Genomic DNA, 115343 nt, shown 5'->3' on the forward strand with positions numbered 1-115343 from the left:
CATCATCTTCATCGATGCCTAACTTTGCCATCTCTTCTAGATCAGCCAATGCTTCTTTGGTCTCATCTGACGCTTTGTTCAGTTGCGCACCAACCAAGCCTAAACCTGAGATAAAGTGGTTAATCCAATCTGATACACCATCCGCCAGATCAAACAGGCTTGCACTCGCATCTTCGTCAGGAAGCAGCATAGAAAGCTCCATGCCTGAGCCTGTAATCTCACTGGTTGTTACTTTCAACGTTGCTTCTGCCAATGTTAGTGCACGATCCGGCCAACCCATTCCGTCGTTGGTGTAATCGAAGATCAATGGCTGCCAGCTTTTATCTGCAAGGCTTAACCCACCGCTCAGCATCCCTGTTAGTAGGCCATGCATTTCTGCAGGCGTTACAGCAAGGCTTGCTGATTGCAATTCAGTTGCAACCGTTAGGTAGTCAGGTAAAGTAGTTTCGCTCATCAGATAACTCGCTCAGTTGTTCTTTATATCAATCTATTAATCGTACCACTTCACCCCAATTCTAGTAAGCGAAGATCCTTAGCAATTGCAGCAAGAGTGACTACCAAATGTTCAATTTGCTGAATTACTGTGTGCTCAAGCTCTCATTTACAAACAGTCACCCTGAAAAGCTTGAATCTTAATAGCGGTTTACCTATAGTTTCCTCCTCAGAGGAGTTAGCTTCCTCATCGGTGCTGGCACTTTTTCTTTCTCATAATGACAAAGGGCAACGGCCTTAGAATAGCGCGTTAAAGAGTTCATCCATCATGAGTAATCAAGCGGTAGACGTTGAAATATTAGGTAAATTGACTCGAGTTAATTGTCCTGCAGGGCAAGAAGAGTCATTAATCGCAGCGGCGGCCGATCTTGATAATCGATTGAAAGAGATGGCTGAACGTACTAAGGTAACCAATGAAGTTAAGCTGCTGACTATCGCTGCTCTTAACATCTGTTATGAGCTACAGACGAAGAAGTTCGAAGCTAACGACGAACAAAACGCACTGACCGAGCGCATGGAAAAGCTCACTGCATCGCTTTCAGATGTACTCAGTAAGGTTAAGCACGGACAGCAATAGCGTACACAAATTTACCCTGGAGTGTTTGTCAGAGGATTCACGTCCCCGAGCCGATAAGCAATCCCTAAGGGTTAGTACTTGAGTACTATTGAGCATGCTCGGCCCGTACCGAGAAGCCTACGGTAATCATTGCTGATCCGCCTTGAACTCGCTGGTTCAAGGGCCATCTATTCTCAACGGCACTTTGGGGTATCCCTTCTTATGAAGACGCTCACTCGTAACGAGTTTCGCACTCTCATCCGACAGAAACGTAAAGCACTCTCTACTCTTGAACAGCAGCAAGCTGGCTTATATCTCGTTGAACGTTGTTCAACCTTAAACGACATCCATAAAGCGCAACATATCGCCCTCTATATATCTACTGACGGTGAGCTGGATACACAGCCGCTGATCGAATGGCTATGGTCACAAGGCAAAGAAGTCTACCTCCCAGTGCTACACCCTTTTTCGGAAGGGCATCTCCTATTCTTGCGCTACGCGGCGGATACACCAACGGTGCACAATAAATATGGCATTGTGGAACCCAAGCTCGACCAAACTCAGGTTAAACCCGTGCGTGAGCTCGATGTTATCTTTACACCACTGGTTGGCTTTGACTCCGATGGTCATCGCTTAGGCATGGGTGGTGGCTACTACGACCGCACGTTAGCACCTTGGTTCCAAACTGGCGTTGGAGCCACACCCATTGGACTTGCTCATGATTGTCAGCACGTTGAGCAGCTACCTACCGAAAACTGGGACATCCCGTTGCCTAAAATCGTGACTCCGAGTAAAACTTGGCAATGGGAAATTGATGACTAAAGCGCTATAATCCGCCCGCAAACGTTAACTTACACGTACGCTCTATTTATTCAAAAAAGCACGACCTATTCAGGAGATTGGCATGACTCAAGATGAAATGAAAAAAGCGGCTGGTTGGGCAGCACTTCAGTATGTTGAAGAAGGCAGCATTGTGGGTGTTGGTACTGGCTCTACAGTAAATCACTTCATCGACGCACTAGGCACTATGAAAGACAAGATTAAAGGTGCCGTTTCTAGCTCTGTAGCATCTACACAACGTCTAGAAGAACTAGAGATCAAAGTGTATGAGTGTAACGACGTTGCGAAACTCGACATCTACGTTGATGGCGCGGACGAAATCAACCCAACTCGTGACATGATTAAAGGCGGCGGCGCTGCTCTTACTCGCGAAAAGATTGTTGCTGCAATCTCTGAAAAATTTGTTTGTATTGTTGATGGCACTAAAGCCGTTGACGTACTAGGCAAGTTCCCACTGCCAGTAGAAGTTATCCCTATGGCTCGCTCTTACGTAGCGCGCGAGCTTGTAAAACTAGGTGGTGACCCGGTTTACCGTGAAGGCTGTATCACAGATAACGGCAACGTGATCTTAGACGTGCACGGCATGGCGATTGAAAATCCAAAACAGATGGAAGACATCATTAACGGTATTGCTGGTGTTGTAAGTGTTGGTCTATTTGCTCACCGTGGTGCGGATGTTGTAATTACAGGCACCCCTGAAGGCGCAAAAATCGAAGAATAACAAACCAGTAATAGTGCTACTTTCTGTTACTTCATTACATACGGTGCCTAAGGGCACCGTTTTTTTTGCTTAGCTTCTGTAAAATTATGGCTTATTCCGTAATTTTCTTACCCAAATCATTTTTTTTTTGTTACTTTATTGTTCAGAAGACGCACAGGGAAAACGTTTGTCTCCTAACAAAATGGTTAGTTTTATCCCCTTAAGCCATTTTGTAGCACGTGCGCCGCATTTGCCCAACCTTTCCATTTTAAAGGACGAGAACAATGGCCAAAGTTTCACTGGAAAAAGATAAGATTAAAATTCTGCTGTTAGAGGGACTTCACCCTTCTTCAGTTGAAGTACTACAAGCCGCCGGTTACACCAATATTGAATATCATAAAGGCTCCCTACCTGAAGAAGAGCTACTAGAAGCAGTTAAAGATGCGCACTTTATTGGTATCCGTTCTCGTACAAATCTATCCCAAGAAGTCATCGATGCAGCTGAGAAGCTGGTTGCAATCGGCTGTTTCTGTATCGGTACTAACCAAGTTGACCTAGACGCTGCGGCTAAGCGCGGTGTGCCTGTGTTTAACGCACCTTTCTCAAACACGCGTAGTGTTGCTGAACTAGTGCTAGGTCAGGTACTTCTACTTCTACGTGGTATTCCAGAGAAGAACGCTCTTGCGCACCGTGGTATTTGGAAAAAGAGTGCAGACAACTCTTACGAAGCGCGTGGTAAACGCTTAGGTATCATCGGTTACGGTCACATCGGTACTCAGCTAGGTATCATTGCTGAAAACTTAGGTATGCGCGTTTACTTCTACGACATCGAGAACAAGCTGTCGCTAGGTAACGCAACGCAAGTTCATACTATGACTGAGCTTTTGAATAAGTGTGATGTAATTTCTCTGCATGTTCCTGAAACAAACGAAACCAAGAACATGATGGGTAAAGAGGAATTCGACCGCATGAAGCCGGGCGCTATCTTCATCAACGCTGCGCGTGGTACGGTTGTAGATATCCCAGCACTATGCGGTGCACTTGATTCTGGTCACTTAGGTGGTGCAGCGATTGATGTATTCCCAACAGAACCTAAAACCAATGCCGACCCATTTGAGTCACCATTAATGCAGTTCGACAACGTGATCCTAACACCGCACGTAGGTGGTTCTACTCAGGAAGCGCAAGAGAACATCGGTGTAGAAGTAGCGGGTAAACTGGCTAAGTACTCAGACAACGGTTCAACGCTATCAAGTGTTAACTTCCCAGAGGTATCTTTACCGCTGCATACAGGTACATCACGCCTGCTGCACATCCACGAAAACCGTCCAGGTATCCTGACTCAAATCAACACCATCTTCGCTGAAGAAGGCATTAACATTGCGGGTCAGTATCTACAAACGGCAGCTGACATGGGTTACGTAGTCATTGATGTTGAAGCGGATCGCTCTGAAGAAGCACTGCTGAAGCTGAAAGAGATTGAAGGCACGATCCGTGCTCGTCTACTTCACTAACCTCTCCGTTTAGCGGATGTAAAAAAGGCTCTCATTACGAGAGCCTTTTTAGTATTTGGCCTACTGTAGGCAATTAGATCATGATGATCCAATTACTCTTCAAGCTGATAGATCACATCAACACGATCACGAATGGTGATTGTCGAATCTTGATATGAATTAGATTCTGTTCTTGAATCCATAGCCATCGAGCGCATCAAAACCGGTTGTGCGTACTGTGCGTTATAATCAATGCGCCACACATCACCGAGCTCTTTATCAAAACCATTCGCTAAAGACTTAGCTTTAGTTTGCGCATCTTTAATCGCTTCTAAACGAGCCATCTCTTGATACTTCGCTTGGTCACGAACTTGCAGCTGGATGTTATCCACCTGATTGATTCCTTCGCTTAGCGCAATATCCAAATAACGATTCAGGTTTGCTAAATCTTCAACCTGTACTGTGACATTACGTGACGCTCGGTAACCCACAAGTTCTGGTTTGCCCTCTTTTGGATAATGGTACTGAGGCGCAAGATATAGGTTAGAGCTTTGAATGCTGGTTTTATCAATGCCAGCTTCTTCTAATTTGTTCAGAAAAGCAGTAACGACTCTGTCTACCGTGCCCTTTGCTTGCTCGGCTGTCATGGTTGACTCGACCACCTTTACAGAGAAAGTAGCCATGTCTGGCTTGGCAACGACTTCACCGTAACCGGTCGTTGAAAGATGAGGAAAACTGGTCACCTCAGCCCATGATGGGAAACTGATAACACTCAGAGCTGCAGTCAGAGTAAGAGATGTCGCTAACATATTTGGAACTAACTTCATTAGGAAAACCCATGCTAAGCAAATGTCTTATCATCATAGAGTAATTTATCGTGATACCAATGAGGATATTGAACTTCTTACATAACTTTTACGCTGCAAAAACCGTCAGCTTACTGAGGAAGGTGTTGATGCGCATAGTCAAGAATGGCCTGGGAAATCTCTTTGAGTACCCCACTCTCGAGCTGCCAGTGATGCCAATAGATCCGATAAGAGAGCAGGAACCCCGGCGTGATATCAATCAACGAGCCCGACTCTAGCTCCTCAACGATCTGTAAACGCGGAATCAAACAGTAAGCGACGCCAGACATGGCAATACGAACAAATGCTTCTGAGCTACCCACCGTATGATTAATCACGGCATCTCTTGGCACATTAAAGTGGTCATGGAGAAACTTCTTATGCAGATCATCATACTGATCATAAGAGACAGCTGGTGCACGCTTGAGAGTTGCGTAGTTAACACCTTCAGAGAAATAACGCTGATAAAATTCAGGGCTTGCGACACAGACATAATCCATCCGACCTAAATAATCTGCGCGACACCCTGGAATCGCTTGAGACTCTAAACTGATCGCGCCAGCAACCTCACCATTCTTGAGTTTGGCGATGGTCCTCGCTTCACCATGAATAGCCATATTCAATTCGACTTGTCGCGTTTTCATTACATCCGACAGTGCTGGCAATAACCAAGTCGCGAGACTATCTGCATTGGTCGCAATTGAAACTGACAGCGCTTGGCTGCTCTCTTCATTCATCAACTCGGGGACGAGCTCATGCTCAAGCAGGCGCACACGTCGGTATAGTCCTAATAATTTCTTACCCGCAGGGGTTGGTCTCGGTGGTGTTTCACGAATCAATACCGGCTGCGCAAGCCATTTCTCGAGCTGCTTAATGCGTTGTGATACCGCAGACTGAGAGATATAGAGATGCTCTGCAGCTCTCTCAAAACTTCGCTGATTCACAACAGAATCAAGGGCTTCTAACCATTTGTAGTCCATTCCTCTCACTGTTTTTCCTCCTCGAGATAGATGCATTCAACAAGTATAAGCTTGTCTAATATTAGATTAAAATCATTAATTATACTTATTCAATATCTCAGCGTATCTTCTCTCTAAAACTAAGGGTTCAACAGATTACGTGGAGGTTAAAATGAGTTTTTGGGTTTTATTACAAGGGTTTGGATTAGGTGCGAGCATGATTATTCCTATTGGTGCGCAGAATGCCTATGTCTTGAATCAAGGTATTAAGCGCAATCACCATTTAACTACAGCAACGATTTGTAGCTTGCTCGACACCCTATTTATTTCGTTAGGTATCTTTGGTGGTGGTGCTATCTTGTCGCAGAATGAAGTCTTACTAACTTCGGTAACTCTGGGTGGTATCGCTTTCCTAACTGTCTATGGTTTGTTGTCGTTGCGCAGTGCTTTTAAAGCACTATCAGACAAGGAATCAAAGGGAGAGGTGTTAGCTCGTGGTAAGCGTACCGTGATCCTAGGGGCGCTGGCAGTGACCGTGCTAAACCCTCACTTGTATCTAGACACTGTCGTCATCTTAGGTTCGATTGGCGGCCAATTTGAAGGTAACGATCGTCTTGCTTTCGCTTTGGGGACAATCCTTGCGTCATTTGTGTGGTTCTACTCGCTCTCACTAGGCGCAGCTAAGCTAGGCCCAACACTGTCAAAACCAAGAGTGAAAAAAGGCATTGATATCGCTGTCGCGACCATGATGTTTACGATTGCAGCAGTATTAACTAACGGCTTGATTGAACAGTACTTGTAATCACATCATTGTTAGAATACCAATCAAACAAAAAGGCGGATAACCTAAGTTATCCGCCTTTCCTTTCAAAAGCTTATCGCTGTAGAAGCTAATTCAAGATTAAGCTTCTACTTTGTTCATGTGAACATCCATTTGTGGGAATGGGATTTCGATACCTTCTTTATCCAAGCCTTCTTTGATCGCTTGCATTAGGTCGAAATACACTCCCCAGTACTCTTCTGTTTTAACCCATGGACGAACCACGAAGTTAACTGAAGAATCCGCTAGAGTATGAACACCAACTTGAACACCTGGCTCTTTCAATACACGCTCATCTGATTCACAGATCTTAGTCAGAAGCTCTTTGGTCTTTTGTAGATCAGCACCGTAAGAAACACCAATCATCAGATCGATACGACGTGTCGCATGACGAGAGTAGTTCGTGATTGGGCTACCAATCACGCTGCCGTTTGGTACTACAACCATCTTGTTATCAGGCGTTGTTAGAACCGTTTGGAAAATCTGAATCGAATCTACAGAACCCGCTACACCACCAATCTCAACGTAGTCGCCAGACTTGAATGGACGGAATGCAACAATCAGTACACCAGCAGCAAAGTTAGATAGTGAGCCTTGCAGAGCAAGACCAACAGCTAGACCAGCCGCACCAATTACAGCAACCACTGACGCAGTTTGAACACCTAAACGACCAAGAGCGGCAATCAGAACAATAACAAACAACAAATAACGAACTAAGCCGTGGATAAACTCAACGACAGCTCGGTCCATCTTCTTCTTCTGAAGCACTTTAGAGACGCTATTCGCTACCGCTTTAACGATAATGTTACCGATAAATAGGATAACCAGTGCTGAAATGATGTTTACACCGTACTGAATAAAGAGATCTGAGTTATTCGTTAACCACTGTTCTGCATTTGAAAGACTATCCACAATTGGGGTCTCAAATTCGGTAGAGCTTTCAGCCATAATTTGCATCCTCTATGTAATATGCTACGAGCTAAACTGCCTTAAACCAAATACCGTAGATAAAGCACAAATAATTTCACTTTATATAACGAAATCATCACCTTAAAAACAAATCTTGGCTAAGTCCTTTTTACTAAACAGAGTGTCTACCCCTGTTTTTCGGCACGATATCCTATCTTTGACAGATTGCAAAGTCATATTTATGTAAGCTCTTGAATAAAGGAAACTTACGCATAAACACAAATACCGATAGTTAAAAGACTACGAAATTTATTCACCGTACGCTAGGGTTTTCACATATTTCATACAAGTTTTTATCAGGCACAAAAAAACCCGCTCAATGAGCGGGTTTTCAAAACTTTAGCGTTAATTAATTCAGAAGAATTATAGTACGTCTACAGCGTTAAGGTCAGCGAATGCTTTCTCAAGACGAGTAACCATAGAAGCTTGACCAGCACGTAGCCATACGCGTGGATCGTAGTACTTCTTGTTTGGCGCATCTTCGCCAGTTGGGTTACCGATTTGACCTTGTAGGTAGTCACGGTTTTCCGCTTCGTATGCACGGATACCATCCCATGTAGCCCACTGTGTATCAGTATCGATGTTCATTTTGATAACACCGTAGCCGATAGACTCTTGGATTTCTGCTTCAGTAGAACCAGAACCACCGTGGAATACGAAGTTTAGAGCGTTAGGTGCGATACCGAACTTCTCTGCACAGTATGCTTGAGAGTCACGTAGGATAGTTGGAGTTAGAACAACGTTACCTGGCTTGTATACACCGTGTACGTTACCGAAAGATGCAGCGATAGTGAAACGTGGGCTAACAGCGCTTAGTTTCTCGTATGCGTAAGCAACGTCTTCTGGAGAAGTGTAAAGCTCAGATGCGTCCATATCAGAGTTATCAACGCCGTCTTCTTCACCACCAGTACAACCAAGTTCGATCTCGATTGTCATGTTCATTTTAGCCATGCGCTCTAGGTATTTAGCACATGTTTCGATGTTCTCTTCTAGAGACTCTTCAGAAAGGTCTAGCATGTGAGAAGAGAATAGAGGCTTACCAGTTTGAGCGAAGAACTCTTCACCAGCGTCTAGTAGACCGTCGATCCATGGAAGAAGTTTCTTAGCAGCGTGGTCAGTGTGAAGGATAACTGGAACACCGTAAGCTTCAGCTACAGCGTGTACATATTTAGCACCAGCTACAGCACCAAGGATTTGAGCGCCTTGACCTTCAAGTTTAACGCCTTTACCTGCGAAGAAAGCAGCACCGCCGTTAGAGAACTGAACAACAACTGGAGACTTAACTTTAGCAGCTGCTTCTAGTACTGCGTTTACAGAGTCAGTACCAACAACGTTTACTGCTGGAAGAGCAAAGTTGTTTTCTTTTGCTACTTCAAATACTTTCTGTACGTCATCGCCAGAAATTACACCAGGTTTTACAAAATCGAAGATCTTAGACATGGAAATAGTCCTATTTATTCTATCGTTTTAAGATTAAAAAACTTAAGTTTAAAAACTTGCAAACGTTTGCTCACAACTTATGCCATTCTAGCAAAAAAGTGTGACATGCAGCAAACGTTAAAGGCGGGCATAGTCACCCGCCTTCATATTCATTACGCCTTAGCGCGCTCTTCTAGCATAGCAACTGCTGGAAGTACTTTACCTTCAACGAACTCAAGGAAAGCACCGCCGCCAGTAGAGATGTAAGAAACGTCAGCTTTGATACCGAACTTGTCGATAGCTGCTAGCGTGTCACCACCACCTGCTACAGAGAAACCTGCAGACTCAGCGATTGCTTTAGAGATACCTGCTGTACCCGCTTCGAAGTTCTTGAATTCGAATACGCCTACAGGGCCGTTCCAAAGGATAGTTTTAGCGTTGCCGATGATTTCAGCTAGAGCCGCTGTTGATTCTGGACCTAGGTCGAAGATCATGTCGTCGTCTGCAACTTCAGAAACGTGCTTGATTTCAGCTTCTGCGTTCTCATCGAATGCTTTTGCACATGCTACGTCAGTTGCAACTGGGATAGCACACTCTTTCATTAGCTTTTGAGCTGTTTCAACTAGGTCTGCTTCGTATAGAGACTTACCTACGTTGTGGCCTTCAGCAGCGATAAACGTGTTCGCGATACCACCACCAACTACAAGTTGGTCAGCAACTTTAGATAGAGACTCAAGAACAGTCAGTTTAGTAGAAACTTTAGAACCACCAACGATCGCAACTAGTGGACGCTCTGGGTTATCCATTGCTTTACCTAGTGCTTCTAGCTCAGCAGCAAGAAGAGGACCAGCACATGCTACAGGAGCGTGAGTACCAACACCGTGAGTAGATGCTTGTGCACGGTGAGCCGTACCGAATGCATCCATTACGAAGATGTCACATAGAGATGCGTATGCTTTAGATAGCTCTTCTTCGTTCTTCTTCTCGCCTTTGTTGAAGCGAACGTTTTCTAGAACAACAAGCTCACCAGCGTTCAGCTCTAGGCCGTTTAGGTAATCTTTTGCTAGTTTAACGTCACACTCTAGAGCGTCGTTTAGGTAGTTAACTACAGGTTGTAGAGAGAACTCTTCGTTGTACTCGCCTTCCGTTGGGCGACCAAGGTGTGAAGTAACCATTACTTTTGCACCAGCTTCTAGACAAAGCTTGATAGTTGGTAGAGATGCAAGGATACGAGCATCTGAAGTTACTTTACCGTCTTTTACTGGTACGTTTAGGTCAGCACGGATAAATACGCGTTTACCTGCTAGTTCCAGGTCAGTCATCTTGATCACAGACATGATTTGTCCTCTCAAATTTAAATAAATATAAAGTTTTGGAAACTCAGCAACCCTGCTAAGCCTATAAATTCTTCAACTGGTCATAATATGTGGATACTTGGCATTTATTTCAAGCTTAAAAATAAATAATCCGCATATTTGCTTCCGGGCCTTACTTCTCGCCGTCAGAAGCTTGCATTGCAAGTACCGTATCCAGCATTCGGTTTGCAAAGCCCCATTCGTTATCACACCACACTAGCATTTTTACTAAGTGGCCGTTGCTCACTCTGGTTTGAGTACCATCCACAATCGCGCTATGGGGATCGTGATTAAAGTCGATGGATACGAGCGGCGCTTCAGTATAGTCAACGATGTTGTGTAATGTACACTGAGATGCGTTAACAATGGTTTGATTTACGTCATTAACTTTCACATTCGTATTAATTGTGACACTTAAATCCATTGCTGTAACGTTAACCGTCGGTACTCGCACAGAAATCGCTTCAAACTTGTTAGAAAATTTCGGAAAGATTCGCTCAATACCTTTATGAAGTTTGGTATCAACCGGAATAATAGATTGGCTCGCAGCACGGGTACGACGCAAGTCCGAGTGGTAGGCGTCAATCACCTGCTGGTCATTCATCGACGAGTGAATCGTGGTGATAGTGCCAGAATCGATACCAAACGCCTCATCAAGAACCTTGATGATAGGTACGATACAGTTGGTGGTACATGAACCATTGGAAACAATGCGATCGCTGGCTTTGATGGTGTCGTGATTAACGCCATAAATAATGGTGTTGTCGAGATCGTTCGCACCTGGGTGTGAGAACAGCACCTTTTTAGCGCCAGCTTCGATATGAGCGAGGCCATCGGCACGGCAACCATACACACCGGTACAATCAAGCACGATATCCACTTCAAGATCGCGCCAAGGGAGTAGGTCAATTTCAGCTAAATGGAGAATACGAACAGTATCGATTTCACCACTTTCATGATGAATATAAATATGCTCTTGATCGTTCGAGATTTTCTTGCCGAAACGGCCGTGACTGGTGTCGTATTGAAGCAGATGAGCCATAGCATCAGGTTGTGCTAACTCATTAACTGCGACGACTTTGATTTGTTGGCTTTTGCCACTTTCATAAAGCGCTCTTAGAACATTGCGCCCTATTCTTCCAAATCCGTTGATTGCGACTTTTAGCATAGTTCCATACATCTAACCAAAATTTCGTGCAACAGATGATAACCGAATCCTACCTAAAAGGCATTAGTTGAGTGATCTAACTCGCTAAAAATAATTCATAACAGCCATCAATGGTCGGCTGGCAATATACTGATGATGAAGATGAGCTAATCAAACTCTACGGCTGTTTTTCCTCTCGTTTTTCAACCAAAGGGAAAGGTTATGTCTGGATACCCAGCGACTCATTTTTGTAGAAAGTGCAACAAAGAAACACCTCACAGAGAAATACTTGTTCGCCAATCCAGCAGCTATGACCAAGATAAAACATGGTTCGGCAAAGTAAAATTGTTTGCCCACGCTATTATCAATGGTGGTCACTACTACAACATGGATCGCTACGTGACATGCAAAGTATGTGGGACTAAAGAGCTGGATAACTGGGGAAGTGAGTTCGAGTAACCTGCTTTCGTTGCAATCAATAAAAAAACCGAGCTATCAAAGCTCGGTTTTCTATTTTCACTTCAGCATAAGGCCTTCGTGGATAACTCACATTAAGCTAGAAGCTCTTGAGCTGTGCTTACTACGTTTTCAGTAGTAAAGCCGAACATCTTGAATAGTTCGCCAGCTGGTGCAGATTCACCGAATGTTGTCATACCGATGATGCGACCGTCGAAGCCAACGTACTTATACCAGAAGTCAGCAATACCCGCTTCGATAGCGATACGTGCTGTTACGTCTGATGGTAGAACTTCTTCGCGGTACGCTGCGTCTTGCTTGTCGAATGCATCAGTAGATGGCATTGAAACAACGCGTACTTTTTTGCCTTCAGCCGTTAGTTGCGCGGCAGCTTCTACTGCTAGCTCAACCTCAGAACCCGTTGCGATAAGGATAAGCTCTGGCTTACCTTCACAGTCTTTCAGGATGTAAGCACCTTTTGCGATGTTCGCTACTTGCTCTGCATCACGAGGTTGCTGTGCAAGGTTTTGACGAGAGAAGATTAGAGACGTTGGTGCGTCTTTACGCTCGATAGCCAGTTTCCAAGCCACTGCAGACTCAACCTGGTCACATGGACGCCATGTGCTCATGTTCGGTGTTAGACGTAGTGATGCCATTTGCTCAACTGGTTGGTGAGTTGGGCCATCTTCGCCAAGACCGATAGAATCGTGTGTGTAAACTTGGATGTTCTGAACTTTCATCAGAGCAGCCATACGCATTGCGTTACGAGCGTATTCCATGAACATTAGGAAGGTTGCGCCGTAAGGAACGAAACCACTGTGTAGTGCGATACCGTTCATTATAGCTGTCATACCGAATTCACGTACACCGTAGTGGATGTAGTTACCAGAGAAGTCATTTGCTTCTAGAGACTTAGAACCAGACCACATAGTTAGGTTCGAAGGTGCTAGGTCAGCAGAGCCGCCCATAAATTCTGGAAGCATTTGACCAAACGCTTCTAGTGCGTTTTGAGATGCTTTACGTGATGCGATATCAGCAGGGTTTGCTTGAAGATCAGCAATGATTTGGTTTGCCTTCTCTTCCCACTCAGCTGGTAGTTCGCCATTCAGACGACGCTTAAGCTCTGCTGCTTCTGCTGGGTAAGCCGCTGCGTACGCATCAAACTTCGCGTTCCAAGCCGCTTCTTTCTCAGCACCTGCTTCTTTTGCATCCCACTCAGCGTAGATGTCTGCAGGAACTTCAAATGGACCGTGAGCCCAGCCTAGTGCTTCTTTCGTTGCTGCGATCTCGTCGTGACCTAGTGGTGCGCCGTGACAGTCGTGAGAGCCTGATTTGTTAGGAGAACCAAAACCGATGATAGTTTTAGTACAGATAAGCGTAGGACGAGGGTCTGCTTTAGCCGCCTCGATTGCAGCGTTGATCGCTTCGATATCGTGACCGTCTACTGCAGGGATTACGTGCCAGCCGTATGCTTCAAAACGCTTAGGCGTGTCGTCAGAGAACCAACCTTCAACTTCACCATCGATAGAGATGCCGTTGTCATCCCAGAAAGCGATAAGCTTACCAAGACCTAGCGTACCTGCTAGAGAACATGCTTCGTGAGAGATACCTTCCATCAGACAGCCATCACCCATGAATGCATAAGTGAAGTGGTCAACGATATCGTGGCCTTCTTTGTTGAACTGAGCAGCAAGTGCTTTCTCAGCCATCGCCATACCAACCGCGTTAGTGATGCCTTGGCCTAGAGGACCTGTTGTCGTTTCGATACCTGGTGCGTAGCCATACTCTGGGTGACCTGGAGTCTTAGAGTGCAGTTGACGGAAGTTCTTAAGATCTTCGATAGATAGCTCATAACCGCTTAGGTGAAGCAGAGAGTAAATTAGCATTGAGCCGTGGCCGTTTGACAATACAAAACGGTCGCGGTCTGCCCACTCTGGATTTGCTGGGTTGTGGTTCAAGTGACCACGCCAAAGAACTTCAGCGATGTCAGCCATCCCCATAGGTGCGCCTGGGTGGCCTGAATTAGCTTGTTGAACACCGTCCATACTAAGTGCGCGGATTGCATTTGCGAGATCTTTACGAGAAGGCATGTCTGCTCCTGAGTGCATAAGCGATTTGAAAAATGAGAAATAATTGCTAGTTATTAGCGCGGTTATTCTCTCAAACGCCTATGGCGACTGCAAACGTTTTGCTGAGGTTTTCAAGGTCAGTTTTCGCACTTTTACAACATTTCCCTAGTTTTTAACGGACTAGCACAAGTGAGAAAGCAATCGTTTGGTTATGACATATCATAAAAAAGAGCTTGTAATTCGACCGTTAAAAATTAGAATAGACGTCTAGATGTAGAAACACCTACAGAATTTATTGAATTTAATCTCGGCGCAGCCCGCTGCGACGCAGATAGAAACTTTGCACCTAATACTAAAAGTGGAGCTCTCATGGCTAAACACCTTTTCACTTCTGAATCTGTTTCAGAAGGCCATCCAGATAAAATTGCAGACCAAATCTCTGATGCTGTTCTTGATGCCATCTTAGAACAAGATCCAAAAGCACGTGTTGCTTGTGAGACATACGTGAAAACGGGCATGGTTATGGTTGGCGGTGAAGTAACAACGTCTGCATGGGTTGATATCGAAGAGATCACTCGTCAAACAGTTCGTGAAATTGGTTACGTTCACTCTGATATGGGCTTTGATGCTGACTCTTGTGCAGTACTAAACACTATCGGTAAGCAGTCTCCAGACATCAACCAAGGTGTTGATAAAGCAGATCCTAAAGAGCAAGGTGCAGGTGACCAAGGCATCATGTTTGGTTACGCAACAAACGAAACTGAAATCCTAATGCCAGCACCAATTACCTACTCTCACCGCCTTGTTGAAAAACAAGCTGAAGTACGTAAAAGCGGCAAGCTAGACTTCCTTCGCCCAGATGCGAAATCACAAGTTACTTTCCAGTACGACCAAGGCAAGATCGTTGGTATCGACGCTGTTGTTCTTTCAACGCAACACTGTGATTCAGTAACAACTCCTGATCTACGTGAAGCAGTAATGGAAGAGATCATCAAGCCAGTACTACCTTCTGAGTGGATTAACAAAGACACTAACTTCTTCATCAACCCAACTGGCCGTTTCGTAATCGGTGGCCCAATGGGTGACTGTGGTCTAACTGGTCGTAAGATCATTGTTGATACCTACGGCGGCGCAGCTCGTCACGGTGGTGGTGCATTCTCTGGTAAAGATCCATCAAAGGTTGACCGTTCTGCAGCTTACGCAGCTCGTTACGTTGCTAAAAACATCGTTGCAGCTGGCATGGCAGACCGTTGTGAAATCCAACTTTCTTACGCTATCGGTGTTGCTGATCCAACATCTATCATGGTTGAAACTTTCGGTACTGAGAAAGTATCTCATGACATCATCATTGAAGCAGTTCGTCAAAACTTCGACCTACGCCCATACGGCCTTCAAGAGATGCTGAACCTTCTTCAGCCAATCTATAAGAAGACGGCAGCTTACGGCCACTTCGGTCGCGAAGAGTTCCCATGGGAAGCAACAGACAAAGCAGCAATCCTAGCTGACTTCGCGGGCCTAAAATAATTTAACGCTACGCAAAAAAATTTCCAAAAGCCCTTGCTCGTTAGTAAGGGCTTTATTTTTATACAGTTACCTCAACTACCCCACCATATTTCGTCCACTTCTCTTCTTATACCCCTCTCAAAAACACCCCGGATAATTTGTGTTTTTTGACAGTAGTGACAATAGTTAGAGTACTCCTAGGCGATCAAGCTCACATTTGGTGCAACAACTGGTTAGGTTACACCCTGTTAGGAAACACGAGACAACTCTCTAGGACATGATATTTCAATAACAGCTCAGCCAAGATGACTCGCTGCCAGCCGCTGTGAAGACATACGAGGTTGAATTTAGGACGTTATTTTAACTAAGGGGAAGTTATGCCTCGTACTGCAAATCCATCCGATTTTAAAAAAGACAAAAATAGGGTGAGTGACAGTGAATACGCTCGCACTATTCCGTGTAACCAAGTCAGTATTTCTGCGCCCTTTCATTGGCTGTCACTCGCGCTTCACGATTTAGTGCGAATGCCGATGATCAGTGCATTCTATGGTTTATGTTTTATGGCAGCTGCCGTGGCGATTGTTCAGCTTGTTCAGTGGCAAGGTACACACCTAGTGGTTATGCCGAGTCTGATTGTCTACATGCTGATTGGGCCGTTTTTAGCGCTCGGCTTATATGATGCTAGCTGGGAGAGAGAGAAAGGCCACAACGCTAGTCTATTCCACTCAATGAAGGCAATCACTCGCAACTCAACTCACCAATGGGCATTTGCCATTGTGCTAATGGTAGCGATGATTTTCTGGATGAGAATCGCAGCCCTGTTACATGCTCTATACCCATCAGTGCAAGGTGCACCACTTGCTGAGTTTGCCCCATTCTTGATAACAGGCTCTGTGGTCGGCTTTGTCATTGCTAGCCTCATTTTTAGTATCTCAGCCTTCTCGATTCCACTAATGATGGAGCGCCGAGTTGACGTAATGAGTGCGATATTCACTAGCTTCAACGCGGTGAAATCTAACCTACCAGCTATGGTAGTATGGGCTGCCATCATTTGCGGCGGTATCTTAATTGGTTTTGCCACTTACGGTGTCGGTATGATCGTGACCATGCCGCTACTCGGCTATGGTACATGGCACGCCTACCATGAGACCATCAAGAAAAAGCACCACATGTAATACCTGATCTACATCGGGAGCAATGATAGGATAAGGCCTTAGCATCAAGCTAAGGCCTTTTGTTTGGAGTCTCACTTTTGTCGTCTTACAGCCCATTACACCATCGTGCCAACAAGAAATTGGCTGAGTGTATTCACATTGCAAACTCGCACTTCTCTCGCCAATTTCCAATTCCAAAGCTGACTTATCAAGTACGAGGGAAAGCTGCGGGAAAAGCTTATCTTCAACTTAATGAAATACGTTTAAATTCGGTGCTGTTCAATGAAAATCAAGATGCCTTTATTGAGGAAGTGATCCCTCATGAGATAGCACACCTTATTACTCATCAAGTCTTTGGTCGCGTTAAGCCTCATGGTAAAGAGTGGCAGTATGTAATGGAGCAAGTGTTCAAGGTGCCAGCAAAGACCACGCATAGCTTTTCGGTGGACTCAGTACAAGGCAAGACATTCGAATACAACTGCGGCTGTACCCTCTACCCACTGACCATCCGTCGTCATAATAAAGTGCAGCGCAATCAAGCAAGCTACCGCTGTCAGCAGTGCAAGCAGCTTCTCACTTTCACCGGTAAACAGCTCAGCTAAGCACAATAAAGCCAGCCATAAAATGTAATAGAGTAAAGTGTCACTTGAGTGCTAGACTGATAATTATCATACTTTTATCAGTCTTTTCGCATGAAAAAATCACCTTCAAAAGCATTTAGCCTACTGGTGTCTTTTTGCTTTTCAATACTATTTGGCCTACTGGTAACCCAAAGTGTTTTCGCCGCGCCGCCAAGCTCTTTTTCCAAAGCAAAACAGGAAGCCGTAAAGATCTACCTTGACCACCCCACTTCTTTCTATTGTGGTTGTGACATTACTTGGAAGGATAAAAAGAAAGGGGTCCCTGACCTTGAAGGTTGCGGCTATGAAGTCAGAAAACAGCAGAAGCGAGCTTCTCGCATTGAGTGGGAGCATGTGGTGCCTGCATGGCAATTCGGCCACCAGCGTCAGTGTTGGCAGAATGGCGGTCGTAAGAACTGCACCCGCAATGACAAGGTCTTCAAATCAATGGAAGCAGACCTCCACAACCTAACTCCTGCGATCGGTGAAGTGAATGGTGATCGCTCTAACTACAACTTCAGCCAATGGAATGGGGTTGATGGCGTTAGCTACGGTCAATGTGAGATGCAGGTTAACTTCAAACAGCGCAAGGTTATGCCACCCGATCGCGCCAAAGGTTCAATCGCGCGCACTTACCTGTACATGAGCAAAGAATACGGCTTCAAGCTATCGAAACAACAAACCAACCTAATGATGGCGTGGAATAAGCAGTTCCCTGTCGATAAATGGGAGTGTACTCGTGATGAACGTATTTTCCGCATTCAAGGTAACCATAACCCATTCGTTTATGAGAGCTGTAAGTAAGTGAACGATTGAATATTGTTAGAAAAGTACCCACAGAAAAAACAAAAGGCTCTTTAAAATTAAAGAGCCTTGGTCGCTAATTAGTGTTCAAAATCTTCCAGGTAGCGCAAGTCATCAATGACGACTGTGTTGTCTTCCCACTGTACAGAGCGAGAAGCGGCCATCACGCCTGATTGGCGGCTATCACACCAACCTGTTCCCTGCGCAAACGCACTTGGGTTATCTGGTAAGTTCGCAAGCTCCATGCGAATGTCAGCGCTAGACTTGCTCAAGATTCTATTAGCCACAAATACGGCTCTGTCTTGAACACCTTGATCTGACAATCGAGAACGTTGTCCCCATTGAATCTTCCATTCATCACATGACGGATTGCTTGATTGCGGAATGCTCACAAACGCAAAATCAGAGATCGCATTGTATTTCTTATACATCATGTATGCTTCAAACAGCATCGCGACATCTTCCGCTGGATGTGAATAAGAGTAGAATGCAGCGGCCTTATCACTTACGAACTCTATACCAGCGGCTTCACCGGTCAAATTGCGGACATCGTCAGTCATCTCCTTACCACGAAACGCAACTTGTGCTGCGTCTATCAATGTTGTTGAAGTTAACGGATTGCTATCAAACAAATCTCGATTCAATGTTTGTAGCTTCTGAAGGTAGCTAGAGATAGTTCCTGAGCTTGGCGTTTGTATCAAATCACTTGCTGGTAAAAAGTCATTGGCATGAGCTAACTCGTGCGCCAATAATCGAAACAGCCCTGGCGCGACATGCTCAGCTCCACGCTGATAGTTAGCAGTTGCATTGTATGTATTTGAATAGGTTACGTAATTGTAAGAGTTTTGCTCAACGTAACGCTGCGCTTTGTCGAACTTAAACTCTGTCTGGAAGTTCTTGCGGTAATCATCTTGTTGGTAAATAGAATCCCACTCACTCTTCGTACGCCACACATACCTCGGGTCAATATACATTGATGCCGTAGCGGTATTGTAAAAAGATGGGCGCACATCATAACTGAGCACGATACTGTTAAGTGGTTTAAACAGGTTGAGTAGATCCTGGTCGTTAATTTCTCGCAGTGCTGCAATAAAGCTCTCAGCCATCCATGAGTGTGAAACGACCAACCGACTTTCAATCTGTTCAATCGTGACATCTGTACCATCGACCCCGATAGGTTGAATAACCGATAAGTCACAAGAGCGCTTTTCTAAAAATGCCTTAGCACAATCAACAATATCAGACGATGAAGAAGTGGATGTGACTGTCGAAACCGACGTTAAAGAAGGCGTACCATTCACATTAGGTGAAGCAATACTCGCAGGGGCATCTGATGACGAGCCAGAGCCTCCCCCACAGCCAACCAACAGTGCGCTAATAATAGAGCCTGCTAAGATAGAACGTTTTTTCATTTGCAACATAAATAAGCCTAGTTTTAATTATATTTATTTTCAATCGCTTGGATTCTATTCCTCAAGTTTATAAATTACAAACTGTCACTCTCAAACTTCGGATAGCACGCCTATTTATGCCAACCACTTGTTTTTTCTTCACTGCGCATCCATGTTAGGCTGAGACACTAAACCCCAGATAAACAATTTACAGGTCAACCAACATGAGAATCCCTCGAATTCACCACCCTGAACCCATTCAACAATTAGGTTCTCTCGCACTTGGCGAGGATGCTGCAGGGCATGTTGGACGCGTATTGCGCATGAAAGAGGGCCAAGAAGTCCTGCTTTTTGATGGTAGCGGAGCGGAGTTTCCGGCTGAGATCACCGAAGTGTCGAAGAAGAATGTGACGGTTAACGTGACAGAGCGAATCGAGCGCAGCAGTGAGTCACCACTCGACCTGCACCTTGGTCAGGTTATCTCTCGCGGCGATAAGATGGAATTCACAATCCAAAAGTCGGTAGAGCTTGGCGTAAACACCATTACCCCACTCATCTCTGAGCGCTGCGGCGTGAAGCTTGATGCGAAACGCTTCGAGAAAAAACTAGCGCAATGGCAGAAGATCGCGATTGCCGCCTGCGAGCAGTGTGGTCGTAACACCGTACCTGTGATTCGCCCTATCATGCAGCTCGAGGAGTGGTGTAGTGAGCCAAGCGAAGCACTAAAGCTAAACCTACACCCTAGAGCAAAGTACTCAATCAATACTCTGCCAGAACCGATCAACAAAGTTCGCCTATTGATTGGCCCAGAAGGTGGCTTATCAGCTGAAGAGATCAGCATGACAGAACAATACAAATTTGAAGAGACGCTACTTGGTCCACGTGTTCTACGAACTGAGACTGCGGCTCTAACTGCAATTACAGCTTTACAAGTTCGTTTCGGCGATCTTGGTTAAACGGAGAAAAATAATGATCAAAATCGGTATCGTGATGGACCCTATTTCGTCCATCAACATCAAAAAAGACTCTAGCTTTGCCATGATGCTTGAAGCGCAACGCCGCGGCTACGAAATCCATTACATGGAGATGAATGATCTTCACCTCGATCAAGGTGTTGCAATTGCCGACACTAAGGTTGTTGAACTGAAAGAAGATCCAAACGGCTGGTATGAATTCAAGTCAGAGCAAACTATCGCCCTGTCTGATTTAGATGCCGTTTTAATGCGTAAAGATCCTCCGTTTGATACTGAGTACATCTATGCGACTTACATCCTAGAGCGTGCAGAAGAGAACGGCGCGCTCATCGTCAACAAACCGCAAAGCCTTCGTGATTGTAATGAAAAACTGTTCACTGCATGGTTCCCAGAGTTAACGCCAACCACTATCGTTACGCGTAAAGCGGAAAAGATTAAAGAGTTCCGTGAGAAGCACGGCGATGTGATTCTGAAGCCTCTTGATGGCATGGGTGGTGCGTCTATCTTCCGAGTTAAAGAAGGCGATCCAAACGTATCTGTAATCATTGAAACACTGACTAACCACGGCCAGAACTACGCAATGGCTCAGACTTTCGTTCCAGACATCAGCAATGGTGACAAGCGTATTCTTGTTGTGGATGGCGAGCCAATGCCTTACTGCTTAGCACGCATCCCTGCGAAAGGCGAAACTCGTGGTAACCTAGCCGCTGGTGGTACAGGTGAAGCACGTCCTCTTAGCGAAACTGACTGGGCAATAGCTAAAGCAGTCGCTCCAACTCTGAAAGAGAAAGGACTGATTTTTGTTGGCCTTGATGTGATTGGTGATAAGCTAACAGAGATCAACGTAACCAGCCCAACTTGTATTCGTGAAATTGAAGGTGCCTTCAATATCTCAATTACCGGTAAGCTAATGGATGCGATTGAACGCCGCATTAGCGCAAAATAACCTAAGCTAATAATTAGACAATAATATTAGCTGACTGAGTTAGCATGAGAGCGGCGACCAAGCCGCTCCTTTTTCCTTTAGAGCAGGAGGTACTATGAATCTCACTAACCATTTTCTGGTCGCAATGCCTGGAATGAAAGATCCTTACTTCCAAAACTCAGTGATCTACCTTTGCGAACACAATGACGAAGGAGCAATGGGGCTGATGATTAACGCTCCCATTAACGTCACTGTAGGCAATATGCTCAAGCAAGTTGAAATCGACGCAACTCAGCCTAAGTTGAATCAAGCCAGTTTAGACAAACCCGTCTTGAGTGGTGGCCCTGTTGCTGAAGACAGAGGCTTTATCCTGCACAAGCCCAACGGCAACTACCAATCCAGCATCAGCATGACGGATCAGCTCTCTGTCACGACATCACGTGACATTCTTACGGTTCTCGGCACTGAGGATGAACCTCAACACTATCTTGTGGCTTTAGGCTACGCAGGTTGGGAGCCAGGACAGCTAGAGACAGAGCTGACTGAGAACTCTTGGCTGACTGTTGAGGCCGACCCTAAGGTCATATTTGACACCCCTATCGCAGAACGTTGGAAGGTCGCAGTTCAGATGCTCGGAATCAACGCAGCACAACTGTCGGCAGAATCTGGTCACGCATAACCTTTATCCATCTCATCAATTTGGAAACACTATGTCACGTACAATTATGGCATTCGATTACGGTACAAAAAGTATCGGTAGCGCTATTGGTCAAGAAATCACAGGCACAGCTAGCCCACTAAAAGCCTTTAAAGCGAAAGATGGCATCCCAAATTGGGACGATATTGAAAAGCAGATCAAAGAGTGGCAACCCGACCTCATTGTGGTTGGGTATCCAACAGACCTTCATGGCAAAGAGCTAGAGACCATTACCCCGCGAGCAAAGAAATTTGCTAACCGCCTAAAGGGACGTTTTGGTGTTGATGTTGAACTGCATGATGAGAGACTATCTACGGCTGAAGCGCGCGCTGAACTGTTTGACATGGGTGGCTACAAAGCCTTGAGTAAAGGCAATGTTGATAACCAATCTGCTGTAGTGATTCTAGAAAGCTGGTTTGAAGCACAATATTCTTAGCAAAAATTAAGTGGTCAATAATTCGACCTTTTTGTGATCTCGCTCTTAATTCATGACGTAGTACTGGTGCTATTCATAGTCAAAGTGGGAGTTCACATGAAAATTTTTCTAGTTATCTTTGCCGCTCTAACCATTTCTGCTTGCAGCTCATTAACCAGCTCTGCAGGCTACAGCGGTAACCAATACCCTGAAAAAATAAAGCTTGAAAAAGAGAGAGGTTATTCCTCTGACAACCGCAGTTTTTCACGCAATTAAGCTTTCTCAAACTCAAAGATTTCAAAGCCCTGAACACGTTCAGGGCTTTTGTTATTTATCCCATATCAATCTTAACACCAGCCAGAGATCCAGTGCCGTAATCATCGTCACCGCGTTGTGTTTTCAGCATCAATCGCAAGTCGTTAGCCGAGTCTGCACTGTGGAATGCATCCTCTTCACTGATTTCCCCTGCAATAACTAAGTCATACAGCGCTTGATCGAAAGTCTGCATACCAATCTCTTTCGACTTTGCCATGGTTGCTTTGAGTTCATGCAAATCACCACGACGAATAAGATCTGACACACGTGGGCTGTTGAGTAAAATCTCAAACACACCGTGACGACCATTGCCATTTTTGTCTCGTATGAGCTGCTGTGCAACAACTCCACGCAGGTTCATCGACAAATCAAACAAGAACTGCTCTTTCTGCTCTTTCTGCACCAAATGAAGAATACGTTCTAAAGCTTGGTTAGCATTATTCGCATGCAGAGTGGCCATACATAAGTGCCCAGTCTCAGCAAAGGTCATTGCGTATTCCATGGTTTCACGGCTTCGAATCTCACCAATCAAGATCATATCGGGAGCTTGACGTAACGAGTTCTTGAGCGCAACTTCGTAGCTCTCTGTATCTAAGCCCACCTCACGCTGGGTGACAATGCACTTCTTGTGCTCATGCACAAACTCAATCGGATCTTCCACCGTAAGAATATGACCTGAACGATTGTTGTTGCGATAACCCGTCATTGCCGCCATTGACGTCGACTTACCAGAACCTGTTGCACCAACCACCAGCACAAGGCCGCGTTTAGCGATTGAAAGGTCCTGTAGCACATCAGGGAGCTTTAATTGCTCAAAGGTTGGGATGTTGGTTTCAATACGACGAATCACAGCACCTGGCAGTTCTCGCTGAAAGAAAGCACTGACACGAAAGCGCCCACCGTCTCGAACAATGGCAAAGTTCGCCTCACGCGTTTGGCGATACTCATCACGTCGCTCTTGATCCATCATTGCGTCTAGCAGCTGTGACACTTGATCTTCATTGAGAACTTCACCTTGCGGGCGCAGCTCTCCATCGACACGAAACAACACTGGCGCATCAACCGTGATATAAAGATCGGACGCCTTTTGCGACAGCATCCCCTCAAGGATCTGATTTAATTCCATTACCAATACCTTTGATTAAAACAGCGCTGTTTCTATTTCAATTTTCTTCTGGACTTCATCTGAGTCAACTAGGCCTTGGGCAATCAACTGTTTGGCATTTTGCTCCATGGTCTGCATACCATGCGCGGCACCTGTTTGAATAATTGAATACATCTGAGCGACCTTGTCCTCACGAATCAAGTTACGAATCGCAGGGGTCGCCATCATGATTTCATGACACGCGACTCGTCCACCACCAACACGCTTAAGCAGCTTCTGAGCAATCACCGAACGCAAGGATTCAGAAAGCATCGAGCGAACCATGTCTTTATCACTGCCTGGGAACACATCAATAATACGGTCGATGGTTTTGGCCGCAGAACTAGTATGCAGAGTACCAAAGACTAGGTGACCCGTTTCTGCCGCGGTCAATGCTAAGCTGATTGTCTCTTGGTCACGCAGCTCGCCAACTAAGATGACGTCTGGGTCTTCACGCAGTGCACTACGCAGCGCCGCTTTAAAGCTGTGAGTATCACGATGAACCTCACGTTGGTTAACCAAGCACTTGTTATTGGTATGAACAAATTCGATAGGGTCTTCAATGGTCAGGATGTGCTTGTTGTGGTTACGGTTTACATAATCAACCATCGCCGCCAGTGTGGTCGACTTACCAGAGCCCGTTGGGCCAGTGACCAAAACCAAACCTTTCTCAAAGTTAGCTATCTTTTCAAAGATATCAGGAGCACCTAACTGCTCGAGCGTCGGGATTTCAACAGGGATGGTTCGAAACACCGCAGAGCAACCACGCGACTGGTTAAAGGCATTCACACGGAAACGGCCAACATTCGGCAACTCAAATGAAAAGTCCACTTCCAGCTTCTCTTCAAACTCACTGCGCTGTGAATCGTTCATGATCTCAAAAACCAAACGGTGAACATCAGCATGGCTCAAAGCCGGTATTCCAAGCTTCCTAACTTCACCATCTATACGTACCATTGGAGATACACCCGCAGAAAGATGTAGATCTGACGCGTTATGCTTTACACTAAAATCCAGTAACTCAGTGATATCCATTTATTTTCCCTTAAGTAAAGTCAGCTATGAGTAGTATTCAACAAAATATCGAGCAAATCACCTCGCAGATTAGAACTGCAGAGAAAAAATGTGGCCGAACGCCAGAGTCGGTGCAACTTTTAGCCGTTAGTAAAACAAAACCGAATGACGCGATCCTTGAAGCGGCACTCGGAGGACAGGTTGCCTTTGGTGAAAACTACGTTCAAGAAGGTGTTGATAAAGTAAAACACTTTTCAGAACAACATTCTAACCTTAATTTGGAGTGGCATTTTATTGGACCAATTCAATCCAATAAAACGCGACCGATTGCAGAAAACTTCCAGTGGGTACACTCGGTTGAGCGCGATAAAATTGCCCAACGCTTAAACGATCAGCGCCCTGTAGGCTTAGAACCACTGCAAGTTCTTATTCAAGTTAATACCAGTGGTGAAGACTCAAAATCAGGGACCGATGAAGAATCAGTTTTTGCATTAGCGGAGTTGATTTCATCACTTCCTAACCTCACTTTAAGAGGATTGATGTCAATTCCTGCTAACGTGTCAGATTATGAATCGCAACTTGCTGCATTTAATCAGCTCTCAAGCCTGCAGCAAAAGCTCAGTTCAAAATACGACAACATAGATACACTATCTATGGGTATGAGCGGAGACATGGAAGCGGCCGTTGAGGCAGGAAGTACCATGGTACGTATCGGTACCGCTATTTTTGGTGCACGCAATTACGCAAAATAGTTTAATCGTATTATCTCATCAGCCTTCAACTGGCGATGAAGCTCAGGATTGTATATATGGAACATAAGAACATCGCCTTTATCGGCGCAGGCAACATGGTACGTTCTATCGTGGCGGGTTTAGTCGCGAGTGGTTACCCTGCTGATAAAATTACCGCGACAGCACCATCAGAAACACGCAGAATACCGCTTGAAAAAGATTACGGTATTAATACAACCAGTAACAATATCGACGCCGCCACGCAGGCTGACGTAGTGGTACTCTCTGTAAAACCACAAATGATGGAAGAGGTGTGTAAGCCACTGCAGCAAGTAGACTTTGGCAACAAACTTGTGATCTCAATTGCAGCAGGTATCAACGCGACTCGACTCGATGAAATGCTAGACTCTTCACTGAGCCTTGTTCGAGTGATGCCAAACACGCCATCGCTAGTTGGCAAAGGTATGAGTGGTTTGTTTGCCAATGCCAAAGCGACAGAAGACGATAAAACCTTTGCAGCACAGCTGATGCAAGCGGTTGGCAAAGTCACTTGGGTTGAGCAAGAGTCTGGGATTAACAACATCATTGCCGCTGCAGGTAGTGCTCCAGCTTACTTCTTCCTATTTATGGAAGCGATGCAAGCGGAAGCCATTAAACAGGGTTTTACGCCTGAAACCGCACGCCAATTAGTTCAGCAATCAGCACTCGGTGCAGCAGAAATGGTTGTCGCAAACCCTGACACTGAGCTTTCTACATTGCGTGAACAAGTGACATCTAAGGGCGGCACAACAGCTGAAGCTCTGCGCACCTTTAATGAGAATCACCTATCAGAGATTGTCGCCAAAGCGATGCAAGCCGCGGTAGCAAGAGCTGAAGAGATGGAAAAACTATTTTAAGAACAGCATAGCGCTCACTGGATCGCTATGAATTACTCCGAAAAAGGAACCTATATGAACTCGATGAGCTTTTTGATCTCGACCCTTTTTGATCTCTATATCATGGTGGTGATCTTACGTATTTGGTTGCAAGCATCACGTGCTGACTTCTACAACCCGTTCTCACAATTCATCGTAAAAGCTACTCAACCGGTTGTAGCACCACTGCGTCGTGTCATTCCATCAATCGGTAGCATTGATATGGCGACGGTATTGTTCGCCTATGCGTTGTGCGTACTGAAGTTTGTTGCTCTCAACCTGATCATCTCAGGTGGCGCTGCCGTATTTGATATCAGCTTCCTAATATTTGGGGCTCTTTCACTACTGAAAGCTGCTGGTGGACTGCTGTTCTGGGTACTATTGATCCGTGCAATCCTAAGCTGGGTTAGCCAAGGTCGTAGCCCAATCGAGTATGTATTCCATCAACTAACAGAGCCAATGCTAATCCCGATCCGCCGAATTCTTCCTGATATGGGTGGTTTCGACCTTAGCGTGTTAGTACTGTTTATTGTTCTGCAGTTTGCTAACTTCTTGATGGGTGATCTAGTTGGTCCTATCTGGTTCCAACTATAATGTCAGTGGCCGTTTGGAGAGAGGAAGATGACATTCTTCTGCGGCTCTACATCCAGCCCAAAGCAAGCCGAGACAAGATTATCGGCTTGCATGGTGAAGAGTTAAAAATCGCCATCACAGCACCTCCTGTCGATGGCAAAGCTAATGCCCATCTAACCAAGTATTTGTCGAAGCAATTTAAAGTCGCTAAAGGGCTGGTTAAGATCGAAAAGGGCGAGTTAGGGAGACATAAACAAGTTCGAATATGTTCCCCTAGCCAAATACCGAATGAAATTGAAGCCATCTTGTGATGGCTTTTTGCTATTTATTGGAGTCACTATGCGTTTATGGATTGCAGCACTACTTACAAGCTTGATTGCACTGCCAACTTGGGCGGGACAATTTAAAAACATCAAAGACGTTGAGGTACATTATTCTGCTTTCAACTCAACATTCCTAACCGCTCAAGTAGCTAAGCAGTATCAGTTAAAACGAAACGGCTACTCAGCTATTTTAAACATCAGCATTCTGGATACTTCTGCACTAGGCAAACCCGCTACGACTGCTAAAATCTCTGGAACTGCAAGAAACCTAGTCGGCAACACTCGAACTTTGGAGTTTCGTGAAATCAAAGAAGGCGATGCTATTTACTATCTCGCAGAGTTTCCAATCACACACGAAGAGAACATCACCTTTGATATCGATGTTAACTCTGGCCTAAAAGGCGCTGGCCCGCTTCGTTTTACCCAAAAATTTTATGTTGAAGAATAATCTCTTCACTTCCACTATTTAAATTTAGAGTTACCCCAATGAATAAGATCGTTCTAGCTACAGGCAATCAAGGCAAAGTTCGCGAAATGGCAGATCTTCTGTCTGACTTCGGCTTTGAAGTTTTAGCACAAAGTGAATTCAACGTATCTGAGGTTGCAGAAACCGGAACTACCTTCATCGAAAATGCGATCATTAAAGCGCGTCATGCAGCCAAAGAAACAGGGCTTGCAGCCATTGCGGATGACTCAGGTCTAGAGGTTGACTACCTAAAAGGCGCACCAGGCATATACTCAGCGCGCTACGCTGGCGAAGATGCATCAGATCAAGAGAACTTAGAGAAGCTTCTAAAGGCGATGGAAGGTGTGCCAGAAGCCGAGCGTACCGCCCGCTTCCACTGTGTTTTAGTATTAATGCGTCACGAAAACGATCCAACACCTATCGTTTGTCATGGTAAATGGGAAGGTCGCATCTTAACTGAAGCGCATGGTGACAATGGCTTCGGTTACGACCCTATCTTCTTCGTACCTGAAGATAACTGTGCCTCAGCAGAGCTTAAACCGACACGTAAAAAGCAGCTATCTCATCGTGGTAAAGCACTAGCTACACTGTTCAAAACGCTAAAAGAGCAAGCTCAGTAATGAGTCAAGCGACACTGATTCCACCAGCTCTGAGTCTTTATGTTCACATCCCATGGTGTGTGCAGAAATGTCCATACTGCGACTTTAATTCGCATGCGCTAAAAGCCGACATACCAGAGAACGAGTATATCGATGCCCTGCTTGAGGATCTTGATGCCGATATTGAAAGATATCACCTCAACCAGTCACCGAGACCTCTACACTCGATCTTTATTGGCGGTGGAACACCGAGCTTATTCTCCCCTCAAGGTATCGAGCGAATGCTTAAAGGGATTGAGCAACGTATCCCGTTTAAGGCTGATATCGAGATCACCATGGAGGCAAACCCAGGTACCATCGAGGCGGAACGTTTTGCCGGTTATCGAGAGGCTGGAGTCACACGTATCTCAATTGGTGTTCAAAGCTTTGAGCAAGAGAAACTAGAGCGATTGGGACGAATCCACGGTCAAGATGAAGCGATCAATGCGGCTCATCTTGCACATAAGATCGGTCTAAACAGCTTTAATCTCGATCTTATGCATGGATTACCGGATCAGAGTATTGAACAAGCTCTGACGGATCTTGATAAGGCGATCGAACTCGATCCTCCGCATCTATCTTGGTATCAGCTCACTATTGAGCCTAATACCATGTTCTACTACAAGCCACCTACGCTGCCTGACGATGATGACCTATGGGATATCTTCGAGCTAGGGCATAAGAAGCTCGCCGAAGCAGGTTATGTGCAATACGAGATCTCAGGCTATAGCAAGCCGGGCTATCAATGTCAGCACAACCTCAACTACTGGCGCTTTGGTGACTACCTCGGCATCGGTTGTGGCTCTCACGGTAAGCTGAGCTTTAGCGATGGTAGAATCGTACGTACCACTAAGGTAAAGCACCCTAGAGGCTATCTCGCTGCGTATCAGAATCTTGCTAAGCCTTATCTGTCGGATGAATTTGAGGTCGCTAATGAGGATAGGCCATTTGAATTCTTCATGAACCGCTTTCGATTAATGGAGGCATGTCCAAAACAAGATTTCTTGGATACGACAGGGCTGGGCTTTGAAGCGGTTCAAGAGACCATCAACTGGGCTAATGACTTAGGCTACTTGCAAGAGACAGAGACGCATTGGCAAATTACCGAAAAAGGTAAGTTGTTCCTCAATGACCTGCTAGAAGCGTTTATGGCGGAAGAAGACGAGTAATTCGAGATTCGAGATTCGAGATTCGAGATTCGAGATTCGAGATTCGAGATTCGAGATTCGAGATTCGAGAAAAATGATGAAAGGGTTGGCTTTAGGGTCAACCCTTTTCTAATTTGCGCGAAGAAAGGAACAGACTCCCGACTACGCTCCTTCGTCGCTATCGGGAATGACGTTAAGTATTGTCACTTATGATCAGAACACTAGCTTAACCCGTCATCCCCAAGAATGAGGAACGAGTGAGTTGGGGATCTCTAAACTCCACCACAGCGAAGCGCTCTATAGGACGAAGTCCGTGCTAGCATCTCGCATCTATCTTCTAAAAAATCGAACGACCAATGCGCTCTGAAAGCAGCTCGAGAGCCTTGGTGCCCGCAAGTGAGTTACCTGAAGGATCAAGCTCCGGAGACCACACAGCAATCGTCATCTCGCCCGGTACGATAGCGATGATGCCACCACCTACACCAGATTTACCCGGCATACCAACGCGATACGCAAATTCACCAGCACCATCATACAATCCACAAGTCGCAAGCAATGCATTCAACTGTTTCGTTTGAGTTGGAGTAATCACCTGCTTCTGAGTCTGTACTGAAGTGCCTTTATTCGCTAGATAGCTAAAGGTCTTCGCCAAGTCGACACAAGTCATTTTAAGCGCACAAGCATGGAAGTAGTTGTTCAATACCGGAATCACTTCATTGTCGAAGTTACCAAATGCTCGCATCAAGTAAGCAATCGCCGCATTACGATCACTATGCATCATCTCTGAAGCTGCAACGACCTTGTCGTAGACAATATGCGTATCACCAGAGAGCTGACGTACAAACTCCAACAAACGCTGTCTTGGTGCAGATAGACGGCTATGCAATAAGTCTGAAACCACGATCGCGCCCGCATTGATAAACGGATTGCGTGGAATACCCTGCTCCATCTCTAGCTGAATCATGGAGTTAAATGCTTGGCCTGAAGGCTCTTTGCCTACACGCTGCCAGATCTCCTCGGGCTTATAGAGCACCATGGCCAAGGTCAAGCTTAAGGCTTTAGAGATAGATTGAATAGAAAAGGCTTCTTCTGCGTCTCCCGCTTGGATCACCTCACCTTCATTGGTGTAAACGGCAATAGCAAGCTTTTGATTCGAGACTTTGGCCAGAGCCGGAATATAGTCAGCCACTTTCCCTTGGCCAATTAAAGGGCGAACTTCTTCTAGAATCTCCGCCAAGATAGCTTGTGTCGGTTTCATGCTTGTGTACTTCTGTATTGTTATTCTTGTAGGGCTGGTGTCTCACACCATTGATTTATTCATCAGCTAAGGACAAAAAAGCCAACATTACAACAATGTTGGCTTTTATCAATACTACAAAGTGTAGGGGCAATCGCTCAGTAACTGAGCCGACTCACTTTGCTTTGAATTACTTAGTACGCTTGTACTTAATATCCCATACGCCGTGACCTAAACGGTGGCCACGAGCTTCAAACTTAGTTAGCGGGCGCTCATCTGGACGAGGAATGAAATCACCCTCTTCTGCGATGTTCTCGAAGCCTGGAGCAGCGTTCATTACTTCGATCATGTGCTCTGCGTAGTTTTCCCAGTCAGTCGCCATGTGGAAGATACCAGTTTCAAGGTGTAGCTTCGCGCGAACCATCTCAGCAAACTCGGCTTTAACAATACGACGCTTGTGGTGACGCGCTTTGTGCCATGGGTCTGGGAAGAATAGCTGTAGCGTATGAATGCTGCTATCTGGGATCATGTGCTCGAACACTTCAACCGCATCGTGACACATCACACGTAGGTTAGTTACGCCAGCGTCACGCGCAGTACCAAGACACGCACCGACACCAGGGCTGTGAACTTCGATACCTAAGAAGTTTTTCTCTGGTGCGTTCTTCGCCATTTCAACCAGTGATGCACCCATACCAAAGCCGATCTCTAGTACTACAGGGTTATCGTTACCGAAAACTTCTTTCCAATCTAGAAGTTCTGGGTTGTAGTCGATACCCATAGTTGGCCAACACTCGTTCATCGCGTTCTCTTGGCCTTTGGTTAAGCGGCCTTCGCGGCGAACAAAGCTGCGGATCTTACGAACCAGTTTGCCGTCTTCAGTATATTCGTTAGTGGTCACTTCACTCATTGATTTTTGCCTGCACATTGATTAATCAAAGCGGGGATTATCCAAAGAATTGCCGTCTGTGCAAGTCTTTCTGCTGATAAATTCCCACACAATTTGTCTGTTTTACATCCAACCACAAGTGTGGTGCAATTTCGTTTCTAATAATAGCAAAGCAATGAGCAAGTCGTGACTCCTTTCGCATCCGCCATATTAAAGTGGTATGACGCCTATGGGCGTAAAGAACTCCCATGGCAACAAAACAAAACCGCCTACTCCGTTTGGCTCTCTGAGATCATGCTCCAGCAGACGCAAGTCGCTACCGTGATCCCATATTACCAACGATTTCTGGAGCGCTTTCCAACCGTTATCGATCTTGCCAATGCAGAGCAAGATGAAGTGTTACACCTTTGGACCGGCCTTGGTTACTACGCAAGAGCGCGTAATCTACACAAAGCCGCAAAGATTGTTGCCACTGAGTATGGTGGAGAGTTTCCAACCAACATTGAAGAAATGAACGCCCTACCCGGCATTGGACGTTCAACCGCCGCAGCCGTTCTATCATCTGTCTATAAGCAGCCTCATGCGATTTTAGATGGCAACGTCAAACGAACCTTAGCAAGAAGTTTTGCCGTCGAAGGTTGGCCGGGGCAAAAAAAGGTTGAAAATCAGCTTTGGGAGCATGCTGAGTCAAATACTCCCAAACAAGATGTCGATAAGTACAACCAAGCTATGATGGATATGGGCGCTATGGTGTGCACTCGAAGCAAGCCGAAGTGCACGTTATGTCCAATTGAATCGATGTGTGAGGCAAACAAGCTAGACCGTCAGCTCGACTTTCCGGGTAAGAAGCCCAAGAAAGAGAAGCCTGTAAAAGAGACTTGGTTTGTGATTCTTTATCACGACAATCAGGTTTGGTTGGAGCAACGACCGCAATCAGGCATCTGGGGGGGGCTGTTCTGTTTCCCTCAACATGAAAATCAGGAGATTGAACACCAACTCGACATCCGCTCGATTGGCTCAGCTTCTATAGAAAACCAAGAGACTCTAATTGCGTTTAGGCATACCTTTAGCCATTACCACTTAGATATCACCCCTGTCGTAGTAAAATTAGACAAACAACCAGATTTGATAATGGAAGGGACAAAGGGTCTCTGGTATAACTTATCAAAACCTGAAGAGATAGGCTTAGCTGCTCCTGTTAAGCAGCTATTAGAAAGCCTAACCTTTGAATTAAACGATCACGTTTAAACAGACGAATACGACAAGAGGAACCATTATGAGCCGCACTGTATTTTGTGCTCGCCTACAGAAAGATGCTGAAGGCTTAGATTTTCAACTTTACCCAGGTGACTTAGGTAAGCGTATTTTCGACAATATTTCTAAAGAAGCATGGGCACTATGGCAAAGCAAGCAGACCATGCTTATCAATGAAAAGAAGCTAAACATGATGGATCCTGAGCACAGAAAACTGCTTGAGACAGAAATGGTTAACTTCCTTTTCGAAGGTAAAGATGTCGTGATTGATGGCTACACACCACCAAGCGAATAAGACATTTATTTACACCAAGTTTAATGACATCATGGTTCGCGCTGTGATGTCATTTTTGTATGAGGACCTATGAAAAAGCTGAGTTACTTCCTAGCGGCTATGCTACTTACCGGTTGTAGCCGAGAGTTCATTGAGAGCATTTATGACGTCAATTATGAACCGACCAACCGTTTTGCAGGTAACCTTGCGGAGCTACCGGGTCAATTCGAGAAAGATACAGGCGCACTCGATGCCCTCATCAATAGCTTCTCGGGTAACATCCAAAAACGTTGGGGCAGCAATGAAGTAAAGATTGCAGGTAAAAGTAACTATGTGAAATACATAGATAATTACTTGAGTCGTTCAGAAGTAAACTTCTCAAAAGGTCTGATTACCGTCGAAACGGTTTCATCGACAGAGCCCAAAAAGCACCTAAAAGATGCGATCATGACAACCTTGCTGACACCCGATGATCCAGCAAGTGTCGATCTATTCTCTTCTAAAAGCATCAAACTAGAAGGCCAGCCCTTCCTCTATAACCAAGTTGTTGATCAAGACAAAAAGCCTATTCAATGGACTTGGCGTGCCAATCGATTTGCTGACTACTTAATAGCAAACAACCTAAAAACGAAGAACGTCGACTTTAAAAAAGCCTATTACGTTGAGATCCCAATGGTGGCCGATCATGCGAGTAAACGAAGCTATAAATACGCTGACATCGTTCAGCGTGCTTCAAAGCGCTATGACATCCCAGAAGATCTTATCTACGCCATCATCAAAACTGAGAGTAGCTTTAACCCCTACGCCGTCAGTTGGGCTAACGCCTATGGTTTGATGCAGGTAGTCCCTAAAACTGCTGGCCGCGATGTCTTTAAGCTAGTGAAAAATAAATCGGGTGAGCCTAGCCCTGAATATTTATTTAATCCAGAAAACAACATTGATGCGGGTACTGCGTATTTCTACATCCTTAAAAATCGCTACTTAAAAGACGTTCGACACCCGACCACCTTGGAGTACAGCATGATTTCTGCGTACAACGGAGGCACAGGAGGAGTGTTAAATACCTTTAGTCGCGACAGAAAGCGCGCAATGAATGACCTTAACTCTTTGCAGCCGAATCAAGTTTATTGGGCATTAACCAAAAAGCATCCCAACAAAGAATCGCGTAGATACTTAGAAAAAGTAACAAAATTCAAAAAAGAGTTTAACCAAGGCAAAACCTAACCCTCACTTTTGAATAAAAAAACAACTAACGAACGTTTTTTTTAATTATTTTGAAAAAAGGTGTTGACGGTTATGCAGAAAATCCGTTTAATAGCGCTCCGTTGCCCGGATAGCTCAGTCGGTAGAGCAGAGGATTGAAAATCCTCGTGTCGGTGGTTCGATTCCGCCTCCGGGCACCACAATTTGATTTGTTGGTGTCAGCGCTTTTTAACAGGAAGCATTAACACGGACAAAAGCACAAAGAATATTAGTGTGCCGACTTAGCTCAGTAGGTAGAGCAACTGACTTGTAATCAGTAGGTCACCAGTTCGATTCCGGTAGTCGGCACCATTCTTTTGCCTCGATAGCTCAGTCGGTAGAGCAGAGGATTGAAAATCCTCGTGTCGGTGGTTCGATTCCGCCTCGAGGCACCATTATTTGGTGCTTAACAAATAATGGTCTTTAAGACCTGATGTTGACACAAATAATTCCCCCTTAGTTCAGTTGGTAGAACGGCGGACTGTTAATCCGTATGTCGCAGGTTCGAGTCCCGCAGGGGGAGCCACTTACAATTGAAGTGATTGATATCATTTCATAAAAAACGAAGAGTAACGTCTTCAGTAAAAGATATAGTGTGCCGACTTAGCTCAGTAGGTAGAGCAACTGACTTGTAATCAGTAGGTCACCAGTTCGATTCCGGTAGTCGGCACCATTCTTTTGCCTCGATAGCTCAGTCGGTAGAGCAGAGGATTGAAAATCCTCGTGTCGGTGGTTCGATTCCGCCTCGAGGCACCATTATTTGGTGCTTAACAAATAGTGGTCTTTAAGACCTGATGTTGACACAAATAATTCCCCCTTAGTTCAGTTGGTAGAACGGCGGACTGTTAATCCGTATGTCGCAGGTTCGAGTCCCGCAGGGGGAGCCATTTTAGAGAAAGCCTCATCACATGATGAGGCTTTTTCGTATCTAACACACCTACTTTGTGCCAAAGCAATGTCTCAGACGAATCGTCGGACCGCCCTATCACTAGATCCTGTTAATGTATTTCCTTCTGATACAAGCTATATCTTAGAGTCACATCAAGACTTATTCACTTAAACGAAACCCCCTACACACCTCAGAACATCGATTCTTTCGTGCTACTGACAAATTTTATTTCTGCTCACAAAACAGGCAAGCACTTACATTCACCACACAAAACGGCACACTGTTACTTTTTTTGCGTCGTAAATTTAATCTCTATCAAACTTTCGTATTTTTCCGATATCTGCCCTACACCACTTAGATTACTATCCGATGAAACAGCTCGATTATTTTTATGCTGTGTGAGGAAACATGAAATTAAAAACGCAAGCTTACATCTTATCTGCAATTATTCTGGTTGCCCTGTTAGCACTAACAGCCACCGGCCTTTGGACATTGAGAGTCGCCAGTAACATCGACAACAAGGCTCGTGTTACTGAGCTATTCAAGAGCGCCTACAGCATTCTCACAGAAGTAGAGAAAATGGCGATTGATGGCACTCTAGAAGAAGAGCAAGCGAAACAACTTGCAACACGCCTACTGCGTAACAACATTTATAAAGATAACGAGTATGTGTACGTTGCCGATGAGAATATGACCTTTGTGGCAACCCCACTTGATCCTCAATTGCATGGAACCAGCTTTAATGACTTTAAAGATGGTGATGGCAATAGCGTTGGCCAGCTTATTCAAAGAGTTCTTGGTAATCGTACCGGGCAGATCGTTGAATACACTTGGACTCAAAAACTGCCAGATGGAACTATCGAAGAAAAACTCTCTATCGCAGAGAAAACTCCGCATTGGGGTTGGGTTGTTGGTACAGGAATTGGCTTCAACGAAGTTAACGCACGTTTTTGGTCGACAGCTCAGTGGCAACTGTTCCTTTGTCTAGTGATCGCTGGTGTTATCCTTTCAAGCCTAATCCTCTCGATCAAACGTATGCTTGCACTCCTTGGTGGAGAGCCTAAGGACGTAAGAGAAGCGGTTCAAGCTGTAGCTCAAGGCAAAATTCAAACATCGTTTGAGACTAAGCCAGAAAACGGCAGTATTTACCACGCTGTGCAACAGATGAGTAAATCACTAGCTGAACTGGTCTCTAACCTAAACGCATCCATGCTTGCACTACGAGGCGAGCTACTGCGTGTAGAAGACCGTGCAGGCTCGATAGCTCAGCTCACAGAGACTCAACAACAATCAACCGAGATGATTGCGACAGCAATGACTGAGATGGCGTCGTCCGCAAACAACGTAGCTGATTCTGCAGGTGATACCGCGCGCAACACGGACGAAGCGGACAAACAGAGTCAACATACTCAACGCCTCATCCATAACACTGTAGACAACATCCAAGGCCTTGCCGGCCAGCTCAACACGGCTAGCGAAGCGGTCGCTAATCTAGATAACGATGTGAATAACATTGTTAAAGTATTAGACGTAATCGGTGACATCGCAGAACAAACTAATCTACTCGCCCTCAATGCCGCGATAGAAGCCGCACGTGCTGGTGAACAAGGCCGAGGGTTTGCAGTGGTCGCTGACGAAGTTCGTAACCTAGCAGGCCGAACGCAAGACAGCACCAAAGAGATCCAGTTGATGATTAACAATCTTCAAGAAGGCTCTCGCAATGCCATCCAGACAATGGAAGTCTGTGCTGAAACAAGTCAAAGCACAGTAACAGAGTCTCAGAACGCATCAGAAGCCTTACAACAGATTGTGATTGCTCTTGAGTCTATCTCTTCAATGAGCCATCAAATTGCGACAGCTGCAGCCGAGCAGACCCAAGTGAGCGACGACATATCTAAACGCATCAATATGATCGAAGAGAGTGGCAATCAATTGAGTGGCGTGGTGACTGAAAGTCATAACAGCACTCAAACTCTAGCCTCACTTTCTAATGAACTTGAAGCCTGGGTTAACCGTTTTGAAGTAAAACACTAACTCACCATTCATTTGACTGACTAAAAAAGCACGTTTTCATACGTGCTTTTTTTTATTTAACCACTTTTTACGAGAGTTTAAACTCATACTGCATCTGGTTTAGTGCATGCTAGGCCTAGGTTTTTCGTACAAAATGGATAAAAACACCCCACTAAGTATAGAAAAACATCAAACAATACTTTTTTTGCAATTTAGTGTTGACCCAGAACCGGAAAACACGTTTAATACACCTCGTCGCCCGGATAGCTCAGTCGGTAGAGCAGAGGATTGAAAATCCTCGTGTCGGTGGTTCGATTCCGCCTCCGGGCACCACAATTTATTTGTTGGTGTCTATAAGACAACAGCAGTAAAGCACGAAGAAATTATCAGTGCCGACTTAGCTCAGTAGGTAGAGCAACTGACTTGTAATCAGTAGGTCACCAGTTCGATTCCGGTAGTCGGCACCATTTCTTTCAAGCTTTAAGAATAATTCCCCCTTAGTTCAGTTGGTAGAACGGCGGACTGTTAATCCGTATGTCGCAGGTTCGAGTCCCGCAGGGGGAGCCACATTTAGTGTGCCGACTTAGCTCAGTAGGTAGAGCAACTGACTTGTAATCAGTAGGTCACCAGTTCGATTCCGGTAGTCGGCACCATTTATATTATTGAGAAGATTTGTCTTCTTAAATAATTCCCCCTTAGTTCAGTTGGTAGAACGGCGGACTGTTAATCCGTATGTCGCAGGTTCGAGTCCCGCAGGGGGAGCCAATTTAGAGAAAGCCTCATCACACGATGAGGCTTTTTCGTATCTAATGCTCCTGCTTTGTGCCAAAGCAATTTCACCGTTCAGTTACCGAGTAGCCTAACCTGTCGCACTATTCATAGTATTAAATATCCCACAAACTCAGCCTGTTACTTTCGTTATCTGCTGCCTTCGTATATATTGGTTAAAGCGTTACCTGCGCTTCCTACTCGCGGAAAGAGTTAAACTCAAGGCCATCAAACTTCTCCCTCTTGGGAAACTACAATTTGATTTACCTTCTCTTCTGATCAGCGAGTGCAGAAGTTACGAGATGGTGAATATATGAATGCTTTTTCTCTCAACCTGACATACCTAAAAAACACGCGAAATCTCGACTAAAACGAATCAGGTCGGGCTCTGTCGAAGACTTACGTTGGTTACTCGCTCTACATCCTCAGCCTCTCCTATCAGCTGATAGCGTTAAGTTGGCAGACGTACACTTAGCATTAGCACGAGAGCTAGGGGTAAGTAGCTGGAGTAAGTTGTTATCACATATTGATAGCCTAGACAGAAATAAAAGTTCAGATGGCGCTCCTCTACCCGCTCTAGACAATGACTTACAAACCCTACATGTACGTTGCGGTCATGATATACAGCAAACATTAGAGCAAGCAGGATTCAGTGGAGACTTCCTCCCATACATAGAACCGCTATGTATCGGCCCTTTATTTCTGGATGAAAAGACGCTTTCAGAGATCAGAGCAGAATATATATCTGATCGACTTCTGTCTGAGATGAAAGAGGTAGAAAAGTCGCTTGAGCAAATAAAGTCTGAAGCGAAACAAGCGACGAGCAAGCTCTTAGATAATGACTATCAACGTATTGTTTTATGGGTTGAACACGACAACTACGATCAATTGATGTTGATTAGATCTTTGTATCTACTTTCATACCAAAATATTACTAAGGTAGAGATTATCGAGGTGAGTACCTTCCCAGGTAGAGAAAGATTCATCGGTTTAGGTCAACTGCCTCCTGAAGCGCTGCGTGCACTCTGGAATAGTCGAAAAAAAGTATCTGTAGAGCATATAACGGTAGCAACAGAGTTATGGCCGGCTTTCTGTTCAAAGAGCCCTTTAAAGCTAGTCGAGTACTACCACAAAGTAGACCAAGGCCTTTTCCCTAATATTAGAGCAGTAATATTTAGACACTTACAGGAACTCCCCCACATAGACTCAAAGTATGGGTTAGTGGAACGCCTGACTATAGATATCTTAAAAAATGAAGAAGAGGGCCTAGAATTCAATGAACTCTTTAAACGCTATATGAAGTTAGAGCCTTTAGTATATTTAGGAGACCTAATGTATTGGGCTCTGATTAAACCGTTAACTGAGAGCCCTGAGCCCATCTTGCAAGCCCAAAGATCAGAGAGCAAAGATTGGTATAACAACCGCATCTACCTCTCCAAGTCTAGCCACAATAGAACTGGTAAAGTTGCAGACAAGTGGGTTGGCGGAATTCACCTCACTCCTAACAACTTTTGGAGCTGGGATCATCAGGACTTAGCGACGATATCCCATTATAACTAGATGCACATAAGTGTCTTATCGTGTGGAGAGCTTAGATTTACTCCACACTTACTTTATATCCGAACCCTCTCCCCCTCCAGCCCCCTCAGCAAGCCTCTAATGAAGCTCATCAAAAAGTGTACCCATGAAATTCTCATGCCACTCCCCCCTTTGCTAGATAGCACTACGGCTCGATTAAACCCACTCTATAAGCCCCCTAGGCACCGAGTGTGAATTAGCAGACGACCAATGAAGGAACAAACGTGATTTATCGATGATTGGACAGAGGCTTTCGAACAAAGAGTAGGCTTTTTAACGATAACCGATCAACTGAAACCATAGACGACCACAACGCACAGATCGAAGACCAAGATACACACCCCAGAAACTACGAAAGCCTAATCATGAGACTGGTCTTTCTGATAAATGGCGGATGGCGGGGACGCCTAGTTCGGGGTTGCGGACAACGGGCAAACCTTTTGCGGGACTCTTTCGACCGAAGGACGAATACAATCATTCAAACGTAAAAAAGCCCAAGCAGTTATGCTTGGGCTTAGTATAAGTGGCGGAATAGCTGGGGTCGCAGGCGACCTGGACTCGTTGGTCAATGACCAAAATACCTACCCCCAGAAACGACGAAAGCCTAGCCGTAAGACTAGGCTTTCTGATAAGTGACGTAGTGGCCGGGGTTGCGGGCAACCGGGACTCTTTCGACCGAAGGGCGAACACAATCATTCAAACGTAAAAAAGCCCAAGCAGTTATGCTTGGGCTTAAGTATAAGTGGCGGAATGGCTGGGGTCGCAGGCGACCGGGACTCGTTGGTCGAAGACCAAAATACCTACCCCTAGAAACGACGAAAGCCTAGTCGTAAGACTAGGCTTTCTGATAAGTGGCGGAGTGGACGGGACTCGAACCCGCGACCCCCGGCGTGACAGGCCGGTATTCTAACCAACTGAACTACCACTCCGCAGTGTCTATTCAGCTTAAAGCAATTTGAGCCTGACGATGTCCTACTCTCACATGGGGAAGCCCCACACTACCATCGGCGCTATTGCGTTTCACTTCTGAGTTCGGCATGGAATCAGGTGGGTCCACAATGCTATGGTCGTCAAACAAATTCTGTGGTTAATTTGAAGTATCAAATCAACAAAATAAATGGTGCTAGTACCCAGATTTGAACTGGGGACCTCACCCTTACCAAGGGTGCGCTCTACCAACTGAGCCATACCAGCACAAAATTTGGAGCCTGGCGATGTTCTACTCTCACATGGGGAAGCCCCACACTACCATCGACGCTATTGCGTTTCACTTCTGAGTTCGGCATGGAATCAGGTGGGTCCACAACGCTATGGTCGCCAAGCAAATTCTTTATTACTTTCAGCTTTAAAAAAGCTAAAGGTAAAATAATTTGGAAAGCTATTAAAAGTTCTTACTTAAACTTATTCAAGTGTTCTTGTTTGCTTCTGCTTTTTAAAGCGGAAACAACAGTTTTGAGTCCATCAAAACCCCTTGGGTGTTGTATGGTTAAGCCTCACGGGCAATTAGTACAGGTTAGCTCAACGCCTCACAGCGCTTACACACCCTGCCTATCAACGTTCTAGTCTTGAACAACCCTTTAGGACGCTTAAAGCGCCAGGGAAGACTCATCTCAGGGCTCGCTTCCCGCTTAGATGCTTTCAGCGGTTATCGATTCCGAACTTAGCTACCGGGCAATGCCATTGGCATGACAACCCGAACACCAGAGGTTCGTCCACTCCGGTCCTCTCGTACTAGGAGCAGCCCCCTTCAATCTTCCAACGCCCACGGCAGATAGGGACCGAACTGTCTCACGACGTTCTAAACCCAGCTCGCGTACCACTTTAAATGGCGAACAGCCATACCCTTGGGACCGACTTCAGCCCCAGGATGTGATGAGCCGACATCGAGGTGCCAAACACCGCCGTCGATATGAACTCTTGGGCGGTATCAGCCTGTTATCCCCGGAGTACCTTTTATCCGTTGAGCGATGGCCCTTCCATTCAGAACCACCGGATCACTATGACCTGCTTTCGCACCTGCTCGAATTGTCATTCTCGCAGTCAAGCGGGCTTATGCCATTGCACTAACCTCACGATGTCCAACCGTGATTAGCCCACCTTCGTGCTCCTCCGTTACTCTTTGGGAGGAGACCGCCCCAGTCAAACTACCCACCAGGCACTGTCCGTAATCCCGATTCAGGGACCAACGTTAGAACATCAACACTACAAGGGTGGTATTTCAAGGACGACTCCACCACATCTAGCGACGCGGTTTCAAAGTCTCCCACCTATCCTACACATGTAGGGTCAATGTTCAGTGCCAAGCTGTAGTAAAGGTTCACGGGGTCTTTCCGTCTAGCCGCGGGTACACTGCATCTTCACAGCGATTTCAATTTCACTGAGTCTCGGGTGGAGACAGCGTGGCCATCATTACGCCATTCGTGCAGGTCGGAACTTACCCGACAAGGAATTTCGCTACCTTAGGACCGTTATAGTTACGGCCGCCGTTTACCGGGGCTTCGATCAAGAGCTTCGACCGAAGTCTAACCCCATCAATTAACCTTCCGGCACCGGGCAGGCGTCACACCGTATACGTCATCTTACGATTTTGCACAGTGCTGTGTTTTTAATAAACAGTTGCAGCCACCTGGTATCTGCGACTCTCGTCAGCTCCATCCGCGAGGGACTTCACCGATAAGAGCGTACCTTCTCCCGAAGTTACGGTACCATTTTGCCTAGTTCCTTCACCCGAGTTCTCTCAAGCGCCTTGGTATTCTCTACCCGACCACCTGTGTCGGTTTGGGGTACGATTCCTTACAATCTGAAGCTTAGAGGCTTTTCCTGGAAGCATGGCATCAATGACTTCACCACCGTAGTGGCTCGACATCGTATCTCAGCGTTAATGAAGAGCCGGATTTACCTAACTCTTCCGCCTACGTACTTGAACCTGGACAACCGTCGCCAGGCCCACCTAGCCTTCTCCGTCCCCCCATCGCAATTGTAAGAAGTACGGGAATATTAACCCGTTTCCCATCGACTACGCCTTTCGGCCTCGCCTTAGGGGTCGACTTACCCTGCCCCGATTAACGTTGGACAGGAACCCTTGGTCTTCCGGCGAGGGAGTTTTTCACTCCCTTTATCGTTACTCATGTCAGCATTCGCACTTCTGATACCTCCAGCAGCCCTTACAGACCACCTTCAACGGCTTACAGAACGCTCCCCTACCCCGCACACTAAAGTGTGCAGCCGCAGCTTCGGTGTATAGCTTAGCCCCGTTACATCTTCCGCGCAGGCCGACTCGACCAGTGAGCTATTACGCTTTCTTTAAATGATGGCTGCTTCTAAGCCAACATCCTGGCTGTCTGAGCCTTCCCACATCGTTTCCCACTTAGCTATACTTTGGGACCTTAGCTGGCGGTCTGGGTTGTTTCCCTCTCCACGACGGACGTTAGCACCCGCCGTGTGTCTCCCGGATAGTACTTACTGGTATTCGGAGTTTGCAAAGGGTTGGTAAGTCGGGATGACCCCCTAGCCTTAACAGTGCTCTACCCCCAGTAGTATTCGTCCGAGGCGCTACCTAAATAGCTTTCGGGGAGAACCAGCTATCTCCAGGTTTGATTGGCCTTTCACCCCTAGCCACAAGTCATCCGCTAATTTTTCAACATTAGTCGGTTCGGTCCTCCAGTTGATGTTACTCAACCTTCAACCTGCCCATGGCTAGATCACCTGGTTTCGGGTCTATATCCAGAGACTGAACGCCCAGTTAAGACTCGGTTTCCCTACGGCTCCCCTAAACGGTTAACCTTGCCACTGAATATAAGTCGCTGACCCATTATACAAAAGGTACGCAGTCACACCACGAAGGTGCTCCTACTGCTTGTACGTACACGGTTTCAGGTTCTATTTCACTCCCCTCACAGGGGTTCTTTTCGCCTTTCCCTCACGGTACTGGTTCACTATCGGTCAGTCAGTAGTATTTAGCCTTGGAGGATGGTCCCCCCATATTCAGACAGGATATCACGTGTCCCGCCCTACTCGATTTCACTGATTATGATGTGTCGGTTACGGGGCTATCACCCTTTATTGCGAGACTTTCCAGACTCTTCACCTGCATCATTAAAAGCTTAAGGGCTAATCCAATTTCGCTCGCCGCTACTTTCGGAATCTCGGTTGATTTCTCTTCCTCGGGGTACTTAGATGTTTCAGTTCCCCCGGTTTGCCTCTTGTTGCTATGTATTCACAACAAGATACTTACTTATGTAAGTGGGTTTCCCCATTCGGAAATCCCAGACTCAAAAGGTTTTTACTACCTAATCTGGGCTTATCGCAAGTTAATACGTCCTTCATCGCCTCTGACTGCCAAGGCATCCACCGTGTACGCTTAGTCACTTAACCATACAACCCGAAGAAGTTTCGAGTTGATGATAAATCACCAAGGTTTTTGGTTGTAATAAGAAGGGTTAGTTCTTATTACGTGTTTGCCGGACTCAATGGTGATTCAAATTAAATTTAAATCGAATACAAGACACTTGAATGTGTTTGTGTTGTGTTTATCTAAAGATAAACATTGAGAACTTTTAATTTGATTTAAATAACTGTGTTATTTAAATCAGTCAGCTTTCCAAATTGTTAAAGAGCAGATTTCTTAACGAAACCATTTTTAAAAGCACTACTTAAAATGCACTTAAAGATGGTATCCCGTAGGGGAGTCGAACCCCTGTTACCGCCGTGAAAGGGCGGTGTCCTAGGCCTCTAGACGAACGGGACACTAAGATATCTCTTAACTTTCTAAACCATATCAATCTGTGTGGACACTTATCGTGAACATCTTCGTATAAGGAGGTGATCCAGCCCCAGGTTCCCCTAGGGCTACCTTGTTACGACTTCACCCCAGTCATGAACCACAAAGTGGTGAGCGTCCTCCCGAAGGTTAAACTACCCACTTCTTTTGCAGCCCACTCCCATGGTGTGACGGGCGGTGTGTACAAGGCCCGGGAACGTATTCACCGTAGCATTCTGATCTACGATTACTAGCGATTCCGACTTCATGGAGTCGAGTTGCAGACTCCAATCCGGACTACGACGCACTTTTTGGGATTCGCTCACTCTCGCGAGTTGGCTGCCCTCTGTATGCGCCATTGTAGCACGTGTGTAGCCCTACTCGTAAGGGCCATGATGACTTGACGTCGTCCCCACCTTCCTCCGGTTTATCACCGGCAGTCTCCCTGGAGTTCCCGACATTACTCGCTGGCAAACAAGGATAAGGGTTGCGCTCGTTGCGGGACTTAACCCAACATTTCACAACACGAGCTGACGACAGCCATGCAGCACCTGTCTCAGAGTTCCCGAAGGCACCAATCCATCTCTGGAAAGTTCTCTGGATGTCAAGAGTAGGTAAGGTTCTTCGCGTTGCATCGAATTAAACCACATGCTCCACCGCTTGTGCGGGCCCCCGTCAATTCATTTGAGTTTTAATCTTGCGACCGTACTCCCCAGGCGGTCTACTTAACGCGTTAGCTCCGAAAGCCACGGCTCAAGGCCACAACCTCCAAGTAGACATCGTTTACGGCGTGGACTACCAGGGTATCTAATCCTGTTTGCTCCCCACGCTTTCGCATCTGAGTGTCAGTATCTGTCCAGGGGGCCGCCTTCGCCACTGGTATTCCTTCAGATCTCTACGCATTTCACCGCTACACCTGAAATTCTACCCCCCTCTACAGTACTCTAGTTTGCCAGTTTCAAATGCAGTTCCGAGGTTGAGCCCCGGGCTTTCACATCTGACTTAACAAACCACCTGCATGCGCTTTACGCCCAGTAATTCCGATTAACGCTCGCACCCTCCGTATTACCGCGGCTGCTGGCACGGAGTTAGCCGGTGCTTCTTCTGCAGCTAACGTCAAGAGATGCCGCTATTAACGACACCCCCTTCCTCACTGCTGAAAGTACTTTACAACCCGAAGGCCTTCTTCATACACGCGGCATGGCTGCATCAGGCTTGCGCCCATTGTGCAATATTCCCCACTGCTGCCTCCCGTAGGAGTCTGGACCGTGTCTCAGTTCCAGTGTGGCTGATCATCCTCTCAGACCAGCTAGGGATCGTCGCCTTGGTGAGCCATTACCTCACCAACTAGCTAATCCCACCTAGGCATATCTTGACGCGAGAGGCCCGAAGGTCCCCCTCTTTGGCCCGTAGGCATCATGCGGTATTAGCCATCGTTTCCAATGGTTATCCCCCACATCAAGGCAATTTCCTAGGCATTACTCACCCGTCCGCCGCTCGACGCCGTTATCGTTCCCCGAAGGTTCAGATAACTCGTTTCCGCTCGACTTGCATGTGTTAGGCCTGCCGCCAGCGTTCAATCTGAGCCATGATCAAACTCTTCAATTTAAGATTTTGTGACTCAATGAATACTGATTACATTCCCTATTCTTACGAATAGTGACTGTGAATTGACTGTGCCGAATCTTACGATTCGAATTGGTCACTCAGTTCATTGAAATCATTTTGATACCGAAGTATCTGTTTGCCTTTGCTTACTAAAAGCGAAAACAAACTTAGTGATATTCATCAACGAGTGCCCACACAGATTGATAGGTTTAAATTGTTAAAGAACTTCTCTTCGTTGTGACTTACATCACTTCGGAAGAGGCGGCCATTCTAGCGACTTAATTCTCAGTGTCAAACACTTTTTGAAAATTAATTTCTACTTTCTAAAAGTAGGAGTGAAATATCGCTTTAAGCTAGTTGCCGAACTAACATTCTTCGCTGAAGCCTTGCGGCGCCTGCCGTGTCAGTGAGGCGGTATTATAGAGATGCTCCTCACATTGGCAAGCATTTATTGAAGAAAAATAGAAAAATAGAGGCTAAGCGACCAAATAACGCTCAAAGGTTTATTTGTACAAAAATATACGCATTTTTATACAAAATACTCACAGCGCCCTGTGGATAAGTTAAGCGTTATTATCGAAAAAGTACGTAATCCTAGCTCTTGGATTTAAATACTCTTGTACTTGTTGTGGCAATTTACTCGGATGAACCGCACTAGAGATCTTTATATCTTTACTTGCTAGCTCGATGATCGGAGCTTGAGTGCTAGGTACACTCGGATCATAAATCAAAACATTAGGGTAAAGGATATGATCTGCATTTACTGAGATAACAATACCGATAGAGTCATTAGATAACTGGACTACCGTTCCTGGAGGGTACACTCCCATTAACTTAACCAAATGATTCAAGTTCTCGTGGCTATATAGGTGCTTACAACTCTTATATAGATGAGACAACGCTAAGTATGGAATTTTTTGTTCCGCTGGAATCCTATTGTGGCATAGAGAATCAAAAGCATTCGCCACGGCGACAACTTTAGCAAACTCATCGATCTCATTTTCTTTGAGCCCTTCAGGGTATCCAGAACCATCATTCATTTCGTGATGCTGAGCAATCACTTTATGAACGCTTTCAGGCATACCTTCTATAGCACCCACAATATCTACACCGTATTTGGTATGCAGCTTTAAGTAGTTTGCTTCTGGCACAGTCAGAGCGGTTTGCTTTCGAAGAATCGCCACTGGGATTTTCACTTTGCCGATGTCATGGAAAAGTGCGCCCAACGCCAACTCTTTTAATTGCTCACTACTATACCCTTTAGCTTTACCTATCATTAAAGCAATGACCGAGACATTAAGTGAGTGAAAATAGAGATCTTCAAATTCACCCTTACCCGTCATTAAGTGCAGTGAAACATTATCATCACTCAAAAACTTATCGACGATATCATCAACTAGAGACTTTACTTCTTCAGCGGCATCTAAAGGACGATTTCTGATTTTGGTCATAATGGCGCGCATTCGAGCGAGAGAGCGTTCAAACTCTTTTTCACAATGACTCACTTTACGACGGTAAGAGCTTAAAGTTTCGATTCGCTCACGTTTATGTTTCCACATAGCCTCAGCTTCTAACGAAACGTCTGACATTTCATCTAGAGGTTCTAAAGCGGCTTGCTCTACAGGAAGAGGGGTTGTATCACTCTGACTTGGGTTTATATAGACGTGCTTAATGCCGAGATGACGAATGACTCGAACTTGTTCTTCATCTTTGATTTTAAAGCTATTAAATAAAAATGGGTGTTCATTCCACTTAACCGGTAATCTTATGTGTAGGCCCGGCTGAATACGGTCCACTGTAATCTTTATGCTGCCCATTTTATATATAACTTTGATTATAAAACTCTATTTATAATTCTAATCAAATGGGACAGCAATTTCATTATGCAACTTTACACACTCAACCCATTGAGTCGCAATGTATCATCCAGCGAATACCAAACTTGTCTTCTACTTTGCCAAACCTCGCTCCCCAAAAGGTGTCTGCCAATGGCATCATTACTCTGCCACCCTGCTTCAAACTCTCAAAGATCTGCTCCTGTGTGGCAATATCTTCTGTAACTAATGAGAGCGCGAGGTTATTACCTTGTAGTTCCTTGGCATGCACGCCATCAGACATCATTAGCTTCATACCAAAAGCTTCAAATTCTGAGTGCATAATCCAATCGGGTTCTGCCCCTTCGACCACTTGCGGTGCATCTTTAAAATATTGCTTAGATAGGATGACGCCACCAAAGCATTTTCTATAAAACTCTAAAGCTTCGTCGCAGCGTCCATCAAAAAAAAGGTAAGGGGTCAGTTTCAGCATAGATATCTCCTTGTTGTCTATTTAAAACATAGACAACAGAAGACAAATTGAAAGGTAATCTTATGATTTATTTAGGATAAAATTAGTATTACTTAGGAAAGTCTATTCGAAAGGGAACAAAGACGTTTGATTACGCCCAGATTGCTTCGAACGATAGAGTGCCTTATCTGCAGATTCCAACCACTCAAGATGGCTAGCAACGCAAGAAGAAAGCTCGCATACGCCCAAACTAACAGTAAAATTAATCGGACCCGATGAGGTGTCAACAACGTACTTTTCCACTCTTTTACGCAGCCGTTCAGCAAAATAAAGTGCCTGATCAGCCGTCGTACCAGGAAGCAGCACCGTAAACTCTTCTCCTCCATAACGACCACATAAGTCTGAGTTTCTTGCTGTTTTTTTCAGTAACCGCGCTGTTTGTCGGATAACCTCATCGCCAGCACCATGACCGTAGGTATCATTAACATTCTTAAAGTGGTCGATATCAAAGATCACTAATGCAGACGGCTGAGAAAGCAACTTTGCGCTTTCGTACTCTCGAGCTAAGCAAGACTCCCAATATGCTCGGTTGAATAACCCCGTTAGTCCATCTGTACGACTCATCGTTGACAAGCGCTCATTTGAATCACGCAGTTGCAGTTTGCTACTCGCCACATCCGATACATCTTGCACCATCAAACAGACGTGAGATACCTGTCCATTCAACGACGTTAAAGGCGTCATCACCAGGTTTTGATACATATTAATGCGTTGGTGTGACAGCGGAGAGTAGTTTTTGAAATCAAAAATGTGCGGTCTATCTTCCCAGTTGGAAAAGATTCGACTTTTTAGTTCGCTGCAGGCGGATATTTGAGCCTTAAGCCACTCTTGAGGAAGATTAGGGACGACCTCAAATAAGTTTTGATGAAGGATCCTATCGCCATTGATGCCGCTATAGCTCTGCATAAAGCTATTCCACAGGCACACATTATGATCAAGATCCAGTACTACGAGCCCAACATCAATGGTATCCATAACTTGTAAAGCCCAGTGCAACTCATCCATTTCGAAGGTGATTTGACTCATTACAACACCTCCATTAAACGGTATAAAGTCTCAACTGATTCACCGTCTAAAAGCAGTAGCACTTCACATTCAAAATCCAAATGCTCTGCCAGGTAAGTAAACTCCACCGTGAATGCACTTTGCTCTACATGATGGATCGACAAAAATTCATCCTGCTCATTTTTAGAAACGGTAACAGGTTGACGCAGAGAAAAGTCGACCACCAACTGGCTTGCCAAAGAGTTCAAATAAGTCGAAACCAACAAATTAGCGATGTTGAGAATCATCTCATTGTGGTTTGATTCGCTCGTCGGAAAGCCTAACGCATGCCCTAGTCCACCAATGTCTTGTCCTCGCATACATACTAAGGACTCGCCATGAATACCATTACCCACAAACCGCTGAGTAACCGCATGTACCGAGTCTCTATGCAAGGCATCAGCAATGATCATATTCAGCTCACTCGCTTCAACAACACCGACATTCGGCACTGGTAGATCGATAAACTTACCAATACGATCGGAAATCACTGCAGCACCGCGCCCAAGAGCAATATTAGTAACCTCTCGGAACTTACTGAGCGGATCGATATCTGGCTCTTCTTGAATCGGATGTTGAGATTGGACTGTGGTAGGATTTTTGAAGACGTAACTTTGAATAAGTTGAGTCACTTCGTCTTGATTAAATGGCTTAGCGATAAATGAAGAAGCGCCAAGCTCCATGCATCGCCTTTTCGCTTCTTGCTGAACATCCCCAGAAATCACCACTACATCGGTACTTATCCCGTAATCTTGCAAATACTGGAGTACTTCATAACCGTCCATCTCTGGCATAGTTAGATCAAGAAACATCAGATCGATACTATTTTCAATGACAGTCGCAATCGCTTCACGTCCGTTTGAACACATGAAGGTAACGATGCCGAAAGCTGCTGGCGAGATACAACGCTGAAGAGACTTTCTTGCTAGAGATGAGTCGTCACAAATAACTATGTTCATGCCAATACTCGTATTTTACGCGTAAGATTGAGAGCTTGTAGCAGAACAAGACTCGCGATTGGATCTATCTGTTGTTCAAACAATGCAAATATCAGCTTCAAAAGCTATTGTTTATACAAACGCCAAACTCTCGAGCATTATTTAAAGAAATTATGACAGCATTATTATGATACAAAGCACGAATGATACCAGTTTCACCCCTCCCCTTCTAAAGCGCACCTCTTAGTTTTCCCTCTTATTAATTATAAAACTATCAATAATTAGTAAGATCTTGCTTCCATTTATCAAATAAATGAAGAATCAATAAAAACTCATGGATAAAAAAAGTCTAAGCGATTCACGCCTAGACTTACTGCTTTGATATACCGTTTAAAAACCATATTTTTGTTTGATTGGCTCGCAGACCAATTTGTATCTCGCATCTGCAGCTTCAGCTCCGGCAAACTCTACCATTGCTTCTGAATACCCCATAGCAGTGCCAAACTCTTCCATGATATATGGATCTTCTTTAACGCTCTTAGTTCGCTCTTTGGATAGCTCAACAATGAACTTTGCGTAATCTTGATTTTTATCTAACCCTGCCGCCCAACCAAAGCAATGCGCTGCATCTTGTTTCGGAAACTCATTAAAGTCTTCGCCTTTTACCTCTGCCAAAGCGGTACCAGCTGTTAGTGCTGCGATTAGAGAAATACCCAAAACTCGTTTTTTCATCTTGTTTGCCTCATGTCTGAATATAAAGCGATGTTATCCCCCAGCGTATGAATCAGGCCTGAACACATTTGTTATGTTTATCTTTTGCCCCCCTGCACTTCCATGCTTTCCATATTGACCCTATGAATCAATTTTCAATTTGTTGGAACTGTGATGAATCTAGAGTATTTACACTTAATTTAACAAATAATTAACAAGTAGAAATGCAATTGTCATAACTAGCTTCTAAGTTAATGTTTTTTAGAGTAATTAACCAAACACCTTCAATACCTAAATTGGCTCATTATTCCGCGCTGGAAAACGCGCATCAATAAAAACACAAAAACAAAGGAAGTTACTATGTCATTGTCTCGCAGAGACTTTATAAAAGTCGTCTCTTCAGGAGCCGTTGCTACTACACTGACTGCTTGTGGGGGTGACGATAACAACGCCGCCGTTGCATCTTCATTCGAGCATGGCATTGCCAGTGGTGACCCAACTCAAACTCAAGTGATTATTTGGACTCGAGTAACCACCATAGCCAGCTACGTAGACGTAACATGGCAGATCTCAAGATCTGAAGATTTTTCAATCATTGAGCAAAGCGGTACTTTTGCCACGGACACGAGTCGAGATTTTACGGTTAAGGTCGATGTACAAAACCTCAACCCGAGTACTCAGTATTACTACCGCTTCATGGTGGGCGAGAACACCAGTAGCGTTGGGGTGACACAGACTCTACCTGAGGGCAGTGTAGATAAAGCTTCCATGGCTGTCGTGTCTTGCGCAAATTATCCCGCCGGTTATTTCAACGTCTATAAAGAGATTCTTAAGCAGAATCAAACAGAGTCGTTCGATGTAGTTTTGCATCTTGGTGACTACATCTACGAATATGGCGCCGGTGGTTATGCCAGTGACGATGCCGCTAAGTTGGATCGTGAGCCAAGTAAAGGCACCGAATGCATTACTATAGATGACTATCGAAAGCGCTATGCTCAATATCGCCAAGATCAAGACCTCCAGGCTTTACATGCTGCATTACCAATGATTGCGGTTTGGGATGACCATGAACTCGCGAATGACGCATGGAAAAATGGTGCAGAAAACCACCAAGATGATGAAGGCAATTTTATCGACAGACGCGCCGCCGCCGCCGCCGCGTGGACTGAGTGGTTGCCAGTTCGCGAGAATACCTTCTCGAATATGTTAATTTATCGTCAGTTCTCGTTTGGTGATTTGATCAACCTAATGATGCTCGATACTCGATTAGTTGGGCGAGATCAGCCATTGGACTACTTTTCGCTTAGCGCACCGACGATGGAGGCGATTGGCGGACTCGTTGCACAATCACGCAGTGCTGATAGAGAGTTACTTGGCACTGAACAACTGGCTTGGTTGATAAATGCGTTTAACAGCCAAGATGCCAAGTGGAACGTTCTTGGGCAACAAGTTCTTATGTCCCGTATGGAACTTCCGAGCTCGGTTATGTTAGCAATGTTTCAGCTATTCAATGCCACAGACGAGCAGAAAATGGATGCACTTCTCGCGGTGAACAATGCGATTTCAAATTACCTTGCAGATCCAAGCTCAGATACGATTAAGCTGCCATATAATCTCGATTCTTGGGATGGGTACTATGTTGAGCGAGAACGAGTGTATCAGATAGCCAAAGCGAGTGAGGGTCATTTTGTTTGCTTAGCAGGTGATACACACAATGCATGGACCAGTGAGTTAAAGGACGTGTCCAATAACCCTGTTGGTGTTGAGTTTGCGACAAGTTCGGTTAGCTCTCCAGGCTTAGAAGAATATTTAGCGCTAGAACCTGTTGCCATCGCACAAATGGAGTACACATTGCCGCATTTGGTCTCTGAGTTGCAATGGACAGACATTAAACAGCGCGGCTTTATGCGTGTAACCTTTACACCAGACAAAGCACAATCTACTTGGTACATGCTCTCTAGTGTTAAAGATAAAAACTATCAAGTGACCACAAAGATGGCATCAACAGCAGATGGTGTCACACTCACTCTTGAATAAGCTCTAACTCATTTTTCTTAAATACTTTCCATACGCCAAATACAACAAAGCCCCAACTTTCGTTGAGGCTTTGCCTTAAAATATGGTACCTGTAGGTGACTGGGCTTGCACTCAAGCCGACACGCTGGATTTCAAATTCACAAACGCCCAAAACGACGAAAGGTCGCTATAAAAGCGACCTTTCTATATATGGTACTGGTTAGGCGGACTGATTGGACAGGCATTCCTGCCGCTATCGAGAAGGCAGCGCTTTCCAGGCTCCAGCTACAACAGAGCCCCAACTTTCGTTGAGGCTCTGTCTTAAAATATGGTACCAGTAGATGACTTGACTGGGCTTGCATTCAAGCCGACACGCTAGATTTCAAATTCACAAACGCCCAAAACGACGAAAGGTCGCTATAAAAGCGACCTTTCTATATATGGTACCGGTAGGCGGACTTGAACCGCCACGCCCGAAGGCAACGGATTTTGAATCCGTCGTGTATACCAATTTCACCATACCGGCATTATCTGGGGGCTATTGCCCTTTCGATGTTTGGCATTATACGTATGCTTATGAATGTCGCAAGTATAAAAACTTGAAATTACGTGTGTTTGCCGATAATTTCGCCACTAAGTTATAAGCTGTGCGCAATGTCTCTTTCCACTTTTGGGCTGAGCCTATATTCTGACGCCAAATTTTTAAAAGAAGTATTGTCATGACCTCTACTAATACACTACCACCAGCTGGTATGTTTCGCCGTTTAGGTGCTCTGTTCTATGATGCGCTGATTGTCCTTGCTATTGAGATGATGGCAGGTGGCGTAGTTGTTGCTCTGCTCCACGCCCTTATGGCAATGGGACTGTTTAGCCATGCAGGTTACGCAGACGTGAGCGACTTCTTGACTAACCATCCCATCTGGAGCCCAGCTTATACCTTTTATCTCGTAGCCGTTTGGTGTTACTTCTTTGTATTCTTCTGGACTCGCGCAGGACAAACTCTCGGCATGCGCGCTTGGAAGCTTCGCGTACAAAACAGTGATGGCTCTGCAATTAGCGTCACTCAAGCTCTGATTCGTTTAGCTACCTCAGGGTTTGGATTGGCCAACTTGTGTGTTCCGTTTGATCCTAAAAAGCGTGGCTTCCATGATATCTGGGCTAAGACCCAAGTTGTGGTATTACCGAAAGCACAATAGCTATAAAAGAATCACTTCAGAGATAAAAAAAGGGAAGGCACTCGCCTTCCCTTTTTCTCATCTATAACTTTCGCCTTAATAGCATCAAGGCAATACCAAAGAACACGATACTTGGTGCGACCGCCCCAAATACAGGAGGTATCTGGTATACCAAGCTGACAGGCCCAAAGAACTCACTGGATATGTAGAAAGTAAAGCCTGCAATCACACCCGATAAGATCCGTGCGCCCATGGTTACGCTTCGCAGTGGTCCAAAGATAAACGACAGAGCCATCAACATCATTACGGCAATAGACAGAGGCTGCGTTACCTTGCGCCAGAAAGCGAGCTCATAACGCGACGCATCTTGTTCAGAAGCCTGCAAATAAGAGACGTAATCATACAAACCACTTAACGAAAGCTCTTCTGGCTTCACGGTTACAATCGCCAGTTTGTCTGGAGCAAGCGAAGTTTGCCAAGAGTAACTCGGTAGGCTCTCTTTGGTAATTTGAACATCATCCTCGAATGAGGTGATCTGCACGTCTGACATTGTCCAAGTGTTATTACCGTCGTAATCAACCTGCTCAGCGAAGATGGTCGACTGAAGCTCTTTGTTTTGGTCAAAGCGCCACATGTTCATGCCATAAAGTCTTTCATCATCGACCTTGGCAATAAAGATAAAGTCATTGGCGTCACGAGCCCAAACACCACTTCGCGTCGAAACAATACTACCGCCAGAGATAGAGATAGCTCTTAAATCACGAGCCATCTTCTGCGCTTGCGGTGCACCCCATTGACCAAGCAAGGTTACGATGATCATTAAAGGTACTGCTGTTTTAAGTACCGATAGACCGATATCTAACTTAGAGAAACCTGCAGCTTGCATAACGACTAGTTCAGAACTGGCAGCTAGCATACCTAAGCCGATCAACGCCCCTAATAGCGCTGCCATTGGGAAGAACATTTCGATATCACGCGGGATACTCAGAAGAACAAAGTACAAGGCCTGTAGCAAATCGTAAGTACCGCGACCGACCTTTCTTAACTGCTCAACATATTTGATGATCCCAGACAGGCCAACAAATGTCACAAGCACCAGAGCAGTGGTAGAGATAATGGTTCTGCCAATATATAAATCGAGAATCTTAAACACGGCTTAGGCCAACCTTTTCTTCTTGAATTTTTCTTTCATGCGCCTTACTGGCACGCTATCCATAAAGTTTGCAGAGACAGCCACAATCAACAACAAGGCATTGATTGGCCACATACCAATAGTGGCAGGGATGCTGCCTTCTTCTATTGACGACTTCGTTGCACTGATCGCTAAGAAGTAAGTTAGATAGATCAGAATCGCTGGCCCCATTTTGGCAAAACGACCTTGTCGTGGATTTACCGCTGACAACGGAACAACCAACATAGTTAGAAGCGGAATACAGATAACCAAAGATATACGCCATTGCAGCTCTGCCTTGGCATTATTGTCTGGGTGGTTAATAAGGTCTAGAGTCGGAATTGCTTCCCAGTCACGTCCTTTCTTCTTAACATCTCGCTGACCAATCAGGCCTTCGTACTCGTCGAAGTGCGTCATCATATAATCAACACGCGTCGGAACACCCTCATAGCGCGTACCATCATACATAGCGATCACTTGTCGGCCATCACTTAACTCTTTTACATCACCAGAAGACGAGAACATCACGCTTGGTAGAATCGAATCGCGAGGCGTAATCTGCGCAACGAAGACATTTTCCAGCTTATTACCTCTAATATCATCAATGAAGACAACTGAAGAACCGTCAGGGGTGCTTTCGAATTTGCCCTTAGGTAATAGGTCGACACTGTTTTCTGCCGCTACTTTTTCGTAGAGCTGCTCAACCTTGTCTTGCGACCAAGGTGATAGCCATAGCGAGTTGAATGCCGCAACGCTCGCTGTAATCAAGGCTAGGTAGAGTGCAGCCTGAATTAAAAACTTATTACCGATACCAGTGGCGTTCATCACCACAATTTCACTTTCAGCGTAAAGTCGTCCAAATGTCAGCAAGATACCGATATAAATACTCAGCGGTAACATCAACAGCCCCATCGCAGGCATGTTCAGGCCAACAATCGATAAAATGAGACTTGCGGGAATGTCACCGTCCGAAGCGTCAGCCAAAACACTGATAAATTTTTGGCTAAGAAATACAAGAAAAAGGACAAAAAAGATCGCAAATTGGCTCTTGATTGTCTCGCGGATCAAATATCTAACAATAATCACGCTGAAATTACCTATACAAAACTTGTTTTTTTGATTGAATCACTATAATTTCCCGTTGAACCTTTTATTTTTTAAATTTTTAGCTAAGTGTTAGCGCTCTTCTATAAGGTTAGTTCCATTGTAGGATCCAACAAGTAAGATCGCATTATCTAACATTTAGTTCTATTTGTCTTCAGGATGTAGGAGTACGCATGGAGTTCAGTGTAAAAAGTGGCAGTCCAGAGAAACAACGCAGCGCATGTATCGTTGTCGGTGTATTCGAACCACGCCGCCTTTCTCCTGTAGCCGAACAGCTAGATAAGATCAGCGATGGCTACATCAGTTCACTACTTCGCCGTGGTGACCTAGAAGGTAAACCAGGCCAGATGCTACTACTGCATCAAGTACCAGGTGTACTTTCAGAACGAGTTCTATTAGTAGGCTGTGGTAAAGAGCGTGAACTAGGTGAGCGCCAATACAAAGAAATTATCCAAAAAACCATCAGCACGCTTAACGAAACAGGTTCTATGGAAGCAGTATGTTTCCTAACTGAACTGCACGTTAAAGGCCGCGATACTTACTGGAAAGTTCGCCAAGCGGTTGAAGCGACTAAAGATGGCCTATACACATTTGATCAGTTCAAGAGCAACAAGCCTGAGACTCGTCGCCCACTACGTAAGCTGGTATTTAACGTACCAACGCGTCGTGAACTAAGCCTAGGCGAAAAAGCGATCTCTCACGGTCTAGCTATTGCTTCAGGTGTAAAAGCGTCGAAAGACCTTGGCAACATGCCACCAAACATCGCGAACCCAGCATACCTTGCATCTCAAGCTCGTCGCCTTGCTGACGATTTCGACACTGTGACGACTAAGATCATTGGTGAAGAAGAGATGGAAAAACTGGGCATGACTTCTTACCTAGCGGTAGGTCGTGGCTCTAAGAACGAATCTATGATGTCTATCATGGAGTACAAGGGCGCACCAGATTCTGATGCAAAACCGATTGTACTTGTAGGTAAAGGCCTAACGTTCGATTCAGGCGGTATCTCACTGAAGCCGGGCGAAGGCATGGATGAGATGAAGTACGACATGTGTGGTGCTGCATCTGTATTCGGTACGATGAAAGCGCTCGCTAAACTGAACCTACCAATCAACGTTGTTGGTATTCTTGCTGGTTGTGAAAACATGCCAGGCAGCAATGCTTATCGTCCAGGTGACATCCTAACAACGATGTCTGGTCAAACTGTTGAAGTACTAAACACTGACGCGGAAGGTCGTTTGGTTCTTTGTGATGCACTCACTTACGTTGAGCGTTTCGAACCAGATTGCGTGGTTGACGTAGCAACGCTAACAGGCGCATGTGTTATCGCTCTAGGTCACCACATCAGTGGCGTTCTATCGAATCACAACCCACTTTCTCACGAGCTAGTTAACGCTTCTGAGCAAGCAAGTGATCGTGCATGGCGTCTACCGATGGCAGACGAGTACCACGAGCAACTAAATAGCCCATTTGCTGACATGGCAAACATCGGTGGCCGTCCAGGCGGTACTATCACTGCAGGTTGTTTCTTGTCTAAGTTCACTAAGAAATACAACTGGGCACACATCGACATCGCAGGTACTGCGTGGAAGTCTGGTGCAGCGAAAGGCTCGACTGGTCGTCCAGTCTCAATGCTAGTCCAATTCTTATTGAACCGCAGCGGCCATGAGACTGAAGAGTAATCTTCAAAATAATAAAAAGGGCCTACGGGCCCTTTTTTAGTAACTTATGATGGAAAATTAGTCCCTAGCTTTTATCGAGTTTGAGTAGCGTTATGCAGACAGCCACTTTTTACATTGTGTCGCCAGACAGTCCTCAAGCAGAGCCACAAGGTTTTGCCGAGTACGTGCTGTTTCTCGCTCATCACTTTGCTAAGCAAGGCGCAAAACTCTACCTGAACTGCAACGACAAAGCGCATGCCGAGAGCCTTGCAGAAATCTTCTGGCAAGTCGAACCCGAGCAGTTTATGGCGCATAACTTGGTTGGTGAAGGTCCAAAGTATGCCACCAATATTGAAATAGGTTACGAGGGTGTTAAGCCCAATTGGAACCGTCAATTGGTAATAAATGTGGCCGATAATCATACAACCTTTGCGAACGCCTTTGCTCAGGTGATAGACTTCGTGCCTTGCGAAGAAAAAGCGAAGCAACTCGCGCGCGAAAGGTATAAAATTTACCGTCAAGCTGGGTATCAATTACAAACGATTGAGATTCAGCATCCATAGTCAAACCTCATAGTTAAAGCTATCTTTGAATTAAGGTTCAAGAAGCTTCACTTATGAAGTTTGACCAAGATTAACCATTCACAGTATCCGTAAAAGAGCACTATGGAAAAGACATATAACCCAACATCAATCGAACAAGCCCTGTATCAGGCTTGGGAAGAGAAAGGCTACTTCAAGCCACACGGTGACACATCAAAAGAAGCTTACAGCATCATGATCCCGCCACCGAACGTCACTGGTAGCCTACACATGGGTCACGCGTTCCAAGACACTATCATGGATACTCTGATCCGTGCTGAACGTATGAAGGGCAAAAACACCCTTTGGCAAGTAGGTACGGACCACGCTGGTATCGCAACTCAAATGGTTGTTGAGCGCAAGATTGCTGCTGAAGAAGGCAAAACTAAGCACGACTACGGTCGTGATGCTTTCATCGACAAAATCTGGGAATGGAAAAACGAATCTGGTGGCACAATCACTAAGCAGCTTCGTCGCCTAGGCGCTTCTGTAGACTGGGACCGCGAGCGTTTCACTATGGATGATGGCCTATCTAATGCTGTTCAAGAAGTGTTTGTTCGTCTATACGAAGAAGACCTAATCTACCGTGGTAAGCGTCTAGTAAACTGGGATCCAAAACTGCACACAGCAATTTCTGATCTTGAAGTTGAAAACAAAGACAAAAAAGGCCACATGTGGCACTTCCGCTACCCGCTAGCAAACGGCGCGAAGACCGCTGAAGGTAAAGACTACATTGTTGTTGCGACAACTCGTCCAGAAACCATGCTTGGCGATACTGGTGTTGCAGTAAACCCAGAAGATCCTCGTTACAAAGATCTTATCGGTAAAGAGATCCTACTTCCTATCGTTAACCGTCTGATCCCTATCGTAGGTGATGAGCACGCTGATATGGAAAAAGGCACAGGTTGTGTGAAGATCACGCCTGCTCACGACTTTAACGATTACGAAGTTGGTAAGCGCAACAACCTACCAATGATCAACATCCTAACGTTCAACGCAGACATCCGTGATGCGGCTGAAGTATTCACTACTAACGGTGAAGCGAGCGATGTTTACTCTACTGAGCTACCTACTAAGTACCACGGCATGGAGCGTTTTGCTGCTCGTAAAGCGATCGTTGCTGAATTCGAAGAACTTGGTCTTCTTGACGAGATCAAAGATCACGACCTAACTGTTCCTTACGGCGACCGTGGTGGCGTGGTTATCGAACCAATGCTAACTGACCAATGGTACGTGCGCGCTGCACCTCTTGCTGAGCCTGCTGTTAAAGCGGTTGAAGATGGTGAAATCCAATTCGTTCCTAAACAGTACGAAAACATGTACTTCTCGTGGATGCGTGACATTCAAGACTGGTGTATCTCTCGTCAGCTTTGGTGGGGTCACCGTATCCCTGCATGGTACGACAATGATGGCAACGTATACGTAGGCCGTACTGAAGAAGAAGTACGTGCAAACAACAACCTTGCACCTGTTGTTGTACTACGCCAAGACGACGACGTACTTGATACATGGTTCTCTTCTGCGCTATGGACGTTCGGTACTCAAGGCTGGCCTGAGCAAACTGAAGACCTGAAGACATTCCACCCTTCAGACGTTCTAGTGACTGGCTTCGACATCATCTTCTTCTGGGTTGCGCGTATGATCATGATGACCATGCACTTCAACAAAGATGAAAATGGTAAGTCACAAGTACCATTCAAGACAGTTTACGTAACGGGCCTAATCCGTGACGAAAACGGTGACAAGATGTCTAAGTCCAAAGGTAACGTACTTGACCCTATCGACATGATCGATGGTATCGACCTTGAATCTCTAGTAGAAAAGCGTTGTGGCAACATGATGCAACCTCAGCTAGCGAAGAAGATCGAGAAGAACACGCGTAAGACCTTCGAAAACGGTATCGAACCATACGGTACTGACGCTTTGCGTTTCACTCTTGCTGCTATGGCTTCTACTGGCCGTGACATCAACTGGGATATGAAGCGTCTTGAAGGTTACCGTAACTTCTGTAACAAGCTATGGAACGCAAGCCGTTACGTACTGATGAATACAGAAGAGCACGATTGTGGCATGTCACTATCTGCAGAAGACCGTGCAAACATGGAATTCTCTCTAGCAGATAAGTGGATTGAATCTCAATTTGAACTAGCAGCGAAAGAGTTTAATGCTCACCTAGACAACTACCGTCTAGACATGGCAGCAAACACGCTTTACGAATTCATCTGGAACCAATTCTGTGACTGGTACCTAGAGCTAACTAAGCCAGTTCTATGGAAAGGTACAGAAGCACAGCAACAAGCGACTCGCTACATGCTGATCACTGTTCTAGAGAAGACACTACGTCTTGCTCACCCAGTGCTTCCTTACATCACTGAATCTATCTGGCAGAGCGTTAAGCCGCTAGTAGACGGTGTTGAAGGCGACACTATCATGACTCAAGCACTTCCTCAGTTTAACGAAGAGAACTTCAACGCTGAGATCGTAGAAGACATCGAATGGGTTAAGACTTTCATCACTGCTATCCGTAACCTGCGTGCGGAATACGACATTGCACCTAGCAAAGGTCTAGAAGTGATGATCAAAGTTGCTAACGAGAAAGATGCGGCACGTATCGAAGCGAACAAGGTAGTTCTGAACTCTCTTGCTAAGCTAGATAGCCTAACGGTTCTTGCAGATGACGCTGAGACGCCAGCATGTGCGACTAAGCTAGTGGGTCAATCTGAGCTGATGATCCCAATGGCAGGTCTTATCGACAAAGATGCAGAACTTGCTCGTCTTGATAAAGAAGTGAAGAAAACGCACGGCGAAATCAAGCGTATCGAAGGCAAGCTAGGTAACGAAGGTTTCGTTGCTAAAGCTCCTGAAGCGGTTATCGCCAAAGAGCGTGAGAAGCTAGTAGGCTACCAAGAGACACTAGCTAAGCTTGAAGAGCAGAAAGCGACTATCGCTGCACTGTAATTGGTTAATTAACTTACCAATTCGAGCATATAAAAAGGGCAGATAATTCTGCCCTTTTTTGATCTTGTCGTTTATCGCTAATGAGCACTTTTTAGCGAATCTATACGCTCGGTTAACTCTGGATGGGTGCTTAACCACGCAGGTATTTCAGCCTCATTTTCAGAGCTCTCTCGTAACAACTCAAACATCTCAATCATAGGCTGATTGGTGCCGTGTATCTGCCACATTGAATCCGACGCAAACCTATCCGCTTCTCGTTCTGCCTGCTGCGACTGACCATTATTGGCGACGAAAACCCCGACCCCAGCTAAGTTATCGATCACACCTGAGCTCTCACCTGTCAACATTGCGACAGAGAGTGAAAGCAAGCTAGAACGAACAATCGCTTTCATGACGTGTTGTTGCTCAATATGCCCCAACTCATGCATCAGGATACTGTCCAATTGCTGCTCGGTTTCCGTTAGCGCTACCAAGTCATCAAGCACGATGATAGTACTGTGGCTCAAGGCAAAAGCATTCGCACCGAGCTCAGAGGAGCGAAACAGCAAACGGACGTCCTCATCAATACCGAGCGCTCTCAAATGATTTTCAAAACGCTGGCGAATCATAGTTTGCTGCGACAATGTTAAGTTCGATGGCTCAAACAATTGCTCATCCAAAGAGACTAACACCCTATCCTCTACCATCTTTGAGGCTGAGTCAGGAAGGTAAGCAACAACTTTCTCTGTTAGCCAAGGAATGCCGTGAGTAAACGTTCCAATGGTCAGCGCCAGTATGACGATACAAGATAGCAGAATCGCCGTAACATTCTTCTCTAGCTTGCCCATCCAATCATGCTGACCATGCTGTTTTAAAAACGCCGTCAGTTCATCACTCGGTTGCGCCACAAAAAGCCAGCCGTCAGGAAATGCGATCTTACTTGGCGTTGAACCAACACCGACACTGATTTTCACGTCAGCAACATTGGCCGAACTGCGTTGATTGCAGGCATTAATCACCAACATACCGTCGAGCGATATCTCTAATGTTGCCTCACAGCGTTCAGAGCTGCGAGGCGGATGAGCGACACCAGATAACATTAGCCAATACCAAGATCGACATCAAAGGCTTGTGCAACCTCATCAGAAACCGCTGACTTCACATCAGAGTCTTGGTCAGTAGCGACCAGCAAATCAAGATCGCCGTAAACAGAGGTATTGTCTGCTAAATAGTTCATCGTTCTTACCATAACCCAAGGACGAGCAAGACCTAGCGTGACGACTTGCAGCAAGAAGTTAACCACAACCAAGCTGACGTAACCCTTAACCGTTAGAGTCGAAGCGAAAGTAAACTTCGGCTCACTCTCAGCTTCACTAGATTGAAGAACCAGTTGCGAGAATGTGTAGTTTCGAACACGCACTTTCAGGTACGCGCCTACGGCTAGACCGATAGCAATGAAACCAAAATAGTAGCCAATCATTATAACGGCTAGATCGCTATGTCCCATGAGATCAAGGTACGATTCTGGGTTACTCATCAGATTAACACCCGCCATCATAAAGAAAGCTCCGACTAAGACCGCAGTGATAACAAGCCACGCTATCGTCGCGATCATATAGGTCTTGAAGTAAAACGCGTTTTTGTAATCTGCGCTAAATTGGCGCTCACCATAGCGGTAGCCATTCGAGAAGTAATTAGCCATACCAACCAAAGACCAAGCCTGCAGGTAGACATAAGCAGGCAAGAGTATAAGGATGGCTGCTACACCAGCAGTCATATTAAGACTCATGGTAAAGATTACGGCAGCCATAGCTGCAACAAAACCAAGCATGGCAAGCATGCCACGACCTAATATAGACCAGTACGCACCAGCAACCGTGCCGTGAAACGAAAAGTGCACATTACGGAAGCTCGTCATTGCCGCGTCAAAGCGTGCATTGCTGCGAGCGAGTAAAGGTAGCAGCAGAACAAAAGCCACGATTAACCCCAAAGAAAGCTCAGGAGAAAACTGTTCTGCAATCGACCACACTAAGACACAAACAAGCGCAATAGCACGGCCTTTGAGAATCTGCATTGGCTGTCCATGGTACTCGAAGCTATCACCAGCTATCGATGTATGACCGTAGAAATAGCGCTTATTACGTACTTTGGCCCACGCTGAATAAATTCCAAGCGTAATCACTGATAGCAGGATATTGACTATCCATATGCCAAAGTACTCTTTACCTTTGCCACTAAAGTGAACTTTAGTTTCTAACCCTTTGGTTTCCATTTTTTACTCCATCTGACGTTTATCATTAAACCATGTACATCTAAGTGCACATTGGGAGAGAGCACGCTATAGAAACACGCCATGCTGATCAATCAGCTGAATTAATAAATCAAAGGAAGCTATCATAATTTTTACAAATAATTACAATAAGTTAGATAAGGACTAATGAGGTATTTATCACTAATAAACGCATACTATTTTTAAGACACCTTTTGCTTGTTCTTCTTTGATAGTTTCTGCCTATCAAAACAATATTAACTTCCCATTAGATTTAATGATAATTATTCTCAATAATAAACCTATCGAAACACATCAACGATTGAGTATTTATCATGAAAAAGACACTAACCTTTGCAGCACTTCATTTTACTATCGCGTTTAGTGTCGCTTACGTTCTGACTGGCGACATTCTAATTGGTAGTTTAATTGCCATGATTGAGCCTTCAGTGAATACCGTCGCTTTCTATTTTCATGAAAAGGCGTGGGCTCAGGTTCCAACGCTAAAAGCTCGTCAATGGATGACCAAATTAAAAACGGCCAGCTTTGCTACCATTCACTTCAGCGTCGCGTTTACCGTAGTCTACTTACTAACAGGTGATGCCTTTGTGGGCGGCGTGATGGCGATGTTAGAACCAACATTGAATACAGTCGCTTACTACTTTCATGAGAAAGTTTGGCAGCGTAAATCAGAGGTCAATGTTCCTCAGTTCTGTCACCACCAGCACGCTTAAAGTAGAGAGATATGTCTAAGGAAAAGTCGATAGTCTACTGGTGAATAAATGGCTGCCCTTGACAAAGTTGCGCACCGCAATTAATTTAATTGCGGTGCGCAACTTTATTTTAAGGAACAAGTCATCATGAATGCTCGTCAACTAAGACATTATTCTCGCCAAGCTGTGCGTTTGCTGGGGATGCTTGATAAACAGTGTGGCGAGATTGCGCTCACTCCAGTACAGGCACATGCACTTGGAGAGATCCAACTGCAGCCACTAACCATCAATCAACTGGCACAACGACTGCATGTCGATAAATCTAATGCAAGTCGTACTGTGTCTGGTTTAGGTAAACTTGGACTCGTGACAGGTATTGAGAATCCTCGCGACAAGCGCAGCCAAAATATAGCGCTGACTCCTCATGGTGCGTCTACCCTCTCGCAACTCGATCAACAACAAGACACTTTCTTTGATTCTCTACTAAAGACACTTAATGAGGACGAACAGCAACAGCTCAAGCAGGGCTTAGAGGCATACCTCAAAGGCCTAACAAAAGTCTGCCAAACGGATGAATTTGTGCTTCGCCCTATGACACAAGCCGATAACTCGCAAGTCGCTGAGGTTATTCGACAGGTGTCGGCCGAGCATGGCTTAACTGCTGATAAAGGATATGGTGTTGGAGATCCAACTCTGGATGATATGTATTCTGTCTACGCCCAAGACAATGCCATGTATTGGGTCATCGAGTACCAAGGTAAGATTGTTGGCGGTGGCGGTTTTGCGCCATTAGCAGGTAAGCCTGAAGTGTGTGAACTACAAAAGATGTATTTCTTAGAGCAGACGCGTGGGCAAGGGCTAGCCAAACGTATTGTTGCCCTGAGTCTTCAGCTAGCGAAACAACAAGGGTACAAGCAGATGTACCTAGAAACGACAGAGTGTTTGGGAGCAGCTATCAAGCTCTATGAGTCTTTAGGTTTTGAGCACTTAGACGGCGCTTGGGGAGAGACCGGCCATGACGCATGCGAAGTTGTTATGGCCAAAGCGCTTTAATATATGGGGTAACCAAGTTACCCCTATCGAGATTAACGCAGAAAGTTGCTCACACACGAAGCTGGGTTAAGAGCAACAAAAGAGCTCTCTTTCTGCCCATCAAGCTCAACCTCTAACTCATACAAGTGCTTAGGGTTGGGATTATTGATGTCAAATATCACCGGCGCTTCAACCTGAAAAACCACACCGGTGTGTTCAGCCCGCACATCAATAGGCATCACTAATGTCATCCCATTGAATTTGATCGATGCAGACACTAACCCAGATTTGAGAGTCTGGTAAATCACATCGACCTTGAACTCACAACCACCACCGTGGTGCCAGATCTGCTCTGTAACCACCTGTTCTAGTTTGATATGGCGAACAAACTGCAAGTAAGGAGCCAGCCAAATCCCAATACGTGAATCAGATTTAGCAACAGGCGTTGTTGGAGCGACTTCTTCCATGTCCTCTTCCAACAATAACCCTTCTTCTTCCTCAAGGAATAAGATCTCAAAGCGATTACGGCCAGCTTGCATATATGGGCGGATATCTTTGCGGTACTCTTCTTGGCTACCGTCACAATCGAACACGGCCACACCGTTAAGGCGAACCTCGGCAAAATAGTCGACGCCAGCAATCACTAGCTCAACGAAGGGACACGCTAACATTGCATCATCGACTTCGATATCGTGCATTAAGTGCCACTCTTGAGCCGCAATCTCTTCTTCACTTAGCGTGTCTGGGAGTTTTGCGCTCAGCGGTGCAGGGAAAGTAATGTCATCTTGGGGTATAGAAAGGTCAGTGAGTGGCGATATTTGCCAAAGACCATCAAGTTGCAGCCGCATATCATTCCTTGAGCTAGATCAATTTTGACCGCATTATAATGAATACACGCACATAAAGACATTGGTTTTTATATGGGCAAAAAAATACCAGCAACTAGGTGCTGGTATCTTTCAATTCAGTAACGAGATTACTCTTCGTCTTCATCATCTTGTGGGTAGATAGCATCTTCACCTTCGTAGTAAGTGCCCCAACCGTCGTAAATGATGTCAAATTTTTCCGCTAGATTAACCAGCTTCTCAACTTGCTCGTCAATCGCTTCAGCATTAAGAGCCGACTGCATAGTCGCGTCGCAGCAAAGCAGCTTGTTGCCGTCTTCGTCTTCTGTCTCTTCTGCTTCTAATACTTCAAAGCCCATCTTGAATGCTTCAACAACCGCTTTCTCAAGTACATCGAAATCTTCAGCAAATAGGTGATGCTCAATTTCGTAAAGTGCATCAGGATCGCTACCGTCTTCGATCAATGCTGCAATGATATCGCGAGTCTCTTCCTTTTGAATCTCAATTAATTCTTCTACTGATAGATATTCATCTTCGTGAGACATGTTTCTGCTCCAGAGTGTTGACTATGAAAGGATCAAATTTGATTGCCACGAAATATGGCATGGATCGCGCAGAAAAGCCACCTAGATCATCGGGCAACAGCAAACTTTATCCCTTATTAAAGACACTCAAACAGAGCCAAAAGTAAAATCGCAATCACAGAAACAAATATTCAACATATTATTAACCAAAAGCACTTTTAGCATTTCATTTCATCGGCTGATCAGGTTGGGCTTGATTTGAAATGCCTGATTAATCACTGTGAATGCATACATACAATTTGTGTGACTTGCATAAGATCTCGCTCTATTCAATTAAAGTGCATATTAATGAATAAAAAATCACTTTACCGCTGTTTTTAATTTCTATTTCCTAGATGAATAGCAGCATAGAAACGCAGAAATCGATGATTTGTTTCCAAGCGGGGAAAATAGTCAAAAAATAACAAATGTGAACATATAGTAGGATTTTCATCCAAATTTAATCAAATAACCTATTTTTTCTATCTTTCACTGGGCTTGCATAATGCGATCAAGCTTGTCATAAATAGACGCTGGATTAAAAGTAAGGATGCAAAATGAGTAAGCTGTACGTTGGCTCCGAAGTCGGTCAATTAAGACGAGTTCTATTAAATCGACCAGAAAGAGCACTCACCCACCTCACCCCTTCAAACTGTCACGAACTTCTTTTTGATGATGTACTAGCAGTAGAAGCTGCGGGTGAAGAACACGATGCCTTCGCATCAACACTTCGTAACCAAGGTGTCGAGGTGTTATTGCTACACGACCTATTGGTCGAAACACTGGATGTTTCTGAAGCTCGTGAGTGGCTACTCAATACCCAAATTTCAGATTTCCGCTACGGCCCAACCTTTGCGCGCGACCTAAGAAACTACTTAGCACAAATGGATAACGAACACCTCGCCACTATCTTGCTTGGCGGTTTGGCTTATTCAGAACTGCCAATTGCTTCATCGTCGATGCTGCCAAAGATGCATCGTCCATTGGACTTTGTGATTGAGCCGTTACCAAACCACCTATTTACCCGTGACACCTCTTGTTGGGTATATGGTGGTGTGTCGCTCAACCCAATGATGAAACCAGCGCGTCAGCGTGAAACTAACCACCTGCGTGCTATCTACCGTTGGCACCCAGTGTTCGCAGGCCAAGATTTCATCAAGTACTTTGGCGACGAAGACCTTCACTACGACAATGCCAATATTGAAGGCGGTGACGTATTAGTGATTGGTAAAGGTGCGGTTCTTATCGGTATCTCAGAGCGAACTAAGCCACAAGGTGTAGAAAACCTTGCAGCGAGCCTATTCAAATCAGGCCAAGCAAAAGAAGTTATCGCGATCGATCTGCCTAAACACCGTTCGTGCATGCACTTAGATACCGTAATGACACACATGGATATTGATACCTTCTCTGTATACCCAGAGATCGTACGCAAAGATCTAGATACATGGCGCCTTACACCAAAAGAGAATGGTGAGATGCGTGTTGAGAAAGCGGATAACTACTTGTCAGCAATCGAAGGAGCACTGGGCCTAGATCAGCTGAAGATCATCACAACAGGTGGTGACAACTATGAAGCAGAGCGTGAGCAGTGGAATGACGCGAACAACGTTCTAACAGTGAAACCAGGCACTGTGATTGGCTACGAACGCAACGTTTATACTAACGAGAAGTATGACAAAGCGGGTATCGAGGTTCTGACAATTCCTGGTAATGAATTAGGTCGTGGACGTGGTGGTGCTCGTTGTATGAGTTGCCCAATCGAGCGCGACGGCATCTAATTTCAACCTCCTCCCTTCCCTTCTTAAAAGGTCAGCCAATATGTGCTGGCCTTTTTTATCAAATTAATAAAATAAATATTCACAAATATAGCATTTTTATGTTTAACTAAAGCTTTCATTGATTCTATTTGCTCAAGGAGCGAGATATGGCTTTTAATCTTCGCAATCGTAACTTTCTAAAATTGCTCGACTTTACTCCAAAAGAGATTCAATTCTTACTGGATCTGTCAGCAGATCTAAAGAAAGCTAAGTATGCAGGTACTGAACAGAAAAAACTGCTCGGTAAAAACATCGCACTGATCTTTGAAAAAGCCTCTACTCGTACTCGATGTGCCTTTGAAGTTGCCGCGTTTGATCAAGGAGCTCAAGTCTCTTACATCGGGCCATCTGGCTCCCAGATCGGTCAAAAGGAATCAATGAAAGATACAGCTCGAGTACTGGGTCGTATGTACGACGGCATTGAATATCGTGGCTTTGGTCAGAGTATTGTTGAAGACCTAGGTGCCTACGCCGGTGTTCCCGTTTGGAATGGCCTTACAGACGAATTCCACCCAACTCAGATCTTGGCTGACTTCCTGACCATGCTAGAACATGGCCGCGGAAAACAGCTACACCAAATCAGCTTTGCTTACCTAGGCGATGCACGTAACAACATGGGTAACTCGCTACTAGTTGGTGCAGCAAAGATGGGGATGGATATTCGCCTCGTGGCTCCGAAAGCTTTTTGGCCTGAAGAACAACTGGTTGAAGAGTGCCAAGCCATCGCGCAAACAACAGGCGCGAAAATCACCTTAACGGAAGACGTAGCTGAGGGTGTAAAAGGTTGTGACTACTTATACACTGATGTATGGGTCTCTATGGGTGAATCACCGGAAGCTTGGGATGAGCGTGTTGCGGTGATGAAACCTTACCAAGTCAATATGGATGTGATTAAGCTTACTGGAAACCCACAAGTGAAGTTTATGCACTGCCTTCCAGCTTTCCATAATAACGAGACCGTGATTGGCCAGCAGGTCGCTGATAAGTACGGTATGAATGGATTAGAAGTGACCGACGAAGTCTTTGAGTCAGATTACTCGATTGTCTTTGATGAAGCAGAAAACCGCATGCACACCATCAAAGCGGTGATGGTTGCTACGCTTGGATAGGCTATTAATCTCATAACAATAAAAGGTTGATGTAATCGCTTGCGCTCACAAATTGAAAGCGTATAATTCTCGGCAATTTGTCTGAGAGTAGTGAAAATGACACCTATCAATATTATGACATCGTTGAATATTGCGCGTAAGCTGGCTGGCTTACAAGGTCGTCTATTCTGCTCAGAAACCTCTTTTTAAAGCCTCCCATTATGGGGGGCTTTTTTATGGTCATTACATTATTGTGGGGAAGAAGATCATGGCGAACTCGCTCTATCAAAAGCACATCATCTCAATTCCAGAGCTTTCTCGTGAAGAGCTAGAATTGATTGTTCAAACAGCTGGTCAGCTAAAAGCAGAACCGAATCCTGAGCTGATTAAAAACAAAGTTGTCGCGAGTTGTTTCTTCGAGCCTTCAACACGAACTCGCCTCTCTTTCGAAACGGCGATTCAACGTATCGGTGGCGACGTAATCGGTTTTGATAGCGGCGGTAACACCTCTCTAGCGAAGAAAGGTGAAACCCTAGCTGACTCTGTACAAGTTATCTCTTCTTACGTGGACGCTTATGTCATGCGCCACCCTCAAGAAGGTGCAGCACGACTGGCTTCTGAGTTCTCTAACGGTGTACCTGTGATTAACGCAGGGGACGGTGCTAACCAACACCCAACACAAACGCTTTTAGACCTATTCTCTATCGCTGAAACGCAAGGCCGTCTTGATAACCTTAACGTCGCGTTCGTCGGCGACCTAAAGTATGGCCGTACCGTTCACTCTCTGACTCAAGCTTTAGCTAAGTTCAATAACATCCGTTTCTACTTCATCGCTCCTGAAGCTCTAGCCATGCCAGACTACATCTGTGAAGAGTTAGACGAGGCTGGCATTGAATACCAACTTCTAACTGATATGGACTCTGTGATTCCAGAACTAGATGTCCTGTACATGACACGTGTGCAGAAAGAGCGTTTCGATGAGTCTGAGTACGCACATATTAAGTCGGCTTACATCCTAACGGCTGCGCTGCTAGAAGGTGCAAGAGAAAACCTTAAGGTTCTTCACCCACTGCCACGCGTCGATGAAATCACTATCGACGTCGATAAAACGCCACACGCTTATTACTTCCAGCAAGCTGAGAATGGCGTTTACGCACGTGAAGCACTACTAGCCCTTGTTCTTAACGAAACGCTGTAATAGGAGAGATATCATGTCTAAAGGAACTCAGTTAAAAGTTGAAGCGATTAAAAACGGCACGGTAATCGACCATATTCCAGCAAACGTGGGTATCAAGGTATTAAAGCTGTTTGATCTGCATAACTCTCACCAGCGCGTGACTATCGGCCTTAACCTTCCCTCTTCTGCTCTAGGTGGCAAAGACCTACTGAAGATTGAGAATGTGTTCGTAACAGAAGAGCAAGCAAACAAGCTAGCCCTTTACGCGCCGCACGCAACCGTGAACCAGATTGAAGAATACGAAGTAGTAAAAAAGCTAGCTCTAGAGCTGCCAGACCAGATCAACGATGTATTTGAATGCCCGAATACCAACTGCATTACTCACAATGAGCCGGTCGAAAGCAGCTTTAAGATCTTTGAAAAGAATGACGATATTCGCCTGAAGTGCAAATACTGTGAAAAGGTTTTCTCTCGCGAGATCGTTACTGAGAGATAACATCTCCTTGTAGCACGTAAAGAATATAAAAACTATGAAATACCTCGCCTGTGCGGGGTATTTTATTCTTTACCTAATGCCGCTTTGAAGGCACACTGAATTTCGCTTTTTATCTAATAAAATGATGGAACCTATAATGACTAAAGTACTTCACACAGAATCAGCTCCAGCAGCAATCGGCCCATATGTACAAGGCGTTGACCTAGGCAACATGGTACTGACTTCAGGTCAGATCCCAGTAAACCCAGCTACTGGTGAAGTGTCTTCTGACATCGCAGAACAAGCTCGTCAATCTCTTGAAAACGTTAAAGCCGTTGTTGAAGCGTCTGGTCTAACAGTAAAAGACATTGTTAAGCTAACTGTATTCGTTAAAGACCTTAACGACTTCGGCACAGTAAATGAAGTTTACGGTAAGTTCTTCGACGAGCACGACGTAGCAAACTACCCTGCACGTTCATGTGTTGAAGTTGCTCGTCTTCCTAAAGATGTTGGTATCGAAATCGAAGCTATCGCAGTTCGCAAATAGTCTCGACTAGATACAAAAAAGGTTGCCACTGCGGCAACCTTTTTTAATATCTGAAAAACGCTAAAGCGATTGGTATTACTTGCTGTTCAAAGCTTTTACTTCTTCATCAAGCTCTGCCAGTTTTGCTTTCATCTGCTCGCGGCACTCATTCGCTAGCTCACGCACATTCGACTTATCAAAACCTTCAACGCTAACTGGTGGTAGCATCTCCACGATAACGTGACCGTTATTCCAGCGGTTCAGTTTGATTCCGCCCGTTGAGCTACATACGATTGGGATAATCGGTAAGCCAGCGCCAATTGCTGCATGGAATGCACCTGTTTTAAATGGCAATAGGCCACGACCACGAGAGCGAGTTCCTTCAGGGAACATCCACACCGATACATCACTGCCTTTTAGGTTATCAACCACTTGGTCAATCGTGCCAACGGCTTTGCTGCGGTTAGCGCGGTCAATTAGAATGTTGCCCGTTAGCCAGTAAAGCTGACCAAACAGTGGCATCCAAGCTAGGCTCTTCTTACCAACAGTAACCACTTTCGGTGTTACCGCCGAAGAAACTGTGAATAGGTCCCAGTTGTTTTGGTGGTTAGCAATGTAGACATGTTGACCACGAGAGTACGCGTCCTCTGGAATACGTAAGTCCAGGGTGATACCGAAGATCTTTGACATACGGCCAAAGTAGCGACCGAAAGTGAATACATGCTTTGGATTACGTGGGCTTAACAAGCAGTAACCACAACCAAACACAAACATGAAAATCGCAAATATTGCTACAGCGAAAATACGTAATATTGCTATCATTTTGTTCCTCAACAACCGCTTAACTAGGTCTGTTTCTATTACGCATGATGGTAACAGAGTCGTAAGCGGCAAAATACAATAAAAAAGCCGAAACCAAAGTTTCGACTTTCTTTTTTATTATCTCGTCATACGTCGTGGTATCGAGGCTTAGTTCGATTCACGAAAGCGCGTGATGTTAGCGCCCAGTGCCGACAACTTATCTTCAATCTTATCGTAGCCACGATCGATGTGATAAATACGGTCAACAATGGTTTCACCTTGAGCGATACAGCCAGCAATCACTAAGCTTGCTGATGCACGTAGGTCCGTTGCCATCACTTGTGCACCGCTCAGTTTTTCAGTCTCACCACAGATCGCGGTATTACCTTCAATCTCAGCTTTTGCGCCCATACGTTGTAGTTCAGGGATGTGCATGAAACGGTTTTCGAAAATCGTTTCAGTGATCACACCACTGCCCTTCGCCATCATGTTTAGCAGCGTAAACTGAGCCTGCATATCAGTCGGGAAGCCTGGGTGTGGTGCTGTTACGATCTTAACCGCTTTCAGTTCACGGTCAGTCATATCAAGACTGATCCAGTCTTCACCAGTTTCAATCTTAGCACCCGCTTCTTCAAGCTTAGCAAGAGCCGCTTCAAGTAGATGTGCGCTAGTATTGCGACAAACCACTTTACCGCCCGATACAGCAGCCGCAACTAGGAAAGTACCCGTCTCAATGCGGTCAGCAACTACAGCGTGCTTACCGCCACCAAGGCGTTCAACACCTTCAATTGTGATGGTGTCTGTACCTGCGCCAGAAATCTTAGCGCCTAGCTTGTTTAAGAATTCAGCAGTATCGACAATCTCAGGTTCACGCGCTGAGTTATCTAGCACTGTTGTACCTTCTGCCAATGTTGCTGCACACATAATGGTGATGGTTGCGCCAACGCTAACCTTATCCATTACGATGTGAGCACCTTTTAGGCGACCATCAACATTCGCTTTCACATAGCCGTCTTCTAGAGTGATTGTTGCACCTAGCTGCTCTAGACCGTGAATGTGAAGATCCACCGGACGAGCACCAATCGCACAACCACCAGGCAGTGAAACTTGGCCTTGACCAAAACGTGCCACTAGTGGACCCAAAGCCCAAATTGAAGCACGCATTGTTTTTACTAGATCGTACGGTGCGCAAAACTCGTTAATTTCGCTACCGTCGACATGTACGCTCCCGTTACGTGACACTTTTGCACCTAGGCGCTTAAGCAGCTCCATCGTCGTGTCGATATCACGTAGGTGAGGAACATTACTTACTTCAACTGGCTCTTCCGCCAGAATTGAAGCAAACAAAATAGGTAGTGCAGCATTTTTTGCACCAGAGATCGTCACTTCACCGTTTAACGGCTGATCCGATCCAATAACTCGAAACTTTTCCATCATAAACCTTAAAGTGACATCAGTTTCTTATCACGTTCCCACTCTTCTGGCGTGTATGCCTTGATAGAAAGAGCATGGATGTCATTGCGTTGAATGTATTCCATTAGTGGGCCGTAGATCAGCTGCTGCTTCTTAACACGGTTCATGCCGTCAAAACATGCATCCACTGCAACAACTTCGTAATGGCTGCCTTCACCCTTCACGATAATCTCTTGAAGGTTAAGTGCCTCTGCTAATAATTCTTGTACTTTTGTGCTGTCCACAAATAGCTCCTGCCTAATCTTTTAAGTGTTCTGCCATCATTGGCTGGATATTGCTCAATTGGAACAACGTTCGTAATTGTTCTGGCACGAAACTGAGCATTATATGACAGTTTTGATTTTTTGCATGCTCTATTAAGTGAATTAGCATCACCATTCCTGATGAATCGATGCGCTCAACCGTGTTGAGGTTCACTTGCACGCGAGATTCTGTCGTTTTCCATGCCTGTAATGTGCGCCAAATTGCAGGCACGCTGTCGCGGTCTAAATCGCCACTCAGCTGAAACTCGACGGAGCTAAGCTCACTCCATTGCGTTTGACTCATTTCTTCGAGCTCTCAAAACGAATAGGTTGTGCCGCTAGCTGCTCTAATTCTTTAGCAACGGATAGAATTCCTTGTTGGCGAATCTTAGTATTCCATTCTGACTGCTTACTTGAGAGTAGACTAATTCCCTCAGCAACCATATCAAAGGCTTTCCACTCACCGGTTTTCTTATCTTTGCGTAGCTTGAATTCAAGCTTGATGTTCGGTCTTGGCGAATCAATGATGTCGACCTTGATGCTGGTAATACGGCTATCAGGTTTGATCTTCGGCCCAGGACCAAACTGAATGGTTTGATCCGTGTATTGCGTTAGTACCTGAGCGTAAGAAGAAACGAGATATTTACGAAACGCACCGATGAAAACACGCACGTCATCTTTCTTGGCACCTTTCAGGTTTGGGCCCAATAGTTTCAGCGCTGCGTATTGTGCGTTGACATAAGGCATCAGCTCTTCTTCAACAATCACTTTCAACAACTCAGGGTCTTGTTTGATGTTCTCTTGCTCCGCCTTCAAACGGTTAAATGCCACCTCAGAAACCTGAGTCATCATTTGATAAGGTTGTGTACGGTCGATGCTCTCTTCTGCCACAACATTGGTCGCAAAGATCATAGCTACGACCATCATAAACATTCTTCTTAACATGAATCTATTCCTCAGTTGTCGCTTCATCAGAGCCGCCAACGCTATAAAGCACTTGGCCAATCAGATCTTCTAATACTAATGCAGATTTGGTGTCTTCGATAACATCACCATCAACCAGCATCTCTTCATCTTCAAAGACAAAGCCTGGTACAAGGCTAATGTACTGCTCACCAATCAAGCCTGATGTCAAAATCTGTGCACTTGACGTTTCAGAGAACTGATCATATTTCGCATCAATCGATAGCTCGACGACAGGCAGATAGCTTTCTGCATCTAGCTGAATGCTGTTTACACGACCAACAACAACCCCACCCACTTTAACAGGAGAGCGCACTTTCAAGCTGCCGATATTATCGAACGTCGCTTTCAGTGTGTAAGTATGGTTGGAACCTAGCCCTTTCACGTCAGCGACTTGAAAGATCATGATTAAGATTGCGCAAATTCCCGCGATAACAAAGCTACCGACCCATAATTCTAATTTTCGAGTTTGTTGCATGATTAATTCCCGAACATCAATGCTGTAAGAACAAAATCTAGCCCTAATACTGCTAGAGAAGAGTGCACCACGGTGCGCGTGGTTGCACGGCTAATACCTTCCGAGGTTGGTATTGCGTCATAACCATTAAACAGAGCAATCCAAGTCACGGTAATCGCAAACACCATGCATTTGATCATGCTGTTGCCAATATCTCGACCTAGCTCTACTGAAGATTGCATTGCCGACCAGAAGCTGCCGTGGTCGATGCCTTTCCAATCCACACCGACTAGTTGACCGCCCCAAATACCAACCGCCATAAAGATCATGGCCAACAGTGGCATTGAAATAAGACCAGCCCAAAGTCGCGGTGCGATAACGCGCTTTAGAGGATCAACTGCCATCATTTCAAGGCTGGAGATCTGCTCGGTTGCCTTCATTAAGCCAATCTCAGCCGTTAACGCAGAGCCTGCTCGCCCTGCAAAAAGTAGAGCTGTCACCACTGGTCCTAATTCACGTAGCAGTGATAGCGCGACCATCTGGCCAAGGTTACCTTCCGCACCATAATCAATCAGTACCACGTAGCCTTGTAGGCTGAGTACCATACCGATAAACAGTCCGGAAACGACGATGATCGCCAGCGACTGAACCCCTACGCTATATAACTGCTTCACCAACAGCGGGAAGTTTTTTAAGCGCGGAATGCCGAAGAAAGCGCCCCACAACATCAAGCTTGCGCGACCAAATGCTTCGCACATAGCTAATGTTCGGCGACCGACTCCAGCGATATAATTTACAAACATCTAGAATAGATCCTTCTCTAAACTTTGAGCTGGGAAACGAAACGGCACTGGGCCATCTGCTTCACCATTTAAGAACTGCTGTACTCGTGGATCTTCATTTTTTCGCAGCTCTTCTGGTGTCCCTTTCGCAATAATTTTGCCATCAGCGAGTAAGTAAACCCAATCGGCAATGCTCATCACCTCTGGAACATCGTGTGAAACCACAATTGAGGTGAGGCCTAACGCTTGATTAAGATTACGAATCAGCTCAACCAGAACCCCCATGGTGATAGGGTCCTGCCCCACAAAGGGTTCGTCGTACATAATAAGGTCGGGATCGAGAGCGATTGCTCGCGCCAACGCGGCACGCCTTGCCATACCACCAGATAGTTCACTCGGCATCAACTGTGCTGCGCCACGCAGTCCAACGGCCTCAAGTTTAAGCAGCACAATGGTGCGAATCAGCGACTCATCCAGTTCAGTGTGCTCACGCAGCGGAAAGGCCACGTTATCGAAGACATTGAGATCAGTAAAAAGTGCCCCGGACTGGAACAACATGCTCATTTTTTTACGAGCTTGGTAGAGCTTACGGCGCGACAAACTAGGAATGTTGTCGCCATCAAACCAAATTTCACCTTGGTCTGGAGGGAGCTGACCACCAATTAAGCGCAGCAAGGTCGTTTTACCGATCCCCGAAGGCCCCATGATGGCTGTCACTTTTCCTTGAGGAACTTCGAGGTCGATATTATCGAAGATCACTCGTTCCCCTCGAGAAAAGCTGAGGTTCTTAACTTTCACAAGCTCATTCTTTAGCATGCTTTTGTTATTTCCTTGCTCTAAAAAACGCCAATAATTGTGCTCATGATAAGTAGTCTGAATGAGAATTAAAAGCACTGTTCGATTAATTGTAGCAAATCGAAACATCAAGCAGGGAATTGAAAGTATTAAGAAATATCCCTACAAATGCACTTTCTTTACAACTTAGTCAGAATTAATTGAATCCGTGACTTCCCTTTTATCTAGCAACACGTCAAAATTAGCGGTTAATTGTCCATTTTTTATTAATTTTTAGGAATCATCATGCTTGAAGCGATTGCGTTTCTTATTATCGGCCTAGGTTTTTTGGTGTGGAGTGCAGATAAACTGGTTTACGGTGCTGCGGCATTGGCTCGCAACTTCGGAATCTCTCCCCTAGTTATCGGTATGACGATTCTTGCAATGGGTTCTTCGGCCCCTGAAATGATGGTTTCTGCAACCGCAGCACTTGACGGCAAAACCGACACCGCCGTAGGTAACGTGCTTGGCTCAAACATCGCCAACATCGCGCTAATTCTAGGTATTACTGCACTTATTAAGCCGCTTTCAATTAGTTCTGCAGTGATCCGCCGTGAACTGCCGTTAATGATTGGTGTCACACTATTAGCTGGTGCACTTCTGTGGGATAGCTACCTTGGCTTCTACGAAGGTATTCTACTATTTGTACTGTTTGCTGCGTTCTTGTTTGCAATGCTGCAGATTAGCCGTCGCGAAAAAAGCAACGGCGATGCCTTTATCGAAGAGCAAGAATCTGAGATTCCTGAAGGTGTTAGCAACATCAAAGCCGCAATGTGGGTGGTTGTTGGTCTGATTGTTTTGCCTATCTCAGCGGATGCGTTGGTGAACAACGCCGTCGTTATTGCGAAATACTTCGGTATGAGTGACCTTGTTATTGGTCTAACCATTATCGCTGTGGGTACGAGTCTTCCTGAATTGGCCGCTTCACTTGCAGGCGTAATGAAGGGTGAAGATGACATGGCTGTCGGCAACATCATCGGCTCTAACGTATTCAACATCCTTGCTGTTATGGGTATCCCTGGCATCCTAAACCCTTCTATTCTAAGCGAGTTCGCAATGGGTCGTGACTTCTGGGTCATGCTCGGTGTTTCTCTGCTATTGGTTGTTATGGCGCTTGGCAAATCACGCAGCGTCAACCGTATTGAAGGTGGCGCACTTGTGGTCTGCTTCTTGGCATACCAAGGCTACCTGCTGATGAACATGTCAGCGTAATCAAAAAACAAGTATTCCTTTTATAAGACTCTGGAGTATCTGATGTCTCAGTCATTCGATTACCGTAGTGTTGCTAAACAAGTATTAGAGATTGAGGTCGCTGGCCTCAATCAACTAGACCAGTACTTTAATGAAGACTTCTGTCGCGCTTGTGATCTCATCCTCAACAACCAAGGCAAAGTGGTTGTGATGGGCATGGGTAAATCTGGCCACATCGGCAATAAGATTGCTGCAACACTGGCGAGTACTGGCACCTCCGCGTTTTTTGTTCACCCAGGTGAAGCCGCACATGGTGATTTAGGTATGGTTGAACCGGGCGACATCGTGCTTGCGATCTCTAACTCCGGTGAATCAGATGAAATTCTTAGTCTATTCCCAGTGCTAAAGCGCCTGAACATCAAGATCATCAGTATGACTGGTAAACCAAAATCAAACATGGCAACCCTGTCAGATATCCACCTTCAAATCACCGTACCGGAAGAAGCGTGCCCACTTGGTCTTGCGCCAACCAGCAGTACAACAGCGACTCTCGTTATGGGTGATGCACTGGCTGTCGCTCTGCTGCAAGCACGTGGCTTTACAGCGGAAGATTTTGCTCTATCACACCCAGGTGGTGCGCTTGGCCGACAACTACTATTGAAGCTTGAAGATATTATGCATACCGGTGATGCACTACCTATGGTATCTCCGAATGCTCTCGTCCGTGATGCCCTGCTTGAGATCTCTCAGAAAGGCTTAGGCATGACCGCTATTGTTGATGACCAAGACAAAATGCTCGGTATCTTTACCGATGGGGATTTACGCAGAATCCTCGACAAACGCATCGATATTCACACGACTCAGATTGGCGATGTGATGACTCAAAACCCAACTGTGGCCGATCCAAACATGTTGGCAGTCGAAGGCCTTAACTTAATGCAAGAAAAAAGCATCAACGGGTTAATGCTTTGCCAAGATGGTGCGCTTGTTGGTGCGCTAAATATGCACGACCTACTGAAAGCAGGAGTAATGTAATGACTCAGACAGTATCAACACTTTATGGCTCAGTAGAGGCGGACGTTTTTCAGATCGCGAAAGAGATAAAGCTGCTAATCTGTGATGTAGATGGTGTGTTTTCTGATGGCCTTGTTTACATGGGTAACCAAGGTGAAGAGCTTAAAACCTTTCACACCCGCGACGGCTACGGTGTTAAATCTCTAATGAATGCAGGGATTGAAATCGCCATCATTACCGGGCGCCAATCACAAATCGTCGAAAACCGCATGACAGCTCTCGGTATTAAGCTGATCTATCAAGGCCAAGACGACAAGGTTAAAGCTTATCAAGATATCTGCGATAAACTGAATATAGCTCCAGAACATACTGGCTACATTGGCGATGACCTGATTGACTGGCCAGTGATGGAAAAAGTGGCATTGAAAGTGTGTGTCGCGGATGGACACCCACTACTGGTTCAACGAGCAAACTACGTTACCAATATCAAGGGTGGTCATGGCGCAGTACGTGAAGTCTGCGACCTTATTTTACAAGCAAGGGATGAGCTAGACGTGCACAAAGGTCTAAGCATATGAGTTTAACTCGTATTATCTATTTAATTTTGTTGTTTATTGCTTCTTGGTCAGCTTATTACCTGTATGACAAAGAGCAAAGCACCGCAATTCAGGTTGCTCCTAATCTGGAATTGCCTGTATTCAGCGGAAGAAATCTAGATAATATCAGCTACGACCAAGCAGGCATTCGTAGCTATCAAATAGAATCAAGTCATCTAGAGCACTACTCCAAAAGTGGCGATACCATTTTTGAAAACCCGGTGCTCTCGGTATTTCGTGATGGCCACACAATCGAGTGGCAGATGACCGCAAGGCGTGCGGTACTCGACGACGACCAAACGTTGACACTTTATGATAATGTAATAGTGAAAAACCTATTACCAGAAGCCAGCTTCGACAACATGACTATGGATAAGTTGGTTGTTGAGCTCACTAGCCGAGACTTTCATTCCGAAAGTACAGTTCGTCTGATCGGCCCATTATTTGAAACTGAGGGACAAGCTATGAAGGGCAACTTCGATAGCAACACTGCAACCCTCTTTGAAACTGTTCAAGGTAGATATGAAACTCTTACACCTTAGTTTACTTGCTTTCGCGTTTGCAGCGCCAAACGCCCTTGCTCTGTCATCAGATACAGAGCAGCCTGTTTACATCGATTCAGACAGCCAACAGCTCGATATGAAGAGCAACAAGGTTACGTTTGAAGGCGATGTGAAACTTAAGCAAGGCAGCATTAATATTAACGCTGACAAAATCATCGTTACGCGTAATGCAAGCAGCGGTGAAATCGAGGCGATTCAAGGTTTTGGTAAACCAGCGCTTTTTTCACAGCTTACTGACGATGGTAAAACGCTAAGCGGACAGGCGTTTGAGCTGAATTATCAGCTGAGTACAGACAAGCTGATCATGACCAAAGAGGCACAACTGTCTCAAGACGGTAACCTAATTCGTGGTTCTAAGATCACCTATCAGATCTCTTCACAAAAACTGGTTGCTGACAGCGATAAAAACGAGCGTGTTTCAACCGTTCTTCAACCAGCACAAGTGAATAAATAACTATGGCAGTCTTAAAAGCGCAAAACTTGGCTAAGACCTACAGCAAACGTAAGGTTGTAACAGACGTAAGCCTGCAAGTTGAATCAGGACAAATCGTTGGCCTACTGGGCCCTAACGGTGCCGGTAAAACCACCTCTTTCTACATGATCGTTGGTCTGGTTGCGCGTGATGAAGGCACCATCAGTATCGATGATAACGACATCAGTATTCTACCGATGCATAGCCGCTCACGTTTAGGTATCGGCTACCTACCTCAAGAAGCGTCGATCTTCCGTAAGCTCTCAGTTGAAGACAACATCATGTCGGTACTGCAAACGCGCAAGGAATTAACGCCAGAAGAGCGCCAAGATAAGCTAGAAGACCTGCTTGAAGAGTTCCATATCCAACACATTCGTACCAGCAACGGTATGGCACTGTCTGGTGGTGAGCGACGCCGTGTTGAGATTGCTCGCGCTCTGGCTGCAAATCCTCAGTTTATTCTGCTCGATGAACCATTCGCGGGTGTTGACCCAATCTCAGTTATCGATATCAAGAAAATCATTGAACACCTACGCGATCGCGGTCTGGGTGTATTGATCACTGACCACAACGTTCGTGAGACGTTAGACGTGTGTGAAAAGGCTTATATCGTGAGCCAAGGACACTTGATTGCGGAAGGTTCACCGGAGGATGTTCTCAATAACGAACAGGTGAAACAAGTTTATCTAGGCGAACAATTCCGTCTATGATTATATAGAGCGTATCGAGAATTCTAAGAATAATAACTAGGTAAGTAATACTGAATGAAACCCTCATTACAACTTAAGCTAGGCCAGCAATTAGCAATGACCCCTCAGCTACAACAAGCGATACGTTTGTTGCAGTTGTCTACGTTGGATTTGCAACAAGAGATTCAAGAGGCTTTGGAATCGAACCCACTTCTCGACGTAGAAGAAGGGAATGATGACGCTCCTGCAAACTCTGAAGAAAAGCCAAGTCGTGACGAGAAAGAAGCAGCAGAAGCCACTGCTGAACCAGACTTACCTGACAGCTCAGATCTGATTGAAAAATCTGAGATTGGCAACGACTTAGAAATCGATACCACTTGGGAAGACGTTTACAGTGCCAACACCGGTAATACTGGTATTGCTATCGATGATGATATGCCAGTTTACCAAGGCGAGACCACCCAAAGCCTGCAAGATTACCTACTGTGGCAATTAGACCTGACACCATTTTCAGAAACAGACCGTACTATTGCGTTAGCGCTGATTGATGCTATCGACGACTACGGCTACCTCACTGTTTCAAGTGAAGACATTCTTGAGAGCTTCGACAACGAAGAGATTGAACTCGACGAGATTGAAGCCGTTCGCAAACGCATTCAACAGTTCGATCCACTTGGCGTGGGTTCACTGAACTTACAAGACTGTCTACTGCTACAACTGGCGACCTTCCCGGAAGATACTCCATGGCTAAAAGAAGCTAAGTTAGTACTTACTAGCCATATAGACCAGCTGGGTAATCGTGATTACAAGCTGATCATCAAAGAGACTAAGCTTAAAGAAGCAGAGCTACGTGAAGTTCTGCAGCTTATACAGCAACTAGACCCGCGACCAGGTAGCAAAATCACTCCGGATGAAACCGAATATGTAGTGCCTGACGTATCGGTGTTTAAAGACCTAGGTAAGTGGTTAGTTACCATTAACCCAGATAGCGTACCAAAGCTGAAAGTGAACCAGCAATACGCCGATCTAGGCAGTAAAGGCAACAGCGCTGACAACCAATACATTCGCTCAAACTTGCAAGAGGCAAAATGGCTAATTAAGAGCCTAGAGAGTCGAAATGAGACGCTACTCAAAGTTGCGCGATGCATTGTTGAACATCAGCACGATTTCTTCGAACATGGTGAAGAAGCCATGAAACCTATGGTGTTAAATGACGTTGCACTTGCAGTCGACATGCATGAATCCACAATCTCTCGTGTTACGACACAAAAGTTCATGCACACACCACGAGGCATCTTCGAGCTGAAATACTTCTTCTCTAGTCATGTCAGCACTGACAATGGCGGAGAGTGTTCATCAACAGCAATTCGCGCTCTGATCAAGAAACTAGTGGCCGCTGAAAACACAGCCAAGCCGCTCAGCGATAGCAAGATTGCTGCTTTACTGGCTGACCAAGGAATTCAGGTAGCTAGAAGAACCATAGCAAAATACCGTGAATCTTTAGGCATTGCCCCTTCGAGTCAGCGCAAACGCCTACTGTAGGGCACCAACTGAAAAGGAAAGTCTATGCAAATCAATATTCAAGGCCATCACGTTGATCTTACCGATTCAATGCAAGACTATGTTCACACCAAATTTGAAAAGCTTGAACGCTTTTTTGAGCACATTAATAACGTTCAAGTTGTATTAAAAGTTGAGAAAATTAACCAAATTGCAGAAGCAACACTGCATGTTAATCAAGGCGACATTCATGCGACAGCTACCGATGAAAATATGTATGCTGCAATTGATTCATTAGTTGATAAACTCGTCCGCCAACTCAACAAGCACAAAGAAAAGCTAAGTAGTCACTAACATGCAATTAAGCGAAGTACTTTCATTGGACTGCACCAAAAGTGCAGTCCAATGCACGAGCAAAAAAAGAGCCCTAGAAATCATCAGCCAGATTGCAGCCGAGAGCTGTGGTCAAGACTCAACAGAACTGTTCGAGTGCATGCTGAGCCGAGAGAAAATGGGCAGTACCGGCATCGGAAATGGTATCGCTATTCCCCATGCCCGTATGAATGTCAGCGACAAAGCGATCGCTGTTCTATTGCAGTGCCAAGACCCTATCGAGTTTGATGCAATCGATAACCGCCCTGTCGACCTACTATTTGCACTTTTGGTTCCTAGTGAGCAATGTAAAGAGCATCTTAAAACCCTTTCTTGTATGGCAGAGCGACTCAACGACAAACAAACGCTGAAACAACTGCGTAATGCGCAAAGCGACCAAGAGCTTTACGACATTATGATCCAAGTGCCGACTTGCGAGCAATAACATGCGCCTTATCGTAGTTAGTGGTCAATCAGGAGCTGGTAAAAGTGTCGCTTTGCGAGTTCTTGAAGATCTCGGTTATTACTGCGTTGATAACTTACCTGTCGACCTGCTCGGCAACTTTGTCGAGTCAGTCAAAGAGAGCAACCAAAACGTTGCAGTAAGCATCGATATACGCAACCTGCCTAAAGAGCCTCATCTTGTCACAGAGACACTGGTTCAATTAGAAGATGCCGCCAATATCGATGTTAGCGTATTGTTCTTGGACGCAAACAAACAAACCCTGCTCAAGCGCTACAGCGAAACTCGTCGTATCCACCCGCTTTCTCAAGGTGACGACAAACTCTCTCTAGAGCAAGCCATCGACCTCGAGAAACAACTGCTTTCCCCACTATCTGACCAAGCCGATATCTTGATCGATAGTAGCGATTGCAACCTCTACGAATTGAGTGAACAAGTACGCCTTAAAATTGAAGGCAAAGAGAAGCAAGAGCTGATCATTGTTTTCCAATCCTTTGGTTTTAAGTACGGTTTACCTAGCGATGCTGACTATGTGTTTGATGTTCGTTTCTTGCCTAACCCGCATTGGGAGCCTGATCTAAGACCGCTCACTGGACTTGATGCTCCGATTCACTCTTACCTAGAGAAACATCAGGAAGTGATCGAGTTGAAGCAGCAGATTCAAGGCTTTGTCGAACAATGGCTACCGATGTTAGAAAAGAACAATCGCAGTTACCTCACTGTAGCGATTGGTTGTACAGGTGGTAAGCACCGCTCAGTATATCTAACTCAAAAGATCGGCGAGTACTTTGACCAATTGGGTCACCAAGTACAGATTCGACACGCTTCATTAGAAAAAAACCAACAGGCCTAAATCATGGAATTGACCCGCACTGTACTCATTCAAAACCGTTTGGGGCTTCATGCTCGCGCAGCAGTAAAACTAGTGGAGCTTGCCCAGAGCTTTAATGCCACTCTGACGATTCATAGTGAAGATGAGAAAAGCGCAACAGCAGACAGTGTCATGGGGTTACTCATGCTTGAATCGGCCCAAGGTCAACACATTCGCATTCAGGCAGAAGGCGATGATGCCCAGCAAGCACTGGATGCCGTGTGTCATCTAATCGAAGACAAGTTTGACGAAGGCGAGTAGCTGAAACGGGGTAATGCCCCACTATTTTCTCGCCATAAAACGCCTACCAAGCCTAAATCTTAGTTCTCTATAAGTTAATGATTTAAATACGTCATAGAATTAAGTTACTATTCCTAGCATCCATAGAATAATGAGAAGAGGAGGAAAACATGGCAGAGCAATTAGAATTTGACCAAGCTCACCAAACCCTCCAAGAAGTCAGCGAAGCCCTTGAAAACGGCCGATTTGTTCACGTACGTCGACAACTTCAGGACATGGAACCTGAAGATATTGCACACCTTTTAGAAGCCTCCCCTCGCAAGAGTCGTGACGTACTTTGGCAACTTACCGATCCTGAAGACTACGGTGAAATTCTTGATGAGCTGAACGAAGACGTTAAGGATGCGTTGGTGTCAAAAATGGCACCAGAGACCCTCGCAGAAGCAACCGAAGGCATGGAGACAGATGATGTCGCCTACGTACTTCGAAGCCTGCCAGATGACGTTTCTCGTGAAGTTCTATCACAGATGGACTCAGCTGACCGAGCCTTGGTTGAGAATGCCCTTTCTTACCCAGAGGACTCTGCAGGTGCATTGATGAACACCGACGTGATCACCATTCGTGGTGATGTGGACGTCGACGTAGTTCTACGTTATTTACGCATTCGAGGCGAACTGCCAGATGCGACCGATGCTCTATATGTTATTGATGAAGATGAACGCTTAATCGGTAATCTCTCTCTAACAACGCTGATTACCACGCAACCTGAAACCCTTGTCTCTGAAGTGATGGATGACGCTGATGAAGCGATCGCTGTTGAGACCAGCGCCTCTGACATTGCAAGCCTGTTTGAGCGTCGTAACTGGGTATCGGCTCCGGTTGTTGATGAAAACCAACACCTTGTTGGCCGTATCACCATCGATGACGTGGTTGACGTGATTCGTGAAGATGCCGAGCACTCAATGATGAGTATGGCGGGTATGGACGATGACGAAGATACCTTCGCACCGGTTGTGAAGTCTGCACGTCGTCGTAGTGTCTGGCTTGGTGCAAACGTGTTAGCCGCACTGGCAGCAGCTTCAGTATCAAATATGTTTGAGGCAACCCTCGACCAAATGGCAGCCATTGCGGTACTGATGACCATTGTGCCTTCAATGGGTGGTGTGGCAGGTAACCAAACCGTTGCTCTGGTTATCCGCGGCCTAGCGCTTGGTCACATCGGTGACAGTAACAAGCGAGAGCTATTGCTAAAAGAAGCTGCGATCGGCTTCCTTAACGGTATTCTGTGGGCATGTATCATCGGCGGTATTGTGGTTGCTTGGAAGGGCAACTGGATACTCGGCGGGATCATCTCAGCAGCAATGATGACTAACCTGATCGTGGCAGGTATTGCCGGGGTAACCATCCCTGTGATGCTGAAGAAGATGAATATCGACCCGGCACTGGCTGGCGGTATGGCGTTGACTACCGTGACCGACGTAATTGGTCTATCGGTGTTCTTGGGATTAGCTACGATACTTATCTAGTTTGAACAATAACTTACTTGAAGTAAGAAAGCAGATAACAAAAGGGAGCCAATGGCTCCCTTTTTAGTTATTCAGATTTGCAAGCGTTTAATTACTCACCCGCTACTTTCATAGATTCCAATAGGATCGAACCAGTTTGAATCTGTGAGCGTGTCTCTACGTCGCTACCAACCGCAACAATTTGATTGAACATATCTTTCAGATTGCCGGCAATCGTCACCTCAGACACAGGGGATTGGATTTCACCATTCTCAACCCAGAAGCCAGCTGCGCCGCGCGAGTAGTCACCCGTTACTGTGTTTACGCCTTGTCCCATCACTTCGGTCACAAGGAAACCCGTTCCCAGCTCTTTCAACATTTGCTCAAAGCTTTGACCCGTAGATTGAACAAACCAGTTGTGGATACCACCAGCATGACCTGTTGGGGTCATATCCATCTTACGAGCTGCATAGCTAGTCAACAGGTAAGTCGCAAGCACACCGTCAGTAATAATCTCGCGGTCTTGTGTGTAGACACCTTCACTATCAAACGGGCTTGATGCTAAGCCGCGTAAGATATGAGGACGCTCAGAGATATTGAACCATTCCGGTAAGATTTTCTCACCTAGGTGATCCAACAGGAATGACGCTTTACGGTAAAGATTGCCGCCGCTGATCGCCATCACTAGGTGCCCAACTAGACCCGTTGCGACATCGGCTGCAAACATGATTGGGTATTGACCTGTTGGTAGCTTCTTAGCATCCAAACGACTAATCGTTTTCTCTGCCGCTTCTTGACCAACACTCTCAGGCGTCCACAGCTCGTCACGGTGACGTGCAACTGTGTAGCTGTAGTCTCGCTCCATTTCACCATTTTCGCCCTGTCCAATCACACAACAGCTGGTGCTGTGACGGCTTGAAGCATAGCTTGCAAGCAACCCGTGGCTATTACCATATACCTTTACGCCGTAGTGGCTGTCGTAGCTAGCACCATCGCTTTGCTTGATCTTATCGCTGTACGCGAGTGCTTGCTTCTCAGCCGCAATCGCGATCTCAGCTGCGTAGTCAGGGTTTGGTTCATCAGGATGGAATAGATCCAAGTCTGGAATCTCTTTAACCATGAACTCTTTAGGAGCCGGTCCCGCGTGAGGATCTTCGGAGGTGTATTGAGCGATATCTAAAGCCGCAGCTACGGTTTGGGCAATCGCCTGTTCGCTCAAATCAGATGTAGATGCACTGCCTTTTTGTTGGCCGCGATAAACAGTAATACCAAGGGCACCATCACTATTAAATTCAACGTTTTCAACCTCACACATTCGTGTAGAGACACTCAAACCCGTTGATTTAGTAATAGCAACCTCTGCAGCATCCGCACTGACTGAAGCCATATCTAACGCTTTTGCTACCGCTGCTTCTAACTCAACACGTTGCTGAGCGACTTGCTGTTTTACATCCATATCTATTCTATTTTTGAAGGTCAATATTACGTAGGATAACAAGAATTTCGCTTTCTCCCCAAGATTCTTGCTAAAATAGCGGATATATTCGATTGAGATAGTGATATAGGCAGAAAAGATGGCTCGCAAAAACCAAAAAGCCCCATGGGAACCAGAAGAAGAAATCATCTGGGTAAGTAAGACGGAAATGAAAGAGGACATGGAAGCGCTACAAAAGTTGGGCGAAGAGCTCGTAGAACTTAAGCCTTCTGTACTAGAGAAATTTCCTCTGTCTGAAGATTTGGCGGAAGCGATTAAAGATGCACAACGCTTTAAAAATGAAGCGAAACGTCGTCAACTGCAATACATCGGTAAAGTGATGCGTAACGAAGATCCAGAGCCAATTCAGGCGGCTCTAGATAAGGTTCGCAACAAACACTCTCAAGCAACGGCCGAGCTGCACAAGCTTGAGCAATTGCGCGACCGTATTGTTGAAGACGGTGATGCGGCTATCTCTGAAGTAGTTGAAGCGCACCCTGAAGCAGACCGTCAGCGTCTACGTCAACTGGCGCGTCAAGCAAACAAAGAGAAAAAAGCAGGTAAGCCAGCGAAAGCGTACCGCGAGATCTTCCAAGTTCTTAAAGAACTTAAGCAAGACGAGCTATAAGACTCATCACGCGATCAAAAAGGCCTAGCTTCTGCTAGGCCTTTTTGATATCTGCGTATTTACTACCAAACTGCATTGTAGGACCCGTATTTTAGAACTAGGGGTTACTCACCGGCTCGGACAAAGGCAGCCAGTTCAGGCTGGGAATGCTGAGCAGTGAGCGCATCTATCGCATCCGCCACCAACACCTGTCCTTTAGCCACAAAGGCAAATTTATTAGCAATACTGCGAGCATCTCCCAAATGGTGAGTCACCATGATCACTGTAATGTTGCGCTCAGCCGCGAGCTGCTTCACCAAGGCTAACATTTCTTCTCGCAACAAAGGGTCCAGTGCAGAGAAGGGTTCGTCTAACAACCAAATAGGGTGTGGTTGTACAAAGCATCGAGCCAATGCGACACGCTGACGCTGTCCGCCAGAAAGATGCTCCGGCAATCGGTCAAGATACTGATCGACACCGACCTGCTCTGCCGCTTGTTGTACTTGCTGTTGCTGCTCTTTGGTTAATTTAAGGCCGGGGTGTAGCCCTAAGCCGATATTCTCTCTAACCGTAAGGTGCGCAAACAAATTGTGCTCTTGGAATAACATAGCAAGTGGACGCTGGTAAGCATCCAAGCCAACAAGCGATTGACCGGAAACTGAAATAGCCCCTGATGACGGTTCAATGAACCCAGCAATCAATGCCAACAATGTCGACTTACCTGCACCACTCGGCCCCATCAAGGCAACAACATCGCCCTGTTCAGCCATAAAATCAAAATGAAACAGCTCCTGATGATAGTGGTAATCAACATCTTGCATCACTAACATTAGGCACCTCTCTGGTTAGATGTTCGAGTAAATAAGAATTCAATTAAACTGAAGCTGCCAACGCTCAGGATCAGCAAGCTCACTGAAACCACAGCCGCAGCCTCCATCTGATAACTGCCTAGTAACTGGAATAGATACAGAGGGAGAGTTCTGAAATCGGCACTGCCAAACAGCGCAATGGCACTCAGGTCACCCATCGACAACATAAAACTAATCGAGAAAGCCTGCGCCATAGGTTTACGCAGAGCTCGCCACTCCACCAGCTTAAACCGGTGCCAACCTTTCATACCTAAACTCGCGCACAAATACTGATATTGCTGAGCAACGTGCAGCATCGGCTGAGCTAAATTTTTGATCACATACGGGAGCGCCATTAAGCTATTAACGGCAATCACAACAAAAAAGGCTAAGCTAAACACATCAGTGATTGAACGCAGCAACAGAAAGATTCCAGTGCTCACCACTAAGCCGGGGGTTACCAAAATAATGGTGCCAATAAGTTCAATCTTATCTGCGCGAAATGTCTTGTTTTGCAAGCGCCATGCTCGACTGGTCATCAAAATAGCCACTCCAACCAAAAGCGCAATCACACTCGCGCTAATCGCTACTTTCAGTGAGTTAAATAGCGCTAGCCAAAACGGTTCACTGGTTAACACCGCCATCGCTTCACTGTTTAAACCACCCACAATGACCATCAACAGTGGCGGTAAAACCAGTAATGAGGCTACGATGATCCAAAAGCTATCCCAAGCTTTTGACCTATAGGTGTCCTTAACCAAAAACTTAGCTTCAGACAGTTGACCAACGCTTACAGAAACAGGCTTAGAAAGGCGTTGAATACTCACCGCTAATACACCACACAGTAGCATCTGCCAGATCGCTAATAGAGCACCAGCTTGAAGATCAAAATCAAATTTAATCGCTTGATAGATAGCAAGCTCGATAGTTGTCGACTTAGGACCGCCTCCCAATGCCATCACAGTCGCAAAACTGGTAAAGCAGAGCATAAAGACTAAACCACACACATGCGGTAACTGTTGCTTAAGACGTGGCCATTCAACCCACTTAAATTTATCCCAGTGACTCATTCCAAGGTGTGCACATAGCTTGTGTTGCTCCACCGGAACCGTATCCAATGCTTGTAACAACAATCGACTTGCATAGGGCAAATTGAAAAAGACATGCGCAAGCAAAATGCCATTCAATCCATAAATGGAGAATGGTAGCTCTACATCAATAGCTTGAAGCAGTTTTGCCAGCCAACCACTATTGCCATAGATAGCTAAGATACCAAAGACACCGACCAACACGGGCAGAACCAAGGTGGAAGCAAAAAGTCTTAGCAGCAGAGAACGCCCTGGGAACTGGCGGCGAGATAAGGCATGAGCCACAGGAACTGCAAATACGACGCTCAATAACATGGATAGCGTCGCTTGGTAAAAACTGAATTTGGTAACGTGCCAATAGTACGGATCAGACCATACTTGGCTGATATCAAGAGAAGGGGCATTGCTAAGCAATGCCCCTACCGATGAAACCACAAAGGCAGTAATGGTCAATGCGACCCAGATACCCACCTTAGGTGTATTCTTTAACATAAAGAGTGATTGTCTCGATGTTTAGCCCCTAATTGAGATAGAGGCTTAATGCCCTACGTTGGGCACTCAATTAAAAAGTCAGGGCGTTTTGCCACTCACGAATCCATGGCTTACGCTTCTCAGCCACTTCTTCAGAAGTAAAGCTCAGAGATTTCTTAGGCATCGTCAGTTGCTCAAAGCCTTTTGGTAGCTCGACATCCGTCACTGGGTACATCCAGTTGCCCGTTGGCATCGCCGATTGGAATTCGTCACTTAGAATGAATGCCATAAACTCATCTGCTAGCTTCTCATTATCGCTGCCTTTCACTTTTGCTGCCACTTCCACTTGCGTGTAATGACCTTCAGCAAAGTCAGCAGACGCGTACTTAGTGTCGCTTTCAGCGATGATGTGGTAAGCCGGTGAGGTCGTGTATGAAAGCACCATATCTGACTCGCCCTCAAGGAACATTGAGTAAGCCTCAGACCAGCCTTTGGTGACAGTAACGGTTTTCTTGGAAAGCTGTTTCCACGCTTGAGTTGCATCGTCGCCATAAACCGACTTCATCCACAGCATCAGACCTTGGCCTGGTGTTGAAGTACGAGGATCTTGGTAAATCACCTTGAGATCATCACGCTGCTCAACCAACTCTTTCAAGCTCTTAGGTGGGTTTGATAGCTTTTCTGTGTTGTAGATAAATGAGAAGTAACCGAAATCATAAGGAACAAAGGTGCTGTCGTCCCAGCCATTAGGTAGCACAACAGAAGAAGTATCGACGTTGTGTTCAGATAGTAGGCCTGTTTTCTTAGCTTCCGCCATTAGATTTTGGTCAAGACCAAGCACAACATCGGCTTTGCTATTGCCACCCTCTAGACGCAAGCGGTTAAGAATTGAAACACCGTCTTCCAGCGCAACAAAGTTCAAGTCACAACCACATTTCTCTTCAAATGCTTTCTCGACAGCAGGACGCGGGCCCCAGTCTGCAGCGAAAGAGTCATAGGTATAAACAGTTAGAGTATTATCGGACGCTAGTGCGGAAAAAGAAGCTGCTGTAGTAACAGCAAGAGTGGTTAATGCAAATTTCACTGGACGCTCTCCATGGTCTGAGCGGCACAGGCTTGAGGGAGGACAATGGAAAAGTACTGCCTAACTCAATTCCTACGCCAGCATTATCTGGTTCAGGTTTACGGGTCCCAAGTTGATACTTGATCTCAGCCGCCATTCATAATTTGAATGTTTAGCTCCCCGATGAGTGAGCAGAATTGTAATTGTATTTTAACCAATAAGCTACAAAGTTCGCCTTAATGGCGCTGATCGTAGCCCCATCTTGGTACTAAACCTTGCTCGATACCTAGGTGGTCAAGAATACGAGCCACCATGAAATCGACGAGGTCATCGATCGATTTGGGCTGATGATAGAAACCAGGAGCGGCGGGCATGATGGTCACTCCCATAGTCGAGAGTTTGTGCATGTTTTCCAAGTGTAGCGTCGAGAATGGCGTCTCTCGAACCACTAACAGTAGTTGGCCGCGCTCTTTCATGACGACATCTGCAGCGCGTTCAATCAAGTTGTCAGACATACCATGGGCAATCGATGCAACACTCCCTGCCGAACATGGACAAACCACCATCTGCTTCGGTGCAGCAGAACCTGAAGCAACAGGAGAGAACCAATCGTCTTTACCACACACAACCAAACGCTCAGGGTCGCAATTTAGGTGTTTAACCAATGCTGCTTTGGCCGCATCGGGACCAGAAGGCAGTTTGAGATCATGTTCAGTTGCAAGTACCACTCTGGCGGCTGACGATATCAACAGGTACACCTGATAGTCAGCGGCGAGTAGGCACTCTAGTAAGCGCAAACCATATGGGGCACCAGAAGCGCCAGTGAATGCGAGGGTAATCGCTTTACTCTGTTTGGTCATGATCTCTTGTACTTCTTAAATCGATTAGAACGCGTGTATTTAACCTTTGGCCGCCAATCCATCAAGTAATTTCTGATGAATACCACCAAAACCACCATTGCTCATCACCAAAATTTGGTCACCAGGTTGCGCTTGCTCAACAATACTTGCGACTAAGGCATCTAGGTTGTCACTGACAACAGCGGGCTGATGACAGGCTTCTGCGACATCTTTAACCGACCAATCGATGTTGTCTGGTTGGAATAAGAAAGTGCTGTCTGCTTGTTTTAATGAATCGGCAAGGGTTTCTTTGTGAACGCCTCGTTTCATCGTAGCAGAGCGAGGCTCTAATACGGCGATAATTTTGTTATTGCCGACCTTATTACGTAAGCCACCCAAAGTTAGTTCAATTGCAGTTGGGTGATGCGCAAAATCGTCGTACACCGTTACTCCAGCAACTTCCCCTTTTAGCTCTAAACGACGCTTGGTATTGATAAACTTCGCCAAAGACTCACATGCTAGATCTGGAGTCACACCAACATGTCTTGCAGCTGCGATCGCCATCAAGGCATTATTGACGTTATGATCACCCACCAGCGGCCAATCAACCTTTCCGACACACTCACCTTGGAAGAACACGTTAAACTGCGAGCCATCTTTGACTAGCTTTTCCGCACGCCAATCCGCCTCTTCACCAGCAAATTCCGTTTCACTCCAACAGCCGCGAGACAATACATCCTCAAGAGCACGGTCTTGCTGAGGAGCGAAAATTCGCCCATTGCCTGGAACAGTACGAATCAGGTGGTGGAACTGGCGCTTAATCGCTTCAAGATCGTCGAAAATATCCGCATGATCAAACTCAAGATTGTTCATCACCAAAGTGCGAGGATGGTAGTGAACAAACTTAGAACGCTTATCAAAAAAAGCACTGTCATACTCGTCAGCTTCAACAACAAAGAACATACTCTCACCCAATCGAGCAGAGATACCAAAGTTGCCCAACACCCCGCCGACTAAGAAGCCCGGCGCATAACCACAATCCTCTAAGATCCATGCCAGCATGCTAGCCGTTGTGGTTTTACCATGAGTCCCAGACACCGCTAGAACCCAGCGGTCATGCAGTAGGAACTCTTGTAGCCATTGAGGTCCCGAGGTGTATTTGAGGTTGTTATCTAGTACATATTCAACACAGGGATTGCCACGGCTCATCGCATTGCCAATCACCACCAGATCAGGCCTTGGCTCTAGTTGGCTTGGGTCAAAACCTTCAATGATTTCGATGCCTTGCGACTCTAATAGTGTGCTCATTGGCGGGTAAATATTGGCATCACAACCTGTCACTTTGTGACCTAATTGACGAGCTAACACCGCTGCACCACCCATAAAGGTGCCGCAAATTCCTAAGATATGAATATGCATATATCGCTTCCAAAAAACGGGGCAAAAAGACTGATTTCTTAATCAAGATTATGTGCATTTCTTATCATGAATCGCCCAACAAAAGCGAGCCACAATGCAAAACAAATTTAGTCGACATTCTAAGTGAGATCTGTGTCGCTTACTTCATTACCATTAAAAAGATCTAAAGCTTAGAATTTACGTAAGCGACTAGATGAATAATGCCCACTTAAGAGGCAGCCCAATAGCGCTTGAATCCCCCAATTATTCAGAGAAGTTTAAGGAAATAACATGTCTGAGATGCGCACCCTTGGTGAGTTCATTGTTGAGAAACAAAGTGACTTTCCCCATGCAAGTGGTGATCTATCATCCCTTTTATCGTCGATCCGTCTTGCTGCGAAAATCGTTAACCGAGAAATCAATAAAGCGGGTCTTGTCGACATTACTGGTGCTGTCGGCACCGACAACGTACAAGGTGAAGCACAACAGAAGCTTGATCTTTACGCGAATGACAAATTCAAAGCAGCTCTGGAAGCTCGTGACCAAGTATGTGGTGTAGCGAGTGAAGAGGAAGACGAAGCGGTAGCATTCAACAAAGAGTTGAACAAAAACGCTAAGTACGTGGTGCTAATGGACCCACTAGATGGTTCATCAAACATCGATGTGAACGTGTCTGTGGGTACGATCTTCTCTATCTACCGTCGTGTATCACCTATTGGTACGCCACCAACCCAAGAAGACTTCCTACAGCCTGGTAACAAGCAGGTTGCAGCGGGCTACGTAATCTACGGCTCTTCAACTATGCTGGTTTACACAACCGGTAATGGCGTGAACGGCTTTACTTACGACCCATCGCTGGGTACTTTCTGTCTTTCTCACGAAAACATGATGATCCCAGATGAAGGTAAGATCTACTCAATCAATGAAGGCAACTACATTCGTTTCCCAACGGGTGTGAAAAAGTACATTAAGTACTGCCAAGAGAATGAGCCTAGTGACAACCGTCCATACACTTCACGTTACATTGGTTCTCTGGTATCGGACTTCCACCGTAACCTGCTAAAAGGCGGTATCTACCTGTACCCGAGCACGCAAAGCCACCCGAACGGTAAACTGCGTCTTCTATATGAGTGCAACCCAATTGCTTTCATCATGGAACAAGCAGGCGGCGTAGCTTCTGATGGTGTTCAGCGTATTATGGACATCAAGCCAACAGAACTACATCAGCGTGTACCATTCTTTGTTGGTTCAAAGAACATGGTAAACAAAGTAGAAGAATTTCTTGAGCTAAACCGAGATGAAGCTTAACGCTTAGTTTGTTCAGATACTGAAAAGCCAGTACTCGCGTACTGGCTTTATTGTATTTAGACTTTGGGAAGGTTTAGCGAAGATCAAACTTCGACTGCGCACCACCTTCAAACTTAATACGGAACCACTTATCGATGTCATCACAGATACCATGGTATTGCTCACCCTTACGACCCAATGATCTTGGGTTTTGAGAGCAATACTCGATTCGACCAGCTTCGTAACCTTTGTCATAAGCCGCATAAAGTTCAGAATCAATTGGGGATGCTGCTGACTTAGATAACGTCGCTTCATCTTTTTTTGTGTATCCCTTCATCGCAGTTTGCTCACCAAACAACTGCCAATCATCGACATTCGATGTGGATGGCGGAGATTGCGCACAACCGAAAAGCACGATAGAAAACACCAATACTAGATATTTCATAATTTCCTCCTACTAGAAAGACTCATTGAGACTCTAACTACTACGTCGGAACTGTACTCCTGGCTCATACTTCAAACGCTTATTCTCGTTTACACCAGTCACCAGAAAGAATCTCTCGTTGCTCAGTTAAATCAAACTGATACAAATAAACCCACGCTAATCCAAATATAGTCTCAATTTGTTCACGACGGTACTCAATAGGTACATCTTCGAGCCGATCGAGCGAAGCCAAAACATCGTCGTTGACTATATAGACCTCCCCAACCACTTTTTTCTTTCCGAAAATCATGCCTGGATATCGACCCAAATCGTACAGTGCAAATTGAGGTGGGGTTATCCAATCACCTAACTTCTTACTCTGCTTTAAAAAATGGTGGTTATGCTGCCCTTTTCTCAGCGTCCCATACACAAACACGAGGTGTGACATTACTAATCCCATTCCATCAAACAATTATTCAAACTCGAATTGATAGAGTAGGTCTACCGCGCTGTCTACGCCAGAAACCGCTTCTACGTACAGGTCCTGCATCAAACGATAACGCACCGTGAATTCACCCAAAGAGTCGAAGATACCAACACCGTATTTCACTTGTAAGCCTGGAAGAATGTAGCCGCTTACCGTGACTTGTGAATCTTCACCTGAGCCTGCGGTATCAAGCTGAAGATCTTGAACACCAAAGGCCTCACCAATCTCTCCCACCACTTTACCGCTTTTAGCTAAACTCAGGCCGATTAAAGTTGTAGTCATCGAGCCGCTGCCCGCCTCACCATCGATATCTTGTCCACGAAGCAAGTAAGACAATGCGTTGGCTTGTGGCATCGAAGGATCGGAGTAAATGTCAATTTTTGGCTCTGTTGCTGGGCCTGTCACTCTAACCCCCGCCGTCACATCATCTTGTGTATTGTCAGGATTTCGAATCGCATTGATCGCGACATAAGGTTGATCTGGCGGACCATTCATTAGGATCTTGCCCTCTTTGATGATCAGGTCCTGTCCAAATGATTGATAGGTACCATCAACGATGTTGACTTCACCGGTAATGAACGGCCCTTGGTCTCGCTGAGCGACATTCAACTTACCCACTAGGTCACCCTCAAGTCCAAACGCTGCAAGTTTAAAGTCATCACCAATCGAAATATTGATATTGGTTTCGACATTAAACGGAACTTTAGTTTCGCCTTCAGGTTGCAGATCTTTATTGAGGATCACCTGATCAGAAGAGACACCAACGGCACTTGGCGGTAACTCTTCAACAACAATACGTCCCCACGGCAATGAAATATCACCAGTAATACGCGCAAGCTTTGGAGAGACATCTATCGTCATGTCTGGCACAACTTTTACTTTAACCATTGGCGGCACATCGACCATCAAGTCATCCGCAAACACTCGCACCTGAGTGCTCCACGCTTCAAGATCTTGCCATTGCCCTTTACCTTCAACGTCCAACTGACCGTCAGGGGTAACAATCGCTGCATCGAGATTGGCACTGTAACCATCAAAGTCGAGCCCAATGCGACCGTCTTTGATATCCACAGGCGTGATATCTCCCTTAACTTGCATGTCATCGACCACAAATGAGCCGAAGACTTGCGGGTGCATCAATGAGCCTTGTACCTTAAGATCGCTCGACAAATTGGCTTGTAACAGGCTGTATTCACCTAACAGTGGAGCTAAGAAATCAAGATGGAACGTACTGAGTTGCAGCGCCGCCTCAACTTGCTTATCTTCAACAACTACATCAGGCAGAACCAAGGAACCACTCAGGTCTCCGTTATCAGTCACGTCAAGTAGCCAATCAGCCTCAAGTCGATTGTCTTTTAGCTTGGCATTTACTTTAATGCTCTCCCAACCTAATGTGATCGACTCGCCCGCATCTTGAATGACTTGCCCTTTTGGCAGTTCAACTTGAGCACTAACTTGAGGTGCCAGTTTCTCATCCCATTTAGCCTCAGCTTGCACATTGACTGAGCCTGTTAGCTGTGTTGCCTTAGGGATAAACTGTTTAACCTGTTCAAAGTCAAAATCAGTAATCGCAAGCTTGACCGCACCAGATTTACCCGCTCGAATATCTTCGGTTAAACAAACACTTGAATCAGCTTGCAACCAACAGTGTGCCGCGACATCCGCAAACTGCTTATCGATATCCGCTGTGATAGTCACGGGCTTCTCAAGTCGCCATGGCCCCTGCTCCGTTGAAAGCGTCACGCGCTCCAGTGCACCTTTCCAAATCATTGATGGCTTCTGAACCAATTCACCTGAGATAGCGAGGCTGGTTGATACGATGTCGGAAACAACATCCAGAGTGAGTTTGTGACTCTTCTCACCACCATCCACTTTTAACTCAACACTTTCCACCTTCTGTTCTTGGTAGCTGATGCCATTAGCTTTAAGCACAATATCTGCTTGAGGTGCTGGCAACGGCGTTACAGAGCCATTCAGAGCTAAACTATCGAGTGTCGCTTCGTCTTTCCATTTAACGCCATTAATGTTCAGTCCTAAATCAACATTTGGCTCTTTCATAGGCCCCGATAGTGCGATATCACCGACCAACGTACCTCTCAAGTCAGGGACACTTTTCACCAGCTCAGGGAAATCAATGGATACGTCCATATCCCATTGCTTATCTAGCTTACCAACCACATTGATGGCGTTGACACCGTGCGATAGTCGCAGCCCTGATGTTTCAACACTCGGCTCCCCGGAGGCTGTTTTATCTGACGCAGAGAGCTGACCTTTAATGTTGAGTGGGTACTCTCTCAAGATGCCATCGATATCCAAGGTCGGTAGCTCCACTTGCCAACCACCAGCCTCAGTTAGGCTACCAGATGTCTTGAGGTTACCACTGATGTCCCCTTCTGCTTCTGGCCACTGCAAACCGGGCTGAATATGCTGCAAACCAATATCCGCTTGCCAGTTCACAAGCTCTTTCCAATTGGCTTTCACTGCCCCCGTGACATGCCCGCCCAATGTCACAATATCAAGGCGCTTTAAGTCAATATGCTCAGTGCTACCTGCACCTTCAACATCAAGGCTGATATCTGGGATATCTTTACCCTTGGCATTAGCATCTAGGTTTAAATGAAAACCTTCCAGTGAGCCGTTGGTTTTTAACTGTTTAATGGCAACCTGATAGTCACTATTGCCCTTCAATGGCCATTGCGCTTTACCGTCATTCAGTTCGAGGTCAAAAGGCAGTGTTGGCTCTAAAGGTTTAAGCTCGCCGGATAGCTTTGCTTCAATCAACTCTGAGAACGTGGCATCCAGCGTTAGCTCTTCCACACTACCTTTTGCTGATAATTGAAGCTTCTGCCCCGCCACGTCGGTCTCTTTAACTAGAGCTGAAAGGTCAAGTTCAAGAAGGTACCCTCCTTTCAGCTGTACTTTTGCTTTGAGGTCTGCCTCCGCTTGTGGCATATCCAGCTCAAGCGTTTGTACATCGACATCATGCTCACCCACTTTCGCTTCAAGTCCTAGGTGATTGACGATGATTGGCGTCTCTTGCTCAAGTTTAAAGCGATTCAAATCAAAGCGTTCAAGAGCAACCGTCAACGGAATCAACACTTCTGGTAAAACAATCGCTTCAGCTTCCTTAGCCGTTCCCGGTTTTGCATCCTCTTCAACCGAAGGCTCTGTTTCAGCGAGCTTAACGGTAAGATCATCGAATACGGTAGGAGAGATAGTTAACACGTCTCCCTTCATATTCATCGCCGTTGAAAAACGTTGCCAATCGATCTTGTTTCCCAGAATATCGAGAGAGATATCCTCAAAGTTGATTCGATTCAACGTGATAGGTAATGGCGTTGAGATAGAGGTTAGTGGCTCAGTTGGTTCTGGCTCTTCCTCCGATGGTGGCGGCAATTCAGTAAAGGCGAAATCGAGCCCTTGTAGAGTCAGCTCATCAACACAAACTTGAGGGTCCAACAGACATCTTGGATTGATCGCCAACTCAATCTTGTCGAGTTGAGTGTTGATGTGCAGGCTTTCATCGACAAATTGGACGTTATGAAGGCTAAAACGAGGGAAAAGCGCGCCTTTAGTGCTCTCAACTTTGAGTTGTGGTAAAGCCTTTTCAGCCCCCCAAAGTACGGCATTTAAGCCCGGATTGGTGAATAGAGCGAGACCAACTAAGGTCAAGATAAGCAGCAAAATAGAGACGATAGAGATCGAAGTCCATTTGAAAATTTTTCCGATCACTTTAATCATAACTCAGGTCCTAAAGTGAAATGTATTTGGAATTCATCACCTGGGTCGGCATCCAGCCCCCAAGCAAAGTCAAGACTCACAGGCCCTACCGGAGAAGCCCAACGGATACCGACACCGGTACCCGCTTTTAAATCAGGCGTATCATTGAAGGCATCACCGATGTCATAAAACATCGCCCCCCACCAGTTGCCATAAAGACGATATTGGTACTCAAAGCTTGCAGTGGTCATAAACTTCGCACCAGTTAGAGCGTTGCTCTCATCTACAGGTGAGATAGACTCATACCCATAACCACGAAGGCTATTATCACCACCCACAAAGAATCGTAGAGATGGAGATAGCTTTTCAAACTCATCCGCAAAGTTGGCACCATATTCTAAGCGCGTTAGGCCACGATGGTTTTCGCCAAGGCTACGAATCCAAGCCGTCCTGCCCTGAAAACGAATCACCTTAGTTTCAGAAAGCAGCGAATCATCACCCGCTTCTAGCATTATGGTCTGCTTATCACCCCACATCGGCATCGCGCCACCGCGAGTGCGCGTACGAGAAAAAGAGATACCCGGCAACACAAACTGCGCAACATCATCTTGTAGGCCTTGTTCATAGTTCTCCAATAGATAACGAACAAACACCGTGCGCTGCCAACCGTTATCTAAACGCCAAAAACGCTCAAGTTTCAGGTTGGATTCCAAGCTCTTGGTATCTCGATTATCGACATTCTTCATACCGTAGGTGACTTGATAGTAGTCATTGAGTACATCATCGAGCGGTATTCTGTAGCTGGCAGTAATGGTTTGCTCTGGCTTCGAGATAGAGAGGCTGCTATTGAAGCTGTGACCGCTGCTATTCACCCACGGCTTTTTCCACTTCAGGCTGCCTTTAACCCCTAAGTCGGTAGAGACACCAATACCGGTTTCGAGCTGATTTCGAGCCTGAGGCGCTAAGCTCACCTTCATTGGTATTTCACGACCACTACCCAATTCGGCAAGGTCGGGTTCAACAAATACAGAAGAGAACCAATCGGTATTGGACAAGTTCTGATTGTATTCACCGACCTTGGCGATCTCATAAGGCTGGCCTTGCTCAAACGGCTTCAATGACTGAACTTTATCTTCTTCAATCTGACTGCCTGTTACGGTCGTTTCACCAAAGTGATAACGAATACCGCTGTCATAATGTAAACGAACATAGGCGCGGTTAAGTTCAGGGGCAACCTCAAGACGACTCAGTTCATAATTGCCATCAAAGTAACCCTTGGCTAACCCTAGGTTGCGCATTGAGGATTTAAGCGAGTCGTAGTGGCTATGATTCAACACCTTGCCTTTTTGAAGGTTACTTTTTGCAACTAATGCTAAGAAGTCAGGATCGTTTTCCGCTTCTCCGGAGATAACGATATCAGAGGTGTAGATAACAACAGGCTCACCAGGCTTAACGTTCACTAAGAGTTCGCTGTCATCTTCAGAAGGCGTAAAAGTGATTTCAGGGTGGTAATAACCCAAAGCATTTACTGCTTCTTTGATCATTGATTCTAAACGAGACTGAAAACGCAAAGATACAGAATACTCTTCTTCCGGAATAGCGCTCAGGTAGGCATCGACATTATCTTCAAGCGCCCCATCCAGCCCCTCAATTTCCAGAGAGACATCGGCAAAGGCAAAGCTTGAGGAGAGCAAGGTGCCAATCAGAACTGGTAAAGTTTTTCTTATCATGATTAATTGGGAGAAGTTATCAATACGTTAAGAATCAAAGGGAAATCATACCGCTAATTCAATAGCGCGTCTGTAATAATTCAAGCAATAAAACGGTCTAATTTAAAGAGTTACTCGTATATTTAAAGACAGTTAACGCGTATAGATACCTCTAAAAGGAACATAGCAATGCTCAATAAACAACAAATGGTTTCTGAAGCAACAGCCTTGCCCGGGAACCCATACCCAATCACAGTTTCAGAACCACATTTCGTTAATCAAAGTGATTTGCTTGCTCCACCCGCTTCAGGGCAACAAGAGATACTGCTTGGCCTTGGATGTTTTTGGGGGGCTGAGCGCTTGTTTTGGCAACTTGAAGGGGTCGTTTCAACCTCTGTAGGGTATGCTGGCGGCTTCACTCATAACCCGACATACCAACAAGTATGTACTGGTCAAACAGGTCATTCGGAAGTCGTGCGTGTGGTCTTCGATCCAAGTATCTTGCCTCTTGCAACACTGCTTAAAACTTTCTGGGAAAGCCATGACCCAACCCAAGGCATGCGTCAAGGGAATGATCTCGGCACCCAATACCGCTCTGCTATCTACACCTTTAGCAACGAACAGCAATCCATTGCTGAATCTTCCAAGAAGAGCTATCAACAAGCGATGCAAGCTGCGCGAGGTTCAGAGATCACAACGGAGGTACAGCCAGCTGGTGAGTACTTCTATGCCGAAGATTACCACCAACAGTATCTTGCTAAAAATCCAAACGGTTATTGCGGATTAGGCGGAACTGGAGTCTGCTTCCCACCTCAGTAAATAAATCATTAACCGATACAAACAAAAAAGGGCTTTGATACATCAAGCCCTTTCATTCCAACCATTGAAATCAATGTGTACTACATCGACATGCAAGCGATGGTGCCATTCACTTCTTTAAATACATTAAGCTTTTTTTGATCCGTCACTTCAGGAAGAAGGACTTTTCCTTGGTCAAATCTGAATTCACCGATACCTTCGATGCTGAATTGACCTTTGAATAGGACTTTAACGAAACGCGCCACTTGACGAGGGCGGTAAGTAGAAAATTCACGTAGCATAGACAACCTCAATTCCTTTGAGTACAACAGTTTGTGATCAGCTCTTCACTTTTGAGCAAAGCACAAATAACAGCCATTTCCGTTGGCTGACAGCAAGAAAACCTGTCGATTCCCTTGATATAGTTGCATTATACCCTTTAGTAACAACTCCGCAACACCTTTCAACGACGTACGATAAAAAAGTAAGCGAGGCATTTTATTTATTTCATATTATACTTCGAGGGCAAACCAACAAGCGGAACAAAAATATAATGAAAAACAAAACTCTACTGGCTTTATTAGCCGCAGCCTCTCCAATCTTCGCCAATGCTCACAACCTATCTGTCGGCGAAACCCTACCACCAGTTAGCGTCACTGCTCACGGTGAAATCACTCTAAATGATGGTTCAACAGGCTATCAAGCTTGGGCAACCACAGACATGCTAGGTAAAGTTCGCGTTGTTCAAGCGATTGCTGGACGCAGCAGCTCTAAAGAACTCAACGCACCTCTAATGGCAGCAATTACCGCGTCTAAATTCCCAGAAGATGCATACCAAACCACGACCATCATCAACCAAGATGATGCGATTTGGGGTACTGGTTCTTTTGTGAAATCTTCAGCTGAGAGCAGCAAGGAAGAGTTTCCTTGGTCTTCAATGGTACTGGATGAAGAAGGTACCGCGGCATCGGCCTGGGCTCTAAAAGAAGAAAGCTCTGCAATTATCGTCCAAGACAAACAAGGTAAGGTCCTGTTTGTAAAAGAAGGGGCGTTAAACGAAACCGAAGTCTCTGAAGTTATTCAACTTATTAAAGCAAATCTTTAATAATAATTACTCTCTTTTACGAGATTTCTTGAAAGGACGTTGTTATATTATAACAACGTCCTTTTTCTTTTTCGGTTTAACTCATCATGATCTGGCGAGCCCACTCACTCACAATTAGACGTTCAGTCCTGTGCATGCTCGGGTTAATGATCATGTTGTCGTGGTCCGTGGCGCACCACATCGTAGATGCCGATCCGGAACATCACGCTCACCATCAATGTGAACTGTTTTCAGCCAGTCAGTTGGGGTTCGCGCACGATTTACCACAACTTCCTGAATTAAATATCGATTTCATTGTCCTATCCAATGAACCAGCTCGTAAGCTACAAAGACTGTACTTTGCTTATCTCGCCCGTTCACCACCCATGAAGATGACTTAATCATTTAATCTGTTTTTAATTTATCTTTTTATTTAGGAATACCCAATGAAACCTTCTATTTTAGCCGTTGTTATCGGCATGACAGTATCTGCTACCGCTATCGCTGAGGATCACTTTCGCTCTCATGATGCTCACGTTCACGGAGAGGTTGAAGTCAACATCGCTCAAGACGGCCAAGAGCTTTTGGTTGAAGTAACCGCTCCGGGTGCAGACGTTGTTGGTTTTGAGCACGCGCCGCAAACACCAGAGCAAATAGCGGCACTAGAAAAAGCGACAGCACTACTGAACCAACCGAGCAAGCTATTCGCGTTTGAAGGCGCGGATTGTACGCTAGAGTACAAATCTGTGACTCATACTTTGGGTGAAGATGATCATGAAGGCCATGACCACGACCACGAAGGTCACGACCATGACAAACATGATCATCATGACCACGAAGGTCACGACCATGACAAACATGATCATGATGACCACGAAGGTCACGACCATGACAAGCACGATCATCATGACCACGAAGGCCACGAACATGACAAACACGATCATCATGACCACGAAGGTCACGACCATGACAAACATGATCATGATGACCACGAGGGTCACGACCACGACCATGCTGCAGGTGGCCACGGTGAGTTCACAATCGAATACCACTACCAATGTTCAAACGTGGCTAAGCTAGACACAGTTGAAACACAATGGTTCTCTAACTTTGCCAATACAGAGTCTATTACTGTGAACCTGTTAACGGATCGCGCACAGACTCAACAGAAGCTAACGCCAAACAACACTAGCTTCCGTTTCTAATATTTCATTGATATAGAAACACAACGTACAGCAGCCAAGTGAGCACTTACTTGGCTGTCTTGCTCTCATACAACCAGAGTCGCTCAAATGGTGATTCATAGAGCAATTCCCTAGAATATCGATTTAAGCAAAACCGCTTAGCGAGTAGGAGCTTATATGTCCTTTGACCAATCATCGCTTGTCGTTAAATTGGAAAACGTCAGTTTCCGTTGGAAGCCAGACCTTCCACCAACGCTCGAAATACCCTCTCTTCATATCCATGCCAAAGAGCACCTTTTTATTAAAGGGCCAAGTGGTTGTGGCAAATCGACACTACTAGGGCTGTTAACGGGGATAAATCAAGCACAACAAGGTGAAGTTTCCATCTTGGGTCAAGACCTTAACCAACTATCGCCACGTCAACGCGACAAGTTTAGAGCCGACCATATAGGCTATATCTTCCAACAATTTAACCTACTGCCATACCTATCAGTGACGGACAACGTGACCCTACCTTGTCAGTTTTCCAACATCAGAAAACAGAATGTCACCCAAGGGAATAACGAATTAAAAGCCACGGCTGAAACGCTTCTACAGAGACTGAAACTCCCAGAAGCATTGATGAATAAGCCCGTAACCGAACTCAGCATCGGGCAACAACAGCGGGTAGCGGCCGCAAGAGCTTTAATGGGTCATCCACAAATCATTATTGCCGATGAACCAACATCCGCACTCGACCATGACAACAGAGAAGCCTTCATTGAACTGCTGCTCGAGCAGGCTGACCAAGCCAACTCCACGCTGATCTTTGTGAGTCATGACCCAACGTTAGAAAAGCTGTTCACTCGCAGCATCGACCTCACGACCGTTAACCAAGCGAAGGCTATCGTATGAAAGTAATCACTCACTTAGCGCTCAAAAGTGTGCTCAACCGTAAGGCCACAGCCATTCTTACGATTCTAACCGTAGCGGTTTCCGTAATTCTTCTGCTTGGTGTAGAACGCGTGCGCACAGAGGCAAAAAGCAGCTTCGCCAATACCATATCTGGAACCGACCTGATTGTCGGTGGTCGTTCAGGGCAAGTGAACCTACTGCTCTATTCTGTGTTCAGAATCGGCAACGCAACCAATAACATCGACTGGAAAAGCTACCAAGAGTTCAGCCAACATAAAGCAGTAAAATGGGCGATTCCAATCTCTCTGGGTGACTCGCACAAAGGCTTCCGTGTGATGGGCACCAACCACAGCTACTTTGAGCACTATCGCTATGGAAGTAAGCAACCACTTACTATCCAAGAGGGGCGTGAGTTTAATGAGCTGTTTGATGTGGTGATCGGTGCGGATGTAGCAAAACAACTCGACTATGAGATTGGTGATCAAATCATCCTAGCGCATGGTATTAGTGATGTGGCATTCAGCCGCCACGACAACTTGCCATTTACGATCGTCGGTATCATTGCGCCAACAGGAACACCAGTAGATAAAACGGTGCACGTATCACTCGAGGCTATTGAAGCCATTCACGTTGGTTGGGAATCTGGGGCTAATCTTGGTCATACGCCGGATGCTGAAACACTGAAAACCTACGACTTCCAGCCAAAACAGATCACTGCAATGATGCTGGGTCTGAACTCAAAGATTCAGACATTCGCACTGCAACGCGAAATCAATACCTACCGACAAGAGCCTTTGAGCGCGATCATGCCAGGCATTGCACTGCATGAATTGTGGGGCATGATGTCAGTTGCTGAGCAAGCACTGCTAGTCGTATCTGGCTTTGTCGTTGTGGCAGGTCTACTCGGGATGCTCAGCAGTCTACTGACTAGCTTACAAGAGCGTCGTAGAGAGATGGCTATCCTACGAGCGATGGGCGCGAGACCAAGACACGTATTCGGTTTATTGATCAGTGAAGCCAGTGCGCTTACTTTCCTTGGTATTACGTTAGGCGTCGGATTGCTCTTTGGTTTAATTGCAGTAGTTGCTCCTATCGTGCAACAAAGTTATGGTATCAACATATCAATATCCGCAATCACCCCACATGAGTGGAAACTCATTATGATGGTTCAAATTGCTGGAATTATCATTGGCTTTATTCCCGCATTCCGCGCGTATCGTCAATCACTTGCTGATGGCATGACCATTCGAATTTAATTATAGGAACACATTATGCAACACAAACTCTTGCTGATCCTTGGGTTGCTTCTGTTTCCGTTTGCGACAACCGCATACGCAGAAGCACCATCAACCGAGGAATCAGTCCTTACTTTGGAATGGATAGACCTAATTCCAGAATCGGAACGCGCTCAGCTCGATCCCTTCGGCATGCCAACCGTCGATCACAGCCAAGAGAACCCTCAGCAATCTAAGCTTGGTGCTATCCGTCCAGAGCTGAATGGAAGCAAAGTAAAAATTCCTGGTTTTGTTATCCCTCTAGAAGGGGATGAGAATATGATCACTGAGTTTCTACTGGTGCCATATTTCGGGGCATGTATTCACGTACCGCCACCGCCACCTAACCAAATCATCTATGTGAAATTTCCAAAGGGCGCACCGATCCAACAACTGTGGGATGTTATCTATCTAGTGGGAACACTGAAAACAGAGACCATTACGCACGACTTGGCGCAGACTGGCTATCTTATTGAAGGGGTAGCAATAGAAGAATACGACGATATGTAGGGATATCGTTCTAACGAATATGAAGATGGTAGCTCACTTGGGCTGCCATTTTTTTATAGACAACAATTATAAGCTAGGTTCTATAAGCAACTGGTATTATAACAATTTTCTAACGATGAAATATCGCTAGGTTACGCAATATATTTAGACAGATACGCTAGAATAGCGACATAGCTAACGAGTAATAGCCCAATTGCCAGCTGTTTTTTCAGCTTATTATCATTCACCTGATTCATAACTCCTCCTTGGATTACACAACAAATTTAACATTTTATTATCATCATAAAAAGTAAATTTTGTTTAATCCTTCAACTTTATTCGTAATATTGAAGTTACTCGCCCTTTTCTGAGCCTAAAACAATTTTGACTAGGCGCATCCATCTGAACAAATTTAGTCTCGAAAAATCGACAGCCTCTAGTCACAAGTTCCATAAAGAGTTACATTTTAACCAGTTACATTTCTGTCTTAAGGTTTGTAGGTATCGCTATGTCTGACTCTCAACAGCCCGTGATCATTGAACATGTGAATGACACTGCTCCAAAGCAAGAGAAAAAGCCCCATATTGCCGACAGCGCCAGTCGAATGCTCAATATCGCCCAGAACTTTGGTTTGGATGCATTGCTTAGCCCAGAAAGTAAAACATCTGATAAAGCAGAGAAATCACTGATAGAACGGGCACTGCTGCGAGAGAAAAAGCGCAAAGAGCTGCGTCAGAAAAACCTTGAACAGATCCTAAAACTGGCACATATGTCCTGCAAAGATGAAGCGGCTGGCGATCCTGACCAAGATTGGTTGTATCGGTTCTTCGATATGGCTCAAGAGATCCACAATAGTTCGATGCAGAGACTGTGGGCTCAAGTGTTAAAGAGAGAGGTAACTAACCCGGGCTCGACCTCAATGAAGGCGCTGCAAATCCTGCAAGATATGACCCCTAAAGAGGCGTTAACTCTGCAACGTGCTGCTTCATTAGCGTGTAGCTTTGGCAGTGACAATAGCCGCAAGCTGCTGCTCGGTTTCAAAACCCAGGCGGGCTTATTCAGTTTTGGGAAAAGAACGGGCGCTAGCACCATCAACTTAGGCAGTCATAACCTGCCCTATTCAAGCTTATTGCATCTTATTGAGCTAGGTATTCTGCATGGAACGGAGTTGGAATCGGGAGAGATCGATTTCGATCCTGCACTCAATCTCACCTACCAAGGTAAACAGATGGCAATTACACCGCTCTCAAAAGGAGTGAAGTTGGTCTACTATCGCTTCAGTCCAACGGGTAATGAATTGTGTGTTTTACTCGGAAACAAGCCAAACAGTGCTTACTATGACCAGCTCATTGCTCTGCTCAGTCAGAAGTTTACGGTGCAAGCCGAAGCAAAACCTGGCAGCGTAAATCACACCGTATAAAACAATATAGTCTTATAAAACAAAATAGCCTTGGCGATAACCAAGGCTATATAGTGTTAGTTGCCAATAAGTTAGTGTTAATTAGCAATAATCTTGCGGGCTTCTAACGCTTCAATACACTGTTCAACAAGTTCATCCAATGTCTTATCACCAGCAGGAAGATCGATTTCCGGCGTCTCAGGCGCCTCATACACCGAGCTTATACCAGTGAAATTCGGGATCTCCCCTGCTCGCGCTTTCTTATAAAGCCCTTTAGGGTCACGCTGCTCACACACCTCGATTGGTGTGTTCACATAAACCTCTAAAAACTCGCCATCTGGTAGTAGATTTCGTACCAACTCACGCTCCGCTTTATGAGGAGAGATAAAAGCAGAAAGTACGATGAGGCCTGCATCGGCCATCAGCTTAGCAAGCTCACCAATACGACGAATGTTCTCTCGACGATCTTGCTCAGAAAAGCCCAGATCGCTACACAATCCATGACGAACATTATCGCCATCCAGAAGATAAGTATGGTAACCCAGTTGCGCTAAACGTGTTTCTAACGCGCCAGCAACCGTTGATTTACCTGAACCCGATAACCCCGTAAACCACAATACCGCAGGTTTTTGTGACTTAAGTTGAGAGCGAAACGCTTTATCAACAGAGTGCTCATGCCACACGATATTCTCGTCTTTTGGTTTCACTGCAGTGGTCATAATTAGTCCTTTAAATAAACAGCATTAAAATGGGAAAAAGTAAGGGATTAGCGTGAGAACAAGCCCTGAATAAACTATAGAAATCGGAATGCCGATACGCAGGTAATCTGTCAGGTGGTAGTTGCCCACGCTGTACACTAATAAGTTGGTTTGATAGCCATAAGGGGAGATGAAACTCGCACTCGCTCCAAACAGAACCGCCATAATAAATGGCATAGGATCAACACCATAGCCAACTGCCATGCTGTAGCCGATAGGAAAAGAGAGTGCAGCGGCGGCGTTGTTTGTCACTAGCTCGGTCAAAACTAAGGTCATCAAATAGGTCGCCACCAGCGCACCAAACACACCCCAACCATTAAAAGCTTCAATAAACATCAGCCCCATCTGCTCAGACAAACCTGATGAGATCATCAATTGTGCAATCGACAGCGCTGAACCAACGATCACCACAATATCAACTGGGAAACGACGTCTTAGCTCGTTCAGCTGTACCACTCCAAACGCAACCAACAGTAATAGAAAACCTGCTAACCCTTTGATGATCGGCAGCATGTTGGCCAACGCTAAGCCAATTACAGCGGCAAATCCGAGTAAAACCAAGGCTGATTTATCCGCATCCAGTTTAGCGCTCGAGTCCAAATCATTCATTAACACAAACTCTTTACTGTGTTGCTGACGCTGCTCTTCAAAGCGTTTGCCCGGTACTAGCACTAACGTATCACCCGCCGTTAACGTGATGTTTCCCAACCCACCTTCAAGGCGTTCATGGCCACGGCGAATCGCTACTACTACCGCGTCAAAACGGTCTCTAAACTGGCTGGTTTTCAATGTCTTATTGCACACACTCGCCGATGAACTTACCACTACTTCAACAAAGTTCTGACCATTAAGGTGATGTTGTCCAAACAGTGTTAGTCCTTGGATCTCTTGCAGAGTTGCAACACTCTCGACATCGCCACAAAACAAAAGGCGATCGCGTGCTTGTAGCACGAAGTCTGGGTCAATTGAAGCCGTTGTCTTACCATCACGAATCACTTCCGCAAGAAACAGCTTACGAAGTGCTCTAAGGTTATTTTCACTTACGCTACGTCCCACCAGCGGTGAACCGGGTTCAACGCGAGCCTCCAAGAAATAAGGCAGTTCATCTTGTGAGCCATCATCGTAACTAGGCAGGAAGTAACTCAGTGGGATCAAGATCAACACACCACCGACCAATACCGCCAAACCGATCAACGTCGGCGTAAAGAAGTTCAAACTCGGTAAGCCTGCATCTTCAACAAAACTGTTGATGATCAAGTTGGTTGAGGTGCCGATCAATGTCAGGGTTCCACCCAAAATCGCAGCGTACGATAGTGGAATCAGTAACTTAGAAGGAGCATGTTGTTGATTGCGTTTGATCGCACCGATCAACGACACGACAACAGCAGTATTATTAGTAAAAGAAGAAAGTAGCGCTGTGGAAACACCCAACTTTGCCACCACTGTACCAAGCCGACCTTCTGAAATGTTTCGGCTCACCCAGCTGATTAAGCGAGTTTTCTCCAACGCACTTGAAGCGAGAATTAGCAACACTAAAGTGAGTAGTGAAGAGTTAGTGAAGTTGCCTGCCAGACTGGATACATCAATCATTCCAGCCATAAACGCAATAAAAGCTGCACCAGCAAAAATAAAGCTCGGCTTAATACGCGTCGTTAGAAGGCAAGTTACGATGCCAAGCAATAGCGCTAATACAAATCCTTGTTGCCACATATACCTGTCCTTGGATAGCGAGAGCCGAAGCTCCCGCCTATTGCTTTACATCGAAACTTGATACCAATCGTAGTAAATAACTGCTCGCCCTAGCTTGTTAAAATGCTCGATAACTGCGTTAGAATTTTTGATTGTAGAATAACTACTTATCGAAAAATCCTGCCTTGTTCTCAAGCCTTTTTTCTGCGTTATTACTGATCATTTATTTACTGTGATTGGTATGATTACTTAAGTAATTGACTGATATCTTTGGCATCCCAGTGTGGGAAGTGCTTACGAACCAGAGCATTGAACTCGATTTCAAACGCTGAGAAGTCACCGACTTTTTGCTCAACAGAATCTAAACGTTCACGGATTAGACCTGCACCAACAGTGACGTTGGTTAGGCGGTCAATCACGATAAAGCCACCGGTATCCGCACTATCACGGTATTTATCCAGTGCCACGGTCTCGTTCAGTGACCACTCACACAGACCGATACCATTGAGAGGCAGCTCTGATGCTTCATGAGTCGCAAGATTGTTGATGTCATATTGATGACGAACAGCCGTCACTTGACCTACAGTCTTCTTGCCAGCGATTTTGATATCGTACTCACGACCCGGTTGCAGAGCTTGCTCCGTCATCCATACCACGTCCGCCAGAATGTGATTGGTAGATGCGACTTCAGCATTCCCAAGCACAATCAAGTCACCACGACTGATGTCGATTTCGTCTTCAAGCGTCAAAGTCACAGCAAGACCTGCCTGCGCCGACTCTAGATCGCCATCAAAAGTAACAATGCGTGCCACTTTCGAGGTTTTACCTGAAGGAAGTGCCTTGATTTCATCACCGACTTTTACGCTGCCAGAAGCAATCGTGCCGGCAAAACCGCGGAAATCTAGGTTTGGACGGTTCACGTATTGAACAGGGAAGCGGAACTCGCCTGCTGAGCGTTTCTGATCGATATCAACGTTCTCAAGCACTTCAAGTAACGATGGACCTTCAAACCAAGCCAGCTCTTTACTCGCCGCTGCAACGTTGGCACCTTCTAGCGCTGAAACCGGTAGGATCTGAATGTTAGTTTCACCCTCTAGATTTTCCGCAAACTCTAAGTATTCATCGCGAATCTCTTCAAAGCGATCTTGTGAATATTCCACGAGATCCATTTTGTTAACCGCAACCACAAAGTGCTTCAAACCCAGTAGGTTAGAGATGAACGAGTGACGACGAGTTTGATCGAGTACGCCTTTACGCGCATCAATCAAGATCACCGCAAGATCACAAGTCGAGGCACCGGTTGCCATGTTACGCGTGTACTGCTCATGCCCCGGAGTATCAGCAATAATGAACTTACGTTTTTGAGTCGAGAAGTAACGGTACGCCACATCAATGGTGATGCCTTGCTCACGCTCAGCTTGCAGGCCATCAACAAGTAGCGCTAAGTCTGGCTTCTCACCTGTTGTACCTACACGTTGGCTATCGTTATGAACCGCTGCTAGTTGATCTTCATAGATCTGCTGGGTGTCATGGAGCAAGCGACCGATCAAAGTGCTCTTACCATCATCAACCGAACCACAGGTTAGGAATCTAAGCATCGATTTATGTTGGTGCTGACTTAGGTAACCTTCGATCCCAAGTTCAGCCAATTCAGCTTCTACTGCACTATTCATTTTTCTTTCCTTAGATCCTTAGAAATAACCTTGACGCTTTTTCAGTTCCATTGAGCCTGATTGGTCGTGGTCGATCGCTCGCCCTTGACGCTCACTGGATGTCGCCACCAGCATCTCTTCAATGATGCCTGTTAATGTATTAGCTTCAGATTCAATTGCCCCTGTCAGTGGGTAGCAACCGAGAGTACGGAAACGCACACTCTTCTCTTCAATCACCTCACCTTCTTGCAGCTCCATGCGGTCGTCATCAACCATAATCAGCATGCCATCACGCTCAACAACTGGACGCTTCTCTGAAAGGTAAAGCGGTACAATCTCGATATTTTCTAGGTAGATGTATTGCCAGATATCCAGTTCAGTCCAGTTTGAAAGCGGGAATACACGAATGCTCTCGCCTTTGTTTACCTGACCGTTGTAGGTTTTCCATAGCTCTGGACGTTGGTTTTTTGGATCCCATGTATGGTTCTTGTCACGGAAAGAGTAAACACGCTCCTTCGCACGCGACTTCTCTTCGTCACGACGAGCACCACCAAAGGCAGCATCAAAACCGTACTTGTTTAACGCCTGCTTCAAACCCTGAGTCTTCATGATATCGGTATGCTTTGATGAGCCGTGTACAAACGGGCTACAACCCATTGCTAAACCTTCAGGGTTCTTGTGAACCAAAAGATCGAAGCCGTACTTCTCAGCAGTGCGATCACGAAACTCAATCATTTCACGGAATTTCCAATCGGTATCCACGTGTAGAAGAGGGAAAGGGATTTTGCCCGGATAAAACGCTTTGCGAGCTAGGTGAAGCATCACAGAAGAGTCTTTACCGATGGAGTACATCATCACTGGGTTATCAAACTCAGCCGCTACTTCACGGATAATATGTATACTCTCCGCTTCAAGCTGTTTTAGGTGGGTTAAACGTTCTTGGTCCATTTCAGTGCTTCCTTTAAGGCTCGTATCACGAGCGATGCAATACTTGGTTCAACCAAGCATGGGAGTTAACTCATTCACCGTGATGTGAATTGGCGTATTGGATAACAACACAAATTCTTTGCGATGCATTTAAGCCCAATGCGCCCTCAATGAAAGCATTAT

General features: G+C 45.5%; 108 protein-coding genes, 16 tRNA genes, 4 rRNA genes, 1 other RNA gene and 1 riboswitch (1 of these 130 running past the window's edge). Of the genes, 74 read left to right on the forward strand and 55 right to left on the reverse strand.

Translation table 11 applies throughout. The features are described from left to right. Positions 1-454, reverse strand: partial view of a YecA family protein gene (locus tag FIV04_RS12605; protein ID WP_032549822.1) — the 5' portion only. 122 nt of this gene lie to the left of the window's left edge; only the first 454 of its 576 coding nucleotides appear in the window; the start codon lies at positions 452-454; the stop codon falls past the left edge of the window. 306 nt (positions 455-760) lie between these two features. On the opposite strand from FIV04_RS12605, the gene zapA reads away from it, so the two are divergent. The 5 genes from zapA to serA all read left to right on the forward strand — a co-directional run bounded on the left by zapA (position 761) and on the right by serA (position 4102). Beyond that, on the forward strand, positions 761-1069 hold the full coding sequence (gene zapA, locus FIV04_RS12610; protein WP_032549823.1) for a cell division protein ZapA: 309 nt from the start codon (positions 761-763) through the stop codon (positions 1067-1069). Between the two features lie 10 nt (positions 1070-1079). Beyond that, positions 1080-1264: non-coding RNA, 6S RNA (gene ssrS / locus FIV04_RS12615), on the forward strand. Between the two features lie 6 nt (positions 1265-1270). Then, positions 1271-1870 carry a 5-formyltetrahydrofolate cyclo-ligase gene (locus FIV04_RS12620; protein WP_152469304.1) on the forward strand — a complete coding sequence of 200 codons (600 nt, stop codon included), beginning with the start codon at positions 1271-1273 and terminating at the stop codon, positions 1868-1870. Between the two features lie 82 nt (positions 1871-1952). Beyond that, complete coding sequence (rpiA, locus tag FIV04_RS12625; protein WP_152469305.1) at positions 1953-2609, forward strand: ribose-5-phosphate isomerase RpiA; 657 nt, start codon at positions 1953-1955, stop codon at positions 2607-2609. A 263-nt stretch (positions 2610-2872) separates the two neighbouring features. Then, positions 2873-4102, forward strand: coding sequence for a phosphoglycerate dehydrogenase (gene serA, locus FIV04_RS12630; protein WP_032549826.1), 1230 nt, complete (start codon positions 2873-2875; stop codon positions 4100-4102). A 92-nt stretch (positions 4103-4194) separates the two neighbouring features. Here serA and FIV04_RS12635 read toward each other — a convergent pair whose 3' ends face one another. Together FIV04_RS12635 and FIV04_RS12640 are read right to left on the reverse strand one after the other, a co-directional pair. Further along, positions 4195-4908, reverse strand: coding sequence for an oxidative stress defense protein (locus FIV04_RS12635; protein ID WP_152469306.1), 714 nt, complete (start codon positions 4906-4908; stop codon positions 4195-4197). A gap of 110 nt (positions 4909-5018) precedes the next feature. Continuing rightward, the gene (locus FIV04_RS12640; protein ID WP_152469307.1) at positions 5019-5915 is read right to left on the reverse strand and encodes a LysR family transcriptional regulator ArgP; all 897 of its coding nucleotides are present in this window, start codon (positions 5913-5915) and stop codon (positions 5019-5021) included. 142 nt (positions 5916-6057) lie between these two features. Between FIV04_RS12640 and FIV04_RS12645 the strand changes: the two genes are divergently transcribed. After that, positions 6058-6687 carry a LysE/ArgO family amino acid transporter gene (locus FIV04_RS12645; RefSeq protein ID WP_152469308.1) on the forward strand — a complete coding sequence of 210 codons (630 nt, stop codon included), beginning with the start codon at positions 6058-6060 and terminating at the stop codon, positions 6685-6687. A gap of 99 nt (positions 6688-6786) precedes the next feature. Here FIV04_RS12645 and mscS read toward each other — a convergent pair whose 3' ends face one another. The 4 genes from mscS to epd all read right to left on the reverse strand — a co-directional run bounded on the left by mscS (position 6787) and on the right by epd (position 11616). Next, positions 6787-7653: a small-conductance mechanosensitive channel MscS gene (gene mscS, locus FIV04_RS12650; protein WP_032549830.1), complete on the reverse strand. Its 867-nt coding sequence runs from the start codon at positions 7651-7653 to the stop codon at positions 6787-6789. Positions 7654-8037: 384 nt separating this feature from the next. Then, positions 8038-9114, reverse strand: a complete 1077-nt coding sequence (gene fbaA, locus FIV04_RS12655; RefSeq protein WP_150893407.1) for a class II fructose-bisphosphate aldolase — start codon at positions 9112-9114, stop codon at positions 8038-8040. A 152-nt stretch (positions 9115-9266) separates the two neighbouring features. Next, positions 9267-10430 (reverse strand): phosphoglycerate kinase, encoded by a 1164-nt coding sequence (locus tag FIV04_RS12660; RefSeq protein WP_032549832.1) that lies wholly within the window; start codon positions 10428-10430, stop codon positions 9267-9269. 151 nt (positions 10431-10581) lie between these two features. Then, positions 10582-11616: an erythrose-4-phosphate dehydrogenase gene (gene epd, locus FIV04_RS12665; RefSeq protein ID WP_150893404.1), complete on the reverse strand. Its 1035-nt coding sequence runs from the start codon at positions 11614-11616 to the stop codon at positions 10582-10584. A gap of 201 nt (positions 11617-11817) precedes the next feature. On the opposite strand from epd, the gene FIV04_RS12670 reads away from it, so the two are divergent. Then, a complete protein-coding gene (locus FIV04_RS12670; RefSeq protein ID WP_152469309.1) occupies positions 11818-12054 on the forward strand; it encodes a hypothetical protein in 237 nt (78 codons plus the stop codon). A 92-nt stretch (positions 12055-12146) separates the two neighbouring features. Here the strand turns inward: FIV04_RS12670 and tkt are convergent, their stop codons facing one another. Beyond that, positions 12147-14141, reverse strand: coding sequence for a transketolase (gene tkt / locus FIV04_RS12675; protein ID WP_152469310.1), 1995 nt, complete (start codon positions 14139-14141; stop codon positions 12147-12149). A 348-nt stretch (positions 14142-14489) separates the two neighbouring features. On the opposite strand from tkt, the gene metK reads away from it, so the two are divergent. From metK to FIV04_RS12695, 4 genes are all read left to right on the forward strand, one after another. Next, positions 14490-15644, forward strand: a complete 1155-nt coding sequence (gene metK, locus FIV04_RS12680; protein WP_152469311.1) for a methionine adenosyltransferase — start codon at positions 14490-14492, stop codon at positions 15642-15644. A gap of 356 nt (positions 15645-16000) precedes the next feature. After that, positions 16001-16798 (forward strand): DUF2189 domain-containing protein, encoded by a 798-nt coding sequence (locus FIV04_RS12685; protein ID WP_150869299.1) that lies wholly within the window; start codon positions 16001-16003, stop codon positions 16796-16798. A gap of 77 nt (positions 16799-16875) precedes the next feature. Further along, positions 16876-17379, forward strand: coding sequence for a SprT family zinc-dependent metalloprotease (locus FIV04_RS12690; RefSeq protein WP_152469312.1), 504 nt, complete (start codon positions 16876-16878; stop codon positions 17377-17379). Positions 17380-17469: 90 nt separating this feature from the next. After that, positions 17470-18201, forward strand: a complete 732-nt coding sequence (locus FIV04_RS12695; protein ID WP_152469313.1) for an endonuclease — start codon at positions 17470-17472, stop codon at positions 18199-18201. 80 nt (positions 18202-18281) lie between these two features. On the opposite strand, the gene FIV04_RS12700 is transcribed toward FIV04_RS12695, so the two are convergent. Further along, complete coding sequence (locus FIV04_RS12700; protein WP_152469314.1) at positions 18282-19622, reverse strand: hypothetical protein; 1341 nt, start codon at positions 19620-19622, stop codon at positions 18282-18284. Positions 19623-19816: 194 nt separating this feature from the next. Here FIV04_RS12700 and rsmE point away from each other — a divergent pair, with 194 nt between their 5' ends. The 5 genes from rsmE to FIV04_RS26935 all read left to right on the forward strand — a co-directional run bounded on the left by rsmE (position 19817) and on the right by FIV04_RS26935 (position 22879). Next, entirely contained in the window at positions 19817-20548 is a 732-nt protein-coding gene (gene rsmE, locus FIV04_RS12705; RefSeq protein ID WP_032549841.1) for a 16S rRNA (uracil(1498)-N(3))-methyltransferase, read from the forward strand. A gap of 13 nt (positions 20549-20561) precedes the next feature. Continuing rightward, positions 20562-21512, forward strand: a complete 951-nt coding sequence (gene gshB / locus FIV04_RS12710) for a glutathione synthase (RefSeq protein WP_152469315.1) — start codon at positions 20562-20564, stop codon at positions 21510-21512. A gap of 94 nt (positions 21513-21606) precedes the next feature. Further along, complete coding sequence (locus FIV04_RS12715) at positions 21607-22170, forward strand: YqgE/AlgH family protein (protein WP_032549843.1); 564 nt, start codon at positions 21607-21609, stop codon at positions 22168-22170. 31 nt (positions 22171-22201) lie between these two features. Continuing rightward, a complete protein-coding gene (ruvX, locus tag FIV04_RS12720) occupies positions 22202-22624 on the forward strand; it encodes a Holliday junction resolvase RuvX (RefSeq protein WP_032549845.1) in 423 nt (140 codons plus the stop codon). A gap of 96 nt (positions 22625-22720) precedes the next feature. Continuing rightward, on the forward strand, positions 22721-22879 hold the full coding sequence (locus FIV04_RS26935) for a hypothetical protein (protein ID WP_172974247.1): 159 nt from the start codon (positions 22721-22723) through the stop codon (positions 22877-22879). A 55-nt stretch (positions 22880-22934) separates the two neighbouring features. Here FIV04_RS26935 and FIV04_RS12725 read toward each other — a convergent pair whose 3' ends face one another. After that, on the reverse strand, positions 22935-24044 hold the full coding sequence (locus tag FIV04_RS12725) for a PilT/PilU family type 4a pilus ATPase (RefSeq protein WP_152469316.1): 1110 nt from the start codon (positions 24042-24044) through the stop codon (positions 22935-22937). A gap of 15 nt (positions 24045-24059) precedes the next feature. Beyond that, positions 24060-25097, reverse strand: coding sequence for a type IV pilus twitching motility protein PilT (locus tag FIV04_RS12730; RefSeq protein WP_150869306.1), 1038 nt, complete (start codon positions 25095-25097; stop codon positions 24060-24062). 26 nt (positions 25098-25123) lie between these two features. Here FIV04_RS12730 and FIV04_RS12735 point away from each other — a divergent pair, with 26 nt between their 5' ends. The 7 genes from FIV04_RS12735 to hemW are packed head-to-tail and all read left to right on the forward strand — an operon-like array spanning position 25124 to position 29890. After that, entirely contained in the window at positions 25124-25828 is a 705-nt protein-coding gene (locus FIV04_RS12735; RefSeq protein WP_150869307.1) for a YggS family pyridoxal phosphate-dependent enzyme, read from the forward strand. 56 nt (positions 25829-25884) lie between these two features. Next, positions 25885-26703: a pyrroline-5-carboxylate reductase gene (proC, locus tag FIV04_RS12740; protein WP_152469317.1), complete on the forward strand. Its 819-nt coding sequence runs from the start codon at positions 25885-25887 to the stop codon at positions 26701-26703. A 54-nt stretch (positions 26704-26757) separates the two neighbouring features. After that, the gene (locus tag FIV04_RS12745; protein WP_150869309.1) at positions 26758-27315 is read left to right on the forward strand and encodes a YggT family protein; all 558 of its coding nucleotides are present in this window, start codon (positions 26758-26760) and stop codon (positions 27313-27315) included. Next, a complete protein-coding gene (gene yggU / locus FIV04_RS12750; RefSeq protein ID WP_150869310.1) occupies positions 27315-27605 on the forward strand; it encodes a DUF167 family protein YggU in 291 nt (96 codons plus the stop codon). Before FIV04_RS12745 ends, yggU begins: the two co-directional genes overlap by 1 nt. A 28-nt stretch (positions 27606-27633) precedes the next feature. After that, the gene (locus FIV04_RS12755) at positions 27634-28065 is read left to right on the forward strand and encodes a DUF4426 domain-containing protein (RefSeq protein ID WP_152469318.1); all 432 of its coding nucleotides are present in this window, start codon (positions 27634-27636) and stop codon (positions 28063-28065) included. A 38-nt stretch (positions 28066-28103) separates the two neighbouring features. Continuing rightward, complete coding sequence (locus tag FIV04_RS12760) at positions 28104-28703, forward strand: XTP/dITP diphosphatase (RefSeq protein ID WP_152469319.1); 600 nt, start codon at positions 28104-28106, stop codon at positions 28701-28703. Further along, positions 28703-29890 carry a radical SAM family heme chaperone HemW gene (hemW, locus tag FIV04_RS12765; RefSeq protein ID WP_152469320.1) on the forward strand — a complete coding sequence of 396 codons (1188 nt, stop codon included), beginning with the start codon at positions 28703-28705 and terminating at the stop codon, positions 29888-29890. Before FIV04_RS12760 ends, hemW begins: the two co-directional genes overlap by 1 nt. 316 nt (positions 29891-30206) lie before the next feature. Here hemW and glsB read toward each other — a convergent pair whose 3' ends face one another. Then, complete coding sequence (glsB, locus tag FIV04_RS12770) at positions 30207-31127, reverse strand: glutaminase B (protein WP_150869313.1); 921 nt, start codon at positions 31125-31127, stop codon at positions 30207-30209. A 169-nt stretch (positions 31128-31296) separates the two neighbouring features. After that, positions 31297-32016, reverse strand: a complete 720-nt coding sequence (gene trmB, locus FIV04_RS12775) for a tRNA (guanosine(46)-N7)-methyltransferase TrmB (RefSeq protein WP_032549858.1) — start codon at positions 32014-32016, stop codon at positions 31297-31299. 165 nt (positions 32017-32181) lie between these two features. Here trmB and mutY point away from each other — a divergent pair, with 165 nt between their 5' ends. The 17 genes from mutY to FIV04_RS12860 all read left to right on the forward strand — a co-directional run bounded on the left by mutY (position 32182) and on the right by FIV04_RS12860 (position 39995). Beyond that, positions 32182-33243 (forward strand): A/G-specific adenine glycosylase, encoded by a 1062-nt coding sequence (mutY, locus tag FIV04_RS12780; RefSeq protein WP_152469321.1) that lies wholly within the window; start codon positions 32182-32184, stop codon positions 33241-33243. A 28-nt stretch (positions 33244-33271) separates the two neighbouring features. Further along, positions 33272-33544 (forward strand): oxidative damage protection protein, encoded by a 273-nt coding sequence (locus FIV04_RS12785; RefSeq protein ID WP_032549860.1) that lies wholly within the window; start codon positions 33272-33274, stop codon positions 33542-33544. A 69-nt stretch (positions 33545-33613) separates the two neighbouring features. After that, positions 33614-34747, forward strand: a complete 1134-nt coding sequence (mltC, locus tag FIV04_RS12790; protein WP_150869315.1) for a membrane-bound lytic murein transglycosylase MltC — start codon at positions 33614-33616, stop codon at positions 34745-34747. Between the two features lie 103 nt (positions 34748-34850). Further along, positions 34851-34926 (forward strand) — tRNA-Phe (locus FIV04_RS12795). A 75-nt stretch (positions 34927-35001) separates the two neighbouring features. Further along, a tRNA-Thr gene (locus FIV04_RS12800) sits at positions 35002-35077 on the forward strand. Positions 35078-35084: 7 nt separating this feature from the next. Continuing rightward, a tRNA-Phe gene (locus tag FIV04_RS12805) sits at positions 35085-35160 on the forward strand. A 55-nt stretch (positions 35161-35215) separates the two neighbouring features. Next, positions 35216-35291, forward strand: a tRNA-Asn gene (locus FIV04_RS12810). A 71-nt stretch (positions 35292-35362) separates the two neighbouring features. Next, a tRNA-Thr gene (locus FIV04_RS12815) sits at positions 35363-35438 on the forward strand. A gap of 7 nt (positions 35439-35445) precedes the next feature. Next, positions 35446-35521 (forward strand) — tRNA-Phe (locus tag FIV04_RS12820). A gap of 55 nt (positions 35522-35576) precedes the next feature. Beyond that, positions 35577-35652: transfer RNA gene (locus tag FIV04_RS12825), tRNA-Asn, on the forward strand. A gap of 410 nt (positions 35653-36062) precedes the next feature. Next, positions 36063-37688 (forward strand): methyl-accepting chemotaxis protein, encoded by a 1626-nt coding sequence (locus FIV04_RS12830; protein WP_152469322.1) that lies wholly within the window; start codon positions 36063-36065, stop codon positions 37686-37688. A gap of 236 nt (positions 37689-37924) precedes the next feature. Beyond that, positions 37925-38000 (forward strand) — tRNA-Phe (locus tag FIV04_RS12835). A gap of 58 nt (positions 38001-38058) precedes the next feature. Further along, positions 38059-38134 (forward strand) — tRNA-Thr (locus tag FIV04_RS12840). A gap of 24 nt (positions 38135-38158) precedes the next feature. Continuing rightward, positions 38159-38234 (forward strand) — tRNA-Asn (locus FIV04_RS12845). A gap of 10 nt (positions 38235-38244) precedes the next feature. Next, positions 38245-38320 (forward strand) — tRNA-Thr (locus FIV04_RS12850). Positions 38321-38356: 36 nt separating this feature from the next. After that, a tRNA-Asn gene (locus FIV04_RS12855) sits at positions 38357-38432 on the forward strand. 459 nt (positions 38433-38891) lie between these two features. Then, on the forward strand, positions 38892-39995 hold the full coding sequence (locus FIV04_RS12860) for a DUF1835 domain-containing protein (protein WP_172974248.1): 1104 nt from the start codon (positions 38892-38894) through the stop codon (positions 39993-39995). Positions 39996-40865: 870 nt separating this feature from the next. Here the strand turns inward: FIV04_RS12860 and FIV04_RS12865 are convergent. From FIV04_RS12865 to FIV04_RS12920, 12 genes are all read right to left on the reverse strand, one after another. Further along, positions 40866-40942, reverse strand: a tRNA-Asp gene (locus tag FIV04_RS12865). Positions 40943-40972: 30 nt separating this feature from the next. Next, positions 40973-41088, reverse strand: a 5S ribosomal RNA gene (gene rrf, locus FIV04_RS12870). A gap of 43 nt (positions 41089-41131) precedes the next feature. Then, a tRNA-Thr gene (locus FIV04_RS12875) sits at positions 41132-41207 on the reverse strand. Between the two features lie 12 nt (positions 41208-41219). Next, positions 41220-41335: ribosomal RNA gene (gene rrf / locus FIV04_RS12880) — 5S ribosomal RNA — on the reverse strand. A gap of 160 nt (positions 41336-41495) precedes the next feature. Next, positions 41496-44387 (reverse strand): 23S ribosomal RNA (locus FIV04_RS12885). 296 nt (positions 44388-44683) lie between these two features. Beyond that, positions 44684-44759 (reverse strand) — tRNA-Glu (locus tag FIV04_RS12890). A gap of 68 nt (positions 44760-44827) precedes the next feature. Further along, a 16S ribosomal RNA gene (locus FIV04_RS12895) occupies positions 44828-46380 on the reverse strand. Together the 16S, 23S and 5S rRNA genes with 3 tRNA genes alongside form the textbook arrangement of a ribosomal RNA operon. Before the next feature lie 563 nt (positions 46381-46943). Continuing rightward, positions 46944-48197: an HD-GYP domain-containing protein gene (locus FIV04_RS12900; protein WP_152469324.1), complete on the reverse strand. Its 1254-nt coding sequence runs from the start codon at positions 48195-48197 to the stop codon at positions 46944-46946. Positions 48198-48279: 82 nt separating this feature from the next. After that, positions 48280-48687, reverse strand: coding sequence for a VOC family protein (locus tag FIV04_RS12905; RefSeq protein ID WP_152469325.1), 408 nt, complete (start codon positions 48685-48687; stop codon positions 48280-48282). Positions 48688-48789: 102 nt separating this feature from the next. Then, on the reverse strand, positions 48790-49752 hold the full coding sequence (locus FIV04_RS12910; protein WP_152469326.1) for a diguanylate cyclase: 963 nt from the start codon (positions 49750-49752) through the stop codon (positions 48790-48792). Further along, on the reverse strand, positions 49752-50729 hold the full coding sequence (locus FIV04_RS12915) for a response regulator (protein WP_152469327.1): 978 nt from the start codon (positions 50727-50729) through the stop codon (positions 49752-49754). The genes FIV04_RS12910 and FIV04_RS12915 overlap by 1 nt, the downstream gene beginning before the upstream one ends. Before the next feature lie 369 nt (positions 50730-51098). Beyond that, complete coding sequence (locus FIV04_RS12920; protein ID WP_152469328.1) at positions 51099-51440, reverse strand: hypothetical protein; 342 nt, start codon at positions 51438-51440, stop codon at positions 51099-51101. Between the two features lie 339 nt (positions 51441-51779). On the opposite strand from FIV04_RS12920, the gene FIV04_RS12925 reads away from it, so the two are divergent. Further along, complete coding sequence (locus tag FIV04_RS12925; protein WP_152469329.1) at positions 51780-53456, forward strand: alkaline phosphatase; 1677 nt, start codon at positions 51780-51782, stop codon at positions 53454-53456. Positions 53457-53876: 420 nt separating this feature from the next. Here the strand turns inward: FIV04_RS12925 and FIV04_RS12930 are convergent. After that, positions 53877-53961: transfer RNA gene (locus FIV04_RS12930), tRNA-Leu, on the reverse strand. A gap of 193 nt (positions 53962-54154) precedes the next feature. Here FIV04_RS12930 and FIV04_RS12935 point away from each other — a divergent pair. Further along, on the forward strand, positions 54155-54631 hold the full coding sequence (locus tag FIV04_RS12935) for an RDD family protein (RefSeq protein WP_032553236.1): 477 nt from the start codon (positions 54155-54157) through the stop codon (positions 54629-54631). A gap of 61 nt (positions 54632-54692) precedes the next feature. On the opposite strand, the gene lptG is transcribed toward FIV04_RS12935, so the two are convergent. Further along, positions 54693-55763, reverse strand: a complete 1071-nt coding sequence (gene lptG / locus FIV04_RS12940) for an LPS export ABC transporter permease LptG (protein WP_150869323.1) — start codon at positions 55761-55763, stop codon at positions 54693-54695. Between the two features lie 3 nt (positions 55764-55766). After that, entirely contained in the window at positions 55767-56867 is a 1101-nt protein-coding gene (lptF, locus tag FIV04_RS12945; protein WP_152469330.1) for an LPS export ABC transporter permease LptF, read from the reverse strand. A 191-nt stretch (positions 56868-57058) separates the two neighbouring features. Between lptF and pepA the strand changes: the two genes are divergently transcribed. From pepA to FIV04_RS12960, 3 genes are all read left to right on the forward strand, one after another. Further along, positions 57059-58567: a leucyl aminopeptidase gene (gene pepA, locus FIV04_RS12950; protein WP_032553239.1), complete on the forward strand. Its 1509-nt coding sequence runs from the start codon at positions 57059-57061 to the stop codon at positions 58565-58567. Positions 58568-58659: 92 nt separating this feature from the next. Beyond that, positions 58660-59109: a DNA polymerase III subunit chi gene (locus tag FIV04_RS12955; protein ID WP_152469331.1), complete on the forward strand. Its 450-nt coding sequence runs from the start codon at positions 58660-58662 to the stop codon at positions 59107-59109. A gap of 102 nt (positions 59110-59211) precedes the next feature. Continuing rightward, the gene (locus FIV04_RS12960) at positions 59212-62085 is read left to right on the forward strand and encodes a valine--tRNA ligase (protein WP_152469332.1); all 2874 of its coding nucleotides are present in this window, start codon (positions 59212-59214) and stop codon (positions 62083-62085) included. 77 nt (positions 62086-62162) lie between these two features. On the opposite strand, the gene FIV04_RS12965 is transcribed toward FIV04_RS12960, so the two are convergent. Next, positions 62163-63164, reverse strand: a complete 1002-nt coding sequence (locus FIV04_RS12965; protein ID WP_152469333.1) for a M48 family metallopeptidase — start codon at positions 63162-63164, stop codon at positions 62163-62165. Further along, entirely contained in the window at positions 63164-64336 is a 1173-nt protein-coding gene (locus FIV04_RS12970) for a YjgN family protein (protein WP_152469334.1), read from the reverse strand. Before FIV04_RS12970 ends, FIV04_RS12965 begins: the two co-directional genes overlap by 1 nt. A 332-nt stretch (positions 64337-64668) precedes the next feature. Between FIV04_RS12970 and FIV04_RS12975 the strand changes: the two genes are divergently transcribed. Together FIV04_RS12975 and FIV04_RS12980 are read left to right on the forward strand one after the other, a co-directional pair. Then, positions 64669-65067, forward strand: a complete 399-nt coding sequence (locus FIV04_RS12975; protein WP_152469335.1) for a DUF2061 domain-containing protein — start codon at positions 64669-64671, stop codon at positions 65065-65067. 126 nt (positions 65068-65193) lie between these two features. Next, positions 65194-66099, forward strand: coding sequence for a bifunctional helix-turn-helix transcriptional regulator/GNAT family N-acetyltransferase (locus tag FIV04_RS12980; protein ID WP_152469336.1), 906 nt, complete (start codon positions 65194-65196; stop codon positions 66097-66099). 32 nt (positions 66100-66131) lie between these two features. Here FIV04_RS12980 and FIV04_RS12985 read toward each other — a convergent pair whose 3' ends face one another. Further along, positions 66132-66926: a hypothetical protein gene (locus FIV04_RS12985; RefSeq protein WP_152469337.1), complete on the reverse strand. Its 795-nt coding sequence runs from the start codon at positions 66924-66926 to the stop codon at positions 66132-66134. A gap of 128 nt (positions 66927-67054) precedes the next feature. Continuing rightward, complete coding sequence (gene rraB, locus FIV04_RS12990; protein ID WP_032553248.1) at positions 67055-67468, reverse strand: ribonuclease E inhibitor RraB; 414 nt, start codon at positions 67466-67468, stop codon at positions 67055-67057. A gap of 575 nt (positions 67469-68043) precedes the next feature. Here rraB and arcA point away from each other — a divergent pair. The 5 genes from arcA to FIV04_RS13015 all read left to right on the forward strand — a co-directional run bounded on the left by arcA (position 68044) and on the right by FIV04_RS13015 (position 72590). Beyond that, positions 68044-69264 carry an arginine deiminase gene (gene arcA / locus FIV04_RS12995; protein ID WP_032553249.1) on the forward strand — a complete coding sequence of 407 codons (1221 nt, stop codon included), beginning with the start codon at positions 68044-68046 and terminating at the stop codon, positions 69262-69264. 146 nt (positions 69265-69410) lie between these two features. After that, entirely contained in the window at positions 69411-70412 is a 1002-nt protein-coding gene (locus FIV04_RS13000; RefSeq protein WP_150893345.1) for an ornithine carbamoyltransferase, read from the forward strand. A 247-nt stretch (positions 70413-70659) separates the two neighbouring features. After that, positions 70660-71589, forward strand: a complete 930-nt coding sequence (gene pyrB, locus FIV04_RS13005) for an aspartate carbamoyltransferase (RefSeq protein WP_150893343.1) — start codon at positions 70660-70662, stop codon at positions 71587-71589. A 13-nt stretch (positions 71590-71602) separates the two neighbouring features. Beyond that, positions 71603-72064: an aspartate carbamoyltransferase regulatory subunit gene (gene pyrI / locus FIV04_RS13010; protein WP_032553254.1), complete on the forward strand. Its 462-nt coding sequence runs from the start codon at positions 71603-71605 to the stop codon at positions 72062-72064. A gap of 136 nt (positions 72065-72200) precedes the next feature. Then, a complete protein-coding gene (locus FIV04_RS13015; RefSeq protein ID WP_032553255.1) occupies positions 72201-72590 on the forward strand; it encodes a RidA family protein in 390 nt (129 codons plus the stop codon). A gap of 75 nt (positions 72591-72665) precedes the next feature. On the opposite strand, the gene FIV04_RS13020 is transcribed toward FIV04_RS13015, so the two are convergent. The 8 genes from FIV04_RS13020 to mlaF form a co-directional block, all read right to left on the reverse strand. Beyond that, positions 72666-73391, reverse strand: a complete 726-nt coding sequence (locus tag FIV04_RS13020; protein WP_032553256.1) for a 1-acylglycerol-3-phosphate O-acyltransferase — start codon at positions 73389-73391, stop codon at positions 72666-72668. A gap of 147 nt (positions 73392-73538) precedes the next feature. Next, positions 73539-74804, reverse strand: coding sequence for a UDP-N-acetylglucosamine 1-carboxyvinyltransferase (gene murA / locus FIV04_RS13025; RefSeq protein ID WP_152469338.1), 1266 nt, complete (start codon positions 74802-74804; stop codon positions 73539-73541). 8 nt (positions 74805-74812) lie between these two features. Beyond that, positions 74813-75067, reverse strand: a complete 255-nt coding sequence (gene ibaG / locus FIV04_RS13030; RefSeq protein WP_032553259.1) for a BolA family iron metabolism protein IbaG — start codon at positions 75065-75067, stop codon at positions 74813-74815. 13 nt (positions 75068-75080) lie between these two features. Beyond that, positions 75081-75389 carry a lipid asymmetry maintenance protein MlaB gene (locus tag FIV04_RS13035; RefSeq protein WP_032553260.1) on the reverse strand — a complete coding sequence of 103 codons (309 nt, stop codon included), beginning with the start codon at positions 75387-75389 and terminating at the stop codon, positions 75081-75083. Then, on the reverse strand, positions 75386-76030 hold the full coding sequence (locus FIV04_RS13040; protein ID WP_152469339.1) for a phospholipid-binding protein MlaC: 645 nt from the start codon (positions 76028-76030) through the stop codon (positions 75386-75388). The genes FIV04_RS13035 and FIV04_RS13040 overlap by 4 nt, the downstream gene beginning before the upstream one ends. A 4-nt stretch (positions 76031-76034) precedes the next feature. Beyond that, positions 76035-76526, reverse strand: coding sequence for an outer membrane lipid asymmetry maintenance protein MlaD (gene mlaD, locus FIV04_RS13045; RefSeq protein WP_150893337.1), 492 nt, complete (start codon positions 76524-76526; stop codon positions 76035-76037). A 2-nt stretch (positions 76527-76528) separates the two neighbouring features. After that, a complete protein-coding gene (gene mlaE, locus FIV04_RS26940) occupies positions 76529-77308 on the reverse strand; it encodes a lipid asymmetry maintenance ABC transporter permease subunit MlaE (RefSeq protein WP_032553263.1) in 780 nt (259 codons plus the stop codon). After that, entirely contained in the window at positions 77309-78103 is a 795-nt protein-coding gene (gene mlaF / locus FIV04_RS26945) for a phospholipid ABC transporter ATP-binding protein MlaF (protein ID WP_172974249.1), read from the reverse strand. A 264-nt stretch (positions 78104-78367) separates the two neighbouring features. On the opposite strand from mlaF, the gene FIV04_RS13055 reads away from it, so the two are divergent. From FIV04_RS13055 to mgtE, 12 genes are all read left to right on the forward strand, one after another. Then, a complete protein-coding gene (locus tag FIV04_RS13055) occupies positions 78368-79333 on the forward strand; it encodes a calcium/sodium antiporter (RefSeq protein WP_150869335.1) in 966 nt (321 codons plus the stop codon). Positions 79334-79375: 42 nt separating this feature from the next. Next, positions 79376-80347 (forward strand): arabinose-5-phosphate isomerase KdsD, encoded by a 972-nt coding sequence (kdsD, locus tag FIV04_RS13060; RefSeq protein ID WP_152469340.1) that lies wholly within the window; start codon positions 79376-79378, stop codon positions 80345-80347. Continuing rightward, the gene (gene kdsC, locus FIV04_RS13065) at positions 80347-80904 is read left to right on the forward strand and encodes a 3-deoxy-manno-octulosonate-8-phosphatase KdsC (protein ID WP_152469341.1); all 558 of its coding nucleotides are present in this window, start codon (positions 80347-80349) and stop codon (positions 80902-80904) included. Before kdsD ends, kdsC begins: the two co-directional genes overlap by 1 nt. Beyond that, entirely contained in the window at positions 80901-81464 is a 564-nt protein-coding gene (gene lptC, locus FIV04_RS13070) for an LPS export ABC transporter periplasmic protein LptC (protein WP_032553268.1), read from the forward strand. Before kdsC ends, lptC begins: the two co-directional genes overlap by 4 nt. After that, complete coding sequence (lptA, locus tag FIV04_RS13075) at positions 81445-81939, forward strand: lipopolysaccharide transport periplasmic protein LptA (RefSeq protein WP_032553269.1); 495 nt, start codon at positions 81445-81447, stop codon at positions 81937-81939. Before lptC ends, lptA begins: the two co-directional genes overlap by 20 nt. 2 nt (positions 81940-81941) lie before the next feature. Then, positions 81942-82667, forward strand: coding sequence for an LPS export ABC transporter ATP-binding protein (gene lptB, locus FIV04_RS13080; RefSeq protein WP_032553270.1), 726 nt, complete (start codon positions 81942-81944; stop codon positions 82665-82667). 54 nt (positions 82668-82721) lie between these two features. Further along, positions 82722-84188 (forward strand): RNA polymerase factor sigma-54, encoded by a 1467-nt coding sequence (locus tag FIV04_RS13085; RefSeq protein ID WP_150869338.1) that lies wholly within the window; start codon positions 82722-82724, stop codon positions 84186-84188. Positions 84189-84212: 24 nt separating this feature from the next. After that, positions 84213-84500, forward strand: coding sequence for a ribosome hibernation promoting factor (gene hpf / locus FIV04_RS13090; protein ID WP_032553272.1), 288 nt, complete (start codon positions 84213-84215; stop codon positions 84498-84500). Position 84501: 1 nt separating this feature from the next. Further along, positions 84502-84963: a PTS IIA-like nitrogen regulatory protein PtsN gene (gene ptsN, locus FIV04_RS13095; protein WP_032553273.1), complete on the forward strand. Its 462-nt coding sequence runs from the start codon at positions 84502-84504 to the stop codon at positions 84961-84963. A 1-nt stretch (position 84964) separates the two neighbouring features. Further along, positions 84965-85834 carry an RNase adapter RapZ gene (gene rapZ, locus FIV04_RS13100; protein WP_152469342.1) on the forward strand — a complete coding sequence of 290 codons (870 nt, stop codon included), beginning with the start codon at positions 84965-84967 and terminating at the stop codon, positions 85832-85834. A gap of 3 nt (positions 85835-85837) precedes the next feature. Next, positions 85838-86113, forward strand: a complete 276-nt coding sequence (locus FIV04_RS13105) for an HPr family phosphocarrier protein (protein WP_150893324.1) — start codon at positions 85838-85840, stop codon at positions 86111-86113. Between the two features lie 149 nt (positions 86114-86262). Next, positions 86263-87618, forward strand: coding sequence for a magnesium transporter (gene mgtE, locus FIV04_RS13110; RefSeq protein ID WP_032553276.1), 1356 nt, complete (start codon positions 86263-86265; stop codon positions 87616-87618). A gap of 91 nt (positions 87619-87709) precedes the next feature. On the opposite strand, the gene pmbA is transcribed toward mgtE, so the two are convergent. Next, positions 87710-89053: a metalloprotease PmbA gene (gene pmbA, locus FIV04_RS13115; RefSeq protein ID WP_152469343.1), complete on the reverse strand. Its 1344-nt coding sequence runs from the start codon at positions 89051-89053 to the stop codon at positions 87710-87712. A 118-nt stretch (positions 89054-89171) separates the two neighbouring features. Between pmbA and yjgA the strand changes: the two genes are divergently transcribed. Beyond that, entirely contained in the window at positions 89172-89699 is a 528-nt protein-coding gene (gene yjgA, locus FIV04_RS13120; RefSeq protein ID WP_032553278.1) for a ribosome biogenesis factor YjgA, read from the forward strand. Positions 89700-89803: 104 nt separating this feature from the next. Here yjgA and thiQ read toward each other — a convergent pair whose 3' ends face one another. The 5 genes from thiQ to mpl all read right to left on the reverse strand — a co-directional run bounded on the left by thiQ (position 89804) and on the right by mpl (position 95406). Then, complete coding sequence (thiQ, locus tag FIV04_RS13125) at positions 89804-90508, reverse strand: thiamine ABC transporter ATP-binding protein (protein WP_152469344.1); 705 nt, start codon at positions 90506-90508, stop codon at positions 89804-89806. Then, a complete protein-coding gene (gene thiP, locus FIV04_RS13130; RefSeq protein WP_152469345.1) occupies positions 90508-92106 on the reverse strand; it encodes a thiamine/thiamine pyrophosphate ABC transporter permease ThiP in 1599 nt (532 codons plus the stop codon). The genes thiQ and thiP overlap by 1 nt, the downstream gene beginning before the upstream one ends. Before the next feature lie 70 nt (positions 92107-92176). After that, entirely contained in the window at positions 92177-93169 is a 993-nt protein-coding gene (gene thiB, locus FIV04_RS13135; RefSeq protein ID WP_152469346.1) for a thiamine ABC transporter substrate binding subunit, read from the reverse strand. A 52-nt stretch (positions 93170-93221) separates the two neighbouring features. Continuing rightward, positions 93222-93341: riboswitch (TPP riboswitch) on the reverse strand. A 43-nt stretch (positions 93342-93384) separates the two neighbouring features. Then, positions 93385-94008 carry a flavin prenyltransferase UbiX gene (locus FIV04_RS13140; RefSeq protein ID WP_032553282.1) on the reverse strand — a complete coding sequence of 208 codons (624 nt, stop codon included), beginning with the start codon at positions 94006-94008 and terminating at the stop codon, positions 93385-93387. A 39-nt stretch (positions 94009-94047) separates the two neighbouring features. Then, the gene (gene mpl, locus FIV04_RS13145) at positions 94048-95406 is read right to left on the reverse strand and encodes a UDP-N-acetylmuramate:L-alanyl-gamma-D-glutamyl-meso-diaminopimelate ligase (protein ID WP_152469347.1); all 1359 of its coding nucleotides are present in this window, start codon (positions 95404-95406) and stop codon (positions 94048-94050) included. A 270-nt stretch (positions 95407-95676) separates the two neighbouring features. Between mpl and fbp the strand changes: the two genes are divergently transcribed. Continuing rightward, positions 95677-96693, forward strand: coding sequence for a class 1 fructose-bisphosphatase (gene fbp / locus FIV04_RS13150; protein WP_032553284.1), 1017 nt, complete (start codon positions 95677-95679; stop codon positions 96691-96693). A 73-nt stretch (positions 96694-96766) separates the two neighbouring features. On the opposite strand, the gene FIV04_RS13155 is transcribed toward fbp, so the two are convergent. From FIV04_RS13155 to FIV04_RS13170, 4 genes are all read right to left on the reverse strand, one after another. Further along, a complete protein-coding gene (locus FIV04_RS13155; protein ID WP_152469348.1) occupies positions 96767-97117 on the reverse strand; it encodes a DUF2799 domain-containing protein in 351 nt (116 codons plus the stop codon). A gap of 79 nt (positions 97118-97196) precedes the next feature. Beyond that, on the reverse strand, positions 97197-97544 hold the full coding sequence (locus FIV04_RS13160; protein WP_032553287.1) for a gamma-glutamylcyclotransferase: 348 nt from the start codon (positions 97542-97544) through the stop codon (positions 97197-97199). Positions 97545-97568: 24 nt separating this feature from the next. Next, positions 97569-101324: a translocation/assembly module TamB domain-containing protein gene (locus tag FIV04_RS13165; protein WP_152469349.1), complete on the reverse strand. Its 3756-nt coding sequence runs from the start codon at positions 101322-101324 to the stop codon at positions 97569-97571. Continuing rightward, positions 101321-103033, reverse strand: coding sequence for an autotransporter assembly complex family protein (locus FIV04_RS13170; protein ID WP_152469350.1), 1713 nt, complete (start codon positions 103031-103033; stop codon positions 101321-101323). Before FIV04_RS13170 ends, FIV04_RS13165 begins: the two co-directional genes overlap by 4 nt. Before the next feature lie 168 nt (positions 103034-103201). On the opposite strand from FIV04_RS13170, the gene msrA reads away from it, so the two are divergent. Further along, positions 103202-103831 carry a peptide-methionine (S)-S-oxide reductase MsrA gene (gene msrA / locus FIV04_RS13175; RefSeq protein WP_152469351.1) on the forward strand — a complete coding sequence of 210 codons (630 nt, stop codon included), beginning with the start codon at positions 103202-103204 and terminating at the stop codon, positions 103829-103831. A gap of 80 nt (positions 103832-103911) precedes the next feature. On the opposite strand, the gene FIV04_RS13180 is transcribed toward msrA, so the two are convergent. Then, complete coding sequence (locus FIV04_RS13180) at positions 103912-104112, reverse strand: DUF1107 family protein (RefSeq protein WP_032553292.1); 201 nt, start codon at positions 104110-104112, stop codon at positions 103912-103914. A gap of 251 nt (positions 104113-104363) precedes the next feature. On the opposite strand from FIV04_RS13180, the gene FIV04_RS13185 reads away from it, so the two are divergent. From FIV04_RS13185 to FIV04_RS13215, 7 genes are all read left to right on the forward strand, one after another. Beyond that, positions 104364-104915, forward strand: a complete 552-nt coding sequence (locus FIV04_RS13185; protein WP_032553293.1) for a YtfJ family protein — start codon at positions 104364-104366, stop codon at positions 104913-104915. A 152-nt stretch (positions 104916-105067) separates the two neighbouring features. Continuing rightward, positions 105068-105295 (forward strand): DUF2607 family protein, encoded by a 228-nt coding sequence (locus tag FIV04_RS13190; RefSeq protein WP_253895348.1) that lies wholly within the window; start codon positions 105068-105070, stop codon positions 105293-105295. Positions 105296-105340: 45 nt separating this feature from the next. Beyond that, positions 105341-106099 carry a DUF2796 domain-containing protein gene (locus tag FIV04_RS13195; protein ID WP_152469352.1) on the forward strand — a complete coding sequence of 253 codons (759 nt, stop codon included), beginning with the start codon at positions 105341-105343 and terminating at the stop codon, positions 106097-106099. 156 nt (positions 106100-106255) lie between these two features. After that, a complete protein-coding gene (locus FIV04_RS13200) occupies positions 106256-106972 on the forward strand; it encodes an ABC transporter ATP-binding protein (RefSeq protein WP_152469353.1) in 717 nt (238 codons plus the stop codon). Next, on the forward strand, positions 106969-108228 hold the full coding sequence (locus FIV04_RS13205) for an ABC transporter permease (RefSeq protein ID WP_152469354.1): 1260 nt from the start codon (positions 106969-106971) through the stop codon (positions 108226-108228). The genes FIV04_RS13200 and FIV04_RS13205 overlap by 4 nt, the downstream gene beginning before the upstream one ends. Before the next feature lie 15 nt (positions 108229-108243). Next, entirely contained in the window at positions 108244-108756 is a 513-nt protein-coding gene (locus FIV04_RS13210) for a DUF3299 domain-containing protein (RefSeq protein ID WP_032553298.1), read from the forward strand. Positions 108757-109243: 487 nt separating this feature from the next. Then, the gene (locus tag FIV04_RS13215) at positions 109244-110155 is read left to right on the forward strand and encodes a TIGR03899 family protein (protein WP_032553299.1); all 912 of its coding nucleotides are present in this window, start codon (positions 109244-109246) and stop codon (positions 110153-110155) included. Between the two features lie 77 nt (positions 110156-110232). Here the strand turns inward: FIV04_RS13215 and cysC are convergent, their stop codons facing one another. From cysC to cysD, 4 genes are all read right to left on the reverse strand, one after another. Continuing rightward, positions 110233-110853: an adenylyl-sulfate kinase gene (gene cysC / locus FIV04_RS13220; protein WP_032553300.1), complete on the reverse strand. Its 621-nt coding sequence runs from the start codon at positions 110851-110853 to the stop codon at positions 110233-110235. 24 nt (positions 110854-110877) lie between these two features. After that, on the reverse strand, positions 110878-112602 hold the full coding sequence (locus FIV04_RS13225; RefSeq protein ID WP_032553301.1) for an SLC13 family permease: 1725 nt from the start codon (positions 112600-112602) through the stop codon (positions 110878-110880). A gap of 224 nt (positions 112603-112826) precedes the next feature. Continuing rightward, positions 112827-114254 (reverse strand): sulfate adenylyltransferase subunit CysN, encoded by a 1428-nt coding sequence (gene cysN / locus FIV04_RS13230; protein ID WP_152469355.1) that lies wholly within the window; start codon positions 114252-114254, stop codon positions 112827-112829. A gap of 18 nt (positions 114255-114272) precedes the next feature. After that, positions 114273-115181 carry a sulfate adenylyltransferase subunit CysD gene (gene cysD, locus FIV04_RS13235; protein ID WP_032553303.1) on the reverse strand — a complete coding sequence of 303 codons (909 nt, stop codon included), beginning with the start codon at positions 115179-115181 and terminating at the stop codon, positions 114273-114275. Positions 115182-115343: the final 162 nt, after the last annotated feature.

Origin of the sequence: Vibrio sp. THAF190c (assembly GCF_009363355.1) — a bacterium.
Lineage (GTDB): Bacteria > Pseudomonadota > Gammaproteobacteria > Enterobacterales > Vibrionaceae > Vibrio > Vibrio fortis_A.

Coding starts and splice junctions, on each gene's coding strand:
- FIV04_RS12735 (WP_150869307.1), top strand. CDS start 25,124: ATGAGTAGTATTCAACAAAATATCGAGCAAATCACCTCGCAGATTAGA.
- pmbA (WP_152469343.1), bottom strand. CDS start 89,053: ATGGATGTAAAACAGCAAGTCGCTCAGCAACGTGTTGAGTTAGAAGCA.
- FIV04_RS13020 (WP_032553256.1), bottom strand. CDS start 73,391: ATGATAGCAATATTACGTATTTTCGCTGTAGCAATATTTGCGATTTTC.
- FIV04_RS13170 (WP_152469350.1), bottom strand. CDS start 103,033: ATGATAAGAAAAACTTTACCAGTTCTGATTGGCACCTTGCTCTCCTCA.
- FIV04_RS12725 (WP_152469316.1), bottom strand. CDS start 24,044: ATGGAATTAAATCAGATCCTTGAGGGGATGCTGTCGCAAAAGGCGTCC.
- rpiA (WP_152469305.1), top strand. CDS start 1,953: ATGACTCAAGATGAAATGAAAAAAGCGGCTGGTTGGGCAGCACTTCAG.
- yjgA (WP_032553278.1), top strand. CDS start 89,172: ATGGCTCGCAAAAACCAAAAAGCCCCATGGGAACCAGAAGAAGAAATC.
- FIV04_RS12980 (WP_152469336.1), top strand. CDS start 65,194: ATGAATGCTCGTCAACTAAGACATTATTCTCGCCAAGCTGTGCGTTTG.
- glsB (WP_150869313.1), bottom strand. CDS start 31,127: ATGAAACCGACACAAGCTATCTTGGCGGAGATTCTAGAAGAAGTTCGC.
- FIV04_RS12620 (WP_152469304.1), top strand. CDS start 1,271: ATGAAGACGCTCACTCGTAACGAGTTTCGCACTCTCATCCGACAGAAA.
- FIV04_RS12700 (WP_152469314.1), bottom strand. CDS start 19,622: ATGTTGCAAATGAAAAAACGTTCTATCTTAGCAGGCTCTATTATTAGC.
- FIV04_RS12785 (WP_032549860.1), top strand. CDS start 33,272: ATGAGCCGCACTGTATTTTGTGCTCGCCTACAGAAAGATGCTGAAGGC.
- FIV04_RS12695 (WP_152469313.1), top strand. CDS start 17,470: ATGAAAAAATCACCTTCAAAAGCATTTAGCCTACTGGTGTCTTTTTGC.
- FIV04_RS13000 (WP_150893345.1), top strand. CDS start 69,411: ATGGCTTTTAATCTTCGCAATCGTAACTTTCTAAAATTGCTCGACTTT.
- yggU (WP_150869310.1), top strand. CDS start 27,315: ATGTCAGTGGCCGTTTGGAGAGAGGAAGATGACATTCTTCTGCGGCTC.
- FIV04_RS13200 (WP_152469353.1), top strand. CDS start 106,256: ATGTCCTTTGACCAATCATCGCTTGTCGTTAAATTGGAAAACGTCAGT.
- FIV04_RS12920 (WP_152469328.1), bottom strand. CDS start 51,440: ATGAAAAAACGAGTTTTGGGTATTTCTCTAATCGCAGCACTAACAGCT.
- FIV04_RS12730 (WP_150869306.1), bottom strand. CDS start 25,097: ATGGATATCACTGAGTTACTGGATTTTAGTGTAAAGCATAACGCGTCA.
- mltC (WP_150869315.1), top strand. CDS start 33,614: ATGAAAAAGCTGAGTTACTTCCTAGCGGCTATGCTACTTACCGGTTGT.
- gshB (WP_152469315.1), top strand. CDS start 20,562: ATGATCAAAATCGGTATCGTGATGGACCCTATTTCGTCCATCAACATC.
- arcA (WP_032553249.1), top strand. CDS start 68,044: ATGAGTAAGCTGTACGTTGGCTCCGAAGTCGGTCAATTAAGACGAGTT.
- cysD (WP_032553303.1), bottom strand. CDS start 115,181: ATGGACCAAGAACGTTTAACCCACCTAAAACAGCTTGAAGCGGAGAGT.
- FIV04_RS13140 (WP_032553282.1), bottom strand. CDS start 94,008: ATGACCAAACAGAGTAAAGCGATTACCCTCGCATTCACTGGCGCTTCT.
- rapZ (WP_152469342.1), top strand. CDS start 84,965: ATGCGCCTTATCGTAGTTAGTGGTCAATCAGGAGCTGGTAAAAGTGTC.
- zapA (WP_032549823.1), top strand. CDS start 761: ATGAGTAATCAAGCGGTAGACGTTGAAATATTAGGTAAATTGACTCGA.
- FIV04_RS13165 (WP_152469349.1), bottom strand. CDS start 101,324: ATGATTAAAGTGATCGGAAAAATTTTCAAATGGACTTCGATCTCTATC.
- FIV04_RS12755 (WP_152469318.1), top strand. CDS start 27,634: ATGCGTTTATGGATTGCAGCACTACTTACAAGCTTGATTGCACTGCCA.
- metK (WP_152469311.1), top strand. CDS start 14,490: ATGGCTAAACACCTTTTCACTTCTGAATCTGTTTCAGAAGGCCATCCA.
- FIV04_RS12970 (WP_152469334.1), bottom strand. CDS start 64,336: ATGGAAACCAAAGGGTTAGAAACTAAAGTTCACTTTAGTGGCAAAGGT.
- FIV04_RS12645 (WP_152469308.1), top strand. CDS start 6,058: ATGAGTTTTTGGGTTTTATTACAAGGGTTTGGATTAGGTGCGAGCATG.
- mgtE (WP_032553276.1), top strand. CDS start 86,263: ATGGCAGAGCAATTAGAATTTGACCAAGCTCACCAAACCCTCCAAGAA.
- FIV04_RS12960 (WP_152469332.1), top strand. CDS start 59,212: ATGGAAAAGACATATAACCCAACATCAATCGAACAAGCCCTGTATCAG.
- thiQ (WP_152469344.1), bottom strand. CDS start 90,508: ATGTTAGTGATGCAAGATGTTGATTACCACTATCATCAGGAGCTGTTT.
- murA (WP_152469338.1), bottom strand. CDS start 74,804: ATGGAAAAGTTTCGAGTTATTGGATCGGATCAGCCGTTAAACGGTGAA.
- FIV04_RS13210 (WP_032553298.1), top strand. CDS start 108,244: ATGCAACACAAACTCTTGCTGATCCTTGGGTTGCTTCTGTTTCCGTTT.
- FIV04_RS12910 (WP_152469326.1), bottom strand. CDS start 49,752: ATGAGTCAAATCACCTTCGAAATGGATGAGTTGCACTGGGCTTTACAA.
- FIV04_RS12660 (WP_032549832.1), bottom strand. CDS start 10,430: ATGTCTGTGATCAAGATGACTGACCTGGAACTAGCAGGTAAACGCGTA.
- FIV04_RS13085 (WP_150869338.1), top strand. CDS start 82,722: ATGAAACCCTCATTACAACTTAAGCTAGGCCAGCAATTAGCAATGACC.
- thiP (WP_152469345.1), bottom strand. CDS start 92,106: ATGTTAAAGAATACACCTAAGGTGGGTATCTGGGTCGCATTGACCATT.
- rraB (WP_032553248.1), bottom strand. CDS start 67,468: ATGTCTCACGAAGATGAATATCTATCAGTAGAAGAATTAATTGAGATT.
- FIV04_RS12670 (WP_152469309.1), top strand. CDS start 11,818: ATGTCTGGATACCCAGCGACTCATTTTTGTAGAAAGTGCAACAAAGAA.
- lptA (WP_032553269.1), top strand. CDS start 81,445: ATGAAACTCTTACACCTTAGTTTACTTGCTTTCGCGTTTGCAGCGCCA.
- tkt (WP_152469310.1), bottom strand. CDS start 14,141: ATGCCTTCTCGTAAAGATCTCGCAAATGCAATCCGCGCACTTAGTATG.
- FIV04_RS12975 (WP_152469335.1), top strand. CDS start 64,669: ATGAAAAAGACACTAACCTTTGCAGCACTTCATTTTACTATCGCGTTT.
- hpf (WP_032553272.1), top strand. CDS start 84,213: ATGCAAATCAATATTCAAGGCCATCACGTTGATCTTACCGATTCAATG.
- FIV04_RS13160 (WP_032553287.1), bottom strand. CDS start 97,544: ATGTCACACCTCGTGTTTGTGTATGGGACGCTGAGAAAAGGGCAGCAT.
- FIV04_RS13055 (WP_150869335.1), top strand. CDS start 78,368: ATGCTTGAAGCGATTGCGTTTCTTATTATCGGCCTAGGTTTTTTGGTG.
- lptC (WP_032553268.1), top strand. CDS start 80,901: ATGAGTTTAACTCGTATTATCTATTTAATTTTGTTGTTTATTGCTTCT.
- FIV04_RS12925 (WP_152469329.1), top strand. CDS start 51,780: ATGTCATTGTCTCGCAGAGACTTTATAAAAGTCGTCTCTTCAGGAGCC.
- mlaF (WP_172974249.1), bottom strand. CDS start 78,103: ATGCTAAAGAATGAGCTTGTGAAAGTTAAGAACCTCAGCTTTTCTCGA.
- FIV04_RS13180 (WP_032553292.1), bottom strand. CDS start 104,112: ATGCTACGTGAATTTTCTACTTACCGCCCTCGTCAAGTGGCGCGTTTC.
- cysC (WP_032553300.1), bottom strand. CDS start 110,853: ATGACCACTGCAGTGAAACCAAAAGACGAGAATATCGTGTGGCATGAG.
- lptB (WP_032553270.1), top strand. CDS start 81,942: ATGGCAGTCTTAAAAGCGCAAAACTTGGCTAAGACCTACAGCAAACGT.
- FIV04_RS12900 (WP_152469324.1), bottom strand. CDS start 48,197: ATGGGCAGCATAAAGATTACAGTGGACCGTATTCAGCCGGGCCTACAC.
- mlaD (WP_150893337.1), bottom strand. CDS start 76,526: ATGCAACAAACTCGAAAATTAGAATTATGGGTCGGTAGCTTTGTTATC.
- FIV04_RS12955 (WP_152469331.1), top strand. CDS start 58,660: ATGCAGACAGCCACTTTTTACATTGTGTCGCCAGACAGTCCTCAAGCA.
- FIV04_RS12715 (WP_032549843.1), top strand. CDS start 21,607: ATGAATCTCACTAACCATTTTCTGGTCGCAATGCCTGGAATGAAAGAT.
- FIV04_RS12745 (WP_150869309.1), top strand. CDS start 26,758: ATGAACTCGATGAGCTTTTTGATCTCGACCCTTTTTGATCTCTATATC.
- trmB (WP_032549858.1), bottom strand. CDS start 32,016: ATGAGTGAAGTGACCACTAACGAATATACTGAAGACGGCAAACTGGTT.
- fbaA (WP_150893407.1), bottom strand. CDS start 9,114: ATGTCTAAGATCTTCGATTTTGTAAAACCTGGTGTAATTTCTGGCGAT.
- FIV04_RS13185 (WP_032553293.1), top strand. CDS start 104,364: ATGAAAAACAAAACTCTACTGGCTTTATTAGCCGCAGCCTCTCCAATC.
- FIV04_RS12965 (WP_152469333.1), bottom strand. CDS start 63,164: ATGTTATCTGGTGTCGCTCATCCGCCTCGCAGCTCTGAACGCTGTGAG.
- FIV04_RS12905 (WP_152469325.1), bottom strand. CDS start 48,687: ATGCTGAAACTGACCCCTTACCTTTTTTTTGATGGACGCTGCGACGAA.
- FIV04_RS12760 (WP_152469319.1), top strand. CDS start 28,104: ATGAATAAGATCGTTCTAGCTACAGGCAATCAAGGCAAAGTTCGCGAA.
- kdsD (WP_152469340.1), top strand. CDS start 79,376: ATGTCTCAGTCATTCGATTACCGTAGTGTTGCTAAACAAGTATTAGAG.
- epd (WP_150893404.1), bottom strand. CDS start 11,616: ATGCTAAAAGTCGCAATCAACGGATTTGGAAGAATAGGGCGCAATGTT.
- pyrI (WP_032553254.1), top strand. CDS start 71,603: ATGTCTAAAGGAACTCAGTTAAAAGTTGAAGCGATTAAAAACGGCACG.
- kdsC (WP_152469341.1), top strand. CDS start 80,347: ATGACTCAGACAGTATCAACACTTTATGGCTCAGTAGAGGCGGACGTT.
- pepA (WP_032553239.1), top strand. CDS start 57,059: ATGGAGTTCAGTGTAAAAAGTGGCAGTCCAGAGAAACAACGCAGCGCA.
- hemW (WP_152469320.1), top strand. CDS start 28,703: ATGAGTCAAGCGACACTGATTCCACCAGCTCTGAGTCTTTATGTTCAC.
- FIV04_RS13155 (WP_152469348.1), bottom strand. CDS start 97,117: ATGAAATATCTAGTATTGGTGTTTTCTATCGTGCTTTTCGGTTGTGCG.
- msrA (WP_152469351.1), top strand. CDS start 103,202: ATGCTCAATAAACAACAAATGGTTTCTGAAGCAACAGCCTTGCCCGGG.
- FIV04_RS12985 (WP_152469337.1), bottom strand. CDS start 66,926: ATGCGGCTGCAACTTGATGGTCTTTGGCAAATATCGCCACTCACTGAC.
- FIV04_RS12935 (WP_032553236.1), top strand. CDS start 54,155: ATGACCTCTACTAATACACTACCACCAGCTGGTATGTTTCGCCGTTTA.
- FIV04_RS12830 (WP_152469322.1), top strand. CDS start 36,063: ATGAAATTAAAAACGCAAGCTTACATCTTATCTGCAATTATTCTGGTT.
- FIV04_RS13195 (WP_152469352.1), top strand. CDS start 105,341: ATGAAACCTTCTATTTTAGCCGTTGTTATCGGCATGACAGTATCTGCT.
- FIV04_RS13215 (WP_032553299.1), top strand. CDS start 109,244: ATGTCTGACTCTCAACAGCCCGTGATCATTGAACATGTGAATGACACT.
- fbp (WP_032553284.1), top strand. CDS start 95,677: ATGTCTGAGATGCGCACCCTTGGTGAGTTCATTGTTGAGAAACAAAGT.
- ruvX (WP_032549845.1), top strand. CDS start 22,202: ATGTCACGTACAATTATGGCATTCGATTACGGTACAAAAAGTATCGGT.
- FIV04_RS13190 (WP_253895348.1), top strand. CDS start 105,068: ATGTTGTCGTGGTCCGTGGCGCACCACATCGTAGATGCCGATCCGGAA.
- proC (WP_152469317.1), top strand. CDS start 25,885: ATGGAACATAAGAACATCGCCTTTATCGGCGCAGGCAACATGGTACGT.
- FIV04_RS12915 (WP_152469327.1), bottom strand. CDS start 50,729: ATGAACATAGTTATTTGTGACGACTCATCTCTAGCAAGAAAGTCTCTT.
- mpl (WP_152469347.1), bottom strand. CDS start 95,406: ATGCATATTCATATCTTAGGAATTTGCGGCACCTTTATGGGTGGTGCA.
- FIV04_RS13105 (WP_150893324.1), top strand. CDS start 85,838: ATGGAATTGACCCGCACTGTACTCATTCAAAACCGTTTGGGGCTTCAT.
- FIV04_RS13015 (WP_032553255.1), top strand. CDS start 72,201: ATGACTAAAGTACTTCACACAGAATCAGCTCCAGCAGCAATCGGCCCA.
- mlaE (WP_032553263.1), bottom strand. CDS start 77,308: ATGTTTGTAAATTATATCGCTGGAGTCGGTCGCCGAACATTAGCTATG.
- FIV04_RS13035 (WP_032553260.1), bottom strand. CDS start 75,389: ATGAGTCAAACGCAATGGAGTGAGCTTAGCTCCGTCGAGTTTCAGCTG.
- cysN (WP_152469355.1), bottom strand. CDS start 114,254: ATGAATAGTGCAGTAGAAGCTGAATTGGCTGAACTTGGGATCGAAGGT.
- pyrB (WP_150893343.1), top strand. CDS start 70,660: ATGGCGAACTCGCTCTATCAAAAGCACATCATCTCAATTCCAGAGCTT.
- mscS (WP_032549830.1), bottom strand. CDS start 7,653: ATGGCTGAAAGCTCTACCGAATTTGAGACCCCAATTGTGGATAGTCTT.
- FIV04_RS12635 (WP_152469306.1), bottom strand. CDS start 4,908: ATGAAGTTAGTTCCAAATATGTTAGCGACATCTCTTACTCTGACTGCA.
- ptsN (WP_032553273.1), top strand. CDS start 84,502: ATGCAATTAAGCGAAGTACTTTCATTGGACTGCACCAAAAGTGCAGTC.
- FIV04_RS13225 (WP_032553301.1), bottom strand. CDS start 112,602: ATGTGGCAACAAGGATTTGTATTAGCGCTATTGCTTGGCATCGTAACT.
- serA (WP_032549826.1), top strand. CDS start 2,873: ATGGCCAAAGTTTCACTGGAAAAAGATAAGATTAAAATTCTGCTGTTA.
- FIV04_RS13040 (WP_152469339.1), bottom strand. CDS start 76,030: ATGTTAAGAAGAATGTTTATGATGGTCGTAGCTATGATCTTTGCGACC.
- FIV04_RS12685 (WP_150869299.1), top strand. CDS start 16,001: ATGCCTCGTACTGCAAATCCATCCGATTTTAAAAAAGACAAAAATAGG.
- FIV04_RS13205 (WP_152469354.1), top strand. CDS start 106,969: ATGAAAGTAATCACTCACTTAGCGCTCAAAAGTGTGCTCAACCGTAAG.
- FIV04_RS26935 (WP_172974247.1), top strand. CDS start 22,721: ATGAAAATTTTTCTAGTTATCTTTGCCGCTCTAACCATTTCTGCTTGC.
- rsmE (WP_032549841.1), top strand. CDS start 19,817: ATGAGAATCCCTCGAATTCACCACCCTGAACCCATTCAACAATTAGGT.